Origin of the sequence: Streptomyces sp. DH41 (assembly GCF_029813785.1) — a bacterium.
Taxonomy (GTDB): Bacteria; Actinomycetota; Actinomycetes; order Streptomycetales; family Streptomycetaceae; genus Streptomyces.
In genome coordinates this window covers 56294-168190 of sequence record NZ_JARVKY010000015.1, presented here as the reverse complement: position 1 = coordinate 168190, position 111897 = coordinate 56294, and the positions used below count along the sequence as shown (strand labels likewise).

Annotated in this window: 106 protein-coding genes, 1 other RNA gene and 1 pseudogene (2 of these 108 only partly in view); 53 read left to right on the top strand and 55 right to left on the bottom strand. The window is 72.1% G+C overall.

Annotation, left to right across the window (positions count from 1 at the left end):
• Nucleotides 1-826, top strand: the 3' portion of a protein-coding gene (locus QC283_RS24025) for a DUF1996 domain-containing protein (protein WP_279563718.1). It extends 686 nt beyond the left edge of the window; 826 of the gene's 1512 nt are visible here — the last part of the coding sequence; the start codon falls outside the window, past its left edge; it ends in the stop codon at nt 824-826.
• A gap of 76 nt (nt 827-902) precedes the next feature.
• Here the strand turns inward: QC283_RS24025 and QC283_RS24020 are convergent, their stop codons facing one another.
• Nucleotides 903-1331: a hypothetical protein gene (locus QC283_RS24020; RefSeq protein ID WP_279563717.1), complete on the bottom strand. Its 429-nt coding sequence runs from the start codon at nt 1329-1331 to the stop codon at nt 903-905.
• Between the two features lie 135 nt (nt 1332-1466).
• Here QC283_RS24020 and QC283_RS24015 point away from each other — a divergent pair, with 135 nt between their 5' ends.
• Genes QC283_RS24015 through QC283_RS24005 form a run of 3 tightly spaced genes read left to right on the top strand, consistent with a single transcriptional unit; the run spans nt 1467 to nt 4705 of the window.
• A complete protein-coding gene (locus QC283_RS24015) occupies nt 1467-1976 on the top strand; it encodes a tetratricopeptide repeat protein (RefSeq protein ID WP_279563716.1) in 510 nt (169 codons plus the stop codon).
• Between the two features lie 44 nt (nt 1977-2020).
• The gene (locus QC283_RS24010; RefSeq protein ID WP_279563715.1) at nt 2021-3952 is read left to right on the top strand and encodes a hypothetical protein; all 1932 of its coding nucleotides are present in this window, start codon (nt 2021-2023) and stop codon (nt 3950-3952) included.
• A 57-nt stretch (nt 3953-4009) separates the two neighbouring features.
• Nucleotides 4010-4705, top strand: coding sequence for a TetR/AcrR family transcriptional regulator (locus QC283_RS24005; RefSeq protein ID WP_279563714.1), 696 nt, complete (start codon nt 4010-4012; stop codon nt 4703-4705).
• Here QC283_RS24005 and QC283_RS24000 read toward each other — a convergent pair.
• A complete protein-coding gene (locus tag QC283_RS24000) occupies nt 4702-5055 on the bottom strand; it encodes a 5-carboxymethyl-2-hydroxymuconate Delta-isomerase (protein WP_279563713.1) in 354 nt (117 codons plus the stop codon). The two genes, QC283_RS24005 and QC283_RS24000, sit on opposite strands and share 4 nt — an antisense overlap.
• 54 nt (nt 5056-5109) lie before the next feature.
• Entirely contained in the window at nt 5110-10536 is a 5427-nt protein-coding gene (gene pulA / locus QC283_RS23995) for a pullulanase-type alpha-1,6-glucosidase (protein ID WP_279563712.1), read from the bottom strand.
• 335 nt (nt 10537-10871) lie between these two features.
• Here pulA and QC283_RS23990 point away from each other — a divergent pair, with 335 nt between their 5' ends.
• The gene (locus QC283_RS23990) at nt 10872-11591 is read left to right on the top strand and encodes a FadR/GntR family transcriptional regulator (protein WP_279563711.1); all 720 of its coding nucleotides are present in this window, start codon (nt 10872-10874) and stop codon (nt 11589-11591) included.
• Nucleotides 11592-11645: 54 nt separating this feature from the next.
• Here the strand turns inward: QC283_RS23990 and QC283_RS23985 are convergent, their stop codons facing one another.
• Nucleotides 11646-13319 (bottom strand): L-lactate permease, encoded by a 1674-nt coding sequence (locus QC283_RS23985; protein WP_279563710.1) that lies wholly within the window; start codon nt 13317-13319, stop codon nt 11646-11648.
• A 205-nt stretch (nt 13320-13524) separates the two neighbouring features.
• Between QC283_RS23985 and QC283_RS23980 the strand changes: the two genes are divergently transcribed.
• The 3 genes from QC283_RS23980 to QC283_RS23970 are packed head-to-tail and all read left to right on the top strand — an operon-like array spanning nt 13525 to nt 16516.
• Entirely contained in the window at nt 13525-14292 is a 768-nt protein-coding gene (locus QC283_RS23980; protein WP_279563709.1) for a (Fe-S)-binding protein, read from the top strand.
• On the top strand, nt 14289-15878 hold the full coding sequence (locus tag QC283_RS23975; protein WP_279563708.1) for a lactate utilization protein B: 1590 nt from the start codon (nt 14289-14291) through the stop codon (nt 15876-15878). Before QC283_RS23980 ends, QC283_RS23975 begins: the two co-directional genes overlap by 4 nt.
• Entirely contained in the window at nt 15875-16516 is a 642-nt protein-coding gene (locus QC283_RS23970) for a LutC/YkgG family protein (protein ID WP_279563707.1), read from the top strand. Before QC283_RS23975 ends, QC283_RS23970 begins: the two co-directional genes overlap by 4 nt.
• A 124-nt stretch (nt 16517-16640) precedes the next feature.
• Here the strand turns inward: QC283_RS23970 and QC283_RS23965 are convergent, their stop codons facing one another.
• The 4 genes from QC283_RS23965 to QC283_RS23950 all read right to left on the bottom strand — a co-directional run bounded on the left by QC283_RS23965 (nt 16641) and on the right by QC283_RS23950 (nt 21802).
• The gene (locus tag QC283_RS23965; protein ID WP_279563706.1) at nt 16641-18335 is read right to left on the bottom strand and encodes a glycoside hydrolase family 13 protein; all 1695 of its coding nucleotides are present in this window, start codon (nt 18333-18335) and stop codon (nt 16641-16643) included.
• Between the two features lie 123 nt (nt 18336-18458).
• Nucleotides 18459-19370: a sugar ABC transporter permease gene (locus QC283_RS23960; protein ID WP_279563705.1), complete on the bottom strand. Its 912-nt coding sequence runs from the start codon at nt 19368-19370 to the stop codon at nt 18459-18461.
• Between the two features lie 13 nt (nt 19371-19383).
• A complete protein-coding gene (locus QC283_RS23955) occupies nt 19384-20388 on the bottom strand; it encodes a carbohydrate ABC transporter permease (protein ID WP_279563704.1) in 1005 nt (334 codons plus the stop codon).
• A 142-nt stretch (nt 20389-20530) separates the two neighbouring features.
• Complete coding sequence (locus tag QC283_RS23950) at nt 20531-21802, bottom strand: extracellular solute-binding protein (RefSeq protein WP_279563703.1); 1272 nt, start codon at nt 21800-21802, stop codon at nt 20531-20533.
• Between the two features lie 393 nt (nt 21803-22195).
• Here QC283_RS23950 and QC283_RS23945 point away from each other — a divergent pair, with 393 nt between their 5' ends.
• Both QC283_RS23945 and QC283_RS23940 read left to right on the top strand, forming a co-directional pair.
• Nucleotides 22196-23230: a LacI family DNA-binding transcriptional regulator gene (locus QC283_RS23945; RefSeq protein ID WP_279563702.1), complete on the top strand. Its 1035-nt coding sequence runs from the start codon at nt 22196-22198 to the stop codon at nt 23228-23230.
• 83 nt (nt 23231-23313) lie between these two features.
• Nucleotides 23314-24177 (top strand): phosphatase PAP2 family protein, encoded by an 864-nt coding sequence (locus tag QC283_RS23940; RefSeq protein WP_443032677.1) that lies wholly within the window; start codon nt 23314-23316, stop codon nt 24175-24177.
• Between the two features lie 61 nt (nt 24178-24238).
• Here the strand turns inward: QC283_RS23940 and QC283_RS23935 are convergent, their stop codons facing one another.
• Nucleotides 24239-24808: a TetR/AcrR family transcriptional regulator gene (locus QC283_RS23935; protein ID WP_279563700.1), complete on the bottom strand. Its 570-nt coding sequence runs from the start codon at nt 24806-24808 to the stop codon at nt 24239-24241.
• Nucleotides 24809-24878: 70 nt separating this feature from the next.
• On the opposite strand from QC283_RS23935, the gene QC283_RS23930 reads away from it, so the two are divergent.
• A complete protein-coding gene (locus QC283_RS23930) occupies nt 24879-25778 on the top strand; it encodes an NADP-dependent oxidoreductase (RefSeq protein WP_279563699.1) in 900 nt (299 codons plus the stop codon).
• Between the two features lie 87 nt (nt 25779-25865).
• On the opposite strand, the gene QC283_RS23925 is transcribed toward QC283_RS23930, so the two are convergent.
• Nucleotides 25866-28862 carry a bifunctional [glutamine synthetase] adenylyltransferase/[glutamine synthetase]-adenylyl-L-tyrosine phosphorylase gene (locus QC283_RS23925; RefSeq protein ID WP_279563698.1) on the bottom strand — a complete coding sequence of 999 codons (2997 nt, stop codon included), beginning with the start codon at nt 28860-28862 and terminating at the stop codon, nt 25866-25868.
• Nucleotides 28863-29045: 183 nt separating this feature from the next.
• Here QC283_RS23925 and QC283_RS23920 point away from each other — a divergent pair, with 183 nt between their 5' ends.
• The 3 genes from QC283_RS23920 to QC283_RS23910 all read left to right on the top strand — a co-directional run bounded on the left by QC283_RS23920 (nt 29046) and on the right by QC283_RS23910 (nt 30077).
• Nucleotides 29046-29309: a type II toxin-antitoxin system Phd/YefM family antitoxin gene (locus tag QC283_RS23920; protein WP_279563697.1), complete on the top strand. Its 264-nt coding sequence runs from the start codon at nt 29046-29048 to the stop codon at nt 29307-29309.
• Nucleotides 29306-29560, top strand: coding sequence for a Txe/YoeB family addiction module toxin (locus tag QC283_RS23915; protein ID WP_279563696.1), 255 nt, complete (start codon nt 29306-29308; stop codon nt 29558-29560). The genes QC283_RS23920 and QC283_RS23915 overlap by 4 nt, the downstream gene beginning before the upstream one ends.
• 70 nt (nt 29561-29630) lie before the next feature.
• Nucleotides 29631-30077, top strand: coding sequence for a VOC family protein (locus QC283_RS23910; protein WP_279563695.1), 447 nt, complete (start codon nt 29631-29633; stop codon nt 30075-30077).
• A gap of 112 nt (nt 30078-30189) precedes the next feature.
• Here QC283_RS23910 and QC283_RS23905 read toward each other — a convergent pair whose 3' ends face one another.
• Both QC283_RS23905 and QC283_RS23900 read right to left on the bottom strand, forming a co-directional pair.
• Complete coding sequence (locus tag QC283_RS23905; protein ID WP_279563694.1) at nt 30190-30816, bottom strand: DUF305 domain-containing protein; 627 nt, start codon at nt 30814-30816, stop codon at nt 30190-30192.
• Nucleotides 30813-31481: a DUF3105 domain-containing protein gene (locus QC283_RS23900; RefSeq protein WP_279563693.1), complete on the bottom strand. Its 669-nt coding sequence runs from the start codon at nt 31479-31481 to the stop codon at nt 30813-30815. Before QC283_RS23900 ends, QC283_RS23905 begins: the two co-directional genes overlap by 4 nt.
• A gap of 275 nt (nt 31482-31756) precedes the next feature.
• Between QC283_RS23900 and glnA the strand changes: the two genes are divergently transcribed.
• Nucleotides 31757-33118, top strand: a complete 1362-nt coding sequence (glnA, locus tag QC283_RS23895) for a type I glutamate--ammonia ligase (protein WP_279563768.1) — start codon at nt 31757-31759, stop codon at nt 33116-33118.
• 171 nt (nt 33119-33289) lie between these two features.
• Here the strand turns inward: glnA and QC283_RS23890 are convergent, their stop codons facing one another.
• Together QC283_RS23890 and QC283_RS23885 are read right to left on the bottom strand one after the other, a co-directional pair.
• On the bottom strand, nt 33290-33745 hold the full coding sequence (locus QC283_RS23890; protein WP_279563692.1) for a MarR family transcriptional regulator: 456 nt from the start codon (nt 33743-33745) through the stop codon (nt 33290-33292).
• Nucleotides 33742-34236 carry a MarR family winged helix-turn-helix transcriptional regulator gene (locus tag QC283_RS23885; RefSeq protein ID WP_279563691.1) on the bottom strand — a complete coding sequence of 165 codons (495 nt, stop codon included), beginning with the start codon at nt 34234-34236 and terminating at the stop codon, nt 33742-33744. The genes QC283_RS23890 and QC283_RS23885 overlap by 4 nt, the downstream gene beginning before the upstream one ends.
• A 561-nt stretch (nt 34237-34797) precedes the next feature.
• Between QC283_RS23885 and QC283_RS23880 the strand changes: the two genes are divergently transcribed.
• Nucleotides 34798-35031 carry a hypothetical protein gene (locus QC283_RS23880; RefSeq protein ID WP_279563690.1) on the top strand — a complete coding sequence of 78 codons (234 nt, stop codon included), beginning with the start codon at nt 34798-34800 and terminating at the stop codon, nt 35029-35031.
• 48 nt (nt 35032-35079) lie between these two features.
• On the opposite strand, the gene QC283_RS23875 is transcribed toward QC283_RS23880, so the two are convergent.
• The 5 genes from QC283_RS23875 to QC283_RS23855 all read right to left on the bottom strand — a co-directional run bounded on the left by QC283_RS23875 (nt 35080) and on the right by QC283_RS23855 (nt 38197).
• Nucleotides 35080-35289, bottom strand: a complete 210-nt coding sequence (locus QC283_RS23875; protein WP_279563689.1) for a DUF397 domain-containing protein — start codon at nt 35287-35289, stop codon at nt 35080-35082.
• Nucleotides 35286-36161, bottom strand: a complete 876-nt coding sequence (locus QC283_RS23870; protein WP_279563688.1) for a helix-turn-helix domain-containing protein — start codon at nt 36159-36161, stop codon at nt 35286-35288. Before QC283_RS23870 ends, QC283_RS23875 begins: the two co-directional genes overlap by 4 nt.
• A 194-nt stretch (nt 36162-36355) precedes the next feature.
• A complete protein-coding gene (locus QC283_RS23865; protein WP_279563687.1) occupies nt 36356-37102 on the bottom strand; it encodes a DUF3618 domain-containing protein in 747 nt (248 codons plus the stop codon).
• On the bottom strand, nt 37078-37509 hold the full coding sequence (locus QC283_RS23860) for a phage holin family protein (RefSeq protein ID WP_279563686.1): 432 nt from the start codon (nt 37507-37509) through the stop codon (nt 37078-37080). The genes QC283_RS23865 and QC283_RS23860 overlap by 25 nt, the downstream gene beginning before the upstream one ends.
• Nucleotide 37510: 1 nt before the next feature.
• Entirely contained in the window at nt 37511-38197 is a 687-nt protein-coding gene (locus tag QC283_RS23855; protein ID WP_279563685.1) for a hypothetical protein, read from the bottom strand.
• A gap of 226 nt (nt 38198-38423) precedes the next feature.
• Here QC283_RS23855 and QC283_RS23850 point away from each other — a divergent pair, with 226 nt between their 5' ends.
• Nucleotides 38424-38693, top strand: coding sequence for a hypothetical protein (locus tag QC283_RS23850; RefSeq protein WP_279563684.1), 270 nt, complete (start codon nt 38424-38426; stop codon nt 38691-38693).
• A gap of 76 nt (nt 38694-38769) precedes the next feature.
• Here QC283_RS23850 and QC283_RS23845 read toward each other — a convergent pair whose 3' ends face one another.
• Both QC283_RS23845 and QC283_RS23840 read right to left on the bottom strand, forming a co-directional pair.
• A complete protein-coding gene (locus tag QC283_RS23845) occupies nt 38770-40002 on the bottom strand; it encodes an MFS transporter (RefSeq protein ID WP_279563683.1) in 1233 nt (410 codons plus the stop codon).
• A gap of 134 nt (nt 40003-40136) precedes the next feature.
• Nucleotides 40137-41189, bottom strand: coding sequence for an endonuclease/exonuclease/phosphatase family protein (locus QC283_RS23840; protein ID WP_279563682.1), 1053 nt, complete (start codon nt 41187-41189; stop codon nt 40137-40139).
• Between the two features lie 299 nt (nt 41190-41488).
• Here QC283_RS23840 and panB point away from each other — a divergent pair, with 299 nt between their 5' ends.
• The 3 genes from panB to QC283_RS23825 all read left to right on the top strand — a co-directional run bounded on the left by panB (nt 41489) and on the right by QC283_RS23825 (nt 44397).
• Nucleotides 41489-42364 (top strand): 3-methyl-2-oxobutanoate hydroxymethyltransferase, encoded by an 876-nt coding sequence (gene panB, locus QC283_RS23835; RefSeq protein ID WP_279563681.1) that lies wholly within the window; start codon nt 41489-41491, stop codon nt 42362-42364.
• A 156-nt stretch (nt 42365-42520) separates the two neighbouring features.
• Complete coding sequence (locus QC283_RS23830; protein WP_279563680.1) at nt 42521-43546, top strand: ATP-binding cassette domain-containing protein; 1026 nt, start codon at nt 42521-42523, stop codon at nt 43544-43546.
• Nucleotides 43543-44397, top strand: coding sequence for an ABC transporter permease (locus tag QC283_RS23825; protein WP_279563679.1), 855 nt, complete (start codon nt 43543-43545; stop codon nt 44395-44397). Before QC283_RS23830 ends, QC283_RS23825 begins: the two co-directional genes overlap by 4 nt.
• Before the next feature lie 11 nt (nt 44398-44408).
• Here QC283_RS23825 and QC283_RS23820 read toward each other — a convergent pair whose 3' ends face one another.
• Nucleotides 44409-47783: an AfsR/SARP family transcriptional regulator gene (locus QC283_RS23820; RefSeq protein ID WP_279563678.1), complete on the bottom strand. Its 3375-nt coding sequence runs from the start codon at nt 47781-47783 to the stop codon at nt 44409-44411.
• Between the two features lie 429 nt (nt 47784-48212).
• Here QC283_RS23820 and QC283_RS23815 point away from each other — a divergent pair, with 429 nt between their 5' ends.
• Nucleotides 48213-49010 carry a site-2 protease family protein gene (locus tag QC283_RS23815; RefSeq protein WP_279563677.1) on the top strand — a complete coding sequence of 266 codons (798 nt, stop codon included), beginning with the start codon at nt 48213-48215 and terminating at the stop codon, nt 49008-49010.
• A gap of 6 nt (nt 49011-49016) precedes the next feature.
• Here the strand turns inward: QC283_RS23815 and QC283_RS23810 are convergent, their stop codons facing one another.
• The gene (locus QC283_RS23810; RefSeq protein ID WP_279563676.1) at nt 49017-49208 is read right to left on the bottom strand and encodes a hypothetical protein; all 192 of its coding nucleotides are present in this window, start codon (nt 49206-49208) and stop codon (nt 49017-49019) included.
• Nucleotides 49209-49294: 86 nt separating this feature from the next.
• Entirely contained in the window at nt 49295-50002 is a 708-nt protein-coding gene (npdG, locus tag QC283_RS23805; protein ID WP_279563675.1) for an NADPH-dependent F420 reductase, read from the bottom strand.
• A 224-nt stretch (nt 50003-50226) separates the two neighbouring features.
• On the opposite strand from npdG, the gene QC283_RS23800 reads away from it, so the two are divergent.
• Complete coding sequence (locus tag QC283_RS23800; RefSeq protein WP_279563674.1) at nt 50227-50829, top strand: hypothetical protein; 603 nt, start codon at nt 50227-50229, stop codon at nt 50827-50829.
• A gap of 142 nt (nt 50830-50971) precedes the next feature.
• Here the strand turns inward: QC283_RS23800 and QC283_RS23795 are convergent, their stop codons facing one another.
• Complete coding sequence (locus tag QC283_RS23795; protein ID WP_279563673.1) at nt 50972-51214, bottom strand: hypothetical protein; 243 nt, start codon at nt 51212-51214, stop codon at nt 50972-50974.
• A 77-nt stretch (nt 51215-51291) separates the two neighbouring features.
• Between QC283_RS23795 and map the strand changes: the two genes are divergently transcribed.
• Both map and QC283_RS23785 read left to right on the top strand, forming a co-directional pair.
• Nucleotides 51292-52149: a type I methionyl aminopeptidase gene (gene map / locus QC283_RS23790; RefSeq protein WP_279563672.1), complete on the top strand. Its 858-nt coding sequence runs from the start codon at nt 51292-51294 to the stop codon at nt 52147-52149.
• A gap of 141 nt (nt 52150-52290) precedes the next feature.
• Nucleotides 52291-52938: a biliverdin-producing heme oxygenase gene (locus QC283_RS23785; RefSeq protein ID WP_279563671.1), complete on the top strand. Its 648-nt coding sequence runs from the start codon at nt 52291-52293 to the stop codon at nt 52936-52938.
• Between the two features lie 40 nt (nt 52939-52978).
• On the opposite strand, the gene QC283_RS23780 is transcribed toward QC283_RS23785, so the two are convergent.
• Complete coding sequence (locus tag QC283_RS23780) at nt 52979-53599, bottom strand: TetR/AcrR family transcriptional regulator (RefSeq protein ID WP_279563670.1); 621 nt, start codon at nt 53597-53599, stop codon at nt 52979-52981.
• Nucleotides 53600-53729: 130 nt separating this feature from the next.
• Here QC283_RS23780 and QC283_RS23775 point away from each other — a divergent pair, with 130 nt between their 5' ends.
• Nucleotides 53730-54554 (top strand): SDR family oxidoreductase, encoded by an 825-nt coding sequence (locus QC283_RS23775; RefSeq protein ID WP_279563669.1) that lies wholly within the window; start codon nt 53730-53732, stop codon nt 54552-54554.
• 58 nt (nt 54555-54612) lie between these two features.
• Here the strand turns inward: QC283_RS23775 and QC283_RS23770 are convergent, their stop codons facing one another.
• The 4 genes from QC283_RS23770 to QC283_RS23755 are packed head-to-tail and all read right to left on the bottom strand — an operon-like array spanning nt 54613 to nt 59223.
• Entirely contained in the window at nt 54613-55257 is a 645-nt protein-coding gene (locus tag QC283_RS23770; protein WP_279563668.1) for a PhzF family phenazine biosynthesis protein, read from the bottom strand.
• Nucleotides 55258-55265: 8 nt separating this feature from the next.
• The gene (locus QC283_RS23765; RefSeq protein ID WP_279563667.1) at nt 55266-56111 is read right to left on the bottom strand and encodes a hypothetical protein; all 846 of its coding nucleotides are present in this window, start codon (nt 56109-56111) and stop codon (nt 55266-55268) included.
• Between the two features lie 32 nt (nt 56112-56143).
• The gene (locus QC283_RS23760) at nt 56144-57730 is read right to left on the bottom strand and encodes an HtaA domain-containing protein (RefSeq protein WP_279563666.1); all 1587 of its coding nucleotides are present in this window, start codon (nt 57728-57730) and stop codon (nt 56144-56146) included.
• 56 nt (nt 57731-57786) lie between these two features.
• Nucleotides 57787-59223: an HtaA domain-containing protein gene (locus tag QC283_RS23755; RefSeq protein ID WP_279563665.1), complete on the bottom strand. Its 1437-nt coding sequence runs from the start codon at nt 59221-59223 to the stop codon at nt 57787-57789.
• Nucleotides 59224-59325: 102 nt separating this feature from the next.
• Between QC283_RS23755 and QC283_RS23750 the strand changes: the two genes are divergently transcribed.
• Entirely contained in the window at nt 59326-60516 is a 1191-nt protein-coding gene (locus QC283_RS23750) for a heme/hemin ABC transporter substrate-binding protein (protein ID WP_279563664.1), read from the top strand.
• Nucleotides 60513-61610: a FecCD family ABC transporter permease gene (locus QC283_RS23745; protein ID WP_279563663.1), complete on the top strand. Its 1098-nt coding sequence runs from the start codon at nt 60513-60515 to the stop codon at nt 61608-61610. Before QC283_RS23750 ends, QC283_RS23745 begins: the two co-directional genes overlap by 4 nt.
• 94 nt (nt 61611-61704) lie before the next feature.
• On the opposite strand, the gene QC283_RS23740 is transcribed toward QC283_RS23745, so the two are convergent.
• Nucleotides 61705-62862: an RNA-guided endonuclease InsQ/TnpB family protein gene (locus QC283_RS23740; protein ID WP_279563662.1), complete on the bottom strand. Its 1158-nt coding sequence runs from the start codon at nt 62860-62862 to the stop codon at nt 61705-61707.
• Between the two features lie 170 nt (nt 62863-63032).
• Here QC283_RS23740 and QC283_RS23735 point away from each other — a divergent pair, with 170 nt between their 5' ends.
• The 3 genes and pseudogenes from QC283_RS23735 (at nt 63033) to QC283_RS23730 (ending at nt 65004) form a co-directional block, all read left to right on the top strand.
• Nucleotides 63033-63878, top strand: coding sequence for a heme ABC transporter ATP-binding protein (locus tag QC283_RS23735; protein ID WP_279563661.1), 846 nt, complete (start codon nt 63033-63035; stop codon nt 63876-63878).
• A 3-nt stretch (nt 63879-63881) separates the two neighbouring features.
• Nucleotides 63882-64004, top strand: a pseudogene (locus QC283_RS39650) (iron transporter); the annotation flags it as partial.
• Nucleotides 63979-65004: a hypothetical protein gene (locus QC283_RS23730; RefSeq protein WP_279563660.1), complete on the top strand. Its 1026-nt coding sequence runs from the start codon at nt 63979-63981 to the stop codon at nt 65002-65004. The pseudogene QC283_RS39650 and the gene QC283_RS23730, both read left to right, overlap by 26 nt.
• A gap of 81 nt (nt 65005-65085) precedes the next feature.
• Here QC283_RS23730 and QC283_RS23725 read toward each other — a convergent pair whose 3' ends face one another.
• Nucleotides 65086-65817, bottom strand: a complete 732-nt coding sequence (locus QC283_RS23725) for a bifunctional DNA primase/polymerase (protein WP_279563659.1) — start codon at nt 65815-65817, stop codon at nt 65086-65088.
• Nucleotides 65818-65950: 133 nt separating this feature from the next.
• Nucleotides 65951-66601, bottom strand: a complete 651-nt coding sequence (locus QC283_RS23720; RefSeq protein WP_279563658.1) for a TetR/AcrR family transcriptional regulator — start codon at nt 66599-66601, stop codon at nt 65951-65953.
• Nucleotides 66602-66700: 99 nt separating this feature from the next.
• Between QC283_RS23720 and QC283_RS23715 the strand changes: the two genes are divergently transcribed.
• Nucleotides 66701-66964, top strand: a complete 264-nt coding sequence (locus tag QC283_RS23715) for a DUF6243 family protein (RefSeq protein WP_279563657.1) — start codon at nt 66701-66703, stop codon at nt 66962-66964.
• On the opposite strand, the gene QC283_RS23710 is transcribed toward QC283_RS23715, so the two are convergent.
• From QC283_RS23710 to QC283_RS23685, 6 genes are all read right to left on the bottom strand, one after another.
• On the bottom strand, nt 66959-67936 hold the full coding sequence (locus tag QC283_RS23710; protein WP_279563656.1) for a CPBP family intramembrane glutamic endopeptidase: 978 nt from the start codon (nt 67934-67936) through the stop codon (nt 66959-66961). The two genes, QC283_RS23715 and QC283_RS23710, sit on opposite strands and share 6 nt — an antisense overlap.
• A gap of 159 nt (nt 67937-68095) precedes the next feature.
• Entirely contained in the window at nt 68096-68758 is a 663-nt protein-coding gene (locus QC283_RS23705) for a response regulator transcription factor (RefSeq protein ID WP_279563767.1), read from the bottom strand.
• 37 nt (nt 68759-68795) lie between these two features.
• Nucleotides 68796-70232: a sensor histidine kinase gene (locus QC283_RS23700; RefSeq protein ID WP_279563655.1), complete on the bottom strand. Its 1437-nt coding sequence runs from the start codon at nt 70230-70232 to the stop codon at nt 68796-68798.
• Nucleotides 70233-70256: 24 nt separating this feature from the next.
• Nucleotides 70257-71276, bottom strand: coding sequence for a small ribosomal subunit Rsm22 family protein (locus QC283_RS23695; RefSeq protein ID WP_279563654.1), 1020 nt, complete (start codon nt 71274-71276; stop codon nt 70257-70259).
• A gap of 63 nt (nt 71277-71339) precedes the next feature.
• Complete coding sequence (locus QC283_RS23690; protein ID WP_443032676.1) at nt 71340-72398, bottom strand: serine hydrolase domain-containing protein; 1059 nt, start codon at nt 72396-72398, stop codon at nt 71340-71342.
• Between the two features lie 77 nt (nt 72399-72475).
• Complete coding sequence (locus QC283_RS23685) at nt 72476-74029, bottom strand: multidrug effflux MFS transporter (RefSeq protein ID WP_279563653.1); 1554 nt, start codon at nt 74027-74029, stop codon at nt 72476-72478.
• 106 nt (nt 74030-74135) lie between these two features.
• On the opposite strand from QC283_RS23685, the gene QC283_RS23680 reads away from it, so the two are divergent.
• Entirely contained in the window at nt 74136-75179 is a 1044-nt protein-coding gene (locus tag QC283_RS23680) for a Gfo/Idh/MocA family protein (RefSeq protein ID WP_279563652.1), read from the top strand.
• Here the strand turns inward: QC283_RS23680 and QC283_RS23675 are convergent.
• Nucleotides 75166-76818 (bottom strand): alkaline phosphatase D family protein, encoded by a 1653-nt coding sequence (locus QC283_RS23675; protein WP_279563651.1) that lies wholly within the window; start codon nt 76816-76818, stop codon nt 75166-75168. The genes QC283_RS23680 and QC283_RS23675 overlap by 14 nt on opposite strands.
• Before the next feature lie 132 nt (nt 76819-76950).
• Between QC283_RS23675 and QC283_RS23670 the strand changes: the two genes are divergently transcribed.
• Nucleotides 76951-77781, top strand: coding sequence for an SDR family oxidoreductase (locus tag QC283_RS23670; RefSeq protein WP_279563650.1), 831 nt, complete (start codon nt 76951-76953; stop codon nt 77779-77781).
• Between the two features lie 113 nt (nt 77782-77894).
• On the opposite strand, the gene QC283_RS23665 is transcribed toward QC283_RS23670, so the two are convergent.
• Nucleotides 77895-78890 carry an aldo/keto reductase gene (locus QC283_RS23665; protein WP_279563649.1) on the bottom strand — a complete coding sequence of 332 codons (996 nt, stop codon included), beginning with the start codon at nt 78888-78890 and terminating at the stop codon, nt 77895-77897.
• Between the two features lie 120 nt (nt 78891-79010).
• Complete coding sequence (locus QC283_RS23660; protein WP_279563648.1) at nt 79011-79337, bottom strand: nuclear transport factor 2 family protein; 327 nt, start codon at nt 79335-79337, stop codon at nt 79011-79013.
• A 157-nt stretch (nt 79338-79494) separates the two neighbouring features.
• Here QC283_RS23660 and QC283_RS23655 point away from each other — a divergent pair, with 157 nt between their 5' ends.
• Nucleotides 79495-80037: a DoxX family protein gene (locus QC283_RS23655; RefSeq protein WP_279563647.1), complete on the top strand. Its 543-nt coding sequence runs from the start codon at nt 79495-79497 to the stop codon at nt 80035-80037.
• A gap of 50 nt (nt 80038-80087) precedes the next feature.
• Nucleotides 80088-80438, top strand: a complete 351-nt coding sequence (locus QC283_RS23650) for a MazG-like family protein (RefSeq protein ID WP_279563646.1) — start codon at nt 80088-80090, stop codon at nt 80436-80438.
• A gap of 469 nt (nt 80439-80907) precedes the next feature.
• On the opposite strand, the gene QC283_RS23645 is transcribed toward QC283_RS23650, so the two are convergent.
• The 3 genes from QC283_RS23645 to QC283_RS23635 form a co-directional block, all read right to left on the bottom strand.
• Nucleotides 80908-81639 (bottom strand): DUF7873 family protein, encoded by a 732-nt coding sequence (locus QC283_RS23645; RefSeq protein WP_279563645.1) that lies wholly within the window; start codon nt 81637-81639, stop codon nt 80908-80910.
• 138 nt (nt 81640-81777) lie between these two features.
• Complete coding sequence (locus QC283_RS23640; RefSeq protein ID WP_279563644.1) at nt 81778-82788, bottom strand: polysaccharide deacetylase family protein; 1011 nt, start codon at nt 82786-82788, stop codon at nt 81778-81780.
• A 34-nt stretch (nt 82789-82822) separates the two neighbouring features.
• Entirely contained in the window at nt 82823-83830 is a 1008-nt protein-coding gene (locus QC283_RS23635; protein ID WP_279563643.1) for a glycoside hydrolase family 11 protein, read from the bottom strand.
• 343 nt (nt 83831-84173) lie between these two features.
• Here QC283_RS23635 and QC283_RS23630 point away from each other — a divergent pair, with 343 nt between their 5' ends.
• The 5 genes from QC283_RS23630 to QC283_RS23605 all read left to right on the top strand — a co-directional run bounded on the left by QC283_RS23630 (nt 84174) and on the right by QC283_RS23605 (nt 90237).
• Nucleotides 84174-85223: an LLM class flavin-dependent oxidoreductase gene (locus tag QC283_RS23630; RefSeq protein ID WP_279563642.1), complete on the top strand. Its 1050-nt coding sequence runs from the start codon at nt 84174-84176 to the stop codon at nt 85221-85223.
• A 466-nt stretch (nt 85224-85689) separates the two neighbouring features.
• On the top strand, nt 85690-87135 hold the full coding sequence (locus tag QC283_RS23625) for an ATP-binding protein (RefSeq protein WP_279563641.1): 1446 nt from the start codon (nt 85690-85692) through the stop codon (nt 87133-87135).
• A gap of 704 nt (nt 87136-87839) precedes the next feature.
• A complete protein-coding gene (locus tag QC283_RS23615; RefSeq protein WP_279563640.1) occupies nt 87840-88517 on the top strand; it encodes a DUF4232 domain-containing protein in 678 nt (225 codons plus the stop codon).
• Nucleotides 88518-88811: 294 nt separating this feature from the next.
• Complete coding sequence (locus QC283_RS23610) at nt 88812-89225, top strand: hypothetical protein (RefSeq protein ID WP_279563639.1); 414 nt, start codon at nt 88812-88814, stop codon at nt 89223-89225.
• 289 nt (nt 89226-89514) lie between these two features.
• Nucleotides 89515-90237 carry a hypothetical protein gene (locus QC283_RS23605; protein ID WP_279563638.1) on the top strand — a complete coding sequence of 241 codons (723 nt, stop codon included), beginning with the start codon at nt 89515-89517 and terminating at the stop codon, nt 90235-90237.
• A gap of 45 nt (nt 90238-90282) precedes the next feature.
• On the opposite strand, the gene rnpB is transcribed toward QC283_RS23605, so the two are convergent.
• Nucleotides 90283-90684: RNase P RNA component class A (gene rnpB / locus QC283_RS23600), an RNA gene on the bottom strand.
• Nucleotides 90685-90734: 50 nt separating this feature from the next.
• On the bottom strand, nt 90735-91316 hold the full coding sequence (locus QC283_RS23595; RefSeq protein ID WP_279563765.1) for a Uma2 family endonuclease: 582 nt from the start codon (nt 91314-91316) through the stop codon (nt 90735-90737).
• A 174-nt stretch (nt 91317-91490) separates the two neighbouring features.
• Between QC283_RS23595 and QC283_RS23590 the strand changes: the two genes are divergently transcribed.
• The 4 genes from QC283_RS23590 to eda all read left to right on the top strand — a co-directional run bounded on the left by QC283_RS23590 (nt 91491) and on the right by eda (nt 94479).
• On the top strand, nt 91491-92288 hold the full coding sequence (locus tag QC283_RS23590; protein WP_279563637.1) for a MerR family transcriptional regulator: 798 nt from the start codon (nt 91491-91493) through the stop codon (nt 92286-92288).
• On the top strand, nt 92285-92899 hold the full coding sequence (locus QC283_RS23585) for a hypothetical protein (protein WP_279563636.1): 615 nt from the start codon (nt 92285-92287) through the stop codon (nt 92897-92899). The genes QC283_RS23590 and QC283_RS23585 overlap by 4 nt, the downstream gene beginning before the upstream one ends.
• 53 nt (nt 92900-92952) lie before the next feature.
• Complete coding sequence (gene yaaA / locus QC283_RS23580) at nt 92953-93735, top strand: peroxide stress protein YaaA (RefSeq protein WP_279563764.1); 783 nt, start codon at nt 92953-92955, stop codon at nt 93733-93735.
• 75 nt (nt 93736-93810) lie between these two features.
• Nucleotides 93811-94479: a bifunctional 4-hydroxy-2-oxoglutarate aldolase/2-dehydro-3-deoxy-phosphogluconate aldolase gene (gene eda, locus QC283_RS23575; RefSeq protein WP_279563635.1), complete on the top strand. Its 669-nt coding sequence runs from the start codon at nt 93811-93813 to the stop codon at nt 94477-94479.
• Here the strand turns inward: eda and QC283_RS23570 are convergent.
• From QC283_RS23570 to QC283_RS23560, 3 genes are read right to left on the bottom strand one after another with little or no spacing between them, the layout of a single operon-like run.
• Complete coding sequence (locus QC283_RS23570) at nt 94454-95776, bottom strand: bifunctional RNase H/acid phosphatase (protein WP_279563763.1); 1323 nt, start codon at nt 95774-95776, stop codon at nt 94454-94456. The genes eda and QC283_RS23570 overlap by 26 nt on opposite strands.
• Nucleotides 95777-95810: 34 nt before the next feature.
• Nucleotides 95811-96554: a zinc ribbon domain-containing protein gene (locus QC283_RS23565; protein WP_279563762.1), complete on the bottom strand. Its 744-nt coding sequence runs from the start codon at nt 96552-96554 to the stop codon at nt 95811-95813.
• A complete protein-coding gene (locus tag QC283_RS23560) occupies nt 96551-97408 on the bottom strand; it encodes a Nif3-like dinuclear metal center hexameric protein (RefSeq protein WP_279563634.1) in 858 nt (285 codons plus the stop codon). The genes QC283_RS23565 and QC283_RS23560 overlap by 4 nt, the downstream gene beginning before the upstream one ends.
• A gap of 245 nt (nt 97409-97653) precedes the next feature.
• On the opposite strand from QC283_RS23560, the gene QC283_RS23555 reads away from it, so the two are divergent.
• Nucleotides 97654-98913, top strand: a complete 1260-nt coding sequence (locus QC283_RS23555) for a hypothetical protein (RefSeq protein WP_279563633.1) — start codon at nt 97654-97656, stop codon at nt 98911-98913.
• A gap of 97 nt (nt 98914-99010) precedes the next feature.
• Nucleotides 99011-99181, top strand: coding sequence for a hypothetical protein (locus tag QC283_RS23550; RefSeq protein ID WP_279563632.1), 171 nt, complete (start codon nt 99011-99013; stop codon nt 99179-99181).
• Nucleotides 99182-99269: 88 nt separating this feature from the next.
• Here QC283_RS23550 and QC283_RS23545 read toward each other — a convergent pair whose 3' ends face one another.
• Complete coding sequence (locus QC283_RS23545; RefSeq protein ID WP_279563631.1) at nt 99270-100145, bottom strand: MaoC family dehydratase; 876 nt, start codon at nt 100143-100145, stop codon at nt 99270-99272.
• A gap of 229 nt (nt 100146-100374) precedes the next feature.
• On the opposite strand from QC283_RS23545, the gene QC283_RS23540 reads away from it, so the two are divergent.
• Both QC283_RS23540 and QC283_RS23535 read left to right on the top strand, forming a co-directional pair.
• Nucleotides 100375-101829, top strand: coding sequence for a sensor histidine kinase (locus tag QC283_RS23540; protein WP_279563630.1), 1455 nt, complete (start codon nt 100375-100377; stop codon nt 101827-101829).
• Nucleotides 101830-101852: 23 nt separating this feature from the next.
• A complete protein-coding gene (locus tag QC283_RS23535) occupies nt 101853-102485 on the top strand; it encodes a response regulator transcription factor (protein WP_279563629.1) in 633 nt (210 codons plus the stop codon).
• Between the two features lie 39 nt (nt 102486-102524).
• Here QC283_RS23535 and QC283_RS23530 read toward each other — a convergent pair whose 3' ends face one another.
• Nucleotides 102525-103967: an MFS transporter gene (locus tag QC283_RS23530; protein WP_279563628.1), complete on the bottom strand. Its 1443-nt coding sequence runs from the start codon at nt 103965-103967 to the stop codon at nt 102525-102527.
• A 278-nt stretch (nt 103968-104245) separates the two neighbouring features.
• Here QC283_RS23530 and QC283_RS23525 point away from each other — a divergent pair, with 278 nt between their 5' ends.
• From QC283_RS23525 to QC283_RS23505, 5 genes are all read left to right on the top strand, one after another.
• Nucleotides 104246-106087: an MFS transporter gene (locus QC283_RS23525; protein WP_279563627.1), complete on the top strand. Its 1842-nt coding sequence runs from the start codon at nt 104246-104248 to the stop codon at nt 106085-106087.
• Between the two features lie 153 nt (nt 106088-106240).
• Nucleotides 106241-106891, top strand: coding sequence for a class I SAM-dependent methyltransferase (locus QC283_RS23520; RefSeq protein ID WP_279563626.1), 651 nt, complete (start codon nt 106241-106243; stop codon nt 106889-106891).
• Between the two features lie 22 nt (nt 106892-106913).
• A complete protein-coding gene (locus QC283_RS23515; protein ID WP_279563625.1) occupies nt 106914-107915 on the top strand; it encodes an N-acetylmuramoyl-L-alanine amidase in 1002 nt (333 codons plus the stop codon).
• Nucleotides 107916-108072: 157 nt separating this feature from the next.
• Complete coding sequence (locus QC283_RS23510; protein ID WP_279563624.1) at nt 108073-108984, top strand: hypothetical protein; 912 nt, start codon at nt 108073-108075, stop codon at nt 108982-108984.
• A 113-nt stretch (nt 108985-109097) separates the two neighbouring features.
• Nucleotides 109098-109388, top strand: a complete 291-nt coding sequence (locus QC283_RS23505) for a hypothetical protein (RefSeq protein ID WP_279563623.1) — start codon at nt 109098-109100, stop codon at nt 109386-109388.
• Nucleotides 109389-109392: 4 nt separating this feature from the next.
• On the opposite strand, the gene QC283_RS23500 is transcribed toward QC283_RS23505, so the two are convergent.
• The 3 genes in view from QC283_RS23500 to QC283_RS23490 are tightly spaced (each overlapping or abutting the next) and all read right to left on the bottom strand, a layout consistent with a single transcriptional unit that may run on beyond the window.
• Nucleotides 109393-110481, bottom strand: a complete 1089-nt coding sequence (locus QC283_RS23500) for a prenyltransferase/squalene oxidase repeat-containing protein (protein WP_279563622.1) — start codon at nt 110479-110481, stop codon at nt 109393-109395.
• The gene (locus QC283_RS23495) at nt 110478-111212 is read right to left on the bottom strand and encodes a class I SAM-dependent methyltransferase (protein WP_279563621.1); all 735 of its coding nucleotides are present in this window, start codon (nt 111210-111212) and stop codon (nt 110478-110480) included. Before QC283_RS23495 ends, QC283_RS23500 begins: the two co-directional genes overlap by 4 nt.
• Nucleotides 111206-111897 carry the 3' portion of a glycosyltransferase family 4 protein gene (locus QC283_RS23490; RefSeq protein WP_279563620.1) on the bottom strand. Its footprint extends 697 nt past the window's final position, so only the last 692 of its 1389 coding nucleotides appear in the window; its start codon lies beyond the right edge, outside the window; the stop codon is at nt 111206-111208. Before QC283_RS23490 ends, QC283_RS23495 begins: the two co-directional genes overlap by 7 nt.

The following is a 111897-nucleotide window of genomic DNA, read 5'->3' as shown; positions in this document are numbered from 1 at the left end:
CACCGGCACCTTCACCTCGGACTGCGGTGTCAACGAGAACGACGTCTTCAACAGTGACAACCTGATCGCCGCCCCCGGTGTCGACAACGGCGCGCACCACGTGCACGACTACGTCGGCAACCAGGACAACGACGCCTTCTCCAGCGACGAGGACCTGGCGAACGCCGACACCTCGTGCCGGAACCAGGGCGACAGGTCCACCTACTACTGGCCGGTGCTGCGCCTCCAGGACGGTACGGAGGAGTTCGACGCGGACGACCTGGGCGGTGGCGCCGAGGGCAACATCGGCAGGATCCTGCAGCCGGCCCAGGCCGAGTTGAAGTTCGTCGGCAACCAGCGGAGCGACGTGGTCGCCATGCCGAGGTTCCTGCGCATCATCACCGGTGACGCCAAGTCCTTCACCAACGGTGACGCGAACGCCAACAGTTCGTGGAGCTGCACCGGCTTCGAGGACCGGCAGATCACCGACAAGTACCCGCTCTGCCCCGAGGGCAGCCAGGTGGTGCGCACGGCCAACTTCCAGAGCTGCTGGGACGGCCAGAACATCGACAGCGCCAACCACCGTGACCACATGGCGTTCGTCCAGCAGGACGGCAGCTGCGCGAACGGCTTCCAGGCCATCCCCCAGCTGCAGATCCGCCTGGTGTACGACATCCCCACGCCGACCGTCGAGAACGGCTCGGTGCGCAATCCGTACGCCGTGGACAGCTTCCCGGAGCAGCTGCACAAGCCGATCACCGATCACAACGACTTCATCAACGTCATGGACGAGGACCTGATGAACGAGGTGGTCGACTGCATCAACAGCGGCGAGGACTGCCAGTAGCCCTCCGGGGGCCGAGGGAGGGGGCCGGTGGCGGCGTTCGCCACCGGCCCCCTCCGCCTTCGCCTCCCCGTACGGGTCAGCCGCCGTGCCCCTCGTGACCCGGCGCGTGGCCGCCGCCGTGCCGGGTGCCCTGCTCCAGGATCCCGCCGAGCGTGCCGCGCAGGTCCGCCACCACGTCCTCGTGGCCGACGGCGACCCACTTGCGGCCGACGAGGTAGTGACCGCCGTAGTCCTTGGCCGTGTTGATCCACTCGCGCTGGCCGCGGTCGGTGGCGAAGGTGGCGAGGACGTACTTCTCGTCGCCCTTCTCGCAGATGGCCTGACGGATGGTGTCGGCGTCGGTCTGCATGTTCGGGGCGCACCGCGCCTCGGCGGCCAGGTGCTCCAGGCTGCCGGTCGCCGTCTCGGGCACGGCCGCCTCGCCGTCCCCGTCGGATCCGCAGCCCGTCAGCGCCAGTACCGCCGCCGCTCCGGCCAGCGCGAGCATCGGTCGGGTCAGCCTCATGTGTTCCTCCGGTCCGCTGTGGCGACATGCCGCACGAAGCCCCGGCGAGGGCTCTCGTCATCGATACGGCCCCGGGACGCGAAGTATTCAGCGGTCCTGGTGCCCTTCGGAGCACGCCCGTGCGAAAGTGGCGCCGTGGACCAGGACTGGGAAGACCGGGTGGCCGCCGCGTGGGCGAGGTTCGACGGCGTCGCCGAAGAGGACGGCGCCGCCTTCCGGGCTGAGATCGACGCCCTCGCGGACGAGTTGCCCGCCGGCAGTCCCCTCGGCCTGTTCGAGCGGGCCTGCGCCTGGGACTCCACGGGCCACTCCGACCGGGCCGTGCCGCTGTACCGCGAGGCGCTGGCGCGCGGGCTGGGCGAGGTCAGCGGTCACAAGGGCCGCCGGGCGAAGATCCAGCTCTCCAGCTCCCTGCGGAACACCGGGCACCCGGAGGAGGGCGTCAAGCTGCTGTCGCCCGAGCTGCTCAGGCCGTCGGACGAGTTGGACGACGCCGTACGGGCCGTGCTCGCGCTCTGCCTGTCGAGCATGGGCCGCGACCGCGAGGGCCTGTCGCTGGTGCTCGGCGCCCTCGCGCCCCATCTGCCGCGCTACCAGCGGTCGATGGCCGCCTACGCGCGGGCCCTGGTGGAGCCGGAGGACTGACCCGGGCACGGTGACCATCCACCGATTCGCTCGTTCTGCTGAACGTGCAGTCACAGGATGTCGCCCCGCGCCCCGCACCGTCCTCCACCTCCCCGGCCGGCCCGGTCGTCGACGTCGAGCAGGCCGAGGCCGCGCTCGTCGAGCACTATCCGCGCCTGGTCCGGCTCGCCTATCTGGTGCTGCCGCCGGGCCTCGGCCGGAGCCGCCGTGTCCTGACCGCGCACGCCCTCACCCAGCGAGCGCTGCCCCGCGGCCGGACGACGACACCCGTGATCCCGGCCCAGTCGACGGGCCGCGACGTCGACCCCGGCTACGCCCTGGTCCGCCTCCGGGTCATCCGTACGGCGCTGGAGGCGGGCCTTCCGCTCCGGCGGCGGGCGTGGCCCAAGCGGGCCCAGCTGCCGCCGCTGCTGCCCCAGGTACGCGGGCTGAGGCTGTTCCCGCGCTCCGGCGGCGCCGACGAACTCGCCCTGGACCAGCGGCTGTCCGCTCTCTCCGCGCCGGGCCGGGCGGCGTACGTGCTGCGGGGCCTGGAGAAGCTCTCCGACGGTGAGGTGCGGCAGTTGCTCGGGGCCGCCGGGGTCGCCGACGCGGACGCCGCGATGCGGGAGGCCACCGAGGTGCCCGGTCGGCACGCCCTGCTGGGCTCCCCCGAGTTCGACCCCTGCTCGCTGCAGGCCCGGCCGACCGACCTGATGCGCCGCCGGCAGCACACGAAGGCCGCGCTGGTCGCGGGGGCGGCCCTGGTGGTGTGCGGGGCGCTGCTGGGGCTGCCCGGCGACGGCTGGGGGCCGGACGGCGCCGCCGCCCCGCCCTACGCCCGGAACCCGGCGGCCGAGGCCGCCCTCGACCCCGCCGAGCTGACGAAGGCCGCCCCGGCCGCGTGGGAGACCTCCGCGCGCACCGACTTCTCGGTGTGGCCGGCCCGCGGTGACCTCACCGGCGACCAGGAGCTGCTGCGCCGTGCCCTCTCCGTCTGGGCCCGGCCCGGCGAGAGCGTGGGGGTCTCGGCGACACCGGGCACCCCGACCGGCGGCCCGGCCGGCCCGCCGCAGCTGCTGTACGCCGGGAACGTCGACAACGCGCGCGTGGTGATCCTGCACGACGGTCTGCGCATCGCCAGGTACGCCGAGCCGAAGGACGGCACGGCCGGCGCCGCCCTGGACTTCGCGCGCACCGACGGAGCCGGCCGGGCCGAGGCGAACGCGGTGGTCCTGGGCCGGGCCGACGGCAACGTCCGCTATCTGACGGCGCCCTGGGTGACCCAGGCGGCCGGGCGGGATCTCGCCGACCCGGATGCGCAGGCGCGGGACCTGACGCTGACCGACGGCGTGACCTCGACGGTGGCCAGCCCCGTGCGGGAGCAGTCCGGTGCCTGCACCTCCTGGAACGTGCTGGAGCTGACCGACGGCTCGGACACCCGCCTGGTGACCGACCTCGGCGAGCTGGTCCCGGCCCGTCTCACCACCGGCCGCCCCGGCTCGGTGAAGGACGCCGCCGGCGCGGAGGCGCTGGGCACCTGGGCGCCGTACGCCTGCTCGCTGGGCGCGGTGCGCGGGCAGGGCGTGCGTTCGGTGAACGCCTGGGAGTTCGCGACGCAGCCGCTGCCCGACTCGACCGGGTCGGGGGAATGGGTGTGCACCCGGGCCGAGACCTGGCGGGGTGCGGGGGCGCGGGTGATGGCCCAGTTCCGGACGCCGGGCGGGGTGCAGGGCGCGGTGGCGGCGAAGGCGCAGGACGTACCGGCGTGCGGCGAGCGCGACCCGCAGGTGCTGGCCGGGGTGCTGTGGAAGTCGGAGGGCGGGCACTGGTACCTGCTCGCCGCCGGCGGCCGGGACACGAGGTCGGTCGAGGCGACCGGCGGCATCAGCGGCTTGGCCGACGGAAACCTGCTGACGGCGAAGGCCGAGCAGGGCGCGCGGGCCGAACTGAAGGGCACTCTGGAGGACGGGCGGACGATCGGCGGTCTGCGGTAGAACACCGATGTTCGGTCCGGGCCGTTCGAGGCCGGATTCGATCGGTAGGGTGTTCGTATGACTACCGGGGTACGCCGCAGAATGGGCGTCGAGGAGCGCCGGCAGCAGCTGATAGGCGTCGCGCTCGATCTCTTCAGCCGCCGCTCGCCCGACGAGGTCTCCATCGACGAGATAGCGACGGCCGCCGGCATCTCACGACCGCTGGTCTACCACTACTTCCCCGGCAAACTCAGCCTGTACGAGGCCGCGTTGCGACGCGCCTCGGACGATCTGGCGGCCCGTTTCGTGGAGCCCCACGAGGGTCCGCTGGGCGCGCGGCTGCTGCGGGTGATGCGCCGCTACTTCGACTTCGTCGACGAGCACGGCCCCGGGTTCTCGGCGTTGATGCGCGGTGGGCCGGCGGTGGGTTCGTCCACGGCCAACGCGCTCGTGGACTCCGTACGGCAGGCCGCGTATGTCCAGATCCTTTCGCACCTGGGCGTCACCGATCCGCCCGCGCGTCTGGAGCTGGTCGTCCGTTCCTGGATCTCGCTCGCCGAGTCGACGGCCCTGATCTGGCTGGACGGGCGGCGCGTGCCGCGCGAGGAGCTGGAGACGCAGCTGGTGCAGGACTTCGCCGCGCTGGCCGCCGTCGCCGCCGCCCGCGACGAGGAACTCGCGGCGTTGCTGGGCGGCCTGTTCGGGGACGAGCCGGGCGACGGACCGTTCACCGACCTCGCCACCCGGCTGGTCTCACTGGCGTCCAGGGACTAGAACTCGGCCTTGCGGTAGGACGGGTCGAGGTCGCGGACCTCGGCGGAGACATACGCCCGGCGGCCGTCCTGAGGCCCTATGAAGGTGCGCATGAGGTCCACCGCCGCCTCGGTGAGCTGCGCCTTCGTCTCGTCGCTGCGTCCGGCGAGCAGGCCGAACGTGACATGCGCGAGGACCTGGTCGTAGCCGGTATCGGCGCCGACCGCGAGGTCCTCGCCGCGGAAGACGTGGGTCTTGCACGCTTCCAGTCGCGCGCCCGCCTTCTCGACGGCCAGCCTGTTCAGCGCGGTCGCCAAGCCCTCCCAGTCGACTTCGTCGCCTCCGGTGCGGGTAACGAGGATTTGCGGCATGAGCCCTCCTGTCCAGGTCAGAAGGGCTCACACTAACCGCAGCTCCTTACGGGGTCAGCCGGACGTGGTGAACACGGCGACCGTGCGCGCCGGAACGGTGAACGTGCCGGACCCCTTCGCGTACGACGAGGACTTCACGGCGGCGTCCGCGCCCGTCGCCTGCACGGGGTGCAGGCCGTACTCGGTCCCGGCGAGTGCGGCGACACGCTGCTCCTGCCGCTCCGGCGTGGCGTTGAAGACGACGACCAGGTCACCGAGGGTCATGGTGATCACGCCGGGCGTCTCGTCCTTGCCGGACAGCGGGAAGGAGAGCCGGGACTGCACCCGCTCGGCCGTTCCGAGGGAGAAAGCCTTCTCCGTCGTACGGATCCTCAGCAGGTCCTGGTACGCCGCCGAGGCGCCCGTGATCTGCGGGCAGCCGACCTGCACCGAGCCCAGCAGAGGCTTGGCGTACGGCCACTTGTCCTGGTTGTCGGCGGCCGGGGGCAGCCCGCGGCCGAAGCCGTTGCCGTCGGCGCACTTCCAGTGGATGGCGTTGAACCAGTCGCCGCTGTCGTAGGAGTTGCGGTCGAGCGACTTGGAGCGCAGCAGGTCGGTGCCGGCCTGGGAGAGCGCCGGGCCCTGGGAGAGGGCGGCGGTCGCCATGGCGAGGACCTGCATACGGGCCCGGTCGTCGGCGGACGTGTCCTTCGGCAGCTTGAAGGCGAGCGCGTCGAAGAGGGTCTCGTTGTCGTGGGCGTCGGCGTAGGCGAGGGCGTCGCCCGGGGCCTCGGCGTATCCGGCGGGGGCGCCGTTGTAGTCGACCTCGGAGCCCTTGACCTCCTTGCCGTCGGTGTCCGTGAAGGTGTAGCCGGCGAGGTTGCCGGTCAGGCCGACCTTGATGAGGTCCTGGTAGTGCAGCAGGCGGGCCTTCTGCTCGGCCGGGGTGCCGTTGTCCGCGGCGGGGTTGGGATCGGTGTACAGACCGGAGGCGAAGCCCTGGACGCCGGGGTCCTCGTCGAACGGGCCGCCGCCGCGCACGGCGTCGCGGGCGCGGTCGGAGAAGGTCGCGATGCCGGTGCCGGCCATGTTCTTCTGGGTGGCCTGGGTGAAGCGGGCGTCGTCGGCGATCTCGCCGAAGTTCCAGCCCTCGCCGTACAGGATGATCTTCTTGCCGTCGACGCCGTCCTTCTTGAGGGTGAGCGCGTCGAGGGCCTTCCTGACCGCGAGGATGTTGGCCTTCGGGTGGTGGCCCATGAGGTCGAAGCGGAAGCCGTCGACCTTGTACTCCTTGGCCCAGGTGACGACCGAGTCGACGACGAGCTTGCCCATCATGGCGTTCTCGGTGGCGGTGTTGGCACAGCAGGTGCTGTTCGCCACCGAGCCGTCGGCGAGGAGCCGCTGGTAGTAGCCGGGCACGATCCGGTCGAGGACGCTGGTCTTCGCCTGGCCGCTCGCCGCGGTGTGGTTGTAGACGACGTCCATGACGACCCGCAGGCCGTCCTCGTTGAGGGCCTTGACCATCTCGCGGAACTCGACCGTGCGGGCGGTGCCGTCGGGGTCGGTGGCGTAGGAGCCCTCGGGGACCGTGTAGTGGTAGGGGTCGTAGCCCCAGTTGTAGGCGTCCTTGGCGGCGGCCTTCGCCACGCACTCCTGCTGCTTGTCGGAGTCGGCCGGGAGCGCGCCGAGGTCGCAGTCGACGGTCGCCTGGTCGGACTTCTTCTCGGGGATGGTGGCGATGTCGAAGGCGGGCAGGAGGTGGACGTACGACGTGCCCGCCTCGGCCAGCTCGCGCAGGTGCTGGGAGCCGTCGCTCTTCTTGTCGGTGAAGGCGAGGTAGGTGCCCCGGTGGTCCGGGTCCGCCGTCCGGTCCGCGACGGAGAAGTCGCGGATGTGCAGCTCCTGGATCTGGGCGTCCCTCAGCGGCACAGCCTCGGGCTTGTCGTAGCCGTCCCAGCCGCGTGGGGCGAGCTTCCGGTCGTCCAGGTCGACGACGAGGCTGCGCTCGGAGTCGGTGGTCAGGGCGAGCGAGTACGGGTCGGTGACCTTGTTGGTGACGACCTCGCCGGCCTCGGGCGCCCACACGTCGACGACGTAGCGGTAGGCCTTGCCCTTCCAGGACTTCGGACCGGTGGCGGACCAGACGCCGGTGTCGCCGTCGCGCCGCATGCGGACGGTGCGGTCGCCGATCTCCAGGCGTACGTTCTGCGCGGTCGGCGCCCACACGGACAGTGTGGGCCGGCCGCTTCGGCCATGGCCGAAGGTCGGCCCGAGGTCGGCCTTGGTCGCGGCGGCCGCGTAGAGGTCGTCCAGGACGCCGCCGATCTGCACGCCGGTCGCCGCGAGCACGGCACCGTTGGCCGCACGCTGGGATGCGACGACCTGGCCGCGCAGGGCCTCACGCACCCGGTCGCGGTCGCGCGGGTCGACGGTCCAGGCGGTGTACTCCTTCAGGTGCGGGAACTTCGCCTTCTGGGCATCGGTGAGGGTGGTCTTGGACAGGCGGAGCCAGGCGGTCTCGTCGTCGCTGGTCAGGGTGCCGTTCTCGGCCTTGACCGAGCCGCTGCGGGAGGCGAGCAGCTGGGTGGAGGCGGCGCCGTCGGAGCCGTTCCAGGCGACGGTGTTCCGGTCGATCCAGATCGCCTTGGAGGTGGTGAGGTCGACGGCCGCCGCCGAGCCGGCCGGCTGCGGCAGCAGGTACTTCTCCTCGCCGCTCACCAGCCACACCTCGTGGCCGTCGGCCTTGAGGTCCAGGGCCTGGTCGGTGGGGAGGTCCTTCTCGTCGCCCTTGTGGACGATGTAGCTGAGACTGCCGGCACCCTCGGTGAGCGGTACCTCGAAGACCGCGCCATAGGAATCAGTCTTCACCGGCATCAGCGGCTTCGACCAGTCGGTGGGGTTCGCGGCGTCGCCCCAGACGTGCAGGCCCCAGCCGGTGTAGTCGCCGTCGGCGCGGTGGTAGTGCAGGACGGCCTTCGTCTTGTCCTGGGCGGGATACTCGGGCCGCTCCGTGGTGACCTGCTCCTTGCCCTGCTCGATCCACACCTCGCCCGTCCGGGTGACGTCGATCGTGCGGTCGGCGGTGACGTCCTTGTCGCCGTCCTTGTCGACGACGAGGAAGCTGACGTTGCTCGCGCCGGGCTTGAGCTTGACGTAGGCGAAGGCGCCGTAGGCGTCGCGGCCGGTGAAGGGGTGGCTGTCGGGCCAGGTGGTCGCCTCGCCGTCGGCGAGGTCGCCCCAGGCGTACAGGCCCCAGTCGTCGTAGTTCCCGTCCTCCCGCTTGTAGTGGACGATCGCGTGGTCGCGGGAGCCGGCGGAGGGCGGCTGCTCGACGGGCGGGGTGCCGGTCGTGGAGGCGGCCGTGGCGCTCGCGGTACGGCCCGCCGAGTCGACGACGACCGCCTTGTAGCGCAGGGCGGTGCCGGCCGGGGTGTCCTCGGCGATGGTGTGGGTGACCTTGTAGGGGACGTGGTCGGCGGAGCCGAGGGTGCGCCACTTGCCGTCGCCGGTCTGGGCGGCGAAGACGACCCGGTTCAGCTGTCCGCCGTCGACGTCGGCGGTCAGCTCGACGGTGCCGGTGGCGCCGGGCTCGGGTGCGGTGAGGGTGACCGTCGGCTCGGTCGCGGGCTCGGCGAGCGGGCCGGCGGCCTTGAGGACGACGGCCGACCCGGCCGGGACGGTGACCGTGACCTTGCTGTCGGCGCCCGACTTCACGACGTCGTCGGTGCCGTAGAGGCCGCGGAAGGTCATGCCGGCCGAGCCGGTCGCGAAGGTGGCCTTCTTGGCGTCGTCGGCGTTGTTGAAGGCGACGACGTACTCGGTGCCGCTCCCGGCGTCGGTGCGGGAGACGGCGTAGACACCGGCGCCGTCGGCCGCGTAGCGCTCGGTCTGGATTCCGTCGGCGAGGGCCGGGTGGGCCTTGCGGAGCCCCGCGAGAGCACCGATCTGCTTGTAGAGCGGTGCTCTCGTGTCGTAGGCGTCGTCGGCGTGGGTGCGGTCGGTGCCGAGCTGGTCGTCGTCCAGGTAGTCGGCGGTGCGGGAGGCGAACATGGTCTGGCGGGCGTCCTTGTCGCCGCCCGCGCCGGTGAAGCCCTGCTCGTCACCGTAGTAGACGACGGGGTTGCCCCGGTTGAGGAACATCAGCTCGTTGGCGAGCCGCGCCTTCTTCAGCAGCTGGGCGTCGGTCGCCTGCGGGGCGTCCTGCTTGAGGAAGGTGCCGAAGCGGCCCATGTCGTGGTTGCCGAGGAAGGTGACCTGCTCGTACGCGTTGGCCTTGTCGGTCGTGTACTTCCAGTCGTCACCGAAGACGGCCGCCAGCTTCTTGGCGCTGCCGCCCTGGGAGGCGTAGGCGCGGGCCGCGTCCTGGAAGGGGAAGTCCAGTGTGGAGTCCAGGCGGCCCTGGGTGACGTACGGGGAGGTGACGGCGGTGTCGGCGGAGTAGACCTCGCCGAACATGAAGAAGTCGTCCCGGCCCTTCTTCGCCGCGTAGGTGTCGAGCGCGGTCGCCCACTGCGTCCAGAACTCCATGTCGACGTGCTTCACGGTGTCGATCCGGAAGCCGTCGATGTCGAAGTCCCTGACCCACCGCTGGTAGATCTTCTCCATGCCGTCGACGACCTCGGGCCGTTCGGTCCACAGGTCGTCGAGGCCGGAGAAGTCGCCGTAGGTGGCGGACTCGCCGGCCCAGGTGGAGTCGCCGCGGTTGTGGTACATCCCGGGGTCGTTGAGCCACTTCGGGACCTTGAGGTCCTTCTTCGCGGCGGGGACGACCGGCGTGCGCGGGAAGGAGCCGGCGTCCACGCGGGGGAACCGGCTCTCGCCCTGCGCGTAGTCGGCGTCGTCGAAGGGCTCACCGTCCCGGGTCAGGTACGGGAAGGCGCCCTTGGAGAGGTAGTCGTAGGACTTCTCCTCGTAGTCGACGACGTCGGCGGTGTGGTTGGTGATGACGTCGAAGAAGACCTTCATGCCCTTGGCGTGGGCCTTGTCGATGAGGTTCTCGAGGTCCTGGTTGGTGCCGAAGTGCGGGTCGACCTGGGTGAAGTCGGTGATCCAGTAACCGTGGTAGCCGGCGGAGGCGTTCTCGCCCGTGCCCTGGACGGGCTGGTTCTTGAAGATGGGCGCCATCCAGATGGAGGTGGTGCCCAGGCCCTTGATGTAGTCGAGCTTCCGGGTCAGGCCCTTGAGGTCGCCGCCCTGGTAGAAGCCCTTGTCGGTGGGGTCGTAGCCGGTGGCGAGCCGGGTGCCGGTCAGGCCGCCCCGATCGTTACGGGTGTCGCCGTTGGCGAAACGGTCCGGCAGGACGAAGTAGAAGTGCTCGCGGGTGAGGTCGTGGCGGGCGTCCGCCTTGGCCAGCTTCGCGTCGGACGGCGGCGCGGGCGGGGCGTCGGCCCGCGCGGCGAGGGGCGGGAGAAGGGCTGCGGCGAGCGCGGCCACGGTGACGGCCGCGACCCGTCTCGCTCGTACGGTGCGGCGCGCGACAGGCACCGGCCATCTCGGTATCACAGGCGTGAACTCCTTGCGACTACAACTCGATCGGGTCCGACCCCGGCGAGACCGTAGCGCTGCCGCAAGAGTTGCGGCAAGGTCCATGAAAGTAACAGAAAGAATTTTCACGACCCTTGCCCATGCCCCCTGCCCATGACCCCGCTCACCAGCCGGACTTGCCCGCGCGCCGGACGGGGATGCCGGGCGGGGATGCCGGGCGGGGATGCAGGTCGGATGCCGGGGGTTGCCGCGGACTCGGGGCGAGAGGGACATCCCGGACGGTTTGGTCAGACCACATGCGTTGTGTGACATAGTTGAGCTGAGGACCGTCCGGCCGAGCGAGGGAGTGGCGGATGCCTGTCGAGTGGCAACCCGTGCGGCAGTCCCGCACTCACGAGCTCGTGCTCCAGAGCATCGAGGACCGGGTACTGGCCGGGGAGCTCAAGGCCGGGGACCGGCTGCCGCCGGAGCGCGAGCTGGCGCCCGTCCTCGGTGTCAGCCGGTCCGCGCTGCGCGAGGCGCTGCGGGTGCTGGAGACGATCGGAGTGCTGGTCGCGCAGGTGGGCCGGGGGCCCGACGCCGGCGCGCGGATCGTGCGCAACCCCGACGACGCGCTCGGCCGGCTGCTGCGCCTGCACTTCGCCCTGGGCAGCTACGGCCTGGAGGACGTGCTCGAGGCCCGCGTGGTGCTCGAACGTTCCAGTTTCGAGGCGGCCGCGGAGCACGCCTCGGCGGAGGATCTCGACGAGGCGGAGGCACTCGTCGCGAGCATGAGTGACCCGCATGTGGAGGTGCCCGAGTTCAACGACCTCGACACCCGGTTCCACGTCCAGATCGCCCGCGGCTCCGGCAACCAGCTCACCTCCACCCTCACCTCGGCCGTGCGCGAGTCGGTACGTCCACTGATCCTGCGGGCCCTGGAAGCGGCCGAGGACTGGCCCGCCACGGCGGCCGCGCTGAACGCCGAGCACACCGAGCTGCTGCGACTGGTGCGGGCCGGCGAGGGCGCGAAGGCCGCCGACCTGGCCGAGAAGCACATCCGCGGCTTCCACGGCACGCTGGTCAACGGTTAGGGCCTGTCCCGGGCCCGCTCCCGGACTCGGAGCAGGCCCCGGCGACCGGTGCGGCTACGGCAGCATCCAGGACAGCACCGGCAGCGACTGCAGATAGACCAGTACGCACAGGATGGCCAGCATCGCGATGCTGTATCCGGCGACCTTGCCCAGCAGGACGCGTTCGGAGCCCGGCTGTTCGACCGCGGTGGCGGCGATGGTCAGGTTCTGCGGACTGACCATCTTGCCGACGACGCCACCGGAGGTGTTGGCGGCGACCAGCAGGGTCGGGTCGATCCCCGCACCCTGGCCCGCGGTCTGCTGGAGGGTGGCGAACAGGGCGTTCGCGGAGGTGTCGGAGCCGGTGACGGCGGTGCCGAGCCAGCCGAGGACCGGTGAGAGCAGGGCGAAGAGTCCGCCGACGGCGGCGAGCCAGGTGCCGATGGCCACGGTCTGGCCGGACTGGTTCATGACGTAACCCAGCGCCAGCACGGTGGCGACCGTGGCGATGGCGGTGCGCATGTTCCTCAGGGTGCGCCCCGCCGCGGCCAGGCCCATGCGGACGTTCATCGGGTAACGGTCGGTGTCGCCCACCAGGCCGTAGACGAGCATCACGAGCAGGCCGGAGATGATCAGCAGCGTGCCGGGGTTGCCCAGGACCTCCAGCTTGTAGACCGCGCTGCCGGCCGGGGAGCCGTCGGGGGCCAGGAGGTTGCCGTACAGGCCGGGCCAGTCCAGTTCGAGGGTGATCCTGCCGAGCAGCTTGGGCATGTCCAGTCCGCCGACGTTCAGCTTGGCGAGGCCGAAGATCGCGATCACCAGGACGTACGGCAGCACGGCCAGCGTGACCCGGCGCGGGGTCAGCGGCTCGGGCTCCACCTGCGAGCGCTGGTCGTCGGGGGTCTTCGGGGCCCAGAAGCGCAGCATGAGCACGGCGGCGGCGAAGCCGGCGAGTGAGGCGACGACGTCGGTGAGCTCGTACGCGAAGTGGGACGCGCACCAGAACTGGGCGACGGCGAAGACGAGTCCGGTGACCAGGGCGATGGGCCACAACTGCCGGACACCGCGCCGTCCGTCGACGACGAAGAGCAGCAGCAGGGGCACGAAGAGGGCGAGCAGCGGGCTCTGCCGGCCGACGACCGCGGCGATGTCCTCGGCCGGGATGGAGGTGAGGTTGCCGGCGGTGGTGATGGGGATGGCCATGGCGCCGAAGGCGACCGGCGCGGTGTTGGCGAGCAGGACGGTCACGGCCGCCTTGAGCTTCGGCAGCCCGAGAGCCATCAGCATCGCGGCGGTGATCGCGACGGGGGCGCCGAAGCCAGCGAGGGCCTCCAGGAGCCCGCCGAAGCAGAAGGCGATGAGCATGGCCTGGACGCGCAGATCGCCCCGGCCGACGGCGCTGAACGAGCGGCGCAGGTCCTCGAAGCGTTTGCTGATCACGGTGAGTTCGTAGAACCAGATGGCGGCGACGACGATCAGCATCACCGGGAAGAGGCCGAAGACCGCGCCCTGGGTGGCGGACAGGACGCCGAGCCGCACGGGCATCCCGTAACCGAGGACCGCGACGAGGAGTGCGACGAGCAGGGCACCGAGCGCGGACTGCAGGGCGGGGCGCTTGGCCGCCATCAGCAGCAGGAAGAAGGCCGCGAGGGGGACCAGTCCCAGCAGGGCGGTGGCGGCGAGGCTGCCCCCGACGGCGGCCACGTCGGGGGTGAAGGCCGCTAGGGCGGCCGGTGGCGCGGTGGTCACGGAAGTGCTCCTCCTGGGTTCTGCGCGCCCGCCGGTGCCGGGTGCCCCGGGCCCCGAGCGGCCTGGGCGCCCTGTCACTGACGAACGGTTTCTCAGTAGGTCACTGAAGATGTCGCATGTCAATAAGGTCCGACCAAAGAATCCCCCTTCTCACTTTGGACCGAGGCTAGTATGGTCCGACCACACGAACGATCGAGGAGATCCCATGCGCATCGGACTCTTCGCCACCTGTCTGGGAGACACGCTCTTCCCCGAGGCGGTGAAATCCACCGCGGTGCTGCTGGCCCGCCTGGGGCACGACGTGGTGTTTCCGCCGGAGCAGACCTGCTGCGGTCAGATGCACGTCAACACCGGCTACCAGCGCGAACCGGTCCCTCTGGTGCGGGGCTTCGCCGAGCAGTTCGGCGACCCGTCGATCGAGGCGGTGGTCATGCCGTCCGGCTCGTGCGCCGGCTCGGTCCGCCACCAGCACGAGATCGTCGCCGAGCGGTACGGGGACGCGGCGCTGCGCGCCGGGGTCGCCGCCGTGAAGACCAAGACGTACGAGCTCTCGGAGTTCCTCGTCGACGTACTGGACGTGACGGAGGTCGGCGCGTACTTCCCGCACCGGGTGACGTACCACCCCACCTGCCACTCGCTGCGGATGCTGCGGGTCGGTGAGAAGCCGCTGCGGCTGCTGCGGGCGGTCGACGGCATCGACCTGGTGGAGCTGCCCGAGGCCGACGCCTGCTGCGGGTTCGGCGGCACCTTCGCGGTCAAGAACGGCGAGACCTCCTCCGCCATGCTCCAGGACAAGATGCGCAACGTCACCGGCACCGGGGCCGACGTGTGCACGGCCGGCGACTCGTCCTGCCTGATGCACATCGGCGGCGGGCTGTCCCGCGTCAAGGCAGGTACGCGCACCCTGCACCTGGCACAGATCCTCGCCGCGACCCGTACCTCGCCGTACGCCCTGACGGAGGCCGCCCGATGAGCAGCACCTTCCTCGGCATGCCCGCCGCCCCACCCCGCTCCCCGTACGGGACGGGCAACCTGCGCGGCGACCGGAAGTTCCCCGAGGCCGCCCGCGACGAGCTGCGCAACGAGCAGCTGCGCCGCAACCTCGGCAGGGCCACCCACACCATCCGCGCCAAGCGGCTCACCGTCACCGGCGAACTGCCCGACTGGGAGCCGCTGCGCGACGCCGGTTCGGCGATCAAGACGGACACCATGAACCGGCTGCCCGAGCTGCTGGAGCAGCTGGAACGGAAGGTCACCGAGCACGGCGGCACCGTCCACTGGGCGCGCGACGGCGCGGAGGCCAACGAGATCGTCACCCGGCTGGTCAGGGAGACCGGCAGCGACGAGGTCATCAAGGTCAAGTCGATGGCCACCCAGGAGATCGGGCTCAACGAGCACCTGGAGGACCAGGGCATCACGGCGTACGAGACCGACCTGGCCGAGCTGATCGTGCAGCTCGCCCACGACAAGCCGTCGCACATCCTGGTCCCGGCGATCCACCGCAACCGCGACGAGGTCCGCGACATCTTCCTTCGGGAGATCCCGGGTGTCGACCCGGACCTCGACTCCGTCCCCGCCCATCTGGCGGCGGCGGCACGCGCGTATCTGCGCGAGAAGTTCATGACGACCCCGGTGGCGGTCTCCGGCGCCAACTTCGGGATCGCCGAGACCGGCACCCTGTCGGTGGTCGAGTCCGAGGGCAACGGCCGGATGTGCCTGACCATGCCGCGGACGCTGATCACCGTCATGGGCATCGAGAAGGTCCTGCCCCGCTACCAGGACCTGGAGGTGTTCCTGCAGTTGCTGCCACGCTCGTCGACCGGTGAGCGGATGAACCCGTACACCTCGATGTGGACGGGGGTCACCCCGGGCGACGGGCCGCAGGAGTTCCATCTGGTGCTGCTCGACAACGGACGCACGGCAGCGCTCGCGGACCGGATCGGGCGCGAGGCCCTCAACTGCATCCGCTGCTCGGCCTGTCTCAACGTCTGCCCCGTGTACGAGCGGACCGGCGGCCACGCCTACGGCTCGACCTACCCCGGACCGATCGGCGCGGTGCTCACCCCGCAGCTCGCCGGGATGCACGCCGCCAAGGACGACCCCAACAGCTCACTGCCGTACGCCTCCAGCCTGTGCGGTGCCTGCTTCGACGCCTGCCCGGTGAAGATCGACATTCCGTCCCTCCTGGTCGAGCTGCGCCACCAGCACACCGAGCGGTCCGGAGTGACGGCGGAGAAGCTGGCGATGAAGGCCGCGGCCACGGTCATGAAGCGGCCGAAGCTGTTCACCACCGCGCAGAAGGCGGCCGGAGCGGGCCGTGTACTGGCCGGGCGGGACGGCACGTTCTCGCACCTCCCGGCGCCGTTCGACAGCTGGAGCGACAGCCGGGACACCCCGGCCCCGCCCAAGCGGACCTTCCGCTCCTGGCTGGCCTCCGCCGAGGGCGCGGCCACCCTGCGGGCGGCAGCCGTGGAGGGCGAGAGCGCCCGGCGGAGCGAGGCGGCTCCCGACGTCCCCGGCGGCCCCGACGGCCGCCACGACCCCGAGGAGGAGCGGTGACGGAAACGGTGACCGCCCGCGAGACGGTGCTCGGACGGGTCCGGGACGCCCTGGCCCTCTCCCGCGCACCCGAGGTGGCCGTCCCCCGCGCCTACCGCACCGGCCGCACCCTGCCCGACGAGGAACGGCTCGCCCTCTTCACGGACCGGCTGGTCGACTACAAGGCGCGGGTGCACCCGTGCACGGCCGACCGCACCGCGGCCGTCGTCGCGGAGGTACTGCGCGAGCGCGGAGCCCGGAGGGTCGGGGTGCCGGCCGGGCTGGATCCGGCCTGGCTGGGCGCCTACGACGGTGAGGTCCGCAAGGACTCGGCGGACATCCCGGCCCCCGCGCTCGACGCGCTGGACGCGGTGGTGACCGCCTCCGCCGTCAGTTGCGCGGAGACCGGCACGATCTTCCTGGACGGCTCGTCCGACCAGGGCCGGCGGGCGCTGTCACTCGTCCCCGACCTGCATGTGTGTGTCGTCGACCTGTCGTCGGTGACGGTCGGTGTGCCGGAGGCGGTGGCCCGGCTGGTTCCGGAGCGTCCGACGACGCTGATCAGCGGCCCGTCGGCCACCTCCGACATCGAGCTGGAGCGCGTCGAGGGCGTGCACGGCCCGCGCACCCTGGACGTGGTGATCCGCACCGACGTGTGAGGTGGGCAAGCGGTCAGGCGGCCACGCGCACGGGCGGCATGTGGCCGCCGCAGACGGCGAGGGTCCGCCGCTTCCCGGGCGGGAAGCGGCGGACCCTCGGCCCTTCGGACGGAGAAACGCGCGGTCAGGCCGTCGTCCACCACACCGTCGTGTCGGCGGGCACCTTCGCCTCGCCGGCCGCCTCGGTCACCTCGCCGCTGGCCAGCAGCACCCGCCCGTACGCGGGCATCGGCACCGACTCGCCGGTGGTGTTGGCCACGCACACGAACTCGCCGCGCCGGAAGGCGACGACGCCCTCGGGGGCGCGCAGCCACTCGACGGTGTCGCCCGCGCCCAGGTCGGCCTGCTCCCGGCGGGCCGCCAGCGCGGCGCGGTACAGCTCCAGGGTCGAGCCGGCCTCGCCGGTCTGCGCCTCGACGCTCAGCTCGCCCCAGTTCGCCGGCTGCGGCAGCCAGCTGCCGCCGTCACCGAAGCCGTACGAGGAGCCCTCGCGGGTCCAGGGGATCGGCACCCGGCAGCCGTCGCGGTAGCCGTCCTGCCCGGCGCCGCGGAAGTACGCCGGGTCCTGGCGCACCTCGTCGGGGAGGTCGACGACGTCCGGCAGGCCGAGTTCCTCGCCCTGGTAGACGTAGGCCGAGCCGGGCAGCGCCAGCATGAGGAGGGTGGCCGCGCGGGCGCGGCGCAGGCCCACCTCGCGGTCGCCGGCCAGGCGGAGCTGGGTGCCGAGGCCCGCCGGGTTGGCGAAGCGGGTGGCGTGCCGGGTGACGTCGTGGTTGGACAGGACCCAGGTGGCGGGGGCGCCGACGGGACGCATGGCGTCCAGGGTGCGGTCGATGACCGTGCGCAGCTCCTCGGCGTCCCAGTGGGTGCCCAGGTACTGGAAGTTGAAGGCCTGGTGCAGTTCGTCGGGGCGGACGTAGTTCGCGGTGCGCTCGACGGTCGGGGTCCAGGCCTCGGCGACGAAGATCCGCTCGCCGGAGTACTCGTCGAGGATCGTCCGCCACTGGCGGTAGATGTCGTGGACGCCGTCCTGGTCGAAGAACGGCGTGACATCGTTGCCCAGCATCCGCAGCTCGTCGTGGGAGCCCAGGTCCGGCAGGCCCTCGGCCTTCACCATGCCGTGGGCGACGTCGATGCGGAAGCCGTCGACACCCATGTCCAGCCAGAACCGCAGGATGGAGCGGAACTCGTCGCCGACGGCCGGGTGCTCCCAGTTGAAGTCGGGCTGCTCGGGGGCGAACAGGTGCAGGTACCACTCCCCCGGAGTGCCGTCGGGCTCGGTGACCCGGGTCCAGGCGGGGCCGCCGAAGATGGACTCCCAGTCGTTGGGCGGCAGTTCGCCGTTCTCGCCCTTGCCCGGGCGGAAGTGGTAGCGGTCCCGGGAGGGGGAGCCGGGGCCCTCGGCGAGGGCGCGCCTGAACCACTCGTACTGGTCGGAGGAGTGGTTGGGGACCAGGTCGACGATGATGCGCAGCCCCAGCCCGTGGGCGTCGCGGATCAGCGCGTCGGCGTCCAGCAGGGAGCCGAACATGGGGTCGACGGCCCGGTAGTCGGCGACGTCGTAGCCGGCGTCGGCCTGCGGCGAGGCGTAGAAGGGGCTGAGCCACACGGCGTCCACGCCGAGGTCGCGCAGGTACGGCAGGCGGGTGCGCACACCCTCCAGGTCGCCCATGCCGTCGCCGTTGCTGTCGGCGAAGCTGCGCGGGTACACCTGGTAGATGACCGCGTCCCGCCACCAGTCGCGGCGCCCCGCGACGGTGGCGGTGGCGGAGGCGGAGGCGGAGGTGGGGGCCGGTGCGGCGGAAGGCTGCTGGCTCATGGCGTCCTTGATGTGTAACGGAGTTCTGGTCATGGAGGCATGGGTGGTGGGGGAAGAGGTGGCCGGCCGCGGTGCTGCGGGGTCGGATGGGCACCGCGGCCGGACGTTCTCCCGGGTCGGGCGTCAGCCCTTCGTGCCACCGGCGGTCAGGCCGGTCACCAGGTTCTTCTGCACGAGGTAGAAGAAGGCGGAGACGGGTATCGCGACGAGTACGGCGGTGGCGGCCATCAGATGGCGCTGCGCGTCGTGCTCACTGACGAAGCTCTGCAGACCGACCGCGAAGGTGTACTTCGTGTCGGTCAGCATGAACGTCGAGGCGAAGGCGACCTCGCCGAAGGCGGTGATGAAGCTGTAGAAACCGGCGACCGCGAGGCCCGGCCGGGCGAGCGGAAGGATCAGCCGGAAGAAGGTGCCGAAGGGAGACAGCCCGTCGACGCGCCCGGCCTCGTCGATCTCGAACGGGATGGTGTCGAAGTAGCCCTTGAGCAGCCACGCGCAGTACGGCACCGCGGTCGAGCAGTAGACGAGGACCAGGCCGAGATAGCTGTCGACGAGCTTGAGCTCGGACAGGATCTGGTACATCGGCACGATCAGCACCGCGATGGGGAACATCTGGGTGACCAGCAGGACCCACATGAGCTTCTTGTAGCCCGGGAAGCGCATCCGCGAGACCGCGTAGCCGGTGGTGGCGGCGACCATGACGCCGATGACCGTGGTGCCCAGCGAGACGATCAGCGAACTCTTCAGCCAGTCGAAGAACTGTGTGTGCTGGAGAACGAACGCGTAGTTGTCGAAGGTCATCTTCGACCAGATGCGCTCGGGGTGCAGGTAGTCGTTCTTGTCCGGGCCGAGCGACAGGTAGACCAGCCAGGCGACCGGGAAGAGCGCGATGAGGCTCGCTACGGACAGGACGCCGTGGGAGGCGAGGGACGCGGCGCGGCTGCGTTCGCCGCGGCCGCGCACCCGGCGCGGCGGCGCGGTGGACGCGTCGGCCCGCTCCGCCGGGGCCTTGGTGGGCGCGGTTGTTGTACTCATGGCGGCTCCTGCCTCAGTTCGCGAGCTGCTGCTCATTGCGGTTCAGCCAGCGGCGGTAGAAGGAGGTGAAGACGATCAGGATGGCCAGCAGCAGGATGCCGTAGGCCGCGGACTGCGCGAAGTCGCGCGGCTGCTGTCCGAAACCGAGCTGGTAGGCCCAGGTGACGAGGATCTGCGCCTCGGGCGCGGTGTTGCCGAACAGCAGAAAGATCACGGCGAACTGGTTGAACGTCCAGATGATGCCGAGCAGGACGACCGTGGAGCTGACCGCCCGCAGACCGGGGAGGGTGACGTGGCGGAACCGCTGCCAGGCGTTCGCGCCGTCCATCTCGGAGGCCTCGTAGAGGGTGTTGTCGATGGACTGCAGGCCGCCGAGGAGGGAGACCATCATGAACGGCACACCGCACCAGGTGTTGACCATGACCGCGGAGAACCGCTGCCAGAAGGTGTCCTCGAGCCACGCGGGGGTCGGCAGGTGCAGCCAGTCCAGGGCCGAGTTGACGATGCCGGCGTCGGCGAGCATGAAGCGCCAGCCGAAGACGGTGACGAAGGTGGGCACGGCCCACGGCAGGACCAGGATCAGCCGGTAGAAGGTGCGGCCGCGCAGCTTCTGGTTGAGGAGCAGGGCGAGGCCGAGGCCGATGAAGAAGTGCAGGCCGACGCAGACCGCCGTCCACACGATGGTCCAGATGAAGTGCGACCAGAAGCGGTCGTAGGCGGTCGGGCCCCACAGGATGTCGGCGTAGTTGTCCAGGCCGACGAACTCGTAGGTGGCCTCGATCTCGTTGACGCCGATCGTGCGCCCCGTGTTGAGGCTGTTGGCGTCGGTGAGCGTGAGGTAGAGGCCGTACCCCAGCGGGTACAGCACGAGGACGCCGATCACGACGGCCACCGGCGCGATCATGGCGTAGGCGTACCAGTGCTTCTGGTAGCCGTCTTTCAGACGCCGGCCAAGGCCGGGCCGCGGGGTGCGGTCACCGCGGCGCTTGCCGGTCGCGCGGTCGATGGCGACTGTCATGGTTCGACACCTTCGGGAGCATCAGGACGAGAGGGGCGAGCTGAGCGAACTGGGCGAGCGGGACGATCGAGGGGCGCCGCGCACAGGCCGGTGGCCGCCGGGTCCCCTCCCCCCACGCGGGGGACCCGGCGGCCGCGCGGACCTACTTGCTGAAGTCCGGCACCAGCTTGGCGATCGCGGTCTCGACGTCGCTCAGCCCCTCGTCGAGGGACTTCTTGCCGCCGGCGATCTGGGGCAGCTCGTCGTCGAGCGGGGTCAGCAGGGAGCTGTACTCCGGCAGCGCCGGGCGCGGCTGGGCGGAGGGCAGGACCGTCTGGTAGCCGGCGATGCCCGGGTCGGCCTTGACCTTGTCGGTGTAGGCGTCGTCGCGGGTGGGCAGCGTGGAGTTCTTCAGGGCGACGGTCTCCTGGGACTTCGCCGAGGTCATGAACTTCACGAACTTCAGCGACGCCTCCTGGTGGGCCTTGTCCGAGCCGGCGTACACCGAGAGGTTGTGGCCGCCGGTCGGGGCGCCCGCCGTGCCGGTGGAGCCGGCCGGGACGGTGGCGATGCCGAGGTTGTTCTTGTCCTTGAAGGCGGAGCCCTTGTAGAAGTTGGTGATCTCCCACGGGCCCTGGATGATCGAGGCGACCTTGCCGCTGACGAACGCCTCCTGGATGTGGGCGTAGGCGTCGGCGGTGACGTCGGCCTTGTGCAGGCCCTTGCCGTCGAACAGGCTCAGCCAGGTGCCGTACGCCTTCTTCGCGTCGGGCGACTTGACGGTGATCTTCTTGGCCTCGACGTCGACCGTGTCGGTGCCCTCGCCGTACAGGAACGGCTGCGCGTAGTAACCGGCCGTGGAGGCCCAGTAGCCGTCGACGCCGGTCTTGTCCTTGATGGTGGCGGCGGCCTTCTTCAGGTCGTCCCAGGTCTTGGGGGCCTCGACGCCGGCCTTCTTGAAGATCTCCTTGTTGTAGACGAAGGCGAGGGTGTCGGTGACCAGCGGGACGCCGTAGGTCTTGCCCTCGTACTTCGCCTGCTCGATCAGCTTGGGCTGGAACTTGTCCTGGTCGGCGAGGGCCTCGGTGCCGTCCAGCGGCAGGAAGAACCCCTTCTTGGCGAAGGCGGGGGTCCAGCCGACGTCCGTGCGCAGCACGTCCGGGGCACCCGAGGCACCGGCGGCGGTGTCGAACTTGTTCTGCGCCTGGTCGAAGGGGACGTTGACGAAGTTGACCTTGATGCCCTTGTTGGCGGCCTCGAACTCCTTGGCCAGGGCCTTGTAGGTCGGCGCCTCGTTGGTCGCGTTCGAGGTGTCCCAGTACGTGATGGTGACCGGTCCGCCCGACTCGCTGTCGCTGTCGCCGTCCCCGCCGCACGCCGTCGCCGTGAGGGCGAGGGACGCCACCAGAGCGGTGGCCGCTATGCCACGCCGCATGAGTTCTCCTTGAGGGTGAAAGCCCGTGTGGTGCAGGGTGCGGGCTCGTCCGCCGCTCCTGCCGACTGCCGACCGCGCCTTTGCCGCCGTCGGGCGACGTGAACGTAACAGCGCCGCAACCTCGACGGAAAGGTCTTGCAGCAAAAAAGTGCAAGAAGTCTCCGAAGTTATCCGGGCGTGACCTCCTGGCGACCGTCGCGAGACGCTTGTTCATGGGGATCCAGCGACATCTGGCCGGTTGTGCAAGACTCTGCAAGCTCTTGCCGCCACTTTTCCTGAGGGAGCGCGATGACGCAGCAGCCCGCGCCGGGCCGTCCGACGGGCCGTTCAACAGGCCGCCCACGGCGCCCGATCGGTGTGCAAGGCGGCGGCCGACAGGTACAGTCCACCCCTGTGACCACACGGCTTGCCGACATCGCCGCCCAGGCGGGGGTGAGCGAAGCGACCGTCAGCCGCGTCCTCAACGGCAAGCCGGGCGTCGCCGCCACCACCCGCCAGTCCGTACTCGCCGCTCTCGACGTGCTGGGCTACGAGCGCCCCGTGCGGCTGCGGCAGCGCAGCGAGGGCCTGGTGGGCCTGATCACGCCGGAGCTGGAGAACCCCATATTCCCGGCCCTGGCCCAGGTCATCGGCCAGGCACTGACCCGCCAGGGATACACACCGGTCCTCGCCACCCAGACCCCGGGCGGCTCCACGGAGGACGAGCTGACGGAGATGCTGGTCGACCGCGGCGTCGCCGGCATCATCTACGTCTCCGGTCTGCACGCCGACACCACCGCCGACATGCAGCGCTACGAACGGCTGCGCGCGCAGGGCGTGCCCTTCGTCCTCGTCGACGGTTTCTCGTCGAAGGTGCAGGCGCCGTTCATCTCCCCCGACGACCGCGCCGCGATGAGCCTCGCGGTCACGCACCTCGTCTCGCTCGGGCACACCCGCATCGGGCTGGCCCTCGGCCCGAAGCGGTTCGTGCCGGTGCAGCGAAAGATCGAGGGCTTCGTGCGCACCGTCCACGACCAACTGGGCATGAACGCCGAGACCGTGGAGAAGGATCTCGTCCAGCACTCCCTCTACACCCTGGAGGGCGGCCAGGCCGCGGCCACCGCGCTCATGGAGCGGGACTGCACGGCGGTGGTCTGCGCCAGCGACATGATGGCGCTGGGCGCGATACGGGCGGCCCGGCAGCGCGGTCTGGACGTGCCCAAGGACTTCTCCGTCGTCGGCTTCGACGACTCGCCGCTGATCGCCTTCACGGACCCGCCGCTGACGACCGTCCGCAAGCCGGTCCCGGCGATGGGACAGGCGGCGGTGCGCACCCTGCTGGAGGAGATCGGCGGGACCCCCGCACCGCACAGCGAGTTCGTGTTCATGCCGGAGCTGGTCGTACGCGGTTCCACCGCGTCGGCGCCGGGCGAGCGCAACCGCTCCTGACCCCTCGCCCTGCGGGGTGAGCGGATGCGGCCCGGATCCTCCGGGGGGATGATCGGTGGGACAAGGCTTTTCTGGCAGACTTCATGCCTATGGGTGACACGACCGTGAGGACCACGGAACGCCTGGAAGAGGCCGTTCCGCACCCCGTCACGGAGGAGACGGGGCAAGGCCTCCTGCGCCGTCTCCGCGCGCCGCGCCGGCCCCGCCTGTGGTTCGAGATCCTGCTGATCGCGATCAGTTACTGGACGTACTCCCTCGTCCGCAACGCGGTACCGGAGCAGCGGACGCAGGCGCTGCGCAACGCCGACTGGATCTGGCGCGTCGAGCGGCAACTCGGTGTCGCCGTCGAGGAGTCGGTCAACCATGCCGTGAACTCGGTGACTTGGCTCATCATCGGCATGAACTACTACTACGCCACGCTGCACTTCGTGGTGACCCTGGGCGTACTGGTGTGGCTGTACCGCAGCCATCCCGGGCGGTACGCCGCGACCAGGCTGGTGCTCTTCGCGACGACGGGCGTCGCCCTGGTCGGCTACTACCTGTATCCGCTCGCCCCGCCCCGTCTGATGAACGGCGGCAACTTCATCGACACCGTGATGGTCCACGAGACGTGGGGATCGATGGCGTCCGGCGACCTGAAGAACATGTCGAACCAGTACGCGGCGATGCCGTCGATGCACATCGGCTGGTCGGTGTGGTGCGGGCTGACGATCTTCGCGCTGGCCTCGGTGCCGTGGGTGCGGGTGCTGGGGCTGGTGTACCCGGCGCTCACCCTGGTGGTGATCGTCGCCACCGCCAACCACTTCTGGCTGGACGCGGTGGGCGGGGTGCTGTGCCTGGGGTTCGGGTACGCGGTGGCGACCGCCTGGTACGGGCGCATGCCCCACGCGCTGCCGCGGACGGTGGCGGCCCGGCGGAGGGCGTGGCCGCCCACCCGGCCGCGGTAGCGACCCGCCCCGGGCCGTCAGGCCCCTGCGAAGGGCCCGGGCACCGGAGTGCCCAGGCGCCCTAGGCGACCTCCCAGGCCGCCTCGACCATCCGGAAGATCTCGTCCACCGCGGCGTCCGGGTCGGCCGCCCCGAGGGCCAGTGAATAGGCGTCGACCGCGAACCGCGCGATCGCCCGGCAGGCCGTCGCGCTCCGCGACCGGCCGGGATCGGCGGCGATGGCCGTCGCCAGCGACTCCGCGTGGCGCAGCCTCATCGACTCCTCGTAGTCCCGCAGGGCGGGTGACGCCTCGACCATGCGCCGGACCGGGAGGGCGCTGTCCGCCGTGCAGTGCCGCACCAGGGCCAGGACCTCGCGGCGCAGCGCCGGGACGAGCGGCTCGTCCGGCGCCCGGCCGGTGGCCGCCCGTGTGAGGCGCTGCTCGAAATCGTCGTCCTGCTCGAAGACCAGGGCCTCCTTCGAGGCGAAGTGGGAGAAGAGCGTGGTGACGGCCACGTCGGCCTCGGCGGCCACGTCACGGATCCCCACCGCGTCGTACCCGCGTTCCAGGAAGAGCCGCAGGGCGGTGTCGGCGATCTTCTGGCGGGTCGCGGCCTTCTTGCGCTCACGGCGCCCGGTCGGCACGGTCATGCCCTGACACTACCAAATGCAAAACCGTAACCGTTGTTTAAAACTAACCGTTAGCGCTATGATCGGCCGCATGAGAAAAGTGAGCTTCGCCGAGTTCGGCGGTCCGGAAGTCCTGCGCATCGTCGACGCCGAGGAACCCCACGCGGGCCCCGGCCAGATACGCGTCGCCGTGCGGGCGGCGGGGGTGAACCCCGTCGACTGGAGGGTCCGGGAGGGGCAGGTCCTGGGGGCCCATCCGACCGAGCTGCCCGCCGGAGTCGGGCTGGACGCCTCCGGGGTGGTGGACGAGGTCGGTGAGGGCGTCGAAGGGGTCGAGATCGGTGACCACGTGTTCGGCGAGGGCTCGAGCACCTATGCCGAGTTCGCCGTGCTGGGGGCCTGGGCCCGGATGCCCGAGGGACTGACGTTCGAGGAGGCGGCCGGGTACCCCTCCGTGGTGGAGACCGCGCTGCGCGTCATCCGCGAGGTCGGTGTGCGGCCCGGGCAGACCCTGCTGGTCAGCGGGGCGTCCGGCGGCGTCGGCTCGGCGGTGCTGCAGATCGCCCGCGAGCGCGGCATCACGGTGATCGGCACCGCCGGGGCCGCGAACCAGGACTACCTGCGGAGCCTGGGCGCCCTCGCCACGACGTACGGCGACGGCTGGACCGAACGGGTGCGGCGGCTCGGCCGTGTCGACGCGGCTCTCGACCTGGCCGGCTCCGGCGTGATCCGCGAGCTCGTCGAACTGACCGGGGACCCGCGGAAGGTGATCTCCATCGCCGACCTCGGTGCGCCGGACCTCGGCGTCCGCTTCTCCGGAGTGGCCGGGAGCGTGCCGGACGCGCTCGCCGAGGCCGCCGGCCTCATCTCGCGGGGCAAACTCCACATCCCGGTCGAGAAGTCGTACACACTGGCCGAGGCCGCGGCGGCGCACACCGACAGCCAGGCCGGTCACACACGCGGGCGCCGGGTCATGGTGATCGGGGTCTGAGCGCTTCCCGCCGACCTGTTTCCCGCCGACCTGTTTCCCGCCGACCCGTTTCCACGCCGGGCGCCGAAGTACTGAAGTACTGAGGCCCTAGGCGTAGAACAGCTCCTCCACCACCGTCCGGGCCCGGCGGGCCGTGCGGCGGTACTCGTCCAGCATGTCGCCCGCGTGCCCGGGGCCGTGGCCGAGGTAGCGGCCCACCGCCGCCAGTTCGCGGGGGTCGGTGGGGAAGGTGTCGGCGGCCCGGCCGCGCACCAGCATCACCGCGTTGCGGACGCGCGTCGCCAGGACCCACGCCTCGTCGAGTGTCCCGGCGTGCTCCGCCGAGATGAGACCGGCGTCGCAGGCGGCGGACAGGGCCTGGCGCGTCCGGGTGGTCCGCAGCCCCGCCTCCGTGTACCCGTGCCGCAGCTGGAACAGCTGCACGGTCCACTCCACGTCGGACAGTCCGCCCGGGCCCAGTTTGGCGTGCAGCTTCGGGTCGGCGCCGCGCGGCAGCCGCTCGGACTCCATCCGGGCCTTGAGCCGCCGGATCTCCCGTACGGCGTCCTCCCCGAGCCCGTCCGCCGGGTACCGCAGCGGATCGGCCAGCTCGGTGAACCGCCGCCCCAGATCCGCGTCACCGCCGACGAACTCGGCCCGCAGCAGCGCGTGCCGCTCCCACACCAGCGACCAGCGCCGGTAGTAGGCCTCGTACGACTTCAGCGTCCGCACCAGCGGCCCGGACTTGCCCTCGGGCCGCAGGTCGGTGTCGATGAGCAGGGGCGGGTCGGCGCTCGGCACCTGGAGCAGGCGGCGCATCTCGGCGACGACCTTGCCCGCCGCGTCCGCCGCCTCCCGCTCGTCGACCCCGTCCAGCGGCTCGTGCACGAACAGCACGTCCGCGTCCGAGCCGTACCCCAGCTCGTGCCCGCCGAAGCGGCCCATGCCGATGATCGCGAACCGGGTCGGCAGCGTGTCGCCCCAGCCTTCCCGCACGACCGCCCGCAGGGTCCCCGCCAGCGTCGCCGCCGTCAGGTCGGAGACGGCGGCGCCGACCCGGTCCACCAGGGCACCCTGGTCGACCTCGACGGGCTGTGTCTCGGTGCCGTAGGAACCGACGATGTCCGCGGCGGCCGTACGGAACAGCTCCCGGCGCCGTACCCCGCGCACCGCCGTGACCGCCTGCACCGCGCCGTCCGCACGGCGCACCGCGGCGAGGGTCTCCTGCTCCAGCTGGAGCCGCCCGCGCGGCGCCAGCCCCCCGGCGTTGCCGTCCCCGAGCAGCGCGACGGCCTCGGGCGCCCGCATCAGCAGGTCGGGGGCGAGCCGCCCGGCGGAGAGCACCCGGGCGAGGTTCTCCGCCGCCGCGCCCTCGTCCCGCAGCAGCCGCAGGTACCAGGGTGTCTTGCCGAGCGCGTCGGAGACCTTGCGGAAGTTGAGCAGACCCGCGTCCGGGTCGGCGGAGTCGGCGAACCAGCCGAGCAGCACGGGCAGCAGGGTGCGCTGGATGGCCGCCTTGCGGGTGACACCGGACGCGAGCGCCTCCAGGTGCCTGAGCGCGGCGGCCGGGTCGGCGTACCCGAGGGCGACCATGCGTTCCCGGGCCGCTTCGGCGCTCAGCCGGGCCTCGCCGGGCGCCAGCTGGGCGACGGCGTCCAGCAGCGGCCGGTAGAACAGCTTCTCGTGCAGCCGGCGTACGACGGAGGCGTGCCGTTTCCACGCGCGCAGCAACCCGACGACCGGGTCGGTGCGCAGGCCGAGGGAGCGGCCGAGACGGCGCAGGTCGGGCTCGTCCTCGGGCACGAGGTGGGTGCGCCGCAGCCGGTGGAGCTGGATGCGGTGCTCCATGGAGCGCAGGAAGCGGTACGCCTCGTCGAGCTGGGCGGCGTCGGACCGGGCGACGTACCCGCCCGCGGCGAGCGCCTCCAGCGCGTCCAGCGTCGTACCGCTGTGCAGGGACGTGTCGGACCGCCCGTGCACCAGCTGGAGCAGCTGGACGGCGAACTCGACGTCCCTGAGCCCGCCCGGGCCCAGTTTCAGCTGCCGGTCGACCTCGGCGACGGGGATGGTCTCCACCACCCGGCGGCGCATCTTCTGCACGTCCGGGACGAAGTTCTCGCGATCGGCGGCCTGCCACACCAGGGGCTGGAGGGCGGCGACGTACTCGGCGCCGAGCACGGGGTCGCCGGCCACCGGACGGGCCTTGAGCAGCGCCTGGAACTCCCAGGTCTTGGCCCAGCGCTGGTAGTAGGCGAGGTGGCTGCTGAGGGTGCGCACCAGCGGGCCGTTGCGTCCCTCGGGGCGGAGGTTGGCGTCGACGGGCCAGATGGAGCCCTCGACGGTCGTCTCGGAGCAGATCCGCATCAGGTGCGACGCGATCGCGGTCGCGGCCCGCATGGCCCTGGCCTCGTCGTCCACCCCCTCCGCGGGCTCGGCCACGAAGATGACGTCGACGTCGGAGACGTAGTTCAGCTCGTGTCCGCCGCACTTGCCCATCGCGATCACCGCGAGCCGGCACAGCGCCGCGTCCCCGGGCGCGTCGGCCTCGGCGAGGGCGAGGGCGGCGCGCAGGGTGGCGGTGGCCAGGTCGGCCAGTTCGGCGGCGGTCTCGGCGACGTCGATGGTGCCGCACACGTCGCGGGCGGCGATGGACAGCAGGCAGCGCCGGTAGGCGACGCGCAGGGAGACGGGGTCGGTGGCCTCGGCGAGGCCGTCCTCGAACTCCGCCACCCCGCGGTGCAGGTCCCGCGGCTCGTAGGTGACCAGGGCCTGCCAGTCACCGGCGTGCCGGGCGAGGTGGTCGGCGAGCGCCTCGGAGGCGCCGAGCACACCGAGGAGACGGTCGCGCAGCGGCTTGGCGGCTATCAGGGTGTCCAGCAGCTCCCGCCGGGCGGTGGGGGCGGGCTGCGCCTCCAGCAGCCGGACCAGGCCGTGCAGGGCGAGGTCCGGGTCGGCGGTCGCGCCCAGGGCCTCCAGCAGGACCGGGTCGTCGCGGACCCCCGCCAGCTCCACGCCGTCCAGCAGCCGCTCGGCGGCCGAGGGGTCGGTGAAGCCGTGCCGCAGCAGCCGCGTGAAGGTACTGCTCCTGCGCCCCGGCGCCGTCATCCCGGCCTCCTGTCGCGTCCTGTCGCACTGGCGTTCCGTCGGATCACGGTCGTAGGCCTGAGCGTAACCGGGGAAGCGCGCGCGGGCGTCGGGGAGTACCGGCACCGGTCGTCGGCGACCGCTCCGGTGGACCGCTCCGTACTCGTACGATATCTTGTACAAGCCGCGAAGGGAGGCACCGGTATGTCCATTACCGCCAGCGAAGCCCGTCAGAACCTGTTCCCCCTGATAGAGCAGGTCAACGAGGACCACGCCCCGGTGCACATCACCTCCCGCAAAGGAAACGCCGTGCTCATGTCCGAGGAGGACTTCACGGCCTGGACGGAGACGGTGCATCTCCTGCGTTCCCCCAGGAACGCCCGCCGTCTGCTCGACTCCATCGCCGAGGCCGAATCCGGCGGTGCGCGCCGGCGTGAGCTGATCGACCCCGACACGGAGCGCCCGTGAGGATCACTTTCACGACGCACGGCTGGGAGGACTACGTCCACTGGGCCGAGAGCGACCGGAAGGTGACCAAGCGGATCAACAAACTGATCACCGACATCACTCGTGACCCGTTCAAGGGCATCGGCAAGCCTGAGCCGCTGAAGGGCGACCTGTCGGGCTACTGGTCACGACGCATCGACGACACCCACCGCCTGGTGTACAAGCCGGTCGACGGCGAACTGGTCATCGTCCAGGCGCGGTACCACTACTGACGACCACTACTGACGCAGGACCGCTGATTACCGACATCGTGCTCGACGAGGACGTCGAAGGAGCCATGCCATGGACTTCACGCTCGAAGTGATCCCACTGCCCGTGACCGACATCGACCGCGCCCGGGACTTCTACCGGGACAAGGTCGGCTTCCACGTCGACATCGACCAGGAGGTCATGCCGGGGATGCGCATCGTCCAGCTGACGCCGCCGGGCTCGGGCTGCTCGATCGCCCTCGGCGAGGCCATCTGGGACATGGCGCAGGGCCAGACCACGCCGGCCCCCGGCACGTACCAGGGTCTGCAGCTGTGCGTCACCGACATCAAGGCGGCCCACGCGGAGCTGGTGGGGCGCGGCCTGGAGGTCTCCGAGCCGGTGCGGTACGCGCCGGACGACGGCGCCACCTTCATGTACTTCAAGGACCCGGACGGCAACGGCTGGGCGGTCCAGGAGTACCGGCGCCGCGAGACGGAGCCGCTGCACCAGCTGCTGGCGGACCTCAAGCGACAGCGCTAGCCGGCCGCGTCGTCGGGCGGGCCCGACGCCATGAGGGCGGGCCCAGCGCCATGGGGGCGGGCCCGGCGCTTCGAAGGCGGGCCCGCCTTCGCGTCGGCCCGTCCGGGGCGCCTCACTGCTCCGGTTTCGCGCCCCGCTCGGCCAGCAGGTCCGCCATCAGCCGGATCTCCGACTCCTGCGACTCCACCATCCCCTGCGCCAGCCGCTTCTCCACGCCGACCGTGCACCGGTCGGCGCACCCCTCGGCCATGTGGACGCCGCCCTTGTGGTGTTCGGTCATGAGCTGGAGGTAGTAGACCTCCGCCTGCTTCCCGTCCAGCGTCGCCAGCTTCTCCATCTCGGCGTCGGTGGCCATCCCCGGCATCAGCGAGCCCTCCCCCGCCGACGGCATGTCGCCCATGCCCATCCAGGTCATCGGCGGGTCGGACGACACCTTCGGCAGCCCCCACAGGTCGAGCCAGCCGATCATCATGCCGCGCTGGTTGGCCTGGGTCTGCGCGATGTCGTACGCGAGCCGCCGCACCTCCTCGTCCTTCGTGCGGTCGCGCACGATGTACGACATCTCCACGGCCTGCTGGTGGTGCACCGACATGTCCCGCGCGAAGCCGGCGTCCGCCGAGTCGGCGGACGGCACGCGGCCCGCGCCGTCGTCGCCGGCGACGGCGTAGGTGATGCCGCCGGCCACGACGAGGGCCGCCGCGGCGGCCCCCGTGATCCAGCCGGCCTGTTTCGGTGTCACTCGGACAGGCCGTTCGTGCAGGCGGCACCCGGCTCGGGGGTCTGCTCGCCCTGGACGAACTTCTCGAAGAACTTGTCCACGTTCGGGTCGTCGGCGCCCGTCACCGTGCGCTGGTGGCCCCAGGCGGTGAGCATGATCGGATCCTTCTGCTTGTCGACCGGGCTCATCAGCGAGTACGGCGTCTTCTTCACCTTCGCCGCCAGCTTGTCCACCTCGGTCTTCGGCGCCTTGTCGGTGTACGTCACCCAGACGGCGCCGTGCTCCAGCGAGTGCACGGCGTTCTCGTTCTTCAGCGGCTCGGTGTAGACGTCGCCGTCGCAGTTCATCCACACCTGGTCGTGGTCGCCGCCCACCGGGGGCTCGGCCGGGTAGGACACCTCCTTGGTGACGTGGTTGCGGCCGAGCGTCCCCTTCCAGGTCTGCACCCCGTCCTCGCCGGCGACGAACTTCCCGGAGGTCTTGCCGTCGGACGCCGCGTCGGAGGAGGAGTCGTCGGACTGCGACCGGACGAGGACGACCCCGCCGACGACGAGACCGGCGACGACCACCGTGCTGACCGCGATCGTGAGGATCCGGTTCCGGCGGTCGCGGGCCTCCTCGGCGCGCCGCATCTCGGCTATGCGTGTCTGTCGCGCCGTGTTGCTGCTCTTCTTGGCGGAACCCATGAGGTGTGCCCTTCTGGGAAAAGGGAGGCGATGGAGTCCGCTGATCGTAATGGCGGAGCAGTGCTCATTCGTAGGGTGATCACAGGAACTTTCGCGGCCAGGCCTCAGGAATGGCCCGATCGAACACGCGGCCTCTACGCTGCGGGGAGGACCGGCAGGCGACCGACGCCCGCAACGCGTACGAAACCGTGCTGTGGTCTGATGCTCAGGTGCGGGGCCGCCTCCCGCCGTACCGGAGACAGGCGGCCTGACCAGCGAGGATGGGGATGCGGAAGATGGACAAGCAGCAGGAGTTCGTGATCCGGACGCTGGAGGAACGCGACATCCGGTTCGTACGCCTGTGGTTCACGGACGTACTGGGCTTCCTCAAGTCCGTCGCCGTGGCCCCGGCCGAGCTGGAGCAGGCCTTCGACGAGGGCATCGGCTTCGACGGCTCCGCGATCGAGGGCTTCGCCCGGGTCTACGAGTCCGACATGATCGCCAAGCCGGACCCGTCGACCTTCCAGGTCCTGCCCTGGCGCGCGGAGGCCCCCGGCACCGCCCGGATGTTCTGCGACATCCTCATGCCGGACGGATCCCCGTCCTTCGCCGACCCGCGCTACGTCCTCAAGCGCGCCCTGGCCCGCACCTCCGACCTGGGCTTCACCTTCTACACCCACCCGGAGATCGAGTTCTTCCTGCTGAAGGACAAGCCCGTCGACGGTACGGTCCCCACCCCCGCCGACAACTCCGGCTACTTCGACCACACTCCGCAGAACATCGGCATGGACTTCCGCCGCCAGGCCATCACCATGCTGGAGTCGATGGGCATCTCGGTGGAGTTCTCCCACCACGAGGGCGCCCCCGGCCAGCAGGAGATCGACCTGCGTTACGCGGACGCGCTCTCCACGGCCGACAACATCATGACCTTCCGCCTGGTCATGAAGCAGGTCGCGCTGGAGCAGGGCCTGCAGGCCACCTTCATGCCGAAGCCGTTCTCGGAGTACCCGGGCTCGGGCATGCACACCCACCTCTCCCTCTTCGAGGGCGACCGCAACGCGTTCTACGAGTCGGGCGCCGAGTACCAGCTCTCCAAGGTCGGCCGTTCCTTCATCGCGGGCCTGCTGCGGCACGCGGCGGAGATCTCCGCCGTCACCAACCAGTGGGTGAACTCGTACAAGCGCATCTGGGGCGGCAGCGAGCGCACGGCGGGCGCCGGCGGCGAGGCCCCCTCCTACATCTGCTGGGGCCACAACAACCGCTCCGCCCTGGTCCGAGTCCCCATGTACAAGCCCGGCAAGACCGGCTCGGCCCGCGTCGAGGTCCGCTCCATCGACTCCGGCGCCAACCCGTACCTGACCTACGCCGTCCTGCTGGCCGCCGGCCTGAAGGGCATCGAGGAGGGCTACGAACTCCCGCCGGGCGCCGAGGACGACGTCTGGGCCCTGTCCGACTCGGAACGCCGCGCGCTGGGCATCGAGCCCCTCCCCCAGAACCTCGGCGAGGCCCTCGCCCTGATGGAACGCAGCGACCTGGTCGCCGAGACCCTCGGCGAGCACGTCTTCGACTTCTTCCTCCGCAACAAGCGGCAGGAGTGGGAGGAGTACCGCTCCCAGGTCACGGCGTTCGAGCTGCGGAAGTCGCTGCCGGTGCTGTAGGGGCAGGCCAGAGAGAGTCTTCCGCTGATGCAGCGGTTGGGGCCGGCGGTCTCGGACCGTCGGCCCCATGGCGTCTCACTGGCCAGCACCGTTGGCGACACACGCCAACCGAAGCACTTCGGACCGTCCGCCAGGCCAACCAGCGCCACTGGAAACCATGCGACGCTGCGGTCAGGCGGTCAGCTCCGCGAGCTCCGCGTTGGCGCGCTCGGTGACGAGGGCGAGGACGCGGCCGGCGGCGGTCAGGTCCTCGGCGGGTATCTGGCCCCAGATGCGGGCGCTGATGGGAGCGATCTCCGCGCCGACGGCGGCGAGTAGTGCACGTCCTGCGTCCGTGGGGCGAAGGTGCGCGCCGTCCGCAGCGAGCAGTTGCTTGGCGAGCAGCTCGTCGAGAGTGGCGCGGATGTCGGCCGGATCGGCCTTGAGTGAGCCCTGCGCCCGGGCGACGAGATCGTCCGGCGTCTGCGGGGAGTCGGTGGTGACGGCGGCGCGCAGGACGATCTGCTGCTGGAACGTGCTGCCGTGCCGGGCCAGGACGTGCTCCAGAACGCCGCGGGCGGCGTAGTGGGCCAGGCCGAGGGCCCGTGCGTCGGCGGCGGATTCGGCGGTGGCCGCAATGCCGGTCATGAGGTTGCTCCTTGAGTGCTCTCGTCGTTCGGTACGGGTGGAGCGAGAGATGCGTCGAGCAGGGTTGTCAGCTCGTCGGTGAACGCGCGCGTCCGAGGGGCGTCGCGACCGCCGAGCGGCTCCAGCAACTGCTGAAGCAGTTCCTGGACCGTCACGATGGCCTGCCGCGCGACGGCCTGGCCCTGCTCGGTGAGGGCGAGCTGTACGGCGCGCGGGTCGCGCGGATCGCGGTTGCGCTCGATCAGGTCGGCCGACTCCAGGGCGCGCGCCAGCTTCGAGACGTAGAGCGCCTCCAGGCCGGTGTGGTCGGCGAGCCGGCGCTGACTGGGTCTTTCGCCGACGCGCTGCATGCCGTGCAGTGACGCGACCAGTACGTATTGGGCGTGGGTGAGGCCCAGCGGTGCCACCGCGCGATCGACCGCGACGCGCCACTTGTTGGCGAGCCGCCACACCAGGAAACCAGGGGTGGGACCCGGTGAATCCTTACTCATATCAATAGAGTACATAGCTACTATAGCCATGGCTACTATTTTCTGCGGCTACACGAGAACCTGCGGGCAGACAGCCCGTCTTCGTCCGCGAGACGCGGGCGCATCACCTTGACCGCGTACAACCGCGTGCCGAGGCCTCGAGCCAGGTAACGGTCGGGAACCGCCGCCCCCTGAGGGTGTTACTCCCCCTGAGGGGAGCGCACGCCCGGGGTCGTCGACAAAAATCCCTCGGACCTGCACACCGTTCATCGCACGGTCGCACGAGGACGCCGTGACGGAACGGGACCGTACCGACCGCGCCCGTCGCGGCCCCGGAGAAGCCCGTAACCAGTAGGTAGCGTGAAGACACAAGCCTTTTCCCTGACGGCATTCGCACACTGATGGACGCCACGACGCCGGGGATAGGCTCGCAACAGCACGCGGATGGTGGGCCGTTCACCACCGTGCTTTGATCGGTGCGCACCACGCCGGTGACCGGTTCCGGGACCCCCCAACCCCGGGAACGGGGCGTGCGTGCATCACCGCTCCCCTTTTACGTCAGACTTGAGAGGAAACACCCTCATGAGCTTCGTCCCCCAGGTCGAAACGGCCGAAATCTCCGACGCGGACCTGGACCAGGTGTCCGGCGGCAACATCGGCATCGACACCGGCGCGGCCGTCATAACCGCCGGCGGTGCGTTCGGCGCCGGTTTCCACGCGGAGGCCGGCCCGTTCTCGCTCACGGCCGGTCTGGGCGCCTCGGCGGCCTTCGGCGGCGCCTCGGCGCAGGGCCAGACGCACACGACCATGGTCTGAGCCACGCGCCCGACGTGAGCGTGAGCCCCGGACCACTGTGTTCGGGGCTCACCCCTGGGCGGTGTCGGCCACGAAAGCCGACCACGCGGCCCGGGTGACGGCGAGGCGGGGGGCGTGGGGGCGCTTGGAGTCGCGGATGTGGATGGTGGCGGGGGTTATCGCGACCTCTACGCAGTCGTTGCCGTCTCCGCTGCTGCTGTAACTGCTCTTGAACCACACCAAGGTGGGGGCGTCCGGGGCTGCGGGGATGCTGATCATGACTCTCCAAGCATCTGCTCGATGACGACCCTCGACTCTCGGGGCGTGAGAGCCTGGGCCCGGATCATGCCATAGCGCAGCTCGAGGATCCTCAGCTGCTTCGGGTCAGTGACCGGCCGCCCGCTGAACGCCCCTTCGGAGCGTCCCACCGCAGTACCGTCGGCGAATTTCAGCACTTCGATCAACCCGCCCGTACCGACGTGTTCCTCGCAGTCGGTCGGCATCACCTGAATCGACACGTTTCGCGACTGCCCTACCTCCAGGAGACGTTCGAGCTGCCGACGCCATACCATTCTGCCGCCGACCGGGCGGCGGAGCGTCGCTTCTTCCTGGACGAAGCTGAGGGTCGGTGCGGGCGTCATGTCGAAGATCGACCGCCGCGCCAACCGTGCCGCCACCATGCGCTCGTTCTGCTCCTCCGTGTATGCGGGCAGCCACGTGTCGAAGAGCGAGCGCATGTGTTCCTCGGTCTGCAGGAGGCCGTGGATGTTGTGGTTGCTGTACAGCGAGATCTCGACCGCGGTGGACTCCAGCTTCGCGAGTTCCCGTACCTTCTTGGGGTACCGGACCTTCGCCACGTCCTCCCAGGTCGCGGCGATGAGCCCACCTGCGTCCAGCACTTGGTCCGCCTTCTCCAGGTACTCCCGCCGGGGGATCCGCTTCCCGCCCTCGATCTTGTAGACGAGGTCCTCCCCGTACCCCACCGCCGTCCCGAAGTCGCCCGCCCGCATCCCCGCCGCTTCGCGCCGCAGCTTCAGTTGGCGCCCGACAGTGGTGATGACGGCCACGCCCCACTCGTCGTCCGGGTCCACCTCCCACCCCGGCTCGTCCTCGTCGTTCCGGAGCCGCACCGCCTCGCCGTTCACCGACATCCGCACCCCTCCGTCGTACGCGTCGTATCGCGATGGGCGTCACGGTAGACGGACGGGCGACGCTCAGTGAGGGGATGCGGTCGCTCTGTCACCCCAACGTGGGATGGCGACCGGCATGCCGGAGCCCCGGGCCTCCGGCCGGGCGGGGCCGGCCGGATCGGGGCTCAGGGCTCGGGGCTTGTCCGTCGTATGCGCTAGGTGGAGCCGGGGCCCCGCTGCCGGGCCTCGTCCTTGAGGTGCCGGCCGGAGTCCCGCGCCTGGCCGGCGACCTCTCCGCCTCGGTCGCGGGCCTCGTCCTGCGTGGTGCGGGCGGCCTGGGCCGCGCTGTCCTTCACCTCGGCGGCCGCGCTCTGCGTCACCTCCTTGGCGCCTTCCTTCAGGTGCTGCGCGGACTCGGCGGCGGCCTGCTTCACCGGCTCCAGAGCCTCACCGCCGCGCTCCATCAGCTCGGCGGCCTTCTCCTCTTCGGTCCGGGAGGCGGGCAGCAGCGAGGACGCCAGCAGGCCGACGCCGAAGGCGACCAGGCCGGCGGCCAGCGGGTTGCCCCGGGTCTGGCGGCGGGCCATCTCGGGCGCCTGCTGTGCGGCTTCTCCCGCCTGGCCGGCCGCGCCCCGCGCCGCCTCGGCCGCCCGTCCGGTGCCTTCCTGCACCGAACCGGCCGCGGAGTGCGCGGTGTCCGAGACCGAGCCCGCCGCGGAGTGCGCGGTGCCCGAGACCGAACCGGCCGCGGAGTGCGCGGTGCCGGTGACACTGTGGACGGTGTGCGACGCCGTGCCCATGACCCGGTCGCGCACGCCCGACACCGCGCCGCGCATCCTGGCCCGGCGCCGGCGGACCGCCCGCCGGGGACTGGTCCGCTCGGCGAGCTGGTCCACGTCCGTGGAGAGCTGGCCGCGCGTGGCCTCGATCTCGGCCCTCATCTGGTCGGGTGACGTGCCCATTCCGCGTTCTCCTTCATGGTCTCGACGGTTCGCTCGGGCTTCGGGGAGACGGTGCGCATCCCCGCGCGGCCCTTCATGTACAGCACGGCCGCGGCGACGGCCCACACGGCGGTGACGATCAGGGCCGCCCAGCCTCCGTCCATGACGTTGGCCAGGCCCAGCACGGCGGCCAGCGAGAGGAACAGGAGGACCATGTAGCCGGCGAAACCGGCTCCGCCGAACATTCCGGCGGCCTTGCCCGCCCTCGTTCCCTCCTCCTTGATCTCGGCCTTGGCCAGCTCGATCTCCTGCCGGAAGAGGGTCTGCAGGTCCGCGGTCACGCCGGACATGAGCTGCCCGACGGACCTGTCGTCGGTCTGCGGTTCGGCAGGGCGTGTGGGGCGGGGCGCGGGTCGGACGGTAGCCATCTCACACCTCCGGGTGCGCACGTCCCGGCGCGCCGCCCGGCGGCATCCCGGTGGCGGGTGAGACCGGTGCGCCTGCGGGGGCCACGCGCGGCGGGGCACCCGGCGCGGGGCCGGGAGGCAGCGGTGCGGTGTCGGGGGCGGCGGCCAGGCCGTCGCGGTCCGCGGCACCGGTGGCCGGTCCCTGTCCGGAGCCGTCCGACCGGGCGGCGCTGCCCGCCTTCGCCAGGCGTCCGACGGCCAGTCCGGCCAGCAGTGCGCCGCCCAGGAAGGCTCCGGGGCGCCGGCGGGCGAAGCCCTGGAGGTCGGTCACGAGCCCTTCGGCTCCCTCCTTCTCCAGGTAGCCGGCCGCCCGGTGGCCCCGGTCGGCCGCGTGCTGCGCCAGGCTGCGTGCCGCGGAGTCGTTCCGGGCGTGCTCGGCGAGGTCGGAGAGGTCGTCCGCCCACTGCCGCAGCGTGCCGGCCGCGCGCCTGGTCTGACCGTTGGCCTCGTCCATCGCACGGCCGCGCAGGTCATGGATGGCCGTACCGGCCTGCTGCCGGGCCTCGTCGGCCACGTGCCGGGCCTGTTCCGCCGCGGTTCCGGCGACCTGGCCCGCGGCCTGCCCGGCCTGCCCGGCCGTCGCGGAGGCCTCTGTTCTGACCTTGTCCCCGGTTTTGCTCTTGGGGCCGGTCTTCACGGACTCACTCATCGGCGTCTTCCCCTCGTCGGATGTCCTGTGTGGGGTCTCACACCACGAGTGGCTATTCGTCCGCTTTTGACACACTTTCCGGCCCGGGAATCTCCCCGCCCGGGCGCGCGCTTCCGCGCCCGCGCCGTCCCACGTGGCCATCGGTACTCGTCAGCCGGATTCCGGCGTCGCCGGGCCGCCGCGGGCACTACGGTGGCCGCATCATCCACCGACTTCAGGAGAACGCGTGAGACGTGCGCCGCTCGCCTTCCTGGCACTCTCGTTGACCGCCCTGCTCGCCGGCTGCACGCAGGGCGAGCCCGTGTCGAACGGCCCGACCAGGTCCCCGGCGGAGGCCGCCTGGTACGAGAGCGGCACGGAGGAACGCCAGGCCCACTGCGCCGCGTACGACGCGCACGATCCGCAGCACCCCGTCGAGATCCCCGCGCACCAGTCGGACCAGACGTCCGAGGAGTTCGCCGACGACTTCTACGAGGTGCTCGGGGAGCAGTGCTGACCGGAGCGGCCCGGGGCGTCGCGCGCGGACGCCACCGCCGGGCGGCGCGGCCCGGCCCGGCGAACGAGCGCCGCCGTCACCGCCGTACCGTCTCCACCGCCTCCGCCTGCGGTACGTGCCCCGCGACCACGCGTTCCCGCCCGGGAGCGGGCGCGGCGGCGGCCCGGCGGCGGTCCACCGCGTAGGCAGCGCCCGCGACCCCCACGCCGAGTACCGCCAGGCCCGCGCCCGCCGTCGCCGGGGAGGTGGCGCCGAAGCCCGCCGCGAGGGCGATGCCGCCGATCCAGGCGCCACCGGCGTTGGCGAGGTTGAAGGCGGCCTGGTTGGCGGAGGAGGCCAGGGAGGGGGCCGCGGACGCCTTCTCCATGACCATCAGCTGAAGCGGGGAGCCGGTGAGGAAGGCGGCCATGCCCAGGAGGGCCACGGCGACGGCCGCGGTGATCTCCGTACGCATCAGGAGCGGGAAGAGGGCGAGGACCACGACCAGCGAGGCGAGGCCGCCGAAGAGGGTGCCGCGCAGGGCGTGGTCGGCCAGCCGGCCGCCCAGCAGGTTGCCCGCGGTGGCGCCGACGCCGAAGAGCGCCAGCAGCAGCGTCACGCTGGCCTCGGCGAATCCGGCGGCGTCCGTGAGCATCGGCGTGATGTAGCTGTACGCGGCGAAGAGCGCGCCGAAGCCCGCGACCGTCGTGCCGAGTGCCAGCCAGACGGGGAGGGAGCGCAGGGCGGCCAGTTCGCCGCGCAGGCCCGTGGTCGGGGCGGGGGCGTTCTCGCGCGGGATCAGCGCGACGAGCGCCGCTATCGCCGCGACGCCGATCGCGCTCACGCCGAGGAAGGTGGCCCGCCAGCCCAGTTGCTGACCCATGGCCGTGGCCGCGGGCACGCCCACGATGTTGGCGACCGTGAGGCCGAGGAACATCAGGGAGACGGAGCGGGCCTTGCGTTCCGGCGCCACCATGCCGGTGGCGACCACGGCGCCGACGCCGAAGAAGGCGCCGTGCGGCAGGCCGCTGACGAAACGGGCGGCCAGGAGGGAGCCCTCGCCCGGTGCGACGGCCGACAGGGCGTTGCCGGCCACGAACAGCACCATCAGGGCGATGAGGACCGTGCGGCGCGACATCCGGGCGGTCGCCGCCGCGAGCAGCGGGGCGCCGATGACGACGCCGAGCGCGTACGCCGAGACCAGGTGGCCGGCGCTGGGGATCGAGATGTTCAGGTCGTCCGCGACGTCGGGCAGCAGGCCCATCATCACGAACTCGGTGGTACCTATGCCGAAGGCGCCCACGGCAAGGGCGAGCAGGGCCAGGGGCATGAAGGGCCTCGCCTTTCGAGAGCTTTCGCGAGCGGAGTGCGTACGCTTTCGCGAGCGGAGTACGTACGGGAGGGGACGTCGTATGTTCCCGTACGGAACAAAGCCTCTCAGGGCGAGTATTCCGGCGACGAATCTCAGGACGCCGTTGTGTCGACCTTCACACGCGCGGCGATCGGGAGGTGGTCGCTGCCGGTCGCCGGGAGGGTCCAGCTGGTCTTCGGTTCGACGCCGTCGACCAGGATCTGGTCGATGCGGGCCATCGGGAACGAGGCCGGCCAGCTGAAGCCGAACCCGCTGCCCACCGCACCCTGCGGGGAGCGCATCTGGGAGGTGATCGCGGTGAGCGCGCGGTCGTTCGTGGTGCCGTTGAGGTCGCCGAGCAGGATCTTGCGGGGCAGCTTCTCGTCGGCGATGGCCTCACCGAGCGCCTCGGCGCTCTTGTCCCGCTGCCGGGCGGTGAAACCGGCCTCCAGTTTCACTCGTACGGAGGGCAGGTGGGCGACGTACACCGCGACCGGCCCGGACGGGGTGGCGACGGTGGCGCGCATCGCGCGCTTCCAGCCCAGCCGGATGTCGACGGCCTTCACGTCGCTCACCGCGTACTTGCTCCACAGCCCGACCGTGCCGACGACCGCGTGATGCGGGTACTTCCGCTCCAGCGCCTTCTCGTACGTCGGGACGGCGGACGCCTTCAGCTCCTCCAGGGCCAGTACGTCCGCGCCGGACGCGGCCACGGCACGGGCGGTGCCGGCGGGATCGGCGTTGTCGGCGTTGACGTTGTGCGTGGCCACCGTGAGGTCGCCGCCGGTGCCGGTCTTGTCGAACAGCAGGCCGCCGAAGTTGTTGAGCCACACGCTCACCGGCAGCACCAGCGCGATCAACGCCGTCGCCGACTTGCGGACGAAGGCGATCACCAGCAGGACCGGGATCAGCAGGCCGAACCACGGCAGGAAGGTCTCCGTGAGGCTGCCGAGGTTGCCGATGACGTTCGGGATCCGGGAGTGGCCCGCCATGACTCCGGCCAGCACGACGGCCACCGCGGCGGTGATCAGGCCCCGGCGCCAGATCCGCCGGTCGCCGCGCCAGCCGGTGGTCACCCGGTCGAGCAGGCGCCGAATCCGGGTCTCCCGGCGCTCGGGATCCGAGCCGCCGCTGTCCGTCTCCGTCATGTACGCCTGCTGCGCCATACCGTTGCCTCACTAGCCCGCCGTGCACACCGTCGCCCCCGTGACTCAGCACCTTAGGGGATGATCGGCTCCGATCCCGCCGTCCCATGACGGCCGTACGACACGAGGACGTACGGGTCGCCGTTCGCAGTTCCGAACACCGCCGACCCGGGCGACTCTGTGACACAACGGGCACATTCGCCCTCACGTGTGACACCTGACATGGGTCCCCTAGCCGCCGGGGCGCACGAGGTGCCACCATGGGAGGGATCCGGGGACGCCGTCAGGGCGCCTCGAGATGACATGAAGGAGCCGTTGCCATGACGCAGCTTTCGGCTGCCCCGACGCCGCAGCGCACCCCCGGGGACGGGAGCAGGGCGCTGTACGGGGGCAAGAGCAACCGTCGCATCACCGTCCGGGACATCACCGCCGCCAAGGAGCGCGGCGAGAGGTGGCCCATGCTCACCGCGTACGACGCGATGACCGCGTCCGTCTTCGACGAGGCCGGTATCCCGGTCATGCTCGTCGGCGACTCCGCGGGCAACTGCCACCTCGGCTACGACACCACCGTGCCCGTCACGCTGGACGAGATGACGATGCTCTCGGCCGCGGTCGTACGGGGCACCAGCCGCGCCCTGATCGTCGCGGACCTGCCCTTCGGCTCCTACCAGGAGGGCCCGGTGCAGGCGCTGCGCTCGGCGACCCGGCTGGTGAAGGAGGCCGGGGCCGGCGCGGTCAAGCTGGAGGGCGGCGAGCGCTCGCACCGGCAGATCGAGCTGCTGGTGGAGTCCGGCATCCCGGTGATGGCGCACATCGGCCTCACCCCGCAGTCCGTCAACGCCATGGGCTACCGGGTGCAGGGCCGGGGCGAGGAGGCGGCCCAGCAGCTGCTGCGCGACGCCAAGGCCGTGCAGGACGCGGGCGCCTTCGCGGTCGTCCTGGAGCTGGTGCCGGCCGAGCTGGCCGCCGAGGTGACACGGACGCTGCACATCCCGACGGTCGGCATCGGCGCGGGTGCGGAGACGGACGCGCAGGTGCTGGTGTGGACCGACATGCTCGGGCTGACCGGCGGCCGGATGCCGAAGTTCGTCAAGCAGTACGCCGACCTGCGCAAGGTCATGGGCGACGCGGCGAAGGCGTACGCCGAGGACGTCGTCGGCGGAACTTTCCCGCAGGAGGAGCACTCCGTCCACTAGGCCATCGCGGTACGACACCGGCCCCGCCGATCTTCCCCCGTCGGCGGGGCCGGTGGTTCCTTCCCCGGCACCCGGCGCACCCCGTTCCGGGTCCTGTCGGCGGGGTGTCGGTGACATGTCGGTCGTTTGTCGGTGGGGGCTGACAACGTCGTCGGCATGAAGCGAATCGACGACAACCCCCCGGCCGCGGGCAGCGCGGTCACCGTGCGGGGGCTGGTCAAGCACTACGGCGAGACCAAGGCGCTGGACGGCGTCGACCTGGATGTGCGCGAGGGCACCGTGATGGGTGTGCTCGGACCGAACGGCGCCGGCAAGACCACCCTCGTCCGCATCCTGTCCACCCTGATCACGCCCGACGCCGGCCAGGCGCACGTCGCCGGCTACGACGTCGTACGGCAGCCGCGGCAGCTGCGGCGGGTGATAGGACTCACCGGGCAGTACGCGTCCGTGGACGAGAAGCTCCCCGGCTGGGAGAACCTCTACCTGATCGGACGGCTGCTCGACCTGTCCCGCAAGGACTCGCGCGCGCGGGCCGACGAGCTGCTGGAGCGGTTCTCGCTCACCGAGGCCGGCAAGCGGCCCGCGGCCACCTACTCGGGCGGCATGCGGCGGCGGCTGGACCTGGCGGCCTCCATGATCGGACGCCCGGCCGTCCTCTATCTCGACGAGCCCACCACGGGTCTGGACCCGCGCACCCGCAACGAGGTGTGGGACGAGGTCAAGCGCATGGTCGGCGACGGCGTCACCGTGCTGCTCACCACCCAGTACATGGAGGAGGCCGAGCAGCTCGCCTCCGAGCTGACCGTCGTCGACCGCGGCAAGGTCATCGCGAACGGCGGCATCGAGGCGCTGAAGGCCAAGGTCGGCGGGCGCACCCTGCGCGTCCGGCCGGCCGACCCGCTGCAACTGCGTCCGCTCGCCGCCTTCCTGGACGAGCTGGGCATCACCGGGCTGGCCACCGCGACCGTGGACGCGCAGCGCGGTGCGGTCCTGGTGCCGATCCTCAGTGACGAACAGCTGACCGCCGTGGTCGGCGCGGTCACCGCGCGCGGCATCACGATCGCCTCCATCACCACCGAACTGCCCAGCCTGGACGAGGTCTTCCTGTCCCTCACCGGCCACCGCGCCAGTGCCCCGCAGGACCCCGCGCCCGCCGACGCCCGCGAGGAGGTCGCCGTATGAGCGCCACCACCACCACCGACACCCCGGCCTCCACCGTCCCCGCTCCCGTGCCGGCGCCGCTGTCCGCCGACGCCCGGATCTCGGTGCGCGGGCATCTGCGGCACACCAGCGCGCTGGTCCGCCGCAACCTGCTGTGGATCCGGCAGGACCCGGAGTCGATGTTCGACGCCGTCCTGTTCCCGATCGTCTTCACGCTCCTGTTCGTGTACGTCTTCGGTGGCTCCATCGGGCAGTCGCTGGGCGGCGGGCAGCAGGCCTACGTGCAGTACGTCATCCCCGGCCTGATGGCCATGATGGGCATGAACATGGCCCAGGGGGTCGGCACCGGCTTCAACCAGGACTTCAACTCCGGTGTCATGGACCGCTTCCGGTCCCTGCCGATCGGGCGCGGCTCGGTGCTGTTCGCCAAGATCGCCGTGGAGCTGCTGCGGATGCTGTTCGCGACCGTGGTGCTGATGGTCGTCGCTCTGCTCGTCGGCTTCGACATCACCAACTGGGCCGGTCTGCTGGCCTCCATCGGACTGTCCGCGGTGTTCGGTTCGGCGCTGATGTGGGTCTTCATCACCCTCGGCGTGATCATGAAGAACGCCCAGTCCGTGCAGGCGATGGGCTTCCTGGTGCTGATGCCGCTCCAGTTCGGCTCGTCGATCTTCGCGCCGACCGACTCGATGCCGGACTGGCTGCGGGCGTTCACCGACTACAACCCGCTCTCCGCCCTCGCGGACACCGCGCGCGGGCTGATGGTGGGCGGCCCCGTCACGCACGACCTGTGGGTGACGCTGGGCTGGTCGGCGGCCCTGACGGCGGTGATGGCGCCGGTCGCCATCCACAAGTTCCGTACGAAGAGCTGAGCACGTCCGCGTCAGACGAGGGCGACGGCCTCCTCCACCGAGAGACCGACGCCCTCGGCGTACGCGGCCTCGTACGCCTCGGTGTCGAGCGCCTGACGGACACGTACGGTGGCCCGTTCCCGGCAGTCCCGCTCCATGGCCGTCGTGACGTGGCTGCCCGGCATCATGGCGACGGCGGCGCCGAGACACCGGGCGGCGTCCCGTGCCCTGCGTCCGCCGTCGACGCGGGCCAGCGCCATCGCCGCGACGGTGAGGTAGGCGGAGCGCATCTGCGGGGCGATGGCCACGGACAACGGGTCGTCGGCCCGCTCCAGCGCCCGGCGAATTCCGGTCAGGGACTCCTCGTTCCGGTCTTCCAGAGTGGCCACCCAGGCCTCGGAGGCGAGAATGAAGGCGTCGAAGACGACGAAGTGGGAGAGCGTGAACTCCTCGCGCAACAGGGCCAGTTGTTCGCGCGCCTCGGCGACCCGGTCGGTCATGCCCAGCCATCCGGCGAGGAAGAGCCGGGCGGCGGGCAGGGCGCCGTTGTGCACCGTGCCGGTCTGGTCCTCGATCACCTCGCGCAGGATCCGCTCGCCGCGTTCGGCCGCCTCCGGGTCACCGGAGTCCACCAGCGCGCTGCCGAGCCGGGCGCCGAGCACCGCGACCTGGGCGTGGGCCCCGAGGCGTTCGGCGTGCTCCGCGGCGGCCTCGTAGTCGATGGCGGCGAGCAGGTGCTCGCCCCGGCGTTCGCGGGCCTCGGCGCGTGCGGACAGCGCCTCGGCGGTGCCCCAGGCATCGCCGAGGCGCTGGTAGATCTCCAGCGCCTCGTCGGCGTCGTGGGCCGCGTCACCCGCCCAGTCGGTACGGTTGGCGAGGAGGTTGGCACGCATCTGGAGGCTGCCGGCCAGCTCCCACTCGTATCCGGGGGTCACGCGGCAGGTTCGTACGGTCGCGTCCATGATCTCGCGCAGCCGCTTCATGTCACCGCTGAGCATCACGGCGTAGAACCAGAGCAGCCCCGGGCTGCGGCAGGTCTGCGGCAGGCCGGGTTCGTAGGTGGCGGAAATGGCCCGCAGTTTGGCCTGCGCCGCCGGCGTCTGCCACGCCTCCAGCTCGGTGTCCATGCAGGCCAGGTGGGCCAGGTGGACCCCGCGCCGAGCCTCCGCGAGCACCTCCCCGGTCAGCGGGGGCGGCGCCGCCGTGCACCACTCCCACACCGGCTCGGCCCGGCTGACCGGCTCGGCGAACGGGTCGGGTCCCAGAGCCATCACCTCGCTGCACCAGGTTCGGGCCTCGACGCGCAGGTCGCGCATCTGCCAGTACCAGACCAGCGACAACGACAGGCTCAGCGCCTCCTGTTCATCGCGCTCGGCGACGGCGTGGCGCAGTGCGGCGCGGATGTTGTCGTACTCCCGCTCCAACCGCTCGATGGCGGAGAGCTGGTCCGGTCCGCGCAGCAGCGGGTCGGTGGTCCGGGCCAGTTCGCGGTAGAACGCCAGGTGCGCGCGCTCTGCCCCGGCGCGTCCGCCGGCCTCGTCGAGGCGTTCACCGGCGTACTCGGCGACGGTCTCCAGGAGCCGGTAGCGCATGCCGTCGCTTCCGGACGGCGCGGCCACCACCAGCGACTTGTCGACCAGGGAGCCGAGGGCCTCCAGGGCGGCGGGCCCGCACACCGCCTCGGCGGCGGCGAGGTCGCAGCCGCCCGCGAAGACGGACAGGCGCCCGAGGACGGCCCGTTCGTCCTCGTCGAGCAGGTCCCAGGACCAGTCGACGACCGCGCGCAGCGTCTGCTGCCGGGGCCGGACGGTGCGGCTGCCGGAGGTGAGCAGGCGGAAGCGGTCGTCGAGGCGGTCGGCGATCTGACGCGGGGTGAGCATGCGCAGCCGGGCGGCGGCCAGTTCGATGGCCAGCGGCAGCCCGTCCAGGCGGCGGCAGATCTCCGCGCAGGCGGCCGCGGTCTCCTCGTCGGCGTCGGTGCGGAAGCCGGGGCGGGCGGCGGCGCCCCGGTCGGCGAGCAGCCGCAGCGCGACCGGCTCGGGCAGCGGCTCCACCGGGCGCAGCACCTCCCCCGGTACGCCGAGGGGTTCGCGGCTGGTGGCGAGGACGGTCAGGTTCGGGCAGCGGGCGAGCAGTTCCTCGGCGAGGCGGGCGGCGGCGTCGACGACGTGCTCGCAGTTGTCGAGGACGATCAGCATGCGGCGCCGGCCGCAGTGCTCGACGAGGCGCTCGACGGCGCCGGCCTGCCGGTCGGCGCTGCCCCGCCGGTCGGTGACGGCCCGCATCTCCTCGGCGCCGGCGCCGTAGAGCACGGTCTCGCGGGCGCCGACGGCGGTCAGCACGGCCTCCGGTACGGCGCCGGGGTCGTCGACGGGGGCGAGCTCGGCCAGCCACACGCCGTCCCGTGCCGTGTCCCCGACCCCCTCGGCGGCCTCCTGCGACAACCGGGTCTTGCCGGCGCCGCCGGGCCCGAGGAGGGTGACGAGGCGCGTGGCGGCCAGGTCGGCGCGGAGGGCGTCCAGGTCGGCGTCCCGGCCTACGAAGGAGGTGAGCCGGGCGCGGAGGTTGCCACGGGGGCGGGGCACCATGGCGGGGACGTCCGGGGGTGCCTGGTGCGTGGGAGGCGTGGGGTACGCGAGGTGCGTGGGGGGCGCGGGTGCCGAGGAAACCGGGGGTATCGGGGGGTTGAGCAGCACCGCGTGCAGCGCCCGCAGTTCGGGCCCGGGATCGGTGCCGAGCCGGTCCGCGAGCAGCCGGCGTACGGCCTCGTAGGCGGCCAGCGCCTCGGCGGTGCGGCCGGTGTCGCGCAGGGCGCGCAGCCGCAGGGCCTGGAGGGGCTCGTCCAGGGGGTGTCCGTCGCACAGCGCGGTCAGCTCGGGCAGGGAGTGCTCGGCCTGCCCGAGGTCCAGGGCGGCGGTGTGGCGGGCGCGCAGGGCGTCCAGGCGCCGGGTCTCCCAGCGGGCCGCCTCGGCGGTGCGGTCGGGCAGGTCGGCGAGGGCGGGGCCGTGCCACAGGGCGAGTGCGTCGTCGAGCACGGCGGCCGCCTTGGCGGGGTCGCCGTCGGCGAGGGCGCGGGTGCCCTCGCCGACCAGCCGGTCGAAGCGGTGCAGGTCGATGTCGTCGGGGGCGGTGGTGAGCCGGTAGCCGCCGTCGGCGGAGGCGACCGCGTCCGCGCCGAGCGTCCGGCGCAGCCGCCCGACCAGTGCCTGCAACGCACCCGGCGCGTCGGCGGGCGGGTCGCCGTCCCACACCTCCTCCACCAGCAGCCCCGCGGGCACGGCGCGGCCGGGCCTGAGGGCGAGCACGGTCAGCAGCGCGCGCAGCCGCGCACCGCCGACCGGGACGACGGTGCCGTCGGAGCGGATTACCTGTGTGGTGCCGAGGATGCGATAGCGCACGGGGTCCATTGTCCCCGCTGCCGTCTCAGCCGGTCACGGGGTTTTGACGGCACGGCGTGTGGCGCCGCGACTCCGGCTCCCCCGCACCGCCGTCGGGCGCCGCCGGGACCGGCCCGCACAGCCCACCGGTTCTCTGGAACCTTGCCTCTTCCCCCTTCCGTCTTCCCCCTTCCGTCTTCCCCCCTCCGTCTTCCCCCTTCCGTCTTCCCCCTTCCGTCTTCCGCCGGCCCGGCTGCCCGCCTGCCCGCCTGCCCGCCTTCCCGCGGAGCCTTCCGTCCGTGCCGCGGAACCTCCCGCCGCCCGCGAGACGTTTTCCCGGTGCGCCCGGTACGGTCGGGCAGTCCCACCGACCCCGGTCCGATCCAGGTCGGACCCGGCCCCGGTCCGATCCCGGTCCGGCCCGCGGGTCCCATGTGTGTCCGACAGCCAGGGAGTCCCATGACCAGCGCCACCGCCCGCCCCAGTGACCGGCGGATCAGTCCCGTGTTCCTCGGGATCGTCGCCGTCGCCGCGGTCACGGGCTGGGCCACCTGGACCGGGTTCGCCGAGCAGCCGGGCGTCGCCGTGTTCCTGTTCGTGACGGCCGCGTGGGTCGTGTCGCTGTGCCTGCACGAGTACGCGCACGCCCGCACCGCGCTGCACGGCGGCGACATCTCGGTCGGCGCGAAGGGCTATCTCACGCTGAACCCGGTCAAGTACACCCACGCCCTGCTGAGCATCGTGCTCCCGGTGCTGTTCGTGATCATGGGCGGGATCGGCCTGCCGGGCGGTGCGGTGTTCATCGAGCGCGGGCGGATCCGGGGCCGCTGGCGGCACAGTCTGATCTCGGCCGCGGGCCCGCTGACGAACGTCCTGTTCGCGATGGTGTGCACGGCCCCGTTCTGGCTGGACGCGCTGGACGGTGTGCCGCGCGACTTCCGGATCGCGCTGGCCTTCCTGGCGCTGCTCCAGGTCACGGCCGCGATCCTGAACTTCCTGCCGGTGCCGGGCCTGGACGGCTACGGGGTGATCGAGCCGTGGCTGTCGTACAACGTGCGGCGGCAGGTGGAGCCGCTCGCGCCGTTCGGGCTGCTGATCGTCTTCGCGCTGCTGTGGATCCCGGCGCTCAACGGCGTGTTCTTCGACGCCATCGACGCGGTCCTGCGCGGCCTCGGGATCAGCGAGATCGACACGTACTGCGGCTTCGAGCTGTACCGCTTCTGGCAGACGGACGAGCTGTGCTCGGTCGTCGGCTGACGCCCCTCAGCCCGTGACGGACGTGGCGCGGCGGGCGTCCCGGCCGCGCTTGACGTAGTACCAGCACATGTTGGACGACACCCCCGACAGCAGCACCCACACGACGCCGATCAGCACGCTGCCCTGCACGAAGGAGACGACGGCGGCGGCCACGGCGAGTACGCAGACGGCCAGGGCGTAGAGGGCGAGGCGGGGCATGGTGCGGGCTCCTGTCGGGGGACACGGCGGGCACTGCGGGTGCCGTGTCGCGGTCTGGCTGGCACCCACCAGTGTCCCCCATCGCCTCAGACGTCGGTGACGCGGAGCCCGGCGTGTGCCTTGTAGCGGCGGTTGACGGAGATCAGGTTGGCGACGAGCGACTCGACCTGGTGGGCATTGCGCAGCCGCCCCGCGAAGACGCCGCGCATGCCGGGGATGCGCCCGGCGAGGGCCTGCACGATCTCCACGTCGGCGCGCTCCTCGCCGAGCACCATGACGTCGGTGTCGATCTCGTCGATCTCCGGGTCCTGGAGGAGGACGGCGGACAGGTGGTGGAAGGCGGCGGCGACCCGGCTGTCCGGCAGCAGGGCGGCGGCCTGCTCGGCGGCGCTGCCCTCCTCGGGCTTGAGCGCGTAGGCGCCCTTCTTGTCGAAGCCGAGCGGGTTGACGCAGTCGACGACGAGCTTGCCGGACAGTTCCTCGCCCAGGGACTCGAGGGTCTTGCCGTGGCCGTCCCACGGCACGGCGACGATCACGATGTCGCTGCGGCGGGCGGTCTCCGCGTTGTCGGCGCCCTCGACGCCGTGCCCGATCTCCTCGGCGGCGGCCTCGGCGCGCTCGGCGGCGCGCGAGCCGACGATCACCTTCTGGCCGGCCTTGGCGAGGCGGTAGGCGAGGCCCTTGCCCTGGGGGCCGGTGCCGCCGAGCACGCCGACGACGAGCCCGGAGACGTCGGGCAGGTCCCAGGGGTCCTTGGCGGGGGCCTTCTGTGCAGCACTGTCGGTAGAGGTCATGGGCCGACCCTACGTCCGCCCCGGCCGCCTGGCGGGTCGAGGTCCCACCCAGTGCCGGACCGTCCCCGGACTGCCCCGAGGCCGGGTTGTTCCCGGGGCGAGGCTGTCTACGAGGCGGGGCTGTCCCCGGGCCGCGCGATGGTCGTCCCCGGCCGTCCCCAGGACGGGCGAATCCGGGGCGAACCCCGGGCCGCGCGGGCCGGGTTGCGGCAGTATGCGGGCCCATGGACGCCGTACGGGTCGCGCTGTTGCGGGAAGTGCTCGCCGGGACCGAGTGGCTGGGGGCCACCCGGAGGTTCGCGGGGGCGCTGCGGGGGTCCGTGGTCCCGCACGGGGGCGGGCTGCTGCTGGTGGGCACCGCCGGGTACGAACCCTGGCATCTGGCGGCGCACCTGGTGGACGAGGCCGCCTGGTCGGGGACGCCGGGGCTGGCCCCCACGCTCGTACGGCACGACGCGCGCCCGTCGGACCCGGCGCACCTCGCGGTGGGCCTCGGACGGCTGGCGGCGGCCAGGCGCGGGGAGACGCTGCTGGTGGTGACGCCCGACGATCCCGGCGCCCCGCTCCTGGAACGGGTGCGCGACGCCCGCCGGGCCGGCGCGACGGTGCTGGCGCTCGGCACCGGCGAGCGGGAGCTGACGGCCATGGCGCACGAGACGCTGGCCGTGCCGGACGGCGCCGAGCTGGACCTGGACACGGTGCAGCACCTGGTGAGCGCGGCGGCCGGGGAGAACGCGGTGCCCCAGCCCCGGGGCCGCCGCCGCTTCCGGGACCGTCTCTCCCGCCTGGCCGACCATCTGACGGCCCCGCCTCCGTCCCGCTGGTGACCGGAGGCCGCTCCGGCCGTCAGTCCTCGTCCGGAGGCCGCCCCGGCCCGTCAGTCCTCGTCCGGAGGCCGCCCCGGCCCGTCAGTCCTCGTGCGGACGTCGCCCCGGCCCGTCAGTCCTCGTCCGGAGGCCGCCCCGGCCGTCAGTCATCGTCCGCGCGCCCCGTGGCGGAGGCGTCGTGCGGGTCGTGCCACTTCGGGTCGTTCTCCCATTCGAGGTTTCGCTCGCGGGCGGTCTCCATCGCGTGCTCGGCCTCCGTACGGGACGCGTACGGCCCGAAGCGGTTCTTGGCCGGGCACTCCGGCCCCTCCTCGACCTTCTTGTGTTCGAGGCAGTAGTACCACTCGCCCGGTTTTCCGACCGTGCGCTTCTTGAACAAGGCCATGACCGGCTCCTTTCGTCCACCCGTCGTCCACCTGCCGGGGACATGCTCCCGTATGCCCGCTGGTTAGACTCGCTGACATGTCTGGCCAGTCGCTGCTCGTACCAGGGGAGCTGTCTCCCACCCGTTCCGTACCCGGAAACATCCGCCGGCCCGAGTACGTGGGCAAACCCGCGCCGACGCCGTACTCCGGGCCGGAGGTGCAGACGCCCGAGACGATCGAGGCGATGCGCGTGGCCGGCCGGATCGCGGCGCGGGCGATGGAGGAGGCCGCGAAGATCATCGCGCCCGGTGTGACGACCGACGAGCTGGACCGGGTGGCACACGCGTACATGTGCGACCACGGCGCCTACCCCTCGACGCTCGGTTACCGCGGTTTCCCCAAGTCCCTGTGCAGCTCGGTCAACGAGGTCATCTGCCATGGCATCCCCGACTCCACGGTGCTGCGCGACGGTGACATCGTCAACCTCGACGTGACGGCGTACATCGGCGGTGTGCACGGCGACAACAACGCGACCTACCTGGTCGGTGACGTGGACGAGGAGAGCCGGCTGCTGGTCGAGCGCACCCGCGAGTCCCTGGCCCGCGCGATCAAGGCGGTCAGGCCGGGCCGGCAGATCAACATCATCGGCCGGGTCATCGAGTCGTACGCCAAGCGGTTCGGGTACGGGGTGGTGCGGGACTTCACCGGTCACGGGATCAACTCGTCGTTCCACTCGGGGCTGATCGTGCCGCACTACGACAGCCCGCACGCGACGACCGTCATCCAGCCCGGGATGACCTTCACCATCGAGCCGATGCTGACGCTCGGGACGCACGAGTACGACATGTGGGACGACGGCTGGACGGTCGTGACGAAGGACCGGAAGCGGACGGCCCAGTTCGAGCACACGCTGGTGGTGACGGACTCGGGGGCGGAGATCCTGACGCTGCCGTAGTGTCTCCCGCCGCACCGGTTCGAAGGTTCGAAGGCCCGCTCTCCTCGGAGGGCGGGCCTTCTCGTGTCCGGGTACGCTTTTACCGACAGGGCGTCGGAAAAGTATTGACTTAGGTAAACCTAACCATAGAAAATCGGCCCCATGGACTCCTTCTCGACCCTCATCCGCACGGCCTCCCACGAGCAGCACGTGGAGGCGGAGACCTCCACCTTCATGAGCGACCTGCTCGGCGGCCGGCTCGGCGTCGACGCGTACGCGCGCTACACCGAGCAGCTGTGGTTCGTCTACGAGGCCCTGGAGGCCTGCGCCGGCCGGCTGGCGTCGGACCCGGTGGCCGGGCCGTTCGTCCGGCCGGAGCTGATGCGGCTGGCCTCGCTGGAGCGGGACCTGGCGCACCTGCGCGGCCCCCGGTGGCGGACGGGGCTGACCGCCCTGCCCGCGACCGAGGCGTACGCGGCCCGGGTGCGCGAGTGCGCCGAGCAGTGGCCGGCCGGGTACGTCGCCCACCACTACACGCGCTACCTCGGCGACCTGTCCGGCGGGCAGATCATCCGCGACAAGGCGGAGCGGACGTGGGGCTTCGCCAAGAAGGGCGACGGGGTCCGCTTCTACGTCTTCGAGGAGATCACCAACCCGGCCGCGTTCAAGCGCGAGTACCGCGAGCTGCTCGACGGCATCCGCGCGGACGACCTGGTCAAGCAGCGGGTCGTCGCCGAGTGCAAGCGGGCCTTCGCCCTGAACACGGCGGTCTTCCAGGGGCTGGGCGAGGAGTTCCCTCTCTCGGCGTGACTCCCCGGGCGATCGTGACCTGCCGGAAGACTCCGGCAGGTCACCTCCTGGGTGAGGGCGCGGTCAGGCCCGCGGCGAGGAACGCGACGACCGTCTCCGCCGCCGGGAAGGACGGCTCGGCGGCGGCACGTCCCACGGCCTGGGGACGCCCGTAGAGCTGCAGGAGGAGCGTGAACGCGAGCCGCCAGCGATCGGCGACCTCGTGCACGGTGAGATGGGGCAGCGCCCTGCCGAGCATCACCTCGAAGGGCGCGCTGCCGAACCAGGGGACGTTCAGGCGTGGCGGGTCGGCGTCCAGACAGGTCTGGGCGAGCAGGCTGCAGAGCACGCGTCCGCGCGCGGAGCGGACCATGTCGTCGAACGGCTCCACCAGGGCCCTGACCAGCGCCGTCATGTCGATCTCGGGCGGACCCGAGTCGTCCGACACGGCGGTCTCGGCCAGTTCCTCCAGGCGGTCGCCCCACCGGGGCTGCAGTTCCCGTTCGAGGAGCGCCGCCACCAGGCCGTCACGGGACCCGAAGTGGTAGTGGGCGGCCCCGGGGTTCAGACCCGCCTCGCTGTTGATGGCACGGACGGACACCTGGTTCACACCATGGTCGAGGAAGAGCTTCTCCGCCGCGTCCAGCAGCCGGTCCCTGGTAGAGGACGTTTCATCCGCCATGTGGCTCATTGGAGCACACTGTCGGGGAGTACCCTTCAATCACTGATTGGATGCTGATTGGTGAGCTGGGCGGCGCCGCCCACGCGGCTGCCCCACGCCTCCCTCCCCGACTTTGAGAGGACTCCCCACCATGGGTACCCACGTCGTCACCGGAGCCGCCTCCGGGATGGGCGCCGCGACCGCCCGCGTGCTGCGCGAAGCCGGCCACACGGTCATCGGGATCGATCTGCGCGATGCCGACATCACCGCCGACCTCGGCACCGACGAAGGCCGCGCGGCAGCGGTCTCCAAGGTGCTGGAGCGGTGCGCCGGCCGGCTCGACGGGGTGGCGGCCGTCGCGGGTGTCGGACCCTCGATGCCGGACGCCGGCACCGTCGTCTCCGTCAACTACTTCAACCCCGTGCGCCTGCTGGAGGGGCTGCTCCCCGCACTCGCCGCGTCCGGCGCGGGTCGCGTCGTGGTGATCGGCTCCAACTCCTCGACCACCGTCCCGATGATCGACGACCAGCTCGTCGGGCACCTCCTCGCCGGCGACGAGGAGACGGCCCGCGAGCACGCCCGCGCGGCCCAGGACGCGGCACCCGCCTCGGTCCGGGCCACTTCCCCGACCATCTCCGCCTACGCGACCACCAAGTTCGCGCTGGCCCGCTGGGCCCGGCGGACCGCCGTCACCCCCGAGTGGGCCAGGCGGGGCGTCCTGCTCAACGTGGTCGCCCCCGGGGCCGTCGTCACCCCGCTGATGCTCGCCGGCGGCCGTCCCGAGGACCTGGACGCGGACGCCTTCCCCACGCCCATGCCGCTCGGCGTGTTCGGCGACCCGGAGGACATCGCCTTCTGGGTACACCAGTTCCTCCGCCCGGAGGCCCGTTTCACCACCGGCGCCGTCCTGTGCGTGGACGGCGGCACGGACGCCGCCATGCGCCCCGACGCCCAGCCCACGGCGATGACCGTCTGACCCGGTCCCAGAGGCCGGACCGCCCGGTCACGGACGCTCGTCCCTGCCCGGGCCGGCGTCAGCGCTCCAGGTACACCCGTCCCCCGATCTCCGTCCACCCGTGCGGCTGCGGTGCCGTCAGGATCTGTGAGCCCGTGCCCTGCGTGATGTTCAGGGCGCGTCCCAGGCGGTCGGTGAGCAGGAGAGCGGCGGCGCCGGTCGCCTCGTCCTCGTCGATGCTGTCGTCCCTTCCTGGGAAGGCACGGGCGCGGACACGGCCCGCCGGCTCGTCGTCCCAGGCCCAGGCGTAGATCCACTCCCCGGGCGGCGGCACCGGCAGGTCCTCCACCTCGGCGACGGTGGCGTACTGGCGCAGGGTGCGCGGCGGCACCCACTCCGCCCGGGCCTCGATCCAGCAGAACTCCCCGTCCTGCCGGGCGCCCACCACGCCCGCCGGGGTGACGAGTTCGGGCACGTCGAGCAGCCAGGCCGCGCCGACGCAGGGGTAGCCGGCGAACGGGAGGCGCAGGGTGGGCGTGTAGATGTCGATGACACCGCGCTCGGGGTCGTCGACGAACACGGTCTCGCTGAAGCCGAGTTTCGCGGCGAGTTCCTGCCGCTCGGCCCGGTCCGGCAGCACGGAGCCGTCCCGGACGACACCGAGCTCGTTGCCGTATCCGCCGTTCGGCGCGCAGAAGACGCGCAGTACGTCGTAGTCAGTCACCGGGGCATTCAATCAAGCACCGCGTGGGCGGCGAGCGCGTCCCAGGCCGCGGGACCGCCGGGCAGCGGCCAGGAGACGGTGCGGGCCGGGTCGTACGGCAGGTCCGCCAGGGTGGCGGCGAGGGCCTGGTCCGTCGCCGGGCGCCGGGGTCCGGGCGTCGGCGCGGCGGTGCGGCGCAGGTGCTCCTCGACGCACTCGTCCGACTGCCGCCGCCAGACGTCCTCGTCGAGGACGCGCGTGAGCACCACGCACGCCGGGTCCCCGCCCTCCGCGAGCGCGGCGACCGCCCGGTCGTGCCCGTCGAGGATCAGCCAGCCGTCGAGGGCGGTGACGGACCACAGCAGCACCGGCGCCAGGGTCCCCTCGCGCGCCTGCCTCCGGTACGCCTTCACGCGGGGCGCGTCCGGCGGACTGAGCGGGCGCAGCGGTACGACGCCCTGCCAGCCGCCCGCGCACCAGTCGAGGTAGCAGTCGGGCCAGTCGCGTACGAGGTCGCCGGTCCAGACGTACGGGGGAAAGACGCGCCGCTCACCCAGGAGCCACCGGGCGTCGTGCAGTGGGCCGTTCGGGGCTTCCTCCAGCCAACGCGCGTACTGGTGGACCGGGTTGTGGTCGCCAAAGCGGGTGAGGGCGGCGCGCGGGGGTGGCAGGGGCGAGCGGTAGCCGCCCAGGTGGTGCAGGAAGAGCCCCTCGTTCGCGCCGTCCACCCGGCCGAGCAGCACCGGCCGGCCCTCCTGCCGCAGCAGCAACCGGCCGCCGTCCGCGGCCTCGAAGCGCAGCGGCGGCGGGCCGGGGCGGCCGCGGACGGCCAGGACCAGTGGTCCGGCCGTCCGTTCCCTCACCGCCCGTTTCATGCGGACAGTATCGGAGGGCCGCCCGCGTCCGTCTACGCCCGCGTCCGCCGCTTGCGTGCCGCGAACACCGCCCCCGCGCCGATCGCGACCGCGACGCCCGCCGCCGCGCCCAGGGCCGGGCCCGGGATGTCCGCGCCGGTGGAGGCCAGGCTGCCGCCGCCGAGCGCGCCGCCCGTGGTCGAGCCGGTGCCGCCGATGATGGAACCGGTACCTCCGGTCGTCGAACCGGATACACCGCCCGTGCCGCCCGTGCCGCCGGACGTGCCGCTGCCGTTGCCGTTGCCGTTGCCGTCCGGCAGCTGCGCGTCGTCGCTCAGCGCCACGGACAGGTCGACGGCGTCGAGCGCGGTGCCGGCCTGGTAGTTGCCGAAGATCTTCGCGCCGGCGCCGGTGAGCGTGGCGGCGACGCCGTCGACGGTGATGACGTCGTTGCGGGCGGTCAGGTCGGCGGAGCCGGCCTTGAGGTCGGCCAGGGCCACGCCCTCGGTCCGCGTACCGAGGCTGTTCACGTCGGCGACGAGCTTGCCGGTGCCGCCGTCGAGGGTGGCCTTGAGGTTGCTCAGGGTCAGGTCGAGGCCGTAAGTACCGTTCGTCTCGTGGCCCTTGAAGTTCACGGCGCCCTGGAAGGAGGCGGTGAGCCTGTCGGCGTCCGTGTCGTAGGTGCCGGTGGCGTTCTTGAAGGTGAAGGCGCCGTTCCCGGCCGCCTGGACGGCCCCGCCCGACACGGTGATCTTGCCCTTGGCGTAGCCGTCGACGACGTACGTGCGGAAGGACTCCTTCACGCCCCAGCCGAGGGTGCCGTCGGCTATCTCGCCCTTGGCGGGAACCTCGGTGGCGGGGGTGGAGGGCGTCGTGGCGGAGGGGGACGCGCCGGTGCCGGCGGACGCGGTCGGGCTCGGCTCGGACGAGGTGGTCCCGGTGGCCGTCGGCTCGGGATCCTTCGGGTCTTCCGGCTGCGTCCGCGTCGCCGTCGGGGAGGGGTCGGCGGTGGGGCCGGTGGTGGGACCGGTGGTGGGGTCCTGCGTGGTGGGTGTGGGGCTGGGCTCCGGCGGTGTCTTCCGCGTCACCGTCAGCGGGTCGCCCGCCGCGCCGCCGTAGCTCGCGCTGCCGAAGGCCTCCGCGGCCTCCTCGGTCAGCGTGGTCGCCATGTCCTTCATCTCGCGGGTGACGGCGACCGTGGCGAGCGGCACGTCGTCCTCGGTGGTGCCGCCCCGGGTCACGTCGGCGGTGATCTCGGCGTCCTCGCTGTCGAATCTCACGTCCGACAGCGTGAGCGCGAAGCCGTGTGCCGTGGACTCGATCGCGAGGCTGCCCTTGAAGGCGAGGTCCACGGTGTTCGCGGTCGACTCGTAGGTGCCCGTGCCGTCGACGAAGGTGAACGCGCCGTTGTCGGCGGCCTGCGTCGCTCCGTCGGCGGGGGTGAAACCGCCCTTGGCGAAGGTGGCGACGTAGGTGCGGTACGACTGCTTGATGCCCCAGGTCAGCTCGTAGTCCTTGAGCGGGACCTCGGCCGCCGAGGCGGTGGTCGCGCCGGCCGTGGCGAGGGCGGTGGCGCCGAGCGCGGCGGCCGTCGCCACGGCGGCGGCGAGTGCGGTGGTGCGGCGTCGTCTGACGGGCATGGCTCGGTTCTCCTTGGGTGGTGGGGGCCGCGGGCGGGCGACCGGGTGTCGTGGGTTCAGCCCTCGTGCGAGAGGTCCGAGGGGGACGTGGCGGGCCTGGCGCGGCGCCTGCGGACGGCGACGGCCACGAGCGCCGCGGCCACCAGCAGCAGGGCGCCGGCCGCGAGGGAAACGGGCAGGGCGGGGAAGTCGCCGTCGTCGGTGGCGCTCGCGACGGGTTCGGCGGAGGTCCGGGGCTCGGTGGTCCGCTTCGGCTGCGGGCTCGCGCTCGCCGTGGGCGCGCTGCCCAGGTCGGGCAGGGCGGGCAGTTTCGCGTCGGGGGTGAGGGCGACGGCCAGGGAGACCGGGTCCATCCCGGTGCCCGCCTGGTACATGCCGCCGAAGGCCTCGGCGCCGCGCGCGGTGAGTTTCGCGGGGGCCTCGGTCACCCGGACCAGGCCGTCGGCCGGCTTGAGGTCCTTGGCGGTGAAGGTGATCAGGGGCACCTTCTCGCCGGTCAGGTCCGGGCTCCTCACATCGGCGTACAGCGTGCCCCGGCCGTCCTCGACGGTGGCCCGTACGCCGCTGAGGCTCAGGTCGAGGCCGTGCGCTCCGGTGAAGCGCACCGCGCCCCGGAAGGCGGCGGTGAGGTCACCGTCCTCGTACGTCCCCTCGCCCCCCGGGAAGCGGAAGAGGGCGCCGCCGTCCTGGGCGCCCGCGGACAACGCCCACTTGCCGTCGGCGATGTCGCCGGTGACGTACTCGCGGAAGGTGCGGCGCACGCCCCAGTCGACGGCGCCGTCCTCGATCGCGCCGGTCGAGGTCCGCTCGGGGCTCGGTGACTTCTCCGTCCGGGTGGGCGTGCTCGACGGCTGCTTCTCCCGCTGCCGCGCGGGGGCCCGCACGTCCGCCGACAGGCTCACCGGGTCGAGGGCGGTGCCGGCGGTGTAGTACCCGGCGAAGGAGGCGGCGCCCTGGGTGGTGAGGGTGGCGGGCAGGTTGTCGAGGGCCACGGCGTCGCCGCCGCCCCTCATGTCGATGCCGCCCAGGGAGAGGGAGGCGAAGGGCACCTGACGGGACGTCGTGACCGCCCCGGTGTCCTTCGCCCTGCTGACGACGTCCACGTGGAGCGTGCCGGTGGAACCGGAGATGCTCACGGTGGGACGGCTGATGGTGAGGTCGAGCTGGTACGCGCCCGCGCCGGTGCGGTGACCGAGGAAGCGGACGCCGCCCAAGAAGGCGGCGCGGAAGGCACCCGTGTCGCCGTCGTAGGCGCCGGTCGCCGAGTGGAAGCGGAAGGCACTGCCGCCGACGGTGGCCGCTCCCCCGGACAGGGAGTAACTCCCCTTCGCGACGGGCCCGGTGACGTAGCTCTGGAACGACGACTTGATGCCCCAGTCGAGCCGTCCGCCCTGCACGGTCCGGCTCTCGGCGTGTGCGGCGGTCGCGGGGAGCAGGGCTCCGAGGACCACCGCGCACACCACGGTGACCAGGGCGCGTAGGCGGGCGGGCATGCGAAGTCCTCCGGATCGGGGGGCCGGTAGCGAACAAAGGTAAGGCTAACCTAAGCTCTAGCCGACTGATACTGGCGGTCGACGAGAGGAACGGACACCACCGTGCGACGCTTGCGAAACCGACTGGCGGGAGCACTGCTGTCCGTGCTCGCCCTCACCCTGACCGCGACCGGCTGCGGAGGCTCCTCCGGCGCCGCGTCCGACGCGGCGTCCGATGCGGCGTCCGATGCGGCGTCCGACGCCGGGACCGGCTCGGGGGCCGCCGCGGGGAGGGACCCCGTCGCCGACCGGGTCGAGGCGCTCGCGAAGACACCCGAGCCGAAGCTCCCGGTGTCCGTCCGTTCCGCCGACGGCGAGGAGGTGACGGTGGAACGGGCCGAGCGGGTGGTGCCCCTCTCCGGGAGCCTCAGCGAGATCGTCTTCACCCTCGGACTCGGCGACCGGGTCGTCGCCCGGGACGTCACCGCCACCTTCGAGCAGGCGGCGCGGCTCCCCGTGGTCACCCGGGGCCACGACGTCTCCGCCGAGAGCGTGCTGTCGCTCAGGCCTGACCTGGTGATCGCCGAGACCACCACCGGGCCGGAGGAGGCTGTCGGCCAGATCCGCGCCGCCGGTGTGCCGGTGCTGTTCGTCGAGGCGGCTCGGGGGCTCCAGGACGTGGGCCCGCGCATCCAGGCGGTCGCCGACGCACTCGGCGTACCGGCGGCCGGGAGGGAACTGACACAGCGCTCGGAGGACCGGATCACGGCCGTGCGCGCGGACGTCGAGGACGTCTCCCCCGGCGACCGGCCCCGCGTCGCCTTCCTGTACCTGCGCGGCTCGGCCTCCGTCTACCTCATCGGCGGCGAGGACTCCGGCGCCGGCTCACTGATCGAGGCGGCCGGGGCGGTGGACGCCGGGGCCGCCTCGGGCCTGGAGAAGGACTTCACCGCCATCACCAGCGAGGCGCTCGTCAAGGCGGCGCCCGACGCGATCCTCGTGATGAGCAAGGGACTCGAATCGGTCGGCGGCGTCGACGGACTGGTGGAGATCCCCGGTGTCGCCCAGACTCCGGCCGGTATGGACCGCCGGATCGTCTCGGTCGAGGACGGCGTACTCCTCAACTACGGCCCGCGCACCGACCAGGTGCTGAAGTCGGTCGTGGCCCAGCTGTACGGCGAGAACGGCGAGAACGGCGGGAACGGCGAGAACGGCGAGAACGGCGGGAACGGCGGGAACGGCGAGCGCGGCGGGAACGGCGAGAGCGGCGAGCGCGGCGAGCGCGGCGACGGCAGTGAAGGCGGCGACCGATGACCGTACTGGACAAGCCGGTCCGCCCCCGGACGCCCGCCGAGCCGCCCCCGCCCCCGCCTCGCGGCCGGCGCGCCACCCCCTGGCTGCTGACCGCCGCCCTGACCGCCGGTCTCCTCCTCCTCGTCCCGGTCGCGGCCGGTACCGGCGCCTATCCGGTCCCGGTCGGTGACGTACTCGGCTCGCTGCTGCACCGGACCGGACTCGGCGGTACGGAACTGGACCGGGTGGCCGAGTCGGTGCTGTGGAACGTGCGGTTCCCGAGGATCGTGCTGGCGCTGCTCGTCGGCGCCTCGCTGGGTTGCGCGGGCGCGCTGATGCAGGGCGTGTTCGGCAACCCGCTCGCCGAACCGGGGGTCATCGGCGTCTCCTCGGGCGCGGCGGTCGGCGCGGTCGCCGCCATCGCGTTCGGCCTGAACTTCCTCGGCGACTGGACGGTGTCCGTCTTCGCGTTCGTCTCCGGTCTGGTCACCGTCCTGGTGGTGTACGCGATGTCCCGCTCGGGCGGCCGTACGGAGGTCGTCACGCTGATCCTGACGGGCATCGCGGTGAACGCCTTCGCGGGGGCGCTGATCGGGCTGTTCCTGTTCTTCGCGGACACGGCGGCGGTCAACCAGATCACCTTCTGGCAGCTGGGCTCGCTCGCCCAGGCGACCTGGCCGAAGGTACTGGCGGTACTGCCCTGCGCGGCGGTCGGTCTCGGGCTGGCCCCGCTGTACGCCCGCCGCCTCGACCTCCTCGCGCTCGGCGAACGCTCGGCCCGGCACCTGGGCGTGGACGTGGAGCGGCTGCGGATCGTGCTGGTCCTGGTGATCGCGCTGCTGACCGCGGCGGCCGTGAGCGTGGCCGGGGTCATCGGCTTCGTCGGACTCGTCGTCCCGCATCTGCTGCGGATGGTGGCGGGCCCCGGGCACCGCTTCCTGATCCCGGGCAGCGCGCTGCTCGGCGCGCTCGTGCTGCTCGCCGCCGACCTGGCCGCACGCACGGTCGCCGACCCCGCCGAGCTGCCGCTCGGGGTACTGACGGCCCTGCTGGGCAGCCCGTTCTTCTTCTGGCTGCTGCGTCGCACCCGGCGCAGGCAGGGAGGTTGGGCATGAGAGGCGTCAACTACCTCCCCCTGAAGGGGGAGGCTTGCAGGCAGAGAGGAACGTGGTGCTGATGTTCCCCTATGGAACCCTGCGTCCGGAACGCCTATGGCGTTCTGGGGCGGTTGACTGCGCCCCGCTGCCACGCGGCATCGGCCCGGTGGGCGATGTTGCGGGAGCCGTTATGGTCCGCGTGCAGGACGATCCCGCAGGACCGGCAGGCGAACCGTGCTTGATCCACTCTGTTCGAGCGGTGGGTGTGCCAGCACTCGGAGCACTGGCGGGAGGTGTTGCGCGGGTCCACATGGACCACGGCAACACCCGCCCGCTTGGCCTTGTACTCGACAAAGGCGCCGAGCTGAGCGAAGGCCCAGGAGTGCAGTCGTGCCCGCTGGTCTTTCCTGGCCGTGACCCTCTGCCGGATACCGGTCAGGTCTTCCAGACCGATACCCCGCGAGGTGCGTTCAGCAGTGTGCACGAGCTTCTTGGCGATGATGTGGTTGCGCTGGGTGGCGTACCGGGCTTCCTTGCGCCGCTGGCGCTTGAGGACTCGAGCCGCGCTCTTGGTGCGCTTCTTCTGAAGCTTGCCGCGCAGGTCGCGCTTACGCTGCCGGTACCGGTTCACCTGACGGCTGGACATGATCTGGCCGTCCGAGGTGGTGGCGATGTTCACGATCCCGAGGTCCACCCCGAGGAAGCCGTCAGGCTCAGAAACCTCGGGTTCGGGGATGTCGATGGTGGCGATGAGGAAGAACATGCCGTCCCGCATCACCAGGTCGGACTCGCCCTTGCGCTGCGCGAGGAGCCGCATCGCCTCCGGGGAGCAGACGAACGGGATGCCCTTGAGCCGACCGGCCACCGTCCAGACCGACACCGTCCTGGTGTCCAGGTTCCAGGTCAGCATCCGGTCATCGAACGGTTGCGCCGACGTCTCACGGAAGCGGACCGGCTTCGACTCGGCCTTGATCCGTCGCTTCGAGCCCTCGGGGCCGTAGTTCCCGGCCCGAAGGTTCGCCTTGAACGTGGCGTAGGCGTCGCACACCTTCTTCACCGTGCGCACAGCGGCCTGTGCCCCGAGATCGAAGTCAGTCTTGATCCGGTGGTACACGGCCTCTTGCAGCACGTTCCGGCGCTTGAGGTCCTTCGCGAACGCCACCTGCGAGGCCGCGTTCGCGGCCCGATTGCAAGCACGCAGGGTCGCCGCCAGTGCGTCCGCGTCATACGCGGACGCAGGCAACAACTTCACCTGCGCGGTTATCTTCACGCAAGTGACACTAGTAACGCCTTGATCGGCGAGTCAACTCGTAGGCCTCTGCGGGCAGTCCGAGATCAACGGCGATCCGCCCTGGCGGCGGATCGCCGCTCCTTGCCCTGCTCCGCAGGAGCTTCGATTCCTCCCCGCCCTGAAGGACGGGGCATCCTCGAAGGAGACAGGTGAAACTTCCGGTGAAACTGGCGCGGCTGGTGCCGCCCCGCCCGGTGCCGCCGCCCCCGGCCGTGCCCGGCGACGTCCTCGCCGAGACCCATGACCTGCGCGTCCGCCTCGGCGGGCGGCCGGTCCTGGACGGCGTGGGCGTCACCGTCCGCGCGGGCGAGGTGCTCGCCCTGGTCGGCCCCAACGGCGCCGGCAAGTCCACCCTGTTGGGCGCCCTGGCCGCCGACGTCCCGGCCGCCGAGGGGGTCGTACGCGTCCACGGCCGTCCGGTGGCCGACTGGTCCGCGCCCGAACTCGCGCTGCGCCGGGCCGTGCTGCCGCAGTCGGCGTCGCTGTCCTTCCCGTTCCCGGTCGAGGAGGTCGTCCGGATGGGCCGGGCGCCCTGGGCGGGGACCGGCCTGGAGGACGAGGACGACGCGGCGGTGGCCGAGGCGATGGCGCGCACAGAGGTGACGGGCTTCGCCGGGCGGCCGTTCTCCGCGCTCAGCGGCGGCGAGCGGGCCCGGGTCGCGCTCGCCCGCGTCCTCGCGCAGCGAACTCCCCTGCTGCTGCTCGACGAACCGACCGCGGCACTGGACCTGCGCCACCAGGAACTGGTGCTGCGACTGTGCCGGGAGCGGGCGCGCGCCGGGGACGCGGTGGTCGTCGTACTGCACGACCTCTCGCTGGCGGCGGCGTACGCGGACCGGGTCGCGATCCTGCGCGCCGGCCGGGTCGCGGCCGACGGGCCGCCGTCGGAGGTCCTCTCCGAGGGGCTGCTCCGCGAGGTCTACGAACAGCCGGTGGAGGTGCTGCCGCACCCGCGCACGGGGGCGGTGCTGGTCGTCCCCCGGCGTGAACCGTGACGGGAGGTCACGGTGTGGCCGCTGTCCCCCATCCGGGCGTCCGGACGCCACCTCCCCCCGGTAGGGTTCGCCTCCGGGAAGGGGAAGGTGAAGGAACCTGATGAGCAGGGATCGCGGCCCTCGTAGGCCCCGCAGGCTTGGCAAGTGCGCGCTCATATCCGCCTCTGTGACCACTTTGTCGGTCACGGCGAGCGGCTGCGTCGTGGTGCACGGCGAGCGCGAGGTGCTCCCGGCGACCACCCGGGCCGAGGCCGCGAAGGCGCTCCAGGAGTTCACCTCCGCGTACAACGCGGCCGACAAGGCGTACGACGCCTCCCTGGACGCCGAGCACACCACCGGCGCGCTCGCCGCCATCGACTCGGCGCGGCTGAAGGCGGGCCTGGCCAACAACCCGGACGGCAACGCGTCGCACACGCCGCTGGAGCTGACGGACGCGGAGTTCACGATTCCGAAGAAGGCGGGCTGGCCGCGCTGGTTCGTCGCGGACGCCAAGGGCAACAAGGGCGGCGACGCGCGCTGGCTGCTGGTCTTCACCCGCGACGGCCTGGAGGAGACCTGGCAGGCGGCGTACCTGACGCTGGTCGCCCCCGACAAGATGCCCGAGTTCAAGACGGACCCGGACGGCTGGGCCGAGGCCGTCCCCGCGAACTCGACCGACCTGGCCGTTCCGCCCGCCGACCTGAGCAAGGGCTACACGACGTACCTGAAGGACGGCGGTAGGACCTTCGCGGACGGTGCCCACACCAGTGCCTGGCGGGAGACGCGCGAGAAGCGGTCGATCCGCCCCGGCCTGGTCACCCAGTACATCGACGAGCCGCTGACGAACGGCGACTACGCGCCGCTGGCGCTGCGTACGAAGGACGGCGGGGCGCTGGTGTTCTTCAGCACGCGGCACTACGAGAAGCAGACCGCCGCGCAGGGTGCGTCCGTACCTACGCCGAACAAGGACGTGCTGGCGCTGACGGACGGCGAGATCAAGCAGTCCCTGACGATGGAGTTCGTCTCCAACGAGGTCGCGCTCGACCCGGCGGACGGCTCGGAAGGCGGTTCGGGGGACGGTGCCGGGGGCGGCCAGGTGTCGGTCCTGGGGCGGGTCCAGGGGATGACGTCGGCGAAGGGCGAGTAGCCGCCGGTGACACCGGGCGCGCTCAGCGGCGGGTGAGCCGGCCGGGCGCGATCAGCTGCGCGGGAGCCGATCCGGGCTCGCTCAGCGGCGCAGGGGCCAGGCCGTGCCCGCGTGGTCGCTCTCCTCGCCGGCGTGCCGGGCGCAGGCGTCGGTGAGGGTCTCCAGCAGGGTCAGCGGGTCCGGCAGCGGGTGCTCGGGGCCGCGTACCCAGCGCACCGCCCGGTCCTCACCGGGCAGGCGGGCGGGCGGTACGAGGACGTAGGAGCCCCGGCAGTGCCAGCGCAGGCCGGGATGCTCGTCCATCGTCTCGGGGTGGCAGTCCAGCTCGCAGGGCCACCACTCGTCCTCCTGCGCGGGGGTGCCGCGGGTGAGGGTGAACAGCAGCATGCGGCCGTCGTCGCTCTCGGCGACCGGGCCGACCTCGATGCCGGCGTCGAGCAGGCGCTGAAACGCCTCGCGACCGGCCTGGAGGGGGACGTCGAGGACGTCGTGCACCATGCCGGTCGCGGTGATGAAGTTGGCCTCGGGCTGGTGGCGGGCCCAGCGCTCGATCTGCGCGCGGTCGGTGGTCGACTGCGTCTGCCAGGCGAACGACACCGGGTGCCGGGCGGGGGTGGGACAGCCGACACGGTCGCAGGAGCAGCGGTATCCGGCCGGGTGCGCGGCGGGCGCCAGGGGCAGTCCCGCATCGGCGGCGGCGAGCAGCAGATCCTCCCGGCCACCGTCACCGGCGGCCTCCTTGGGGCGGCGTCCGCGCAGCCACTGGGAGAGTTTGCCCTGCAGACCACTCCGACCGCCGAACTCCGCGCTCATCTATCCCCTTCGCCTCGCCGTCGTGCGCACCAGCATGCCCTATGGTCGCACCATTCCGCGCTTCGGGGTCGGGAAGGGACAAACTTCCCTGGTCAGCCCTTCTCGTCGGCCCTCCCGGGCCGGCCCTTCCCGGTCACCGGGGGGCGAGACCGTGGAGCGCGTAGTCGACGAGCGTGTCGGTGTACTCGTGGGAGATCGGGCCCGTGCGCTGCAGCCAGCGCTGGGCGAGCGGCGAGACGAAGAGTTCGAGGGCGATGCGCGGGTCGATCTCCGGACGGACCGCACCGGTGTCCTGTTCCGCGCGCAGCCGTTCGGCGAAGAGCTGGAGCGACGGCTCCAGGAGCCCGGTCACGACCTCACGGCCGAGTTGCTCGTTGACCACGCCCTCCGCGGCGAGGGCACGGTAGGGGGCCTCGAACTTCGGGTCGCCCAGCTCGTCGACGGTGGCGCGCAGCACACTCTTGAGGTCGGCGGCGAGGTCGCCGGTGTCCGGGATGCCGGGATCCTGCTCCCCGCCGGTCTGCACGGCCTGTTCACCGAGGTCGAGAAAGGCTTCCAGCAGGACGTCCGCCTTCGAGGACCACCAGCGGTAGATGGTCTGTTTGCCGACGCCGGCGCGGGTGGCGATGCCCTCGATGGTGGTCCTCGGGTAACCGACCTCCGCGACGAGCTCGAGGGCCGCGCTGTAGATGGCCCGGCGGGACCGCTGACTGCGACGGGTGGCGTCGGGATGCTGCCTGTCGGGGGCGGGTGTCGGGGCGTGGGCTGATTTCTGGACGGCCATGGCTCGAATTTATCAGGTTGACAAGACGGTGCGTCTCGCCGGACAGTAAAACCGAAGGAAAGCACGAGACGAAACGTCTCGTATCGAGAGGAGGGGCCCATGGCCCGAGGTGGAGCCGGAAACATGCTGGGTGTCGGCGGCACACGCCGGACGCTCAGCCGCAACGCCCTGCGCGGCGGCGACCGGAACGGCCGGATCGGCGGCGGACTGGACCCGCAGGCCCAGAAGCGGGAACTGCTGCGAAAGCTCCAGGCACGACAGCAGGAGCAGGACCGGCAGGACCAGCGCGACCAACCGGTCCGGCAGGATCGGCAGGATCGGCAGGATCGGCGGGGAGCGGACACCGCCGGCGAGGCGTCATGAGCGCACCGTGTCGGGGGCCGGCTCGTAACCGAGCCGGCCCCTCGTCGCGATCAGCAGGACCGCCGCCACGACGACGGAGCTGACCAGGAAGGTGTGGCCGGCGTGCTCGCGACCCAACTCCGGGAACATGTCCGACCAGAGGACGGAGTTGAAGTTGTTGACACTCACGTGCAGCAGCATCGTCACCGGCAGGCTCTGACCGGTGCGGTTGAACACCCAGGTCATCACCAGGCTGAAGGCGATCGTCGTGGCGATGAACTCCACCGGCTCCCACCAGGCCACGTCCGGGTACTCGGCCCACTCGGTCAGGAACAGGGGCAGGTGCCACATGCCCCACAGCAGGCCGACGATCACGGAGCCGAGCAGGGCGCCGGAGCGGCGCTGGATGATCGGCATGGCGAAGTCGCGCCAGCCGGGTTCCTCGGCGAGACCGGTCGTCACCATCTGCATGATCAAACCGGGCACGAACCCGGCCAGCGCCACCGCGCCGGGCATGACCGGTGAGTCGCCGCCGACGACCGTCGCGGTCACGATCAGCACCGCGGGCACCGCGACGATCACCGCGACGTACCACCGCCAGTCGACGCGCCACTTCGTCATCCGTCCCGCCCAGGCCCGCAGCCCCGGCCGGCCCTCGGTCGCCGCGGTGACCAGCAGCGCCGACAGGATGGGGCCGAGGTAGGCGCCGGGCAGCATGCCCAGCAGCTGACCGCCGGCCAAGCCGCCCGGGAAGGTGAAGCCCAGGACGCCCAGGCCGTTCCCGCCGAGGACGTACGGGGTCCACGCCACCCAGCTCAGCCCGAAGGCCAGGGCGAAGAACCAGGTCAGGGGGTGCCGACGGAGGCTGCCCCGGAGGCCGCGCGACCCGCCGTCCGGGCTGTCGTCGGGGCCGGTTCCCCAACTCGCCCGGTGCGTGGGCGCGATGTGCGGCTCCGGAGCGGATCCGGTGCCGGTCTGTGCGTGCGTGCTCACCGCGATGTCCTTTCGGGGTGGCTGAACCGATGTGCTGAACCGAGGTGCTGAACCAACGTGTTCAGCACACCAGTCGCACCCCCGGGAAACATTGCCGCGCACGCCCCGACCCGGAGTACAGCAGGCTGTACTCCGCGGGTCGGCGCGGGTCGGCGCGGGTCAGCGGGGCTGCGCCCGCGCGTTCTCCAGGTAGTGCAGGACGGCCGCCACGCGCCGGTCGACCTGGTCGGCCGGGGACAGGTCGAGCTTGGCGAAGATGCTGCGGATGTGCTTGTGGACCGCTCCGTCGGTGACGACGAGCCGTCCGGCGATCGCGCTGTTGCCCAGGCCCTCGGCCATCAGGGCGAGCACCTCGCGCTCACGGCGGCTCAGACGCTCCAGGCGGGTGTCCTGGCGGGTCCGGGTGAACAACTGGGCGACGACCTCGGGGTCGATGGCGGTGCCCCCGGCCGCGACCCTGCGCAGCGCCCGCATGAACTCCTCGACCCGCCCGACGCGTTCCTTGAGCAGGTAGCCGATACCGTCCACCCCGCCGGTGAGCAGGTCGGTGGCGAAGGACTGCTCCACGTACGCGGACAGCACCAGGACGGCCAACGCGGGGCGGCGCCGCCGGGCCTCGACGGCCGCGCGGACGCCCTCGTCGGTGTGGGTGGGCGGCATGCGTACGTCCAGGATGGCCACGTCGGGCTCGTGCTCGTCGATGGCGTCGAGCACCGACTCGCCGGTGTCCGCGGTGGCCACCACGTCCAGGCCCTCCGCACGCAGCAGCAGGGCGAGCCCCTCGCGCAGCAACGGGTCGTCCTCGGCGATCACGATCCGCAGGGCGCGGCTCACGCCGCCGGTCGTGCCACGGTCCACTTCATGTTCCACGGGGGAGGTCCACTTCCAAGGTCGTCGGTCCGCCGGGCGGGCTGGCCAGGCGGAGGGTGCCGTCATGGGCCGCGACACGACGCCGGATACCGGTCAGCCCCGAACCCCCGCCCTCGTCCGCACCGCCCCGGCCGTCGTCCTCGATCACCAGCCGCAACCGCCCGCCACGCCCCCGCACCCACACCGACGCCCGACCCGCACCACTGTGCTTCGCCACATTCGTCAACGCCTCCGCCACGACGAAATACGCCGTCGCCTCCACCGACGCCGCGCTCCGCTCAGGCACATCCGCCTCCACCCGGCACGGCACCCCGCAGTCCGCCGCCAGCCCCGACAACGCCCCCGCCAGCCCACGGTCCGCCAACACCGGCGGCAGAATCCCCCGCGCCACCGCACGCAACTCGCCCAACGCCTCCTCCGCCGCCGACTGCGCCCGCTCCAGCAACGCGTCCGCGCCCGCCGGATCACGCACCGCCATCCGACGCGCCGCGCCCAGCAACACCGTCACCGACACCAACCGGTTCTGCGCACCGTCGTGCAACGACCGCTCGATCCGCCGCAACTCCGTCGCGTGCGCGTCCAACGCCGCCGCCCGCGTCGCCGTCAACTCCGCCACCCGCAACGACAGATCCGTACCCGGACCCGCCACCAGCAACCGCCGCCCCGGACCCGCCTGCAACCCCGCCATACCCGGCCCCAGCCCCAGGACGATCGCGATCCAGCCCACGCCCAGCAGCGCCGCCGCGATGGCGTCCGGCCAGGTCTCGGCGGTCCCGATGCCCACGGAGGTGGCGGTCGGGTCCCCGGGCCCGAGCCGCCACCACAGGGGGAAGGTGGTGTCCCGGACGGCGAACAGCGGAAGCAGGGCGCCGAGCAGCCCCAGAAGGAAACCGAGGCCGGCGTGCCGGACCAGCCAGCGCAGCTCACGCCGGGTGGTCGCATCGGCCAGGGCGAGCCGCAGCCCAGTGGGCGGCGGGTCGGGGGCGATGATCTCGGGTCCCCAGCGGCCCAGCCGTTTCCGTTCCAGTGCGGCGAGGGCGTGCAGCGCCCGCAGCGCGGTCGGGGCCACGAGCAGGCCGACGCCGACCAGGCAGGCCAGGGCGATGAGGGCGATCGCGCAGAGGAGCAGCAGGGCGAGGACCGCCGTGCCGAGACCACCGGTGAGCTGCCGCACCGCCGCGAGCGCGGCGGAGAGGGTGGCGGACGAGGTGGTGGAGAAGGATGAAGCGGCGGAGGCGGCCGGAGCGGCGGAGGCGGACGAGGCAGACGAGGCAGACGAGGCAGACGAGGCGGACGAGGCGTCGGAGAGGATCGGTGTGGCGGAGAGGGAGGGTGTGGCGGAGGTGGGGCCCCCGCGTCCGTGGGGCCGGTCGCCGGCCGTGCTGTCCCGCCGTGTCGCCATCCGCCTGTCCCCCGCTGTCGCCATCCGTGCCTCCCTCAGCCAACGACCCTACTGCGTAGGGGGATTGCCCTCCGACGGAGGCCAGGAATCGCCCCAGTCCGCGTCGCGCGCGGCCTTGTACAGGTCGCCGTGGCGCTTGGTGACCGTCCGGCGGCGCAGCTGCTCGTGCGGGCTGGACGGCGACGTCTCGCACAGGTCGAGCAGGACCTGGCCCTTGCGGATCTGCGGACGCCGGACCACCCGGGAGGGTGCCGGGGCGACCGGGAGGCGAGTGGCGGCGACGTAGCTGAACTTCTCGTCCTCGTAGGCGAGGGAGCCGCCCTTGACCTGGCGGTGCAGGGAGGAACGGCTGACCCGCGCGGCGAAGTGGCACCAGTCCGTGCCGGGCACGATGGGGCAGGCGGCGCTGTGCGGGCAGGGGGCGGCGACCTGGAACCCGGCGGAGATCAGCCGGTCGCGGGCCTCGATGACGCGGGCGTAACCGTCGGGGGTGCCAGCCTCGACGATCACGACGGCCCGCGCGGCGGTGGCGGCGGCGTCGACGAGCGCGGCGCGGTCGGGGCCGGTCAGCTCGTTGAGGACGTAGGAGACGGTGACGAGATCAGTGCTCTCGATGGTGAGCGCCGCTCCGATACGAGAGCGCTGCCAGCGGACGTCTCGCAGGGCGGGGTGGGCGGTGGCGATCTCCCGGCCGAGGGCGAGCGCGGGCTCGGCCCAGTCGAGCACGGTCACCGGACGCACACCGTCCCAGGTGGCACCGGCGGCCCAGGTCGCCGCGCCGGTCCCGCCGCCGACGTCGACATGGCTCCCGGGTACCCACCCGGGGACGGCGTCCGCGAAAGCCGCCAGCGCCGACCGCACCGCGGCGAAGGTCGCCGGCATGCGGTAGGCGGCGTAGGCGACGACGTCGGCGCGGTCGCGCAGGATCGGGGCGTCGGTCGGGGTGGCCCCGCGGTAGTTGGCGATCAGCCGTTCCACGGCCTGGGCGGCCTGCCGGGGCGGCAGCCCGTCGACCAGGTCGGCGAGGGCGGCACGCAGGGCGTCGGCGGGGTTGGCGGGGTCGTTCACCCGCTGATTCTACGGGTCGGGCCGAGTGGGCCGGCGGCGTACGGGATGCCGCGGGCGCCCCGCTCAGTTCTCCCGCACCGCCCGCACGGCCCGCGCCACCCGCGTCCCCAGCGCCGCCCGGGGCCGGCTGTCCGGGGCGCGGCGACGGGGATGGACCGTGTTGGCGAGAAGGACCGCGAAGGTGTCCGTCGCCCGGTCGAGGACCAGCATCGTGCCCGTGAAGCCGGTGTGTCCGGCCGCTCCGCGCCCCGCCAGCTCGCCCATGAACCACGGCTGGTCGAGGGCGAACCCGAGCCCCGGCTCGGTCAGGAGCAGTTCCACGAAGTCGGGGCCGAGGATGCGCGCGGGCCCGTACGAGCCGCCCGCGAGCAGCGCCCGGCAGAAGACGGCGAGGTCCCGGCCCGTCGAGAACAGCCCCGCGTGACCGGCCACCCCGCCCAGCGCCCACGCGTTCTCGTCGTGGACGACGCCCCGCAGCATCCCCCGGTCCGCCTTGGCCCACGGTCGCCGCTGGTCCTCCGTCGCCGCCGCACCCGGGCACGGCCCGAAGTGTGTCGCCGCCATGCCCAGCGGCCGGGTGATCCCGTCGTGGACGAGGACGTCGAGGCCGCGGCCGGTGATGCGTTCCAGGACCTGCTGGAGGAGCAGCATGTTCAGGTCCGAGTAGCAGTATGTGCCAGGCACCCCCACCGGCGGCTCCGCGCGCAGCCGGCGCAGCCGGTCCTCGTCGTCGGCGCAGTCGTACAGCGGGAGTTCGGGCCGCAGCCCGGAGGTGTGGGTGAGCAGCTGCCGCACCGTGACGCCGTGCGCGGCAGCGGCCCGGAAGTCCGGCAGATACGCCCCGACCTCGGCGTCGATGCCGAGCGTGCCCCGTTCGATCTGCTGCACGGCGGCGACCGCCGTGAACACCTTGGTGAGGGACGCCAGGTCGAAGGGCGTACCGACGGTCATCGGCACCCGGGAGCCGGCGGGCAGTTCCACGCCCGTGTCGGTGCGCGGGTCGTAGGAGGCGTAGCGCACGGCCCAGCCCGCCGCCTCCTCGACGGCGAGCACGGGTCCGCGGCCGACGGCCACGACGGCGCCCGCCGCCCAGGGACGCTCGCCGGTGGTGAGGTCGTGCACCTCCTCGACGACACGGCGGAGCTGCTCGGGGTCGAGTCCGGCCCGCTCCGGCGTGTCGCTGCGCAGTCTCGGAGTGCTCAGCGCTCCTCTCCCTCCCCGACCGCACGCCTTGCCGTGCTTCCTGGCGCGCTTCCTGGCGCGCTTCCTGGCGTGCCTGGCGCGCCTGCCGTGCCTGCCGTCGTGCCGCCTGCCGTGCCTTCTGTCGCACGCGCTGTCGCCCGTCCCGCGGCAGGACGGCACATCCCCACCAGGAAGGCGAGCGCGATCAGCGCCGCCACAAGCTGGACGACGGCCATCGGAAGAGCGGTGTCCTCCCCCGCGACCCCGACGAGCGGGGAGGCGACGGCGCCGATGAGGAAGGAGGACGTGCCGAGCAGCGCGGAGGCGGACCCCGCGGACTTCTTGACCCGCATCAGGGCGAGCGCCTGGGTGTTGGGCATGCTGATGCCCATCGCGGACATCAGCACGAACAGCGCGACGGCGACCGGCACGAGGCCGACCTCGCCGAAGACGCCCAGCGTCATCAGCAGCAGGGCGGTCGCGGCGCCGATGACGATCAGGAGGCCGAGGCCCAGCACCCGGTCCAGCCGGACCCGTCCGACCAGGATCTTGCCGTTGATCTGTCCGACGACGATCAGGCCGATCGAGTTGACGCCGAACAGCAGGCTGAACATCTGCGGGGAGGCGCCGTAGATCTCCTGGATGACGAACGGGGACGCCGAGACGTAGGCGAACAGCGCGGCGAAGGTGAAGCCGCCCGCGAGCATGTACCCGGTGAAGGCGCGGTCGGCGAGCAGGCCGCGCATCGCGCGGACGGTGTCGCCGACGCCGCCGGCGTGCCGTTCGGCGGCCGGCAGCGTCTCGGGCAGCTTGGCCCAGACGGTCACGCCCAGCACCACCCCGACCACGGTGAGCACGACGAACACGCCCCGCCAGTCCGTGATGCGCAGGACCTGCCCGCCGATGAGCGGCGCGACGACGGGGGCGACGCCGGAGATCAGCATGAGGGTGGAGAAGAAGCGGGCCATGGCCATGCCGTCGTAGAGGTCGCGGACGACCGCCCGGGCGATGACTATCCCGGCGGCACCCGCGAGCCCCTGCGCCAGCCGGAAGGCGATGAGGAGTTCGACGTTGGGGGCGATCGCGCACAGGACGGTGGCGACGACGTAGGCGGCGAGGCCGGCCAGGAGCGGGCGGCGACGGCCCCACTTGTCGCTCATCGGTCCTACGACGAGCTGGCCGAGGGCCATGCCGGCCAGGCAGGCGGTGAGCGTGAGCTGGACGGTCGCGGCGGGCGCGCCCAGGGACCGGGTGACCTCCGGGAGGGCGGGGAGGTACATGTCCAGCGCCAGCGGCGGCGTGGCGGTCAGGCTGCCGAGGATGAGGGTGACGAGCAGGCTGGTGCGGCGGGTGGCGCGCAGCGAGCGGGCGGCCGGTCCCGTTTCCGGTCCGGCCGCGCGGGGCGTGTGCGGTTGTGGGGCGACCGGTTGTGGAGTGGCCTGCTGCGGAGTGGCCTGCTGCGGAGTGGCCGGTTGTTGGGTGGCCTGAGGTGACGTGGCCGATTGTTGGGTGGCCGGTTGGTGGGTGGTCGGTTGCGGCGTGCGCCGTATGGACGGCCCGCGCTCGGGCATGTGCCCCTCCCTGTTCGACAGATCCGGCACCTATGCTCTCAGCTCGTACGGACTTGAACGAACAGACTCGAACGAACCTGAGCGAGGGTGGGGCAGGGTGTCAGCGGTGAGCGGGCAGAAGGTGCGCTGGGGGATTCTGGCGACCGGCGGTATGGCGGCGAGGTTCACGGCGGATCTGGTCGATCTGCCGGACGCGGAGGTCGTGGCGGTGGCCTCGCGGACCGAGGCCTCGGCGAAGGAGTTCGCGGAGCGGTTCGGGATACCGCGGGCCTACGGCGACTGGGAGACACTGGCGCGGGACGAGGACGTCGACGTGGTGTACGTCGCGACCCCGCACTCGGCGCACCGGACGGCCGCCGGCCTGTGCCTGGAGGCGGGACGGAACGTGCTGTGCGAGAAGCCGTTCACGCTGAACGCGCGCGAGGCGGAGGAACTGGTCGCGCTCGCCCGCCGGAGCGGCAGCTTCCTGATGGAAGCGATGTGGATGTACTGCAACCCGATGGTGCGGCGGCTGAAGACACTGGTCGACGACGGTGCGATCGGCGAGGTCCGCAGTCTGCAGGCGGACTTCGGACTGGCCGGACCCTTCCCTCCCGCGCACCGGCTGCGGGACCCGGCGCAGGGCGGCGGCGCGCTGCTCGACCTGGGCGTCTACCCGGTGTCGTTCGCCCAGCTGCTGCTCGGTGAGCCGTCGGACATCGCGGCGCGAGCAGTGCTCTCGGAGGAGGGCGTCGATCTCCAGACAGGTGCACTGCTCTCTTATGAGAGCGGCGCTCTCGCTTCGGTGCACTGCTCCATCACCGGCGGTACGCCCAACTCCGCCTCGATCACGGGCTCCAAGGGCCGTATCGACGTCCCGGACGGCTTCTTCTTCCCGGACCGCTTCGTGCTGCACCGGGACGGCCAGGAGCCGGAGGAGTTCCGCGCCGACCCGGCCGACGGCACCCGGGACAGCCTCCAGCACGAGGCCCGGGAGGTGATGCGCGCGCTGCGCGCCGGTGAGACCGAGTCCCCGCTGGTCCCGCTCGACGGCACCCTGGCCGTGATGCGGACGCTCGACGCGATCCGGAACCGCGTCGGCGTCCGCTACCCGGGAGAAACGGGCGAGCACCCGGAAGAGACGGGCGCGCCGGTCGTCACGCCGGCTTGAGGCCCTGCTCCCCCACCTCCGTCACGAACGACGCGGCGGTCGTGAGCGGCGCGCCCTCGGTGGTCACATGGGACACCGTCTTGAAGTCGGCGCGCGCCAGCTCACGGCCGAGCGACACCGTCGTGTAGCCGCGCCGCCCGTCGAAGAACCTCAGGTGCGGGTTGGCGGCCATGAGCGTGTCCCAGTTGGACGGCTTCTCCGAGCCGTCGCGGCCGCTCGTGACGGAGGTGGTGACGATCTCGGTGCCCAGGGTCCGGGAGCCGGGGTCGTCGAAGTCGCGCTTGATGTCGAAGCCGTAGTGCACGTGTACGTCGCCGGTGAGGACCATCAGGTTCTCGACGCCGGCGGCCTGCGCGCCGGCCAGCACCCGCTCGCGGGAGGCCGGGTAGCCGTCCCAGGAGTCCATGGAGACCTTGGACGGTGAGGCGGTGGAGTTGAACCGCTGCGAGAAGGTGACCTGCTGGGGCACCACGTTCCACAGGGCGTTCGACCGGTGCCAGCCGTTGATCAGCCAGCGTTCCTGGGCGTCGCCGGTCAGCGTGCGCGAGGGGTCCTCGGACTCCGGCCCCGGGAACTGCCAGCCGTCGCCGTAGGCCTGGTTGGAGCGGTACTGCCGGGTGTCGAGCACGTCGAACTGGGCCAGCCGGCCCCAGTGCAGGCGGCGGTAGAGCCGCAGGTCGGCGCCGTCGGGCAGGTGCGGGCGGCGCAGCGGCATGTTCTCCCAGTAGGCACGGTAGGCGGCGGCCCGGCGGATGAGGAACTCCTCCGGCGGAACGCTGTTCTCCGGCGTCTCGCCGGCGTAGTTGTTCTCGGTCTCGTGGTCGTCCCAGGTGACGACGAACGGGTGCGCGGCGTGCGCGGCCCGCAGGTCGGGGTCCGACTTGTAGAGGGCGTACCGCAGTCGGTAGTCCTCCAGCGTCACCGTCTCGCGGTTGAACAGGGCGGGCAGCGTGCCGGCCGGGTAGGCGCGGGAGCCGGCGACGTCGTTGACGGCGTACTCGTAGAGGTAGTCGCCGAGGTGGAGGACGACGTCCACGTCCTCCCGGGCGAGGTGCCGGTACGCGGTGTAGTAGCCCTGGTCGTAGCGCTGGCAGGAGACCAGGCCGAAGGTGAGGTCGGACACCCGGCTGCGCTCGGCGGGCGCGGTGCGGGTGCGGCCGGCCGGGCTGACCCAGCGGCCGGCGCGGAAGCGGTAGTAGTAGACGTGGCCGGGGGCGAGGTGGTCGACCTCGACGTGGACGGTGTGGTGGAACTCGGGGTGGGCGGTGGTTCTGCCCCGTCTGACGACGCGGCGGAACCGTTCGTCCAGGGCCAGTTCCCAGCCGACGTCGACGCGTTTGGCGGGCAGTCCGCTGTCGGCCTGGTACGGGACGGGGGCCAGGCGCGTCCAGAGCAGGACGGAGCCGGGGTGCGGGTCGCCGGAGGCGACGCCGAGCGTGAAGGGGTCGTCGGTGAGCTGTGCCGCGTCGAGTTCGGCGGCGCTCGCGGTGCCGGCGCCCGGCAGGTTCACGGAGAAGGCGAGCGCCGCGGCGGCGCCGGTGACGGTCAGGAAGCGGCGGCGGCCCAGTTTCCGGGCGGCGGCGCGGAGTTCGGGGGTGTGCGAGGGCTGGGGCCGGGCCTGGTGGTTCGCGGGTGTCATCCGTTCCTCCCCTTGCGGTGGTTGCCAGGGGCATTCGAATGGCCGGGGACGACGACCTCTTGGCGCGGACATGTCGAGCTCACATCGGAAGGATGAGTTCCGCATGATCCGCCACGCGTACGCTGCCGACTCATGAACACCGTGAGAACCACTGCCGAGGAACAGGCCGGACAGGAGCATTCCGGCGAGACGCGCGCCGGCGAGGAAAGGGCGCCGCGCGTCGCCGTCGTCACGGGCGCCGGTTCCGGCATCGGCCGGGCGGTCGCCGTCGAACTGCTGGCGGCGGGCTGGTCGGTGGCTCTCGCCGGCCGACGGCCCGAGACGCTGGAGGAGACGGCAGCCCTGGCACCCCCGGGCAGCGCGACGGCACTCCCCGTCCGTGCCGACGTGTCCCGACCGGCGGACGTGGACGCCCTGTTCGCCGCCGTACGCGACCACTTCGGACGGCTGGACCTGCTGTTCAACAACGCCGGGACGTTCGGCCCGGGCGGTGTGCCCGTCGAGGAACTGCCCTACGAGGCGTGGCGGCACGTGGTGGACACCAACCTCAACGGTGCGTTCCTGTGCGCGCAGGCGGCGTACCGGCGGATGAAGGAGCAGGACCCGCAGGGCGGCCGGATCATCAACAACGGCTCGATCTCGGCCCACACCCCGCGCCCCCACTCGGTGGCCTACACGGCGACGAAGCACGCGCTGACGGGCCTGACCAAGTCACTCTCGCTGGACGGCCGGCCCCACAACATCGCGGTCGGTCAGATCGACATCGGCAACGCGGCGACCGCCATGACGGCCGGCATGCGGACCGGCGCGCTCCAGGCCGACGGGGAGACGGCACCCGAGCCGGTGATGGACGTCGCCGACGTGGCGCGCACGGTGCGGCACATGGCGGAGCTGCCGCTGGAGGCGAACGTGCAGTTCGCGACGGTCATGGCGACGGCGATGCCGTACGTGGGGCGGGGCTGAGGGCGCCACGCGCCGCCCTCACCGTTCCGCCCCACCGAGTGCGGTGGATCCCGCGTAGGACCGCGGGACACGCCCGGTGGGCGGAACGGCCGCCGCAATCACCACCGCCCGATTCAGCGTCCCAGGACGCTGTCGACGGCCGCCATCTGCTCACCGCTGAGCGGCCCCTTGGCCAGCGCGTCCGCGTTCTCCTCGGCCTGCGCGACGGAACGGAACCCGGGGATCGGCACGGTGCGCGGGCTGCGCGCCCACAGCCAGGCCAGGGCGCCCTGGGCGGGCGTACGGCCGTCCGCGGTGAGGACGTCCCGGAGCGCCTCCACCCGCGCCACCCACCGCGGGTCGGCGCCGGCACCGTCCCCGAACCCCGGCAGCCAGGCGGGCGGCCTGCTGCGGATGTCCCCCGACTCCAGGACCCGGCCGCCAGTGTGCCGGCCGCTGAGCAGGCCCATGGCCAGCGGGCTGCGGTTGACGCTCGCCAGTCCCGAGGCCTCGCACAGGGCGATCATCTCGGGCGCGTCCTGGAGCACGTTGGCCCGGTGCTGCATGGCCGCGCAGTGCTCCCCGGTCGCGAACACGGCGGCGCGCTCGGGGTCGTCCGTGCTCCAGGCGTAGGCGCGCACGAGCCCCTCTCGTACGAACTCCTCGCATACGTCGCGCAGTTCCGCCGCACGCCGGGGATCGGTGTCGCCGAGGTGCAGTTGGTAGAGGTCGACGTGGTCGGTGCCCAGGCGCTCCAGTGACGCGGTGAGCGCCTTGCGGGCGTACGCCGGTGAGTCGTCGGCGCCGGTGAGGGTGCGGGTGTCCGGGTCGAAGACGTTGCCCCACTTGGTGGCGACGACCACGTCGTCCCGTCGCCGGCCGAGGGCGCGGCCCAGCAGGCGTTCGCTGTGGCCGGTGCCGTAGACATCGGCGGTGTCGAAGAAGGTGACGCCGAGGTCGAGGGCGCGCCGGATCGCCCGTACGGACTCCTCGTCGTCGACGCGGCCCCAGCCGAGCGGATGCCCTTCGGCGTCCTGCCACTCCCCGCCGATCGCCCAGCAGCCGAACCCGAGCGCGCTGACCTCGATGCCGCTGCGGCCGAGGGTTCTGGTGGTCCCGTTCGTTTCCATGCCGGGGACACTAGGAATTGAAGCGCACGCGAAGGCAAGGCCCGAGCAGACCACAGCGGAGCAGCCCGGAGCGGACGGGGCGGGGCGGGGCGGGGCGGGACGCCCGGCGTGCGGGTGGGGCTACGCCTGCCCGGTCTCGAACCGCGCGATCCGCCCGTCCTCGTCCACGGTGAAGCTCCACCGCGTACGCATCTCGCCCCAGGTGTCGTTGCGGTAGCGGGCGATGAGGGCCCGCCCGCCGTTCGACTCGTTGTCGACCTCCATGTGACCGTGGGAGGAGAAGATCTCCTGGTCGATCCACTGGGCGAGGTCCCGGTCGTCCCCGTCGTCGGCCATGGTGGCGTCCGGCGCGAGCAGCCCGAGGAAGGCCTCGCGGTCGTGGGCGTTGACGGCGGCGACGAAGGCGCGGACGGCCGGGTCGCTGAGTCGTGTGGTCTGAATGGTCATGCCGGCCAGGGTCACACCGCCCCCGGACCTCCGCCACCCGGCCCAGCACCCGGCCCAGCACCCCGCCCGCCACCCGAACGGCGCCCGGAGCGGGCCCGCGCGACGCGGGCGGGCGACGGTGGGGAGGTGAGCCGCCGCTGTCTGCGAGGGAGTCGACGTGAACTGTTCTGACCGGCGTGATCTGGGGCTGCTGCTGCTCCGACTGGGTACCGGCGGCGTCCTGGCCGCGCACGGCGCGCAGAAGCTGCTCGGCTGGTTCGGCGGCGGCGGGATCGAGGGCACCGGCCAGGCCATGGAGGCCATGGGCTACGCGCCGGGCCGGGCCAGTGCCACCGCGGCGGGCCTCGCGGAGGCCGGCGGCGGGGCACTGCTGGCGCTGGGCCTGGCCACCCCGGCCGCGGGTGCGGCGGCGGCCGGAGCGATGGCGGGCGCCGCGGCGGTGCACGCCCCGAACGGCTTCTTCGCCCAGGCGGGCGGCTACGAGTACGCGGCGTCGCTCGGTCTGACGGCCGTCGGTCTCGCGGTCACGGGCCCGGGCCGCCTCTCCCTGGACCACGCGCTCGGCCACACCGTCAACCGGAACTGGATGGTCCCGGTGGCGTTCGCGGCGACGGCCGCGGCCACGACGGTGATCGTGGGGGCGCGCAACAAGCGGGTACGGAAGGCGGCGGAGGGAGAGCAGGAACCGCTGTTCGACTGACGCGGCGATCACGTATCGCGTCCCCGGCCGCCCGTGGCAGGCTGCCCCGCATGAACGACGACGATGACGGCAGCGCGCCCGCCGACCTCTGGACCACCGTCGACGCCCTGTGGAAGTGGCTGGAGGCGGACCAGCCCGTCGGCGGCAGGGAGGGCCTCCTGCTGCGCATGCTGAAGCTGTCCGAGGAGGTCGGCGAGGTCTCCGAGGCGGTGATCGGCGTGACCGGCCAGAACCCGCGCAAGGGCGTCACCCACACGTGGGGCGACGTCGAGGCGGAACTGTGCGACGTCGTGATCACGGCGTTGGTGGCCCTGCGGACGCTGACGCCTCAGGCGCGGGAGGTGTTCGGGCGGCATCTGGAGCGGGTGGCGAGGCGGTCACTGGGCGCGCCGGGAGCCTGATCGAGCGCCACCGTCGGCGGCTGCTCACCCGGCCCGGCGGAGCCTGGACGTGACGGAGCCCGGACGTGACGGAGCCCGGGAGTCGTATCCAGCTCCCGGGCCCCTGGGGATGCCACCCAATTGCGCACGCCGGCGGCGTTTAAGAGGACGGATCAGTCATCATGCCGTCGTGTTCTTCCTTTGAACTACCGCACCAGGTGAGAGGTGCAGGCGAGAGTCGAACTCGCATCCGACGGCGTTCGTCCGTCCCCGGTCGCCCCGGCGATCGGCGGCGATACTGAAGCTGGAGCGAGAGTCTGAGATTGACGGCCCGGACGATCGTCGCCCGCGCCTCTTCAGGCTGAACTTCAGTTTCAGCTTGCGCTCACCGCGCGAACCGGTCCTCAATCCGGCCCGCGCCTGTCGCGCACCCCCGCGCTCACACGCGGGGGCGATCATGGAGGCTGCCCGTGTCCGGGCGGCCTGTGCCTCAGCCGAACAGGTAGCCGAACACCGCGTCGCCGACCCGATGGTCGGTGACCTCGGCGCCGTTGGCCTCCTCGCGGGCGAACTTCACGGCCTGCTGAAGCTTCTCGACCCGCTCCAGCAACTCGTTCACCCGCCGCGCCGGAAGCGCTCCGGAGAACTTCACGGTCGTCCAGTACCCGATGGGCACGTCCTCGTAGTACACCTCGACCTGCGCCGGGTGCTTGTCGGTCGCCTCGGCCTTGACGTGGTTGCGCGGGACCTTCTTCGTCCGGATCGTGCGGACCGGGTCGGTCTTCCACCAGTCCGTGGACGGGTCCTGGGCCCAGGACTCGGCGGCGTCGAGCGTGGGAAGCTTCTTGACGAAGGAGTGCAGGTCGGTGAGCTGCTTCTCCAGGAAGAGCAGATAGCTGACCGGTACGTCCGCGACGACCGTCCGTCCGTCGACCGTGACGTCCGCGCGGGCCGCGCAGTTCGCCCAGTCCTTCGTCGCCGTCACGTCGAACAGCCGCGTCAGCGACGCCGCCATCTCACGCAGCACGTCCTCGGCCTGCACCTGCACCCGCGTGGACTCGGGCGGCAGCTGCTCGCCCTCCTCGTCCTTCGGCTGGTACGTACGCGAGATCCCGGCGAGCAGCGCCGGCTTCTGCACCTTCTGGTGCGCCGCGGTGATGTCCTGGAGCGACTTGCTCTTGACGCCCTTTTCGACAGCGATGATCTGGTTCAGCTTCGCCATGTCGGTCCCCCTTCGAACAGGCATGAACGTATCCCGGCTCTTCGGGGGCGCGCACTTGCTTTTCGGGGGGGGCCGGCACTCGTGTGGCACGGCGTCCACAACCGCCGTGCCACACGACGTGCGTGCTCCGGGCCCGGGTCAGCCCGCGCCGCAGGAGACCGTGGGCCAGCTCCAGTTGCCGTTGGCCTGGATGGTGGCGCCCCAGTTGCTTCCGCTGCCGTTCGACTTGGCGGTCAGCGTCTGCGCGCTCGGGTAACTGGCGTTGATGTTCCAGGTCGACAGGACCCTCGCCGGGGACGGCACGTTCATCGTCACGGTCCAGTCACTCGACCCGCTGACCGCGACGTTGAGGTTGTACCGGTCCCCCCACCGCTGCCCGGCGGAGAGCGTGGCGGTGCAGCCACCACCTTCACCGCCGCCGCCGCCCCCGCTGCCGCCGTCGGGGGCGACCGCGCGGCCGGTCTGCGGTGAGATCATGCCGGAGCACAGGCCCTTGCTCTCCAGGGTCCGCGCGATGCGCGGAATGGCCGCGAGCGTGTTGGCGGGCCAGTCGTGCATGAGGATGACCTGGCCGTTACCCAGCCGGGAGGCGGCCTGCACGATCGCGTCGGTACTGGCGTTGTTCCAGTCCTGCGAGTCGACGTCCCAGATCACCTCGGTCAGCCCGTACTTGGCCTCGACCGACCGCAACGTCGCGTTGGTCTCGCCGTACGGAGGACGGAACAGTTCCGGTGTCCCGCCGCCCGCGCTCGCGATGGCCTGCTGGGTCCGGGAGATCTCCGAGTCCATCTGCGACTGGCTCAGCTGGGTCATGTGCGGGTGGGTGTAGCTGTGGTTGGCGACCCACATGCCCGCGTCGACCTGCGCCCGGACCAGGGACGGGTTCTGGGCCGCGTACTGGCCCTGGTTGAACATGGTGGCCCGCAGCCCGTTCTGCCTGAGCGCGTTGAGCAGGGCCTGGGTGTTGCCGGAGGGGCCGTCGTCGAAGGTGAGCCCGACGTAGCCGTTGCAGGCGGCGGCTCGCGCCGGGCCCGCGTCGGCGGCGACGGTGCCCGCGGCCGCCAGCGCGGCGACGGCCACCCCGGTGACCAGGGAACGCAGCGACTGACGAGGTGTGATGCGCTGACGAATACGCATACGAGTGGGCATACGAGTGGATCCTCCCCTCTCCTCGTGTCCGGGGTCAGCCCGCACTGCAGGAGACCGAGGGCCAGGTCCAGTTGCCGTTGGCCTGGATGGTGGCACCCCAGTTGTTGCCGCTGCCGTTGGACTTGGCGGTCAGCGTCTGCGCACTGGGATAACTCGCGTTGACGTTCCAGGTCGACAGGACCTTCGCCGGGGACGGCACGTTCATCGTCACCGTCCAGTCGCTGGCCCCGCTGACGGAGACGTCGAGGTTGTACCGGTCGCCCCACTTCTGCCCGGCGGAGACCGTGGCGGTGCACCCGCCACCCCCGCCGCCACCACCGTTGTCGCCGCCACCGCCGCCGCCCGTACCGCCGACGGTGATGTTGGAACTGCCGCTGCTCTGGTAGCCCTCGGTGGCCATGATCATGTAGTAGCTGAAGTTGCCCATCGGCATTCCGGCCCGCGCCCAGGCGTCGAAGTGGTTGCCGGTGGTGATGGTGCCGCCGGTCCGCCTGGACTGCCGCACGCTCCAGTACTGGTCGAAGGTGCGGGTGCCTTCGACGGAGGGCGCGTTGTGGCGGGTCGTCTTGTAGATGTCGTAGGTGCCTCCGTCGGAGGTCACGGTGCCCTTGTACTCACCCGTGGGCCGGTAGGTGCCCCAGTTGTCGACGATGTAGTACTCGACGAGCGGGTTCGACGTCCACCCGTAAAGCGTCAGGTAGGCGTTGCCGGACGGGTTGAAGGTCCCCGAGTACTGCACGGTCCGGCGCCCGCCGTTGCTCCAGCCCTTGCCCGCGACGAAGTTGCCGGTGTTGCGCCATGAGGTGCTGTACTGGCCGCCGGAACCCATGTCCATGGAGACGGTGCCCTGGCTGTCGGTCCAGAACGAGTAGTAGTAGCCGTTGTTGGTGCCCTCCTGGTTGGTCGTGACGACCGTGCCGGCGTGGGCGGTGCCCGGCAGCATCATCGCGGCCAGCGCGGCCAGCGCGAAGGCCCACGCGCTTCTGACGAGCAGCGTGACGGGGCCGCTTCTGCGGCGCCCGGGGTGGACGAGCACGTTCATGGGGGGTGCTTCCTCTCGTGAGGGTCTCGTGAGGGTGCGACAACGGCGCCAGTGTTGGCCTGCACTCGTCAAGCGTCAACACTTTCGGTAGAAGTTTCGAAACCTTCGCTCCGTCACCGCCTGCCGCGAAACGAAAGTCAGGGCACGTCATCCCGGCTGTACGCACCGAATAATTCATCCAGGAAAGCGCCAGGCGGAAGAGTGATCAGAAATCACTGTCAACCTCACCGAAACTTTCGACGACTACCGGCCCTCTGGACAACGAAGAGCCGGACCCAACATCCTCGGGGAGGCAGAGCGCCAGACAGCCGCACACCGTTTCCCGCACCGGAAGGTGTCGCCCGTGAAGTTCAGCTACGCGATGCTCCCCGACTACCCCCTGACCGAGTCGCTGGCATCCATCCAACTCGCCGACGAGCTGGGCTTCCACGCCTGCTACGCCGCCGACGAGACCTGGCACAAGGACCTGTGGCTCCTCTTCGCGGCGGCCGCCGGCCGCACGAGCCGCATCCGCCTCGGCCCGAGCGTCTCCCCGGTCACGCTGCGCGAGCCGACCCTGATCGCACAGGCCCTCGCCACGCTCGACGAACTGTCCGGCGGCCGCGCCGAGGGCGTCCTGTCCAGCGGCAACTTCGGCCTGCTCGCCCAGTACCGCATCGACTGGGCCCGCACCAGGCCACTGTCACGGGTCAAGGAAGCCCTGCACGTGATGCGCACCTTCCTCGACGAGGGCGCGATCACGCACGACGGCGAGTTCTTCTCCTACGACGGCCTGTTCACGTTCGCCCGCCCCGTGCAGGACCGACTGCCGCTGAAGCTCGGCGCGATGCGGGGCCCGAAGTCCTTCGAGGCGGCCGGGGAGTTGTCCGACGGCTGCCACCACGCCCTGAGCTACACCCGCGAGGCCTACGACTACGCCGTGCACCACATCCGGGCGGGCGCGGAGCGCGCCGGCAAGGACTGGCGGTCCCTGGACATCGGGGCCTGGGTTGTCTTCGCGACCGGCCCCGACTCTGCGGCGGCCAAGGAGGCGGCGCGCAGCATGGTCGGCATCTACGCGTCCTCGATGCCCGAGGAGCAACTGCGCCGCAACGGCGTGGACCCGGCCGAGCTGAAGCCGGTCATCGACGCGATCGGCGCCGGCGACCTGGCCCGCGGCATCGAACTGACCACCCCGGAGATCGCCGAACGCCTCTCCGTCGCGGGCACCCCCGAGGAGTGCCGGGAGAAGATCGAACGGGACATCGCCCCCAGCGGCGTGAACCACATGATCTGCGCGATCACCGACCGCACCCTGGTGAAGACCTTCACGGGCCGCGATCTGCCAGCGGCGGCGGACGTGGACACGCAGCTGCGGCTGATCAACGAACGGATCATGCCGGCGTTCGCATGACGGCGGAGAGAGGCCACCGACATCGGTGCGGTGGGGGATCCCTGCGCCCACACTGTTGGAGTCCCGTTCACACAGGACGGGACTCCGGCCGACTCACTGAGGGGTCGATGGACTCAGCTCGCGATCCACAACTTCCTCATAGGACACCGCCTGTCGTCCGGTGCCGGTACTCGCCGGAAGACGCCGGAAGACACCCGGTGGATGCAATCAACGCCGTACGTGGAGCAGCTGAAGTTCGCGCTCGTCGGGCGGATCGGGCGACTCTTCGCCTCTATCAGCTCCACACTGTCAGGCCCCTGTATGTAGATGTCGCAGAGGCCCACTGGAGAGCGAAAGCGCTCGGCAGTGGTGCCGAGTGTGGCGCAGAACGCGTGTGTTGCTGCTCCAAATGAGTTTCGACACTCGCATCTCTCATACTATGGTTCACTTGAGTATGCTCAAAGCGAGCAAACTCGAAAGGTGATCCATGCCAGGCTTCGTAGGCCGCACATCCGAGCTGGCCACCCTCAACCGCCACCTCGACTGGGTACGCGAGGGTCGGGGCGACCAGCGCGGCCGTGCCCTGCTCCTCCGCGGGCGGCGCCGGGTCGGGAAGTCCCGGCTCGTCGACCTCTTCTGTGAGCGCGCCCGGGTGCCCTACGTCGTCCACCAGGCCACCCGGGGCGAGGACGCCCACCGGGAACGGGTTCGCTTCCTCGACGAGGTCCGGCACTCCTCGCTGCCCGACACCGCCCTCCTCGCCGGCGTCACCACCGTCGCCGAGTGGGACACCGCCCTGCGCCAGCTCGCAGCCGTGCTCCCGGACGACGCCCCCAGCATCGTCGTACTCGACGAGCTGCCCTGGATGCTCGAAGGCGACCCGGTTCTGGAAGGCACCCTGCAGACCGTGTGGGACCGGGTGCTGAGCCGCAAGCCCGTGCTGCTCGTCCTCATCGGCAGCGACCTGGCGATGATGGAGCAGCTCTCCGCCTACGGCCGCCCCTTCCACCAGCGAGGGGTCGAGATGGTCCTCGCGCCCCTCTCCCCCGCCGAGGTCATGGCCATGACCGGGCTGCCCGCCGCCGAAGCCTTCGACGCGCACCTGATCACCGGCGGTCTGCCCCTCATCTGCCAGGAGTGGCGGGAAGGCGAGAGCCGTACCGACTTCCTCTCCCGCGCCCTCGACGATCCGACCTCTCCCCTCCTCGTCTCGGCCGAGCGGGCGCTGGCCGCCGAGTTCCGGACCGCCCTTCAGGCCAGGCACGTGCTCTCCGTGGTCGGCAGCGGTGAGCGGACCTTCGGGACGATCGCCGCGAAGGCCGGGACGGCCGACCGGCCGCTCCCGCCCGGCTCGCTGAACCCCGCCCTGCACACCCTCGCGGACAAACGGCTGATCGCCGTCGACACCCCGCTCTCCAGCCGCCCCGGTGACCGTGACCGCCGCTACCGCGTCGCCGACCCCTACCTGCGTTTCTGGCTCGCCTTCCTCGAACAGGGGATCCCGGAGATCGAACGCGGGCGCGGCCGGATCGTGGCCGAGGCGGTCGAGCGCGGCTGGACCTCGTGGCGCGGGCGGGCGATCGAACCCGTCGTAAGGGAGTCCCTGGCCCGACTGCTGCCCGACGACACGTGGCCGCAGGTGAGAGAAGTGGGTGGCTGGTGGCCTCGTACGAACAATCCCGAGGTCGATCTCGTAGGGGCGGACCGGTATCCGGCGCGCGAGATCGGGTTCGTCGGCTCGGTCAAGTGGCACGAGCACGGCCCCTTCGACCACCGTGCCCTGGCCTCACTGGCCCGGGACGCCCTGGCCGTCCCCGGGGCCGACGAGGACACTCCCCTCGTCGCGGTGTCCCGGTCCGGGTTCACAGTGGACGGCCCGGCGGCGACGTACGGGCCCGAGCAACTGATGGAGGCCTGGGCTTCCGCCGCGTGAGCTCACTCCCCCTTGTAGGACCCCTCCGGATACGGTCGAAAGCCGTCCCCACGTGTACCCAGTGGCGGACGGTGCTTCCGGGGCGGCTGCGGACGCCGTCGGCCATCTGCGCCTTCCGGAGATGGACCCCCGCGCACTGACCGGGCTCAAGTTCAGCGCGGCTCTTCCAGCGCGTCTGGCCGAGGCGACGCTCGCAGCTCGCGTGGCCGATCTGGATGGTGCCGCGACGTCGGGGAATGCCCGGCGCAGGTGGAGGCCCAGCGGCGCTCGAATTGTTCCTGGTGTGTGAGGAGCCGCTTCGCAAGCGCCTTCGGCAGGGGCATGTCGCGGGTCTTCCGAAGATGGTGGCCACCGGGTCACGGATCTGTTCCAGCCGGTGTTGAGCGCGGAAGGTGCCGGCCCGGGACCGGAACCGGTGTCCGCGCCCAGCGTCGGGCAATCCGGTGGGCCGGGGACACGCCGGGTCCGGGCCCCGAATTCCCGGGCCGGACGGCGCCGGGTGAGCGGTACGGCGCGGTGCGAGCGCCGACCGCCTCCCCCCGTGACAGTCCTCGACGTACCGGGGTCTGTGTAACAGCAGTGTCCGGAGCGGTGGTCGCATGGAACGGGTCGTTGGGCGGACATGTCTTGGTGATCAGAAAGGCTCACTCGTACCGACGGGGACCGAGCGGCCGACATGATCCACCGAGACTGAGGAAGTAACGATGCGCGTTCGCAAGCTCACCTTCGCCGCCCTGGCCGTCGTCGCGGGTCTCTCGCTCACGGCCTGCAACGGCGACGACGGCGCGGCACAGAGCGACGGGGCGCCCGCCTCCTCCGCCTCCTCGTCGAACACCGCCTCGGGTTCCGCCGGTTCGGAGCAGGGAGGCTCGAAGCAGGGAGGTTCGGAGGAGGGAGACTCGGAGCAGAGCGGGGGGACGGACTCCGCCGGGGGCGGTTCCGGCACGGGCGCCGAGGGTGGCAACTGCCGTACCGACGAGCTGGAGATCAGCGCGACGGACACCACCATCACCGGTGACGAAAAGGGCTCGACCGCGGTCACGTTCAAGAACGGCGGCGGCAGCGACTGCACCCTGCCCGGGTACGCGGGCGTCGACCTGAAGACCAACGCGGGGGATCTGTCCGCCGAGCGCAGTGGCGAGGCGTCCGACCCCATGGTGCTCAAGAGCGGTGAGTCGGTGTCCTTCGGCATCTTCTACCCGCTCAACGACTCGGGCGGCTCCGGCGTCAGGATCACCGACCTCGTGGTGACCCCGCCGAACGAGACCAAGTCGGTCACCCTCGTATGGCCGGGCGCCGCAACCCTGCCCGTCACCGACGGCTCCGGCACCCCCGTCACGGTCGGCCCGATGGGCAGCGCGGGCCAGGGCGGAGCGAGCTGACCCGTAGGTCCGGATTCTGCGGTTGGAAGGGCGGCCTGCCCGAGGCGGAACCGTGCCGGGTTCGCCGACGCCTGGGGCAAGGGGTATCCGGCAGGCGCTCGAGGCCCGCGGCCCCTTCCTCGACGAGCAGTCCAGTGTTCGACAGACCCCAGCCGTCGGCGGCCACTGCGTCTACATCTGTGGTTGACGAGTACCGCCGGAGGGTTACCGCGCTGAGTTGACTCCTTGAGGCGCAGGGGCCGGTAGCTTCCTTGGTGTCAGGAACACCTCAAACAAGGGGGAACTTCCGTGCGAATGCGTCCTCGTATCGTTCCGTTCGCGATGACCGCCGTCCTGCTCGGGGGTGGAGTGGCTGCCGCAACGACCGGCGCGGCCAGCGCCTCGGCACCGAAGGCAGAGGTGGGGATCCAGTCCTGCCTGGGCAACGCGAGGTACTACACCGGCACTCCGGGGAGCAGCGGCAGCAACGCGCACTGGCCCGGCACCGGTAAGTACGCCTACACCACCAGCAGCTGTGCCGACATCAACATCAAGACCAACTACACCCGCCAGGTCAGGACCTGCTTCAAGGCGACCCGCGCGTGCAACGGTTGGCGGACGGCCGCCAGGGGGCAGTGGGCACTGGCGGCCACCGACGTGAAGGACGGGTCCGGTTTCTACATCCAGTTCAAGGGAGTGAACGCGAGCACCGGCCAGATCGCCTACTGAGGCGCTGCCCCGTCGTGGACCCGCGGGCGCCGGACCGGAAGGCCCGGCGCCTGCTTCGGCCTGGTCCGGGTCAGGGCGGTATCGGTCCGAGGGCCCACCGCCGACGGCTGCCCTGGTGATCAACGCCGCCGGTGGCGCCGTGTCCGGACACTAGGATCCCGCCATGGCGGAACCCGCGAGTGCTCAACAGGACAGTGTCAGTGGCATATCCATACCCCCCTCACGGTTGAGACGGCTGTACGCAGGCCGCCGAAGGCGGCTCCTCATCAGCGCGGGAGTCGCTCTGGGAGTGGTCGCCACGGTGCTCTTCGTCAGTTCCGGGCCCGAGCCCGGTGATCACGCACCGACGGTGGTGTGCTCCGACACCGACAACACCGGCCTGACCGCCGACGTGGACGCTGACGGGCACCTGGACGAGTTGCGCGACCCCGACCTCTCGGGAAAGGTCTCCGTCCTCTTCAGCCGGGCCGATGACCGCGTCGAGGTCGGTGTCGGCGAGGCGATCGGCGTGTGGCCGAAGGTCCGCGGCCTGCTGACGCCGGACCTGGAGACCCGGGGCACGTTCGGTGACTTCGACGGCGACGGCTATCTCGATCTGGCGTTGTTCCACAGCCAGAAGGACATCGGGGACAGCCCCCGCCCCAACCTGCTCGTGCACGAGGTGCGCTACGGACCGCTCGCCCGGGACCTGAGCGGCAGCCGGAGCGGCACCATCCGCGTTCAGAACTCGCGCTTCGTCGCCGCGGTGCGTGCGACGGACGAGAACCAGGACGGGCGCGCCGAGCTACACGTCTTCCAGTCCGTCGGAGACGGAGGCTACAAGCATTACGTCGGCCGCCAGGAGGACGGCGGCGTGACCCTGAGCGAGGCCGACACCGACTACTACAGCAGTGGCGACTGGGACAGACTCCAGCCGGGGTGGAGCGACTTCGGCACTTGTGTGTACACCACCCCCGAGGGCACGCCGTCGGTTCGGAAATCGCCTTGGATGTCACGCCCGGATCAGGAGTGAGGCGAGCGTGACGGCTGCCCGGGTGGGACTCGGCGCAGGTGGCGGCAGACGAGTCGGGCTGTACGCCGGGTTCTGTTCCGGTGGGTCCTCGCGGGCCCGCCGGCGACGGCCATCCATCTAGGACCGGCGTTGCCGCCGGTCTCGTGCGGTCTACCCGCGGACTCGGGCGGGCAGCCCTCGAACGTCCGCGCAGAGGCACCGGGGTGTCTCCTTTTGACCTTGCTCCGGGTGGGGTTTACCTAGCTGCCCAGGTCGCCCTGGGCACTGGTGGTCTCTTACACCACCGTTTCACCCTTACCGGAGACCGGAGTCTCCGGCGGTTTACTTTCTGTGGCACTGTCCCGCGGGTCACCCCGGGTGGCCGTTAGCCATCACCCTGCCCTGTGGAGCCCGGACGTTCCTCGGGAAGTCCCGTAAGGGACTCCACGCGGCCGCCCGCCCGGCTCGTCTGCCGTGTGGACCATGGTACCGGGCGTGGCGGGGACGTACGGACGGCCTCAGAGGAAGTCGGCGGTGTCCAGTTCGAAGGCGAAGGGGGCGGGGAGGGTGAGCGGTTTGCCGAGGGGGCGGGTGCGGTGCTCGCGGTAGTCGTCACGGTGGTCGATGCGTTCCGGGGTGCTGAACAGCGTGATCGAGGACGCCTGCCGGTCGACCAGCAGGTAGAGGGGAATGCCGCCACCGGCGTAGCAGCGGCGCTTGGCCTCGCGGTCGGCATGGGGCTTGCTGGACGTCACCTCCAGGACCATGGCGACGCCATGACAGGGCATCCAGGGATCCGCGCCGCGATACAGACGTAGTCCCGTGGGAGCGAAGGTGCCGTCGGGGATGACGTGGTCCATAGGACAGTCGAGCCCGCCCCTGAGCTTCAGGCCCTTGTTCCCGGAGAAGTCCATGTCCGTCCTGGACCGTCTGATCACCTGTTTCACGATCAGATTGATGTAGTCCTCGTGATCCCCGTCCGGCGGCGGCGTCACAACGATCTCTCCCTCGATCAGCTCGGCCCGGAAGCCTTCCGGCGTGTCCAGGGCGAGGAACCCCTCCAGCAGGACATCCGCCTGCGTCAGCGGCTCATGGGCCATGGCAGTCATGTCACGCCCCTCCTTCGGTCGCTCGCCAGACTGGGACATCGGCTGATCACCTGTCCGAGAGATCGGGAACCGTTCCCTCGATCGTGGCACACGATCACGCCCGCCGTCAGAAGCCGGGCCCGTCACGCTTGACCCTGTCGCAACGTCAACGTTTCTACTGAAGTCATGCGAATCGGAGAGCTCGCCGACACTGTCGGCGTCACCACGCGGACCGTGCGGCACTACCACCATCAGGGCCTGCTGCCCGAGCCGGAGCGGATGGCCAACGGATATCGGACGTACACCCTGCGGCACGTCGTCGTGCTCGCCCGGATCCGGCGGCTGACCGAGCTGGGGCTCGGGCTGGCGGAGGTGCGGGACGTGCTCGCGGACGAGGCCGGGAAGGACCTGACCGAGGTGCTGGAGGAACTGGACGCGGATCTGGCACGGCAGGAGGCGGCGATCCGGGAGCGTCGGGCGCGGTTGCGGGCGCTGCTGGGGACGGAGGGCGCGCTGCCGCCCGAGGGGCCGGTGTCGGAGGAGCTGGCCGAGCTGTTCGCCGGGATGGGGGACGTCTCCGGCTCCCCCATGGCCATACGGGACCGGGAGATGCTGGCGCTGCTGGAGAGCACGGTGGCGCCGGAGGACCGGGAGGGACTGCTGGCCGCGCTGCGCGACGGGCTGGGATCGCCGGAGGCGGTGGCGCGGGCGCACCGTGCCTACGCGCTGCTCGACGAGCTGGCGGACGCCGGCGCCGACGACCCGCGGGTGGTGGAGGCGGCCCGGGTGCTCGCCGACTGTGTACCCGTGGAGCTGCTGCCCGAGGAGGGCGTCGTACTGGATTCCGGGACCGGGTCCGGGGCCGGGTCCGGGGCCGGGGCCGGGGCCGGTTTCATGGGTGCCCTGTACGCCGACTTCGCGCCGGGACAGGCGGAGGCGATCCGGCAGGCCATGGAGATCGCGTCGAGGAGGAGGCGGTCATGAGGAGCCCCTACTTCGCCACGGTCCCGTCCCTCATGATCCGTCACGAGCTGCGACTGCTGGCCAGTCTGTGGCTGTGGGCGGCGCGGCGGACCGACGGGGCGGCGGCCGGTGGGACCGTCTTCGGGTACACGCGGGGTCAGGGCGCGATGATGGCCGGGCTCGGGTTCGTGTGCGTGATCGAGACGGTGATGATGTCCGTGCTGTTGCGCGACTGGCCCACCGCGCACCTCGTGATGCTGGTGCTGGACGTGTACGCCATCGTCTTCGTCGTCGGGCTGCACGCCGCGTCCGTGGTCCGCCCGCACGTCCTGGACCCGGACGCCGGCACGCTGCGCGTGCGCCAGGCCGTGCACTTCGACGTACGGATACCGCTGGAGCGGATCGCCTCCGTGCGGCGCGAGCTGCGGACCACGCACGAGCGGACGGACGGTGAGCTCGATCTCGCCGTGGGTGCGCAGACCTCCGTCACCGTCGAACTCGCCGAGCCCGTCGCCTACGTCACCTTCTTCGGCCGGCGACGCGAGGTGCGTGTCGTGCGCCTGCACGCCGACGATGCCGGTGGCCTCGTACAAGCCGTCGAGCGGGCGCGGGACGGGTACGCCGTACCCTGACCAGGAGCCTCCTGGAGTGGTGGAGCCCAGGAGCGCGGAGTGAAGGAGTGTCTGTGCTTGTCCTGCTGCCCCCGTCGGAGGGTAAGGCCGCGTCCGGTGGGGGCGCCCCGCTGAAGACCGAGTCGCTGTCCCTGCCGGGGCTCACGCCGGCCCGGGAGACCGTCCTCGGCGAACTGGTCGAGCTGTGCGCCGGTGACGAGGAGAAGGCGCGCGAGGTGCTCGGGCTGAGCGAGGGGCTGCGCGGCGAGGTCGCCAAGAACACGGAGCTGCGGACGGCGGGGGCGCGTCCGGCCGGGGAGACCTACACCGGCGTGCTGTACGACGCCCTGGGCCTGGCCTCACTGGACGCGGCCGCCAAGAAGCGGGCCGCCCGATCGCTGCTCGTGTTCTCCGGGCTGTGGGGCGCGGTGCGGGTGACCGACCGGATTCCCTCCTACCGGTGCTCGATGGGCGTGAGACTTCCCGGGCTCGGGGCGCTCGGCGCGTACTGGCGGGCGCCGATGGCCGAGGTGCTGCCCGAGGCGGCCGGGGACCGGCTGGTGCTGGACCTGCGCTCGTCGGCGTACGCGGCGGCGTGGAAGCCGAAGGGGGAGCTCGCCGGGCGGACGGCGACCGTGCGGGTGCTGCACGCGCCGACCCGGAAGGTGGTCAGCCACTTCAACAAGGCGACCAAGGGGCGGATCGTACGGAGTCTGCTGGCGTCCGCGAGCGCGCCCGAGGGGCCCGCGGAGCTGGTGGAGGCGCTGCGGGACCTGGGGTACGAGGTGGAGGCTCAGGCGCCCGCGAAGGCGGGGAAGCCGTGGTCGCTGGATGTGCTGGTGGCGGAGGTTCACTGAGCCACCGACTCCTCGTCCGTTGCGTATGTCGCAACGGTTATTGCACAGAGTGCTCACCAGCGGCACGATGAGGGCATGACCTCTCCCCTGCCCTCCTCCCCTCACGTCTCGACGCCGTCGGTGCTGGATCTCGCGCCCGTCGTGCCCGTCGTGGTCGTCGACGACCTCGCCGACGCCGTGCCGCTCGCCCGGGCGCTCGTCGCCGGCGGGCTGCCCGCGATCGAGGTGACGCTGCGGACGCCGGTCGCGCTCGACGCGATCCGCGCGATCGCCGGTGAGGTGCCGGGCGCGGTGGTCGGCGCGGGCACCGTCATCACGCCGGAGCAGGTCGGGGAGGTCGTGGCGGCCGGGGCCCGGTTCCTGGTCAGCCCGGGGTGGACGGACGGGCTGCTGGCGGCGATGCGGGCGTCCGGGGTGCCGTTCCTGCCGGGGGTGTCGACCACCTCGGAGGTGGTGGCGCTGCTGGAGCACGGGGTGCGGGAGATGAAGTTCTTCCCGGCCGAGGCCGCGGGCGGCACCGCCTACCTCAAGGCGCTCGCCGCCCCGCTGCCGCAGGCCCGCTTCTGCCCGACCGGTGGCATCACCCCGGCCTCCGCGCCCAAGTACCTGGCGCTGCCCAACGTCGGCTGCGTCGGGGGCAGCTGGATGCTTCCCAAGGACGCGGTGGCCGGCCGTGACTGGGGGCGTGTGGAGGCGCTGGCCCGTGAGGCGGCGGGGCTCAGCGCAGGTGGGACGTGTCGTTGAACAGCCGGACGCTGGCGCCGCCGTCCGCGTAGTACGCCACCGCCGACAGCGAGGCCGCCGACAGTTCCATGCGGAACAGCGACTCGGGCGGGGCGCCCAGGGCGAGCCGTACGAACGTCTTGATCGGCGTCACGTGGGAGACCAGCAGCACCGTGCGGCCCGCGTACGCCGCGGCCAGCCGGTCGCGGGTGGCGGCGACCCTGGCACCGGTCGCCGCGAAGCTCTCGCCGCCGCCGGTCGGCTCGGCGTCCGGGGAGGAGAGCCAGGCGTCCATGTCCTCGGGGTGGCGCTCGAGCACCTCGCCGAAGGTGAGCCCCTCCCAGGCGCCGAAGTCGGTCTCCCGCAGGCCCTCGTCGACCGTCACCTCCAGGCCGAGGCGAGCGGCGACGATGCCCGCGGTCTCGCGCGTGCGGGCCAGCGGGGACGCCACGACGGCCTGGATCGTGCCGCGCCGGGCGAGGCTCTCGGCGACCTTCTCGGCCTGCTCCCGGCCGACGGAGGACAGGGACGGGTCGCTGCCGCCGCTTCCGGAGAACCGCTTCTGCGGGGTGAGGGGCGTCTCGCCGTGCCGGAGCAGGACGAAGGTGGCGGGGGCGCCCATGTCGGGGGGTCCCCAGCCGGGTGAGGCCACGGTCTTCGCGGCCCGCACGTCGGCGTCTGCGTCTGCGTCTGCGTCTGCGTCTGCGTCTGCGGTAACAGCGGCAGCGGCAGCGGCAGCTGAGGGGCGAGGGACTTCGGTGGTCTCGGTGTCCGTCCGGGCCGCCTGGGCGATGCGTTCGTCCACGGCGGCGCCCGCACCGGTACCGGCACCGATACCGACCTCAGGAGCGCCTGCCGCCGCGCCCGCGTCCAGTTCCGCCGTCGACGTGGACGCGGACCACCGCTCGCCGCGGGCCCCCGCGTCCATCGCCTCGTTGGCCAGGCGGTCGGCGTGCTTGTTGCTCGCGCGGGGAATCCACTCGTACGTGACCCGCCCCGGCGGGAAGACGCGGGCCGCCTGGGCCGCCAGCGGCTTCATGTCGGGGTGCTTGATCTTCCAGCGGCCCGACATCTGCTCGACGACGAGCTTGGAGTCCATCCGGACGTGGACCGTCGCGTCCGGGTCCAGCTCCTTCGCCGCGCGCAGACCGGCCAGCAGGCCCCGGTACTCGGCCACGTTGTTCGTGACGACCCCGAGGTACTCGGCGGCCTCGGCCAACGTCTGCCCGGACGCCGCGTCCAGGACGACGGCTCCGTAGCCCGCGGGCCCCGGGTTGCCCCGCGACCCGCCGTCGGCCTCGACCACGAACTTCCGCACCGAACCGGCCACCGAAGCTGCCACCGAACCGGCCCTACAGTCCGGAGTCGGCCGTGCGCACCAGGATGCGGCGGCAGTTCTCGCAGCGTACGACCGTGTCGGGGGCCGCCGAGCGGATCTCGCTCAGCTCGGTGATCGCCAGCTCCTGGCGGCATCCCTGGCAGGCGCGCTGGTACAGCTTGGCCGCGCCGACGCCGCCCTGCTGCTCGCGCAGCTTCTCGTACACCTTCAGCAGGTCCGCGGGGACCGAGCCCGCGATGACCTCGCGCTCCTTGGTCACCGAGGCGGCCTCGGCGTCCAGCTCCTCGACGGCGGCGTCCCGGCGCGCGGCGGCGTCGTCGGACTTGCCCTGCACCGCGCCGACCCGTTCGGTCAGCTCGGCGACCCGCTCCTGCGCGGACTCGCGGCGCTCCATCACCTCCAGGACGACGTCCTCGAGGTCACCCTGGCGCTTGGCGAGGGAGGTGATCTCGCGCTGGAGGTTCTCCAGGTCCTTCGGGGAGGTGACGGCGCCGGAGTCCAGGCGCTGCTGGTCGCGGGTGGCGCGCTGGCGCACCTGGTCCACGTCCTGCTCGGCCTTGGTCTGCTCGCGGGCGCAGTCGCTCTCCTCGGTCTGCGCGGCGACGAGCAGGTCGCGCAGTTGCGTGAGGTCCTTGGTCAGCGACTCGATCTCGGCGTGCTCGGGCAGGGACCTGCGCTTGTGCGCGAGCTGCTGGAGCCGCACGTCGAGGCCCTGGACGTCGAGGAGTCGGATCTGGTCGGCGGGCGCGGCTTTCAGTTGGGGGCTCCCATTGTGTTGGAGGTCGGGGCGGACGCCGCGTGGGCGGTCCAGGGGTCGGTGACCGTCTTGGAGACGTGGACCCTGAGGTCCCAGCCGTGCCGGTCGGAGATCTCGTCGAGCTGGGCCGCGCCCAGCTCGCACCAGGGCCACTCGGTGGCCCAGTGCGCCGCGTCGAGCAGCGCGAGGGGACTGTGGGCGCGGGCCTCCGAGACGGGGTGGTGGCGCAGGTCCGCGGTGAGGAAGGCGTCGACACCGGCCGCGCGGACGTGGTCGAAGAGGCTGTCGCCGGAGCCACCGCTGACGGCGACCGTGCGGACGGTGGCCTCGGGGTCGCCGGCGACGCGGATGCCCTGCGCGGTGGCGGGCAGCCGCTCGGCGGCGCGGGCGGCGAGCTCCCGGACGGTCAGCGGGTGCTCCAGCTCGCACACGCGGCCGAGACCGCGGCGCCCCTCGGGGTCGGCCGGGTCCGGCACCAGTGGCCGTACGACGCGCAGGCCGAGCGCGCCGGCCAGCGCGTCGGAGACGCCCGGGTCGGCGGTGTCGGCGTTGGTGTGGGCGACGTGCAGGGCGATGTCGTTCTTGATGAGCGTGTGCACCACGCGGCCCTTGAAGGTGGAGGCCGCGACCGTCGTCGTACCCCGCAGGTACAGCGGGTGGTGGGTGACGAGCAGGTCGGCGCCCAGCTTCACCGCCTCGTCGACGATCTCCTGGACCGGGTCGACGGCGAACAGGACCCGGGAGACCTCCTGGTCGGGGTCGCCCACGACGGTGCCGACCGCGTCCCAGGACTCGGCCCGCTCGGCGGGCCACAGGTTCTCCAGCGCGGCGATTACTTCTGACAGACGGGGCACGGATGCAAGGCTACCTGGAGGTTCTGCGCCGCTGTACCCACAGCGTGCTCCCGCGACCGCACCGCAGCGTGCTCCCGCGACCGCAGCCCAGCGTGCCCCCGCGACCGCCTCGCTCCGGCGCAGCACACACCGCACCCTTCCTTCAGGCGAATCGTTCCTGTGCCACACGTATGTGTGATGCGGACTGTCGCCGGTCCCCCGCCCGTGCGTACGAAACTAGCTTCGTCGCTGGAGGTGACCGAACGATGACGGTCTGTGCAATCGAGCCTTCGGCGGACCCCGGGAACGGCGGTCCCCGGCGGGCGGCCTGCAGCATCACCGCGGAGGGCGCCTACGCCGCGCGTCTCGCCCTGCGGGGAGACTCCTGGTACCCGGAGCGCTGGACCCTGGACGGCCCCGAACCGTACGCGGTGCCGCTGCCCGGCAATCAGCCGGAGGAGCCCGGCACCGACGTGCAGCCGATGGGCGACGGGCGGGTCCTGGTCCACCGCGTCGCGGCCGGACGGCACGTCTTCTCGCTGCTGTACCCGACCGGGCCCGGCACCGGCGAGCTGTCGCTCGGCGCGGTCGAGTGCCCGTCGGACACCGCCGCGCTGCGGCTGCTGCCGCCGGTTCCGGGCGGCGAGCGGGCGTACGCCCTCGCCGTCGGCCCGCGCGCTTCGGTGCTGTGGCAGGTCGCCGGCGGCCTCTTCGGTCCCCTGCGGATCGCCGAGATCCCCGGCCGCTGCTCGGGCGGGGTCTGGCTGGACCGCGCGGGCCGGATACTCGCCGTGGACCGGGAGACCGGCGGGCGCACCAAGGCGGTCGTGGTGGACCTGGAGCGGGCCGGCGAGGTGTCGCCGCTGTTGCAGATCGCCGCGGACAGCGACGACCGGATACTGCTGGCCGACCCGGACAGCGGACTGGTGCTGATCCGCTCGGACGCGCCCTCGCCGGGGCACGAACGGCTCGGCTGGGGCGTCCTGGGCAGCACACTGCCGGTGCGCTTCCCGGAGTGCCTGCGGCTGCCGGACTGTGTCGTCACACCGTTCGCGATCCAGCCGGGTCAGGCGCTCACGCCGGAGCGCTGCGCGGTGGCGCTGCGCCTGGACGGCGCGTTCGGCAGCTGGGTCGGCGTGTGGCGGCCCGCCGAACGACAGGTGCGTCACCTTCCGGCGCCGGAGGGGTGGTTGACGGGGGCCGGGCTGTGGACCGCGGACGGGGAGCTGCGTCTGCCGTGCGCCACACCGCAGTCGCCGTGCGGTGTGGCGCGGCTGACCGCACGCGCGGCGGGCGACGGCCCGCCGCCGGAGGACCCGGGGAGCCCGGGCATCCCGGGGATCCCGGGGGGCGTGGAACGCGCGAGGGGTGCCACGCCCGCGCGGGACGCCGCAAGCGCGCGGGATACGGAGATCACGGCTCCGGTCGACCCGGACGGAACGGGCGAAGCGGACATCCGGACGTCCGCTTCGCCCCGCCCCGTACCGCTGCAACAGGCCCCGCTGGCACAGCTTGTAACGAAGTAGTGCCGGTTGGCGTGGTCGCCTGGATTCGGGCCGAGGTGTGCCGGTTACACTCGCCCGGCTGTAGGAAAGATCATGTTGACGGGGTGAATTCCTTCCGATGAACGACGCCAGCACGACCCAGCCGATGCAGGCCGACGGTGCCGACGTTCGCGAGACCGACACCGGCCCCGGCCGGCACCGAGGTCCGGTCTCCAGCCAGGACGACGCGGCGACTCCACGGGGCCGCCACCGCAAGCCGGCCGAAGCGGCCGACTCCGCGGCGGCCTGACGGCACGGCAAGAGGCACAACACAGAAGTAGCGAGCAGGCAAACGGCTCCGGCCCCGTCCGTCACTCCGACGAACGGGGCCGTTGCCGTCATCCGAACCGGACGACGGTGTCGGCGAGGACCGGCGCGTCGTCGCGGTCCACGGCGCCCACCGCCACCCGCACCGTGCCGCCCTCCCCCGGCCCCGCGGACCGCCACATGCGCACCCGCAGCGTCTCCCCCGGATACACGACCCCGGCGAACCGCGCGCGGTACTCGCGCACCCGGGTCACGTCACCGTCCAGCAGCGTGTCGACGACCGACTTGAGCGTGCCGCCGTAGGTGCACAGCCCGTGCAGGACGGGCCGGTCGAAGCCGGCGCGCGCGGCGAACTCCGGGTCGGCGTGCAGGGGGTTCCAGTCGCCGGAGAGCCGGTAGAGCAGGGCCTGGTCCTCGCGCAGGGGTCGCTCGGCCACGTGGTCCGGCGCCGCGGCGGGTGGCGGCGCCGGACGCCCGGACGGTCCCCGCTCACCGCCCCAGCCGCCTTCTCCGCGTACGAAGACCTCGGCCTCGTCGGTCCACAGCGGCCCACCCTCGTCGGTGACCTCGGTGCGCAGGACGAGGACGGCCGCCGTGCCCTTGTCGTACGCGGCGACGACGCGCGAGGCGGCGCTCGCCCGGCCCCGCACCGGAACGGGCCGGTGCGCGCGCAGGCGCTGCCCGCCGTGCAGGACGTCGGCGAGGTCGACGTCGACACCGGGCATGGACAGCGCGCCGATCACGCCGGGCGGACCGCCGCCGGCGACGGTGGCGAAGCTCGGCAGGACGTGCAGCCGGGATTCCAGGGTGTAGCGCAGCTCGCGTGGGTCGGTGGCGGGCAGGCCGGCGCCGATGCCGAGGTGGTAGAGCTGGACGTCCTTGTGGTCCCAGGCGATCTCGCGGACGCGGGGTGCGGCGGCGAGCGCCTCGGCTGCGTCGATGGGCATGGCTCTCCCGGTACGGGCATCACGGACGGGCGGCACGGACGGGCGGCACGGACGGGCGGCACGGACGGGCACGACCGTACGGGACGCCGGTCTCCCATGACATTTGTCCTGCCGTTCTCCGGACAACCGCATCTGCCGCCCGCCCCCGCCGACTCCGTAGCGTCGCCCGTACGCCACCGAAGGCATCGAAGGCACCGACCACACACCGCGTCTCAGGGAGTCGACGGCCATGACCCGCACACAAGCCCGCGCACAAGCCCGCCCACAAGCACGGCGAACGGGCAGGATCCCGTGCCACCTGGAAGCGTGGCGACCGGCGCGGCGGTCCACGCCGTGCGACGCCGGCGAGCGAGGGGAACGAGGGGAAGGGGTCGGTCCGCCGCCCATCGGCTTCAGGCTCCTGCCCTGGCTGCTGATAAGTCTGGGCAGCCTCGCGAACCTCTTCCAGGACCGGACCTCGAACCCCTGGATCGGCGTCATCGGTCTGCTGGTCTTCAACTCGCTCTACATCTACGTGGCCGTCCGCTCCTTCCACGAGAAGAGCCGGGAGTCCCCGTCCACGCGCCTGGCCCTGGTCGTCATGACCCTGGTGACGTGCGGGCTGTCCCTGGCGTACGGGGGCAACTGGCTGCTGTTCTTCCCGCTGCTCGGGCTGGCCGCGGGTGCGGCGCTGCGCGGCCGGTGGCTGGGCCGGTGGGGCTGGTCGCTGGCGGTGCTCGCGGGTGCCGTGGCCGGGTTCAAGGACGGCTGGGGCAGTCTGAGCATCGCCTACGGGACCTTCCTGTCGACGATGGTGACGGCCGCGATCCTCGGTCTGTCCGACGCCGTACGGCAACTGCGCGCAGCCCGCGAGGAACTCGCCACCCGCGCGGTGGCGGAGGAGCGGCTGCGCTTCTCCCGCGACCTGCACGATCTGCTCGGGCACACCCTGTCCGTGATCGTGGTCAAGTCGGAGGCGGCCCGGCGGCTGGCCCTGAGCGACCTGGACACGGCCCTGACGCAGATCACCGACATCGAGTCGATCGGCCGCCAGGCGCTGACCGAGGTCCGCGAGGCCGTCACCGGCTACCGCGAGGGCAGCCTCACCACGGAGCTGGACCGGGCGCGTTCGGCGCTGACCGCGGCGGGCGTGGAGCCGGTGGTCCGCCTCTCCGGCCCGCCGCTGCCTCCCCGGGCGGAGGCACTGCTGGGGTGGGTGGTGCGGGAGGCCGTCACCAACGTCGTACGGCACAGCGGGGCCGGCCGGTGCGAGATCGCGGTGTCGGGCGGCCCGGAGCGGGTCCGGCTGACGGTCACGGACGACGGCACGGGCGGCGACGGCTCCACCCGGGGGCCGGGCACGGGCCTGACCGGCCTGGCGGAACGCCTGGCCGCGGCCGGCGGCTCACTGACCGCGGGGGTGGCTGAACGGGGTGGGTTCACGGTGACGGCGGAACTGCCGGTGGAGTCGGTGGAGGCGGAGTCGGCGCAGGCGGGACCGGAGAAGGCGGGACCAGCGGGGGCGGGACCGGAGAAGGCGGGACCGGAGAAGGCGGGACCGGAGGGGGCGGGACCGGAGGGGGCGGGACCAGCGGGGGCGGGACCGGAGAAGGCGGAACCGGAGGGGGCGGGACCGGAGGGGCCGTCGGCGGCGGGGGTGGTGGGAGGCAGCGGTGTGGGGACGGCGTCCCCGCCCACCTCCTAGCCTTGCGCCGTTAGCCTTGCGCCGTGACCGACGAAGCCCCCGGCTCCCCTCCCGTCCGTGTCCTCCTCGCCGAGGACCAGGGCATGATGCGCGGCGCGCTCGCGCTGCTGCTCGGGATGGAGAAGGACATCGAGGTGGTCGCGCAGGTGTCGGCCGGGGACCGGATCGTCGACGCCGCGCTCACCCACCGCCCGGATGTCGCCCTCCTCGACATCGAACTGCCGGGCAGGAGCGGTCTGGACGCCGCCGCCGAGCTGCGTGAGCGGGCGCCGGGCTGCCGGGTGCTGATCCTGACCACCTTCGGCCGCCCCGGGTACCTCCGGCGGGCCATGGAGGCCGGAGCCGTCGGTTTCCTGGTGAAGGACGGCCCGGTGGAGGAGCTGGCCGGCGTGATCCGGCGAGTGCTGGACGGAGAGACGGTCGTCGATCCCGCGCTCGCCGCCGCCGCGCTCAGCGCGGGCCCCAGCCCGCTCACCGCCCGCGAGTGCGACGTCCTGCGGGCGTCCGCGGACGGCGCGACCGTCGCGGACATCGCGGCGGCCCTGCACCTCTCCGAGTCGACGGTCCGCAACTACCTCTCCGCGGCCATCGGCAAGACCGCCACCCGCAACCGCGCGGAGGCGCTCCGCGAGGCCCGGCACCAGGGCTGGCTCTGAGCCGGTCCCGAGCCCATGCGCCCGGCGTCCGCGCCGAAGTCACCCACGCGCCCCGCGCTTCGCCCGCTCCCCCGGCGGCAGCCACACCCGCATCAGCACCGCCCCGGCGACCAGCACCACCGCCGCCGTGCGGAACACCAGCGCGTACCCCTCCGTCAGCGCCTCCGGCCCGGCGTCCTCTCCCCCGGCCCGGGCCGCCGCGATCGTCGACATCACGGCGAGTCCCAGCGAACCGCCCATCGTCCGGGAGGTGTTGACCAGCCCGGAGACCAGTCCGGCGTCATCGGCCGCCGCCCCGGAGATGGCCAGCGACGCCAGCGGAGTCGCCGCCAGGCCCGCGCCCAGCATCATCAGGACCCCGGGGATCATGATCGCGGTGACGTAGTCCCCGTCCGCGGTCATCGTCGACTGCCAGCCGAAGCCGGCCGCCGCCACGAGCGTGCCGAGCACGGCCGTGTTCCGGGCCCCGATCACCCGCATGAACCGCGGTGCCGCCTTCGACGCGAGGACGACCGCCAGTGAGCTGGGCACCAGGGCGGAACCGGCCTCCAGCGGTGAGTAGCCCAGTACGTTCTGCGCGTACAGCGTCATGAAGAACCACATCGCGAACATCGACGAGCCGGACACCAGCATCGCCACGTTCGCCGACGCCACCGACCGCAGACGCAGCAGCCCCAGCGGCATCAGCGGCGCCACTGTCCGCGCCTCGACGAGGAGGAACAGGGCGAGCAGCGCCAGCCCGGCGAGCAGCGGCACCAGCGTGGCGGACGCCGTCCAGCCCTCGGACTCGGTCTGCGAGATGCCGTAGGCCAGGGTGGCCAGGCCGGCGGTGACCAGGAGCGCGCCCGGCAGGTCGAGGCGCCGTCGCTCGCCCGCCCGGCCCTCGGTCAGCCAGAGCACGGCCCCGGCCAGCACCACCGCGCCCACCGGCACGTTGATCAGCAGCACCCAGCGCCACGACAGCCCGTCCACCAGGACGCCGCCCACCAGGCCGCCCGCGGCGCCGCCCCCCGCGCCGACGGCGGTCCAGGTCGCGATCGCCCGGGCCCGCGCGGCCCCCTCCGGGACCGCGGCGGTCAGGATCGTGAGCGTCGAGGGGGCGAGTACCGCCGCGCCCAGTCCCTGCGCGGCCCGTGCGACCAGCAACTGCCAGCCCTCCTGGGCGAGTCCGCCGCCCAGCGAGGCCAGCGTGAACAGTCCGAGCCCGACCAGGAACATCCGCTTGCGCCCGTACAGGTCCCCGGCCCGCCCGCCCAGCAGCATGAACCCGGCGAAGGCGATGGCGTAGGCGTTGACCACCCACTGCAGTCCCTGCGCGCTCAGCCCGAGGTCGGTCCGCATCGACGGCAGGGCGACGTTGACGACGGACACGTCGAGCACGACCAGGAACTGCCCGGCGCACGCGAGCGCCACGACCAGCCAGGTGGGTGGCGTGCGGCGCGAGGATATTCGGGCGGTGTTGGTACCGGTGGCTTCCAGCATGAGCGTCATGGTCTCAACCCGGGCGCGCCCCTTGCACCGGTATTTGGTCCCCCGGGTCGGTCCGGTTCCGTCCAGGGGGGTCCTAGGCCCGCGGACGTAGACACTCCCCAAAGAGAAGGCCAAAGAGAAGGTCAAGAATTCGTTAGGGACTCGAAGTAACGGAATAGTTGCCCTGGCGCACGAGGTTCAGCCTGCACACATACGCGTCCGCACGTCCGCGGCGCGGTTCACGCATGGCATCGCGTTCGCCGCTCATACCGGCCTGGAGGCCTCACTCAATGTCCGACACGACGACCGACGAACCCGCCCGGAAAGCGAGCGGGACCACCGTCCCGGTGCTCGCCTTCGCGGGCATCGTCGTCGCGGTGATGCAGACCCTGCTCGTCCCCGTCTTCAAGGACCTGCCCCGACTTCTGGACACGACACCCGGCAACGCCACCTGGGTCATGACCTCCACGCTCCTCTCCGGAGCCGTGGCCACACCGATCATGGGCCGGCTCGGCGACCTCTTCGGCAAGCGCCGCATGCTGGTCGTCAGCCTGTCGGTGATGGTGGTGGGCGCGCTGGTCAGCGCGTTCACCGACGCCCTGCTCCCGATGATCGTCGGCCGTACCCTCCAGGGTTTCGCGATGGGCGCGATACCCCTCGGCATCGGCCTGATGCGCGACATGCTGCCCCGCGAGCGGCTCGGCTCGGCGATGGCGCTGATGAGTTCCTCGATCGGCGTCGGCGGCGGCCTGGCGCTGCCCGCCGCGGCCCTGGTCGCGCAGCACACCGACTGGCACGCCCTGTTCTACGGCGCCGCGGGCCTCGGTGTCCTCGCCATCGCCCTGACCCTCGCCGTCGTACCGGAGTCCCCGCTGCGCGCCAAGGGCTCCTTCGACCTGCCGGGCGCGCTGGGTCTGGCCGCCGGTCTGGTCCTCTTCCTCCTGCCGATCACGAAGGGCAGTGACTGGGGCTGGTCCTCGCCCACCACGCTCGGCCTGTTCGGCGCCGCCGTCGTGGTCCTGCTGCTGTGGGGCCTGATGGAGCTGCGCGTCGCGGCCCCGCTGGTCGACCTGCGCACCACGGCCCGCCGCGAGGTCCTGCTCACCAACCTCGCCTCGATCATGGTCGGCGTCGCCTTCTACGTCGTCTCCCTGGTCCTGCCGCAGCTTCTCCAGCTGCCCTCCGAGACCGGCTACGGCCTCGGACAGTCGATGGTCGTCGCGGGTCTGTGCGTGGCCCCGCTCGGTCTGACGATGATGTTCACGGCGCCGGTGTACGCCCGCCTGTCCGCCCGCTACGGGCCCCGGACGACCCTGCTCCTCGGCCTGCTGATCATCGCGATCGGCTACGGCGGCGGCCTCGGCCTGATGAGCGCCGCCTGGCAGACCGTCGTCACCTCGGTGCTGCTCGGCGCCGGCATCGGCCTCGCCTACTCCTCGCTGCCCGCGCTGATCATCGGCGCGGTCCCGGCCTCGGAGACGGGCGCGGCCAACGGCCTCAACACCCTGATGCGGTCCATCGGTACGTCGGTGTCGAGTGCCGTCATCGGCATGGTGCTCGCCAGCACCGCGGACGACGTCGGCGGGGTCGCCGTCCCGACCATGCAGGGCTTCCGTGTCTCCTTCCTGATCGCGACCGGCGCGGTCGCCGTCGGCCTGGCCCTGGCCTTCTTCCTCCCCCGCCACCGCCCGGCCACGACCACCCAGCTGCGCGCGAGCAGCGAGGAGGACGCGAACCTGGCCCGCGCCGAGCGGGCGCTGTCCGACGGCTCCCCGTCCGGCGCGGAGCTGTCCGGCGGCTTCCCGTCCGGCGCGGAGCTGTCCGGTGGCTTCCCGTCCGGCGGCTTCCCGTCCGACGCGGAGCTGGCCGGCTTCCGCGGCCGGGTGCTGACCGCCGACGGCGTCCCCGTCGCCCGCGCCAAGGTCACGCTGATCGACCGGCACGGCCGCCAGGCGGGGGCGACGCTCTCCGCCGGGGACGGAAGCTACGCCCTCGCCGTCCCCGCCGAGGGCCCGTACGTGCTGGCCGCCCGCGCCACGGGCCACGGCCCGCTCGCCCACTCGGCGACCCACACCGGCGACCGCCCGGTCGACCTGGACCTGTCCCTGCCGGGCGAGACGGTCTCCGCCTGACCCGCCCCCCTCACGGCCCAACGCCCCCGGCCTGCCCCCTCACGGCCCGCACCCCTGGCCCGTCCCTCCGGCTCCCGCACCCCCGTCGCAGCACGCGGCCGGGGGTGCGGCAGCATAAGGCGCCGTACGCCCGCCTCACCGAAAGGGACCCTCATGCCCGCGGCACCCGCCCCCGACACCCTGGCCGCCTTCGAGGCCGCGAAGGGGTTCATGCCCGCGCACGAGGGCCTCGCCCTGTACGCGGCGGCCGTCGAGGCGGGCGGGCTCGGGCTGCCGTTGCTGGAGGTCGGCACGTACTGCGGGCGCTCCACGGTCCTGCTCGCCGACGCGGCCCGCCGGGCCGGGGTGAGCGTGCTCACCGTCGACCACCACCGGGGCAGCGAGGAGCAGCAGCCGGGCTGGGAGTACCACGACCCGGAGACGGTCGACCGGGAGCTGGGCGTGATGGACACCCTGCCCACCTTCCGCCGCACCCTCCACCGGGCCGGCCTGGAGGAACACGTCGTGGCCCTCGTCGGCCGCTCCCCCCAGGTGGCGGCCATCTGGAACTCCCCTCTCGGCCTCGTCTTCGTCGACGGCGGCCACACCGACGAGCACGCGAACGCCGACTACGAGGGCTGGGCACCGCACGTGGCCGACGGCGGACTCCTGGTCATCCACGACGTCTTCCCGGACCCGGCCGACGAGTTCACCGGTCAGGCTCCGTACCGCGTCTACCTCAGGGCTCTCGCGTCCGGGGCGTTCACCGAGGTCTCCGTGACCGACTCGCTGCGCGTCCTGCGGCGAACGGGCGCGGGGATCTGAGGGCGCGGTCTAGAGTCGCTGCGTGTCGTACACAGGCCCGGACTTCGATCCTCCCCAGCCCCGCCGTTCCCCGCTGCGCCGTCCGCTGACCGTGGCGATCGCCGCGCTCGTGCCCGGGGCGCTGCTCGGGTGGGGGGTGTACGCGGCGGTCGGCGGCCCGGACGACGGGGGCGGCGGCGGGGGCGGTGCGGACCGCGCGGCCGGCGTGGGTACGTCGTCTGCGGCACCGTCCTCCACCGGTCCCGCGTCGCCCACCGACGACGCCAAGGCACCCACGGGCACCTCTCCGTCGGCGACAGCGGCCAGGCCCTCCCCCTCGGACTCCAAGTCCGCTCCCGCCGCGGTGTCCGGCCCCCTCGAGGGCAAGGTCGTCGTCATCGATCCGGGCCACAACCCGGGCAACTTCCAGCACACCTCCGACATCAACCGCAAGGTGAACGTCGGCACGCACTGGAAGGAGTGCGACACCACCGGCACGGCCACCAACGCGGGCTGGCCCGAGGCGAAGTTCACCCTCGACGTGGCGCACCGGCTGCGCACGCTCCTGGAGGAGCAGGGCGCCACGGTGAGGCTGACGCAGGACGACGACCGCCCGTACGGGCCCTGTGTGGACGAGCGGGCCCGGATCGGCAACGAGGCGAAGGCGGACGCCGCGATCTCGATCCACGCCGACGGGTCGGGGGCCGGCAACCGCGGCTTCCACGTCATCCTGCCCGGCTCGGTGCGGGACGGCGACGCCGGCACCCGCGCCATCGTCGCCCCCTCCGCCGAACTCGGCCGGCGCGTCGCGGGCAACTTCGTCCGCGCCACGGGCAGCGCGCCCTCCAACTACGTCGGTGGCGGCACCGGTCTCGTCACGCGCACGGACCTGGGCGGTCTCAATCTGTCAACGGTTCCCAAGGTGTTCATCGAGTGCGGCAACATGCGCGACAGCAAGGACGCGGCGCTGCTGACCAGTGGTGCCTGGCGGCAGAAGGCGGCGCAAGGGATGTCTGAGGGAATCGTGAGTTTCCTGCGCGGGTAGTGACCAGTGCGCTCATCCCTGCGGACAGCTCCGACGTACGGACGATAGTGTCGTCCGTACGATGAGGGGCCACCCCCGCGCTTCGCACCGGGCCTGACGGCGACATGGTGACAGCGACGCCTCTACCGACGACGAGACGACCTACGAAGGACCTGAAGTGAATATCCGCTCCCTCACTCGAGGCGACGGCGTGGTGATCGGAGCAGCGGTGTTGCTGTTCATCGCGTCGTTCCTCGACATCTACTCGATCGACGGTGCCCCGGACGACGCCGACATTCCCAGCCTGTGGGGCAGTGGGGCGGTCGTGCTCGGTGTCGTCCTCGCGGGCATCATCGGCACCGTGCTCGTCGTCGTGGCCCGCGCGCTGCCGCAGCCCAAGAAGGTGGCGGGGCTCGACCTCGGCCAGTTCGGCGTCGCGTTCACCGTCTTCGCCGCCTGGTCCGCGCTCGGCAACATCTTCGACCCGGCGGGCGCCTTCGACGGCGACGGCGGCGCCTTCACCAACAATCTCGGTGCCGGCACGGGCCTGATCCTCGCCCTCATCGCCACCCTGATCATGGCCGCCGCGGCCGTCGCGACCCCCCTGGTCCCGGCCCTCAAGGGCTCCCTGATCCCGGCCGCCCGTCCGGCCGCGCCGCAGCCCTACGGCGGTCAGCCGCAGAGTGGTTACGGCTACCCGGGCGCGCAGCAGCAGCCGTACGGCGGCCAGCCGGGCCAGCCCGGTCCCGGACAGCCGGGCCACGCACAGCCGGGCCCCGGTCAGCCGGGTCAGTCCTTCGGCGGGCAGCAGCCGCAGCCGGGTCAGCCGCAGCCGCAGGCCCCGCAGGCGGCCCAGCCGCAGCAGGCGCAGGCGCAGCCGGCTCCGGCCGGGGACTTCTCGCCGTTCTGGTTCGCCGTGCCGGTGCCGCGTCCGCTGTTCGCGGAGGACGGCTCGCCCACGCCGATCGCCGAACTGGCGCCGGGCACCTGGTACCTGGCCGTCGAGCAGCGCGGCGCGAACCTGGTCGCCCAGACGCAGGACGGCCGCCGCGGCGTGCTGCAGGACACCTCGGGCATCCAGCGCGGCTGACCGCGCGTTCCACGTCAACGGCCCCTCGTTCCGGGAGACTTCCGGGAACGAGGGGCCGTCGACATGTCCGCCTTCGCAGGTTTCGGACAGGCATCCGAGGCCAGACGGAAGTCATGTCCCCTAGAACTCGCAGTGGTTCCAGCGCCGGGACGGCCATCGCGGTCATCGCCGACATCATGGCCGTCATCCTCGGGCTGTGGATCCTCATGTACCTGTTGGACGCCAACCCGGCCAACGACCTGGTGCGGTTCGTCCACGAGGTGGCCGACGTGCTCGCCGGCTGGTCACGTGACCTGTTCACCTTCGACGAGGCCTGGGCCCGCGTCGTCGCCGGGTACGGCCTGGCAGCCCTGGTCTACCTGTTCGTCGGCCACGCGATCGCGGGCCGCCTGGGCCGCCGCTGACCGCTCAGACGCAGCAGTCCGGGTCCAGTCCCCTCGGCAGACGGTCGCCGGAGAAGACCTGGCAGGTGGCCTCGTGGCCGCCGAGCGCGGCGACGGCGAGGAGCAGGGAGCCGGCCGTCCAGGTGGTGAGTTCCCGCGGCCAGATCGCCTTGTCCTCGAAGACGTAGCCCGTCCAGTACAGGCCGCTGTCCGCGTCCCGCAGGTGCTGGATCGACTGGAGGACGGTCAGGGCGTGGTCGGACTCGCCCACCGCCCACAGGGCGAGCGCGAGTTCGGCGGACTCGCCGCCGGTCACCCACGGGTTGGGGACGACGCAGCGTACGCCGAGGTCCGGGACCACGAAGCGGTCCCAGCTCTCGGCGATGCGGGACCTGGCCTCCGTGCCGGTCAGCGCGCCGCCCAGCACCGGGTAGTACCAGTCCATCGAGTAGCGGCCCTTGTCCAGGAACCGCTCCGGCTGGCGGCGGATGGCGTGCCGCAGCGCGCCCGCCGCCAACTCCCAGTCGGGCTGGGGCTCTTCGCGCTGCTCGGCGATGGCGAGGGCGCAGCGCAGCGCGTGGTGGACGGAGGAACTGCCGGTCAGCAGCGCGTCCGTGGTGTCGGTGCCGTCGTCGTCCCGCCGCCAGCCGATCTGGCCGCCGGGCTGCTGGAGGCGCAGCACGAACTCGACCGCCGCGTGGACGACGGGCCACATCCGGTCCAGGAACGTGTCGTCGCCGGTGGAGAGGTGGTGGTGCCAGACGCCGACGGCGACGTAGGCGACGAAGTTGGTCTCCCGGCCGCGGTCGGTGACGTCGGCGAAGTCGCCGTCGGCGTAGGCCGCGTACCAGGAACCGTCGGGGTTCTGGTGCCGGGCCAGCCACTCGTACGCCCGCTCGGCGGCCTCGTGCTCGCCGGCCGCGTCGAGGGCCATCGCCGCCTCCACGTGGTCCCACGGGTCGAGGTGGTGCCCGCGGAACCAGGGGATCGCGCCGTCCTCGCGCTGCTCGGCGAGGATGCCGCGGACGGTGGCGGCGGCCTGGTCGTCGGTGAGGACGCCGGGCAGGATCAGGTGTTCCGTGCGGGGCGTGCGAGGGCTCCGGGGCGATGTCACGCGGCGTCCACCGACGGGAGGTGCGGCTTGGTCGCGTAGGCCACGAAGCTCTTGCCGATCAGCGGGTTCAGCGCCTGCTCGGCGACCCTCGTCGCCAGTGGCTTCTTCATGATGTCCCAGACCAGCAGCTTGTGGTACGCCCGCACCGGCAGCGCCTTGTCGTTGTCGACGCCGAACGCGCACTTCAGCCACCAGTACGGCGAGTGCAGCGCGTGCGCGTGGTGGGTGCCGTAGGGCCTGAGGCCGGCCTCGCGGATGCGGGTGAGGAGCTGGTCGGCCTTGTAGATGCGGATGTGGCCGCCCTCGACCTCGTGGTAGGCGTCGGACAGCGTCCAGCAGACCTTCTCGGGGCCGTAGCGCGGCACGGTGATCGCGATGCGTCCGCCGGGCCTGAGGACGCGGACCATCTCGGCGAGGACGCCCTTGTCGTCGTGGATGTGCTCCATCACCTCGGAGATGATGACGACGTCGAAGGACTCGTCGGGGAAGGGCAGGGCCAGCGCGTCGCCCTCCATCGCGGTGGCGGTGGCTCCGGCCGGGGCCTCGCCGGCCTCCTTCATCGCCGCGAACCACTTGGCGACCTCGCGGATCTCCTCCGCGTTCTGGTCCAGCGCCACGACCTGGGCGCCGCGCCGGTAGCACTCGAACGCGTGCCGGCCGGCGCCGCAGCCGAGGTCCAGGACGCGGTCGCCCGGGGCGAGCGGGAACCGGGAGAAGTCGACGGTCAGCACGTGGCCCTGCTTTCGGGGTAGACACCGGTGTCACTGGTCGCACTCGTCGGGGCCGCGGGGACGGCCCTCGGAGCGGTCGCGGAGGGGCCGACGGCCTCGCGGTAGCGGGCGGCCGTGCCTTCGGCGGCCCGCGCCCAGGTGAAGTGCCGCAGCACGCGCTCGCGTCCGGCCGCGCCGAGCCGCGCCCGCAGTTCGCGGTCGCGGAGCAGCCGGTTCAGTCCGGCGGCCAGCGCGCCCGCGTCGCCCGGTGGTACGGCGAGGCAGGTCTCCCCGTCGGGTCCGGCGACCTCCGGGACGGCGCCGCCGGTCGTGGCGAGCAGCGCGGTGCCCGTCGCCATGGCCTCGGCGGCGGGCAGCGAGAACCCCTCGTACAGCGACGGCACGCACGCGACCTCGGCCGAACGCACCAGGTCGACCAGTTCGGCGTCCGAGATGCCCTTGACGAACTCGACGGCGTCCTCGAGGCCGTACCGCTCGATCGCCTGCGCGACGGGGCCCTCGGCGGGCCGCTTGCCGACGACGACGAGGTGGGCCCGCGGGTGCTCGGTGCGCGCCTTGGCCAGCGCCTCGACGAGGAAGACCAGGCCCTTGAGCGGCACGTCCGCGCTGGACGTCGTCACGATCCGGCCCGGTACCCGCGGCACCGACGGGTCGGGCGAGAACAGGTCGGTGTCGGCGCCGATGT

What these genes read in the sequence shown, in the direction of transcription:
- QC283_RS24020 (WP_279563717.1), bottom strand. Translation starts at nt 1,331, where the DNA reads ATGAGGCTGACCCGACCGATGCTCGCGCTGGCCGGAGCGGCGGCGGTA.
- QC283_RS24005 (WP_279563714.1), top strand. Translation starts at nt 4,010, where the DNA reads ATGACTACCGGGGTACGCCGCAGAATGGGCGTCGAGGAGCGCCGGCAG.
- QC283_RS24000 (WP_279563713.1), bottom strand. Translation starts at nt 5,055, where the DNA reads ATGCCGCAAATCCTCGTTACCCGCACCGGAGGCGACGAAGTCGACTGG.
- QC283_RS23990 (WP_279563711.1), top strand. Translation starts at nt 10,872, where the DNA reads ATGCCTGTCGAGTGGCAACCCGTGCGGCAGTCCCGCACTCACGAGCTC.
- QC283_RS23980 (WP_279563709.1), top strand. Translation starts at nt 13,525, where the DNA reads ATGCGCATCGGACTCTTCGCCACCTGTCTGGGAGACACGCTCTTCCCC.
- QC283_RS23975 (WP_279563708.1), top strand. Translation starts at nt 14,289, where the DNA reads ATGAGCAGCACCTTCCTCGGCATGCCCGCCGCCCCACCCCGCTCCCCG.
- QC283_RS23965 (WP_279563706.1), bottom strand. Translation starts at nt 18,335, where the DNA reads ATGAGCCAGCAGCCTTCCGCCGCACCGGCCCCCACCTCCGCCTCCGCC.
- QC283_RS23960 (WP_279563705.1), bottom strand. Translation starts at nt 19,370, where the DNA reads ATGAGTACAACAACCGCGCCCACCAAGGCCCCGGCGGAGCGGGCCGAC.
- QC283_RS23955 (WP_279563704.1), bottom strand. Translation starts at nt 20,388, where the DNA reads ATGACAGTCGCCATCGACCGCGCGACCGGCAAGCGCCGCGGTGACCGC.
- QC283_RS23950 (WP_279563703.1), bottom strand. Translation starts at nt 21,802, where the DNA reads ATGCGGCGTGGCATAGCGGCCACCGCTCTGGTGGCGTCCCTCGCCCTC.
- QC283_RS23940 (WP_443032677.1), top strand. Translation starts at nt 23,314, where the DNA reads ATGCCTATGGGTGACACGACCGTGAGGACCACGGAACGCCTGGAAGAG.
- QC283_RS23935 (WP_279563700.1), bottom strand. Translation starts at nt 24,808, where the DNA reads ATGACCGTGCCGACCGGGCGCCGTGAGCGCAAGAAGGCCGCGACCCGC.
- QC283_RS23930 (WP_279563699.1), top strand. Translation starts at nt 24,879, where the DNA reads ATGAGAAAAGTGAGCTTCGCCGAGTTCGGCGGTCCGGAAGTCCTGCGC.
- QC283_RS23925 (WP_279563698.1), bottom strand. Translation starts at nt 28,862, where the DNA reads ATGACGGCGCCGGGGCGCAGGAGCAGTACCTTCACGCGGCTGCTGCGG.
- QC283_RS23920 (WP_279563697.1), top strand. Translation starts at nt 29,046, where the DNA reads ATGTCCATTACCGCCAGCGAAGCCCGTCAGAACCTGTTCCCCCTGATA.
- QC283_RS23910 (WP_279563695.1), top strand. Translation starts at nt 29,631, where the DNA reads ATGGACTTCACGCTCGAAGTGATCCCACTGCCCGTGACCGACATCGAC.
- QC283_RS23900 (WP_279563693.1), bottom strand. Translation starts at nt 31,481, where the DNA reads ATGGGTTCCGCCAAGAAGAGCAGCAACACGGCGCGACAGACACGCATA.
- glnA (WP_279563768.1), top strand. Translation starts at nt 31,757, where the DNA reads ATGGACAAGCAGCAGGAGTTCGTGATCCGGACGCTGGAGGAACGCGAC.
- QC283_RS23890 (WP_279563692.1), bottom strand. Translation starts at nt 33,745, where the DNA reads ATGACCGGCATTGCGGCCACCGCCGAATCCGCCGCCGACGCACGGGCC.
- QC283_RS23885 (WP_279563691.1), bottom strand. Translation starts at nt 34,236, where the DNA reads ATGAGTAAGGATTCACCGGGTCCCACCCCTGGTTTCCTGGTGTGGCGG.
- QC283_RS23880 (WP_279563690.1), top strand. Translation starts at nt 34,798, where the DNA reads ATGAGCTTCGTCCCCCAGGTCGAAACGGCCGAAATCTCCGACGCGGAC.
- QC283_RS23875 (WP_279563689.1), bottom strand. Translation starts at nt 35,289, where the DNA reads ATGATCAGCATCCCCGCAGCCCCGGACGCCCCCACCTTGGTGTGGTTC.
- QC283_RS23870 (WP_279563688.1), bottom strand. Translation starts at nt 36,161, where the DNA reads ATGTCGGTGAACGGCGAGGCGGTGCGGCTCCGGAACGACGAGGACGAG.
- QC283_RS23865 (WP_279563687.1), bottom strand. Translation starts at nt 37,102, where the DNA reads ATGGGCACGTCACCCGACCAGATGAGGGCCGAGATCGAGGCCACGCGC.
- QC283_RS23860 (WP_279563686.1), bottom strand. Translation starts at nt 37,509, where the DNA reads ATGGCTACCGTCCGACCCGCGCCCCGCCCCACACGCCCTGCCGAACCG.
- QC283_RS23855 (WP_279563685.1), bottom strand. Translation starts at nt 38,197, where the DNA reads ATGAGTGAGTCCGTGAAGACCGGCCCCAAGAGCAAAACCGGGGACAAG.
- QC283_RS23845 (WP_279563683.1), bottom strand. Translation starts at nt 40,002, where the DNA reads ATGCCCCTGGCCCTGCTCGCCCTTGCCGTGGGCGCCTTCGGCATAGGT.
- QC283_RS23840 (WP_279563682.1), bottom strand. Translation starts at nt 41,189, where the DNA reads ATGGCGCAGCAGGCGTACATGACGGAGACGGACAGCGGCGGCTCGGAT.
- panB (WP_279563681.1), top strand. Translation starts at nt 41,489, where the DNA reads ATGACGCAGCTTTCGGCTGCCCCGACGCCGCAGCGCACCCCCGGGGAC.
- QC283_RS23830 (WP_279563680.1), top strand. Translation starts at nt 42,521, where the DNA reads ATGAAGCGAATCGACGACAACCCCCCGGCCGCGGGCAGCGCGGTCACC.
- QC283_RS23825 (WP_279563679.1), top strand. Translation starts at nt 43,543, where the DNA reads ATGAGCGCCACCACCACCACCGACACCCCGGCCTCCACCGTCCCCGCT.
- QC283_RS23820 (WP_279563678.1), bottom strand. Translation starts at nt 47,783, where the DNA reads ATGGACCCCGTGCGCTATCGCATCCTCGGCACCACACAGGTAATCCGC.
- QC283_RS23815 (WP_279563677.1), top strand. Translation starts at nt 48,213, where the DNA reads ATGACCAGCGCCACCGCCCGCCCCAGTGACCGGCGGATCAGTCCCGTG.
- QC283_RS23810 (WP_279563676.1), bottom strand. Translation starts at nt 49,208, where the DNA reads ATGCCCCGCCTCGCCCTCTACGCCCTGGCCGTCTGCGTACTCGCCGTG.
- npdG (WP_279563675.1), bottom strand. Translation starts at nt 50,002, where the DNA reads ATGACCTCTACCGACAGTGCTGCACAGAAGGCCCCCGCCAAGGACCCC.
- QC283_RS23800 (WP_279563674.1), top strand. Translation starts at nt 50,227, where the DNA reads ATGGACGCCGTACGGGTCGCGCTGTTGCGGGAAGTGCTCGCCGGGACC.
- QC283_RS23795 (WP_279563673.1), bottom strand. Translation starts at nt 51,214, where the DNA reads ATGGCCTTGTTCAAGAAGCGCACGGTCGGAAAACCGGGCGAGTGGTAC.
- map (WP_279563672.1), top strand. Translation starts at nt 51,292, where the DNA reads ATGTCTGGCCAGTCGCTGCTCGTACCAGGGGAGCTGTCTCCCACCCGT.
- QC283_RS23785 (WP_279563671.1), top strand. Translation starts at nt 52,291, where the DNA reads ATGGACTCCTTCTCGACCCTCATCCGCACGGCCTCCCACGAGCAGCAC.
- QC283_RS23780 (WP_279563670.1), bottom strand. Translation starts at nt 53,599, where the DNA reads ATGGCGGATGAAACGTCCTCTACCAGGGACCGGCTGCTGGACGCGGCG.
- QC283_RS23775 (WP_279563669.1), top strand. Translation starts at nt 53,730, where the DNA reads ATGGGTACCCACGTCGTCACCGGAGCCGCCTCCGGGATGGGCGCCGCG.
- QC283_RS23765 (WP_279563667.1), bottom strand. Translation starts at nt 56,111, where the DNA reads ATGAAACGGGCGGTGAGGGAACGGACGGCCGGACCACTGGTCCTGGCC.
- QC283_RS23760 (WP_279563666.1), bottom strand. Translation starts at nt 57,730, where the DNA reads ATGCCCGTCAGACGACGCCGCACCACCGCACTCGCCGCCGCCGTGGCG.
- QC283_RS23755 (WP_279563665.1), bottom strand. Translation starts at nt 59,223, where the DNA reads ATGCCCGCCCGCCTACGCGCCCTGGTCACCGTGGTGTGCGCGGTGGTC.
- QC283_RS23745 (WP_279563663.1), top strand. Translation starts at nt 60,513, where the DNA reads ATGACCGTACTGGACAAGCCGGTCCGCCCCCGGACGCCCGCCGAGCCG.
- QC283_RS23730 (WP_279563660.1), top strand. Translation starts at nt 63,979, where the DNA reads ATGAGCAGGGATCGCGGCCCTCGTAGGCCCCGCAGGCTTGGCAAGTGC.
- QC283_RS23725 (WP_279563659.1), bottom strand. Translation starts at nt 65,817, where the DNA reads ATGAGCGCGGAGTTCGGCGGTCGGAGTGGTCTGCAGGGCAAACTCTCC.
- QC283_RS23720 (WP_279563658.1), bottom strand. Translation starts at nt 66,601, where the DNA reads ATGGCCGTCCAGAAATCAGCCCACGCCCCGACACCCGCCCCCGACAGG.
- QC283_RS23715 (WP_279563657.1), top strand. Translation starts at nt 66,701, where the DNA reads ATGGCCCGAGGTGGAGCCGGAAACATGCTGGGTGTCGGCGGCACACGC.
- QC283_RS23700 (WP_279563655.1), bottom strand. Translation starts at nt 70,232, where the DNA reads ATGGCGACAGCGGGGGACAGGCGGATGGCGACACGGCGGGACAGCACG.
- QC283_RS23685 (WP_279563653.1), bottom strand. Translation starts at nt 74,029, where the DNA reads ATGCCCGAGCGCGGGCCGTCCATACGGCGCACGCCGCAACCGACCACC.
- QC283_RS23675 (WP_279563651.1), bottom strand. Translation starts at nt 76,818, where the DNA reads ATGACACCCGCGAACCACCAGGCCCGGCCCCAGCCCTCGCACACCCCC.
- QC283_RS23670 (WP_279563650.1), top strand. Translation starts at nt 76,951, where the DNA reads ATGAACACCGTGAGAACCACTGCCGAGGAACAGGCCGGACAGGAGCAT.
- QC283_RS23665 (WP_279563649.1), bottom strand. Translation starts at nt 78,890, where the DNA reads ATGGAAACGAACGGGACCACCAGAACCCTCGGCCGCAGCGGCATCGAG.
- QC283_RS23660 (WP_279563648.1), bottom strand. Translation starts at nt 79,337, where the DNA reads ATGACCATTCAGACCACACGACTCAGCGACCCGGCCGTCCGCGCCTTC.
- QC283_RS23650 (WP_279563646.1), top strand. Translation starts at nt 80,088, where the DNA reads ATGAACGACGACGATGACGGCAGCGCGCCCGCCGACCTCTGGACCACC.
- QC283_RS23645 (WP_279563645.1), bottom strand. Translation starts at nt 81,639, where the DNA reads ATGGCGAAGCTGAACCAGATCATCGCTGTCGAAAAGGGCGTCAAGAGC.
- QC283_RS23640 (WP_279563644.1), bottom strand. Translation starts at nt 82,788, where the DNA reads ATGCCCACTCGTATGCGTATTCGTCAGCGCATCACACCTCGTCAGTCG.
- QC283_RS23635 (WP_279563643.1), bottom strand. Translation starts at nt 83,830, where the DNA reads ATGAACGTGCTCGTCCACCCCGGGCGCCGCAGAAGCGGCCCCGTCACG.
- QC283_RS23625 (WP_279563641.1), top strand. Translation starts at nt 85,690, where the DNA reads ATGCCAGGCTTCGTAGGCCGCACATCCGAGCTGGCCACCCTCAACCGC.
- QC283_RS23615 (WP_279563640.1), top strand. Translation starts at nt 87,840, where the DNA reads ATGCGCGTTCGCAAGCTCACCTTCGCCGCCCTGGCCGTCGTCGCGGGT.
- QC283_RS23610 (WP_279563639.1), top strand. Translation starts at nt 88,812, where the DNA reads ATGCGTCCTCGTATCGTTCCGTTCGCGATGACCGCCGTCCTGCTCGGG.
- QC283_RS23595 (WP_279563765.1), bottom strand. Translation starts at nt 91,316, where the DNA reads ATGGCCCATGAGCCGCTGACGCAGGCGGATGTCCTGCTGGAGGGGTTC.
- QC283_RS23590 (WP_279563637.1), top strand. Translation starts at nt 91,491, where the DNA reads ATGCGAATCGGAGAGCTCGCCGACACTGTCGGCGTCACCACGCGGACC.
- QC283_RS23585 (WP_279563636.1), top strand. Translation starts at nt 92,285, where the DNA reads ATGAGGAGCCCCTACTTCGCCACGGTCCCGTCCCTCATGATCCGTCAC.
- eda (WP_279563635.1), top strand. Translation starts at nt 93,811, where the DNA reads ATGACCTCTCCCCTGCCCTCCTCCCCTCACGTCTCGACGCCGTCGGTG.
- QC283_RS23555 (WP_279563633.1), top strand. Translation starts at nt 97,654, where the DNA reads ATGACGGTCTGTGCAATCGAGCCTTCGGCGGACCCCGGGAACGGCGGT.
- QC283_RS23550 (WP_279563632.1), top strand. Translation starts at nt 99,011, where the DNA reads ATGAACGACGCCAGCACGACCCAGCCGATGCAGGCCGACGGTGCCGAC.
- QC283_RS23545 (WP_279563631.1), bottom strand. Translation starts at nt 100,145, where the DNA reads ATGCCCATCGACGCAGCCGAGGCGCTCGCCGCCGCACCCCGCGTCCGC.
- QC283_RS23540 (WP_279563630.1), top strand. Translation starts at nt 100,375, where the DNA reads ATGACCCGCACACAAGCCCGCGCACAAGCCCGCCCACAAGCACGGCGA.
- QC283_RS23530 (WP_279563628.1), bottom strand. Translation starts at nt 103,967, where the DNA reads ATGCTGGAAGCCACCGGTACCAACACCGCCCGAATATCCTCGCGCCGC.
- QC283_RS23525 (WP_279563627.1), top strand. Translation starts at nt 104,246, where the DNA reads ATGTCCGACACGACGACCGACGAACCCGCCCGGAAAGCGAGCGGGACC.
- QC283_RS23520 (WP_279563626.1), top strand. Translation starts at nt 106,241, where the DNA reads ATGCCCGCGGCACCCGCCCCCGACACCCTGGCCGCCTTCGAGGCCGCG.
- QC283_RS23505 (WP_279563623.1), top strand. Translation starts at nt 109,098, where the DNA reads ATGTCCCCTAGAACTCGCAGTGGTTCCAGCGCCGGGACGGCCATCGCG.